The sequence below is a fragment of the Pseudorhodobacter sp. W20_MBD10_FR17 genome, from assembly GCF_052119765.1.
In the GTDB taxonomy this organism is placed as follows: Bacteria; Pseudomonadota; Alphaproteobacteria; order Rhodobacterales; family Rhodobacteraceae; genus Pseudorhodobacter.
Window position 1 is genome coordinate 1 of record NZ_JBGQOQ010000012.1, and the last position, 114,575, is coordinate 114,575.

Genomic DNA, 114,575 nt, shown 5'->3' on the forward strand with positions numbered 1-114,575 from the left:
GGGGCAAAAAACGCTTGATCGGGTGGCCTGGTTGGGCGATCTTGAGGTCAAACGGCAAGCCACTTGGGGGATGTCGGTTAATGAGCTTGGTGTTTTGGGCAAAGGTGAGGAGATGAAACAAATCCACACCCGCGCGCGCCTTGGCCAATTGGGCGCCGCTGGTCCCGATGGTATCGCATTCTCAAAATCGATGCGCCGTGCTTGGGCGACACCTTAAAAGCGGAAGGGCCGAGGTGATTAGCCCCGGCCGCAAAGTATCAGCGCTTTTTCAATGGGCAGCTTGAAAAGCCAAACACCGAATACAGCGGGCAGGTCCGCATCAGGCCGGTAAACAGCGCAATCGCGGCCAAGACCAAGAACACCCAGCGATAGCCAAAGGTGGGCATCAGAAAAAACGCAGCCAGCAAGGCTGCGCCCGCGGCGATGCGAATGATGCGGTCGATTCCGCCAACATTTGTTCCAAACATTTCAATCTCCTAGCAAAGGGGCAGTCGCCCATTGCCCCTATGTATAACATATTCTAATATTTGAAATTGATCTGTGTCAGTCAGACGCCCCACGACCACGCTTTTCAAACCGTGGCAGCATCGCGCTAAAATCGCGGCCCTTACCGTCTTCTTCCTCGACAAACTGCGCATACAGCGCCGCCGCCATTTGTCCCATCGGCGTATCGGCATCCGCCGCCTCGGCCGCCTGCTGCGACAGGCGCAAATCCTTTAGCATCAACTCCGCCGCAAACCCCGGCGCATAGCCCGTGTCGGCAGGGCTTTTCGGGCCAATGCCGGGGGCAGGGCAATAGGCATTCATCGTCCAGGAATACCCCGATGAGGTGCTAACCACATCAAACATCTTTTGCCGGTCGAGGCCCAATTTATCCGCTAAAGCAAAGGCTTCGCAGGTGGCGATCATTGTCACACCCAAGATCATATTGTTGCAAATCTTGGCCGATTGCCCAGCACCCGCCGCCCCGCAATGCACTGCTTTTTGGCCCATAATGTCAAACAACGGCTGCGCGGTGGCAAAGGCTTCATCCGACCCGCCGACCATGAACGTCAGCGTGCCAGCCGTGGCCCCGCCAACCCCGCCCGAAACCGGCGCATCCAAGAAGGCCAGCCTCAAACCCGCTGCCTGCTCGGCCACCGCGCGCGCACTGTCCACATCCACGGTTGAGCAGTCACACAGCACCGCACCTGTCGTCATTGCAGGCAGAATCTCGGCGGCAACGCTGCGCAGAATCGCGCCGTTTGGTAGCATGGTTATCACCACCTCGGCTCCGCGCGCAGCCTCGGCGGCCGAGGCCATTGCAACAACGCCCGCAGGCATTGGCGCGGTTAAATCAAATCCCGCCAGCGCATGCCCTGCCGCCGCCAGATTGGCTGCCATCGGCCCGCCCATATTCCCCAGCCCGATAAATCCTATCTTCATACATCTTCCTCCACTGTCCACGCTTGCGGCCCCAAAGGGGCCAACATCGCCGCCACCTCTGCCGTGCTGACTGCCTCAATACTGGCATGTAACCAGCGCGGCTTGCGGTCCTTATCGATCACTGCCGCGCGAATGCCTTCCAGAAAGTCGCTCTTTTCCTGTGCGCGATGGGTGAAGCGGTACTCCAATTCCAGCGCGCGGGGCAGGGTTGGGTTGTCGCCCAAACGGTGCTGCATCTCGATCGCCGCACAGGCCGCCAGTGGCGAAACCCGCCCCAAGGCCCGTAGCGCCGCCTGCGCAAAGTCCCCAGTATCACCGCGCAAAGACCTAGTGATATCGCCCAAAGCCTCGCCGCCGAAATGCGCGTCAATCTGCGTCTGCTGCGCCGCCAAAACACCGTCGGGTGCCGTCACCATAAAGCGTTCCAATGCGGCAACCCCTTCGGTCCGCAATGCTACGATCAGCGCGGGCCAGACCGCCTCGGGCACAAACGCATCGGCAAAGCCCGCGTAAATCGCATCCGCAGCGCCCATGCGCGTGCCGGTACTGCCCAAATACTCACCCAACCGCCCCGGACCCAGCGCCAGCAACCAAGAGCCACCGACATCGGGCACCAGCCCAATTCCACATTCCGGCATCGCAATCTGGCTGCTTTCGCCGACAATCCGGTGACGCGCATGGCAGCCTACGCCGACGCCGCCGCCCATGGTAAAGCCCTGCATCAGGCTGACGACCGGCTTTGGGTAGCCCGCAATCCGCAGGTTCATCCGGTATTCCTTGCGCCAAAAATCCTGCCCGTGGGTAAAATTTCCGACCGTTCCCTCGGCATAAAGCTGGGCAATATCGCCGCCTGCACAAAATGCGCGCGTGCCCGCCGCATCGATGATAACCAAATCGACCGCGTCATCATCGGCCCACGCCACAAGTGCGGCATCTAATGCGACACACATCGGCTCACTCAGGGCATTCAGCGCCTCTGGCCGGTTCAACGTCACGCGGCCACAACGCCCTTCAACTCGGATCAAAATATCGCTCATGTCGCGGCCACCATCTGGCGGGCAATAATCACACGCATAATTTCATTTGTGCCTTCCAAAATCTGATGCACCCGCAAATCCCGCACGATTTTTTCAATCCCGTAATCGGCCAAGTAGCCATAGCCGCCATGCAACTGCAAACAATCGTTCGCCACGTCAAAACAAACATCCGTCACATAAAGCTTTGCCATTGCGCAGAATTTCGTGGCCTCAACAGCGCCCGCATCCAGCAACGCCGCCGCATGGCGTAAAAACACCCGCGCGGTTTGCAGCTTTACTTCCATATCGGCCAGTCGAAACTGTAACGCCTGAAACCGGTCAATCGTCTGCCCAAAGGCCTGTCGCTCGCCCATATATTTCAGCGTTGCGTTCAGCGCGGCTTGCGCGCCGCCCAAGGCACAGGCTGCAATGTTCAGCCGCCCGCCGTCCAAGCCCGCCATCGCATAGGCAAAGCCACGGCCTTCCTCGCCCAGCAAATTCGTATGCGGCACCAAACAGCCGTCCAACTGCACCGCCCGCGTCGGCTGTGCGCGCCAGCCCATCTTGTCTTCCAGTCCGCCAAATGACAGCCCAACTGTGCCATCCTCGACAATCATCGCCGAAATATTCTCATCCGTCCGGCACATCACGATATAGGCGTCAGAATAGCCGCCGCCCGAAATAAACGCCTTGTTGCCCGTTAGCGTATAGCCCGCATCCCCGCGCACCGCCCGGGTTTTCAATGCCGCCGCATCCGACCCCGATCCAGGCTCGGTCAAACAATAGGAAAACACCGTTTCCATGCTGCACGCACGCGGCAACCATTGCGCCTTGGCGCTCTCATCACCAAACCGGTCAATCATCCCGCCGCACATGTTATGGATTGATAAAAAGGCCGCCACCGAAGGGCAGGCCATGGCCAAGGCTTCAAACACCAAGACCCCATCAAGGCGAGATAGCCCCGAGCCACCATGGTCCTCGGAGACATAAACCCCGCCCAAGCCCAAGGCCGCCAGTTCGGGCCAAAGGCTCTTGGGGATTTCGCCAGCCTGCTCCCAAGCCCGCGCAAAGGGCGCAATTTTCTCGGCCCCAAATTCGTGGGATGTCTCAAAAACCGCCTGCTGTTCTTCGCTTAAAAATACACTCAAAGCCGACCCCTCATCATCTGTTCACAAATATCCACAGGGGGGTGAATTGGCCCGTAGGCCAAGAGGGGGGCGCGTGCGCCTCCCTCCGATCGTTCAACTTAATCCATCGCCTTAAAGTTAAACTCACCACCTTCTTTAATCCCCGATGGCCAACGCGAGGTTACCGTTTTCGTCCGCGTGTAAAAGCGGAAGGCATCCGGCCCGTGCTGGTTTAAATCGCCAAAGCCCGATTTCTTCCAACCGCCAAAGGTGTGATAGGCCAGCGGCACCGGAATTGGCACGTTGATCCCGACCATACCGACGTTGACCCGCGCCGCAAAGTCGCGCGCTGTATCACCGTCACGGGTGAAAATCGCGGTGCCATTGCCATATTCATGGTCCATGGCATAGCCGAGCGCCTCTTCATAGGTCTTGGCCCGCACGGTCGACAAAACCGGCCCAAAGATCTCTTTTTTGTAGATGTCCATGTCGGTAGTTACATGGTCAAACAAATGCGGCCCAACGAAATAGCCGTTTTCATAGCCCTGCAATTTAAAGCCACGTCCGTCGACAACCAGTTTGGCACCCTGTTCAACACCGGACTCGACCAGTTTCAAGATGTTCGCTTTGGCCGCTGCTGTAACAACGGGCCCGTAATCCACATCATTGCCCGCCGTATATGGACCGACTTTCAGCTTTTCAATCCGTGGGATCAGTTTGGCGATTAAGGCATCCGCCGTCGCCTCACCCACCGGCACGGCCACGGAAATCGCCATGCAACGCTCGCCCGCAGCACCGTAACCCGCGCCAATCAGCGCATCTGCTGCTTGGTCCAGATCGGCATCGGGCATAATGATCATGTGGTTTTTTGCGCCACCAAAGCACTGCACGCGCTTACCGTTCGAACAGCCGCGGCCATAAATATACTCGGCAATCGGGGTCGAGCCTACAAAGCCGATGGCCTGCACAACCTCGTTATCCAAAATCGCGTCGACCGATTCCTTGTCGCCGTTTACCACCTGCAAGACGCCATCAGGCAGGCCTGCTTCTTTGAACAGCTCGGCCAGCATCAAGGGCACCGACGGGTCACGCTCGGATGGTTTCAGGATAAATGCGTTGCCACATGCCAGCGCCGGCCCCATTTTCCACAGCGGAATCATTGCTGGAAAGTTAAAGGGTGTGATGCCTGCCGCCACGCCCAAGGGCTGACGCATCGAATACATATCAATGCCGGGGCCAGCGGCATCCGTGAATTCGCCTTTCAGCATTTGCGCCGCGTTGATGCAGTATTCAATCACTTCCAGCCCGCGCTGCACGTCGCCTTTGGCATCGGGAATGGTCTTGCCATGCTCGCGCGACAAGGCTTCGGCCAGCTTTTCCATGTCGCGGTTGATCAGGCCAACCATCGCCATCATCACGCGGCCACGCTTTTGCGGGTTGGTCGCACCCCAAGCCACTTGGGCCTTGGCGGCATCATTCACAGCGGCGTCCAGCTCGGCCTTAGAGGCCAATGGCACCCGCGCCTGCACTTCGCCCGTCGCTGGGTTCATCACATCGGCGAACCGTCCCGATGTGCCCTTGACGTGTTTGCCGTTAATCCAGTGGCTAAGCTCTTGCATTTTATTCTCCAAGGTGAATTTGAGTCACTGTAGCCTTGCAATTTTGCCCGATAAAGGGGCAATATTCCAAAAGCGTTTTGCAAAATTGCAAAGCCGGCATGGGGGTAGTGGCGATGGATTGGGACGACCTGCGCATATTTCTGGCCGTTGCCCGCGCAGAAAGCCTGTCTGGGGCCGGAAAATCCTTGCGTATCGATCCCGCCACGGTGGGTCGCCGCATCGCGCGGCTTGAAACCACACTGTCTGCCCGACTTTTCACCAAAACCCCCCAAGGCTATGCCCTGACCGAGGAAGGCCAGCGCCTGATGGCCCCGGCCCGTGCAGCCGAAACAGCCTTTGCAACCGCCCAAGATAGTCTGCACCTTGTCACCGAAGGCCTTACCGGCCAAATCCGCATTGGCGCCCCAGATGGCAGTGCAAACTACTTGCTGCCGCAAGTTCTCGCACAGATCAGCGCAGAAAATCCGGGGCTGGAAATTCAACTGGTGGCCCTGCCACGCGTATTTAACCTGTCCAAGCGCGAGGCCGACATGGCCATCGCCGTGTCGCGCCCCGAAACGGGCCGCCTAACAGTGCAAAAGCTGAGCGATTACCATCTCCACCTCGCCGCCTCACGCAGCTACCTTGCGAAAAACCCTGCCATTACTTGCCTACAAGATCTGAAATCCCACCGTATCATCGGCTACATCCCCGATATGATCTTTGACAAAGAGCTGGATTACTTGGGCGAATTCGGCGGCACTGCCCCCGAGATCTCGTCCAATTCGGTCTCGGTTCAAACCCAACTGATGCGCGCCGGGGCAGGGGTCGGCATGGTGCATGATTTTGCAATGCCTTTTGCCCCCGAACTGGCCCAAGTTTTACCACAAGCCATCGCCCTGACCCGCAGCTTTTGGTTGGTTCGCCACGCCGATGACGCCCAGATTGAGCGTTTGAACCGCTTTGCGGCGCTGCTGACAACAGGCATCCGCCGCGAATTGCATCGCCTAGAAGCGCTGACCCTCTCACAAACGTGACACTAACACTTGACAGAGGGCCCCTTGCAAGACGACCCTGATATGATTGGTTAAATGGAGGTCCCAATGCTGGTTCAACAAATTCTGACATCAAAAACTGTGGGCGATGTGTTCACTCTCGCCCCCGGTGCCACGCTAAGTGAGGCCGCCGCTTTGTTGTCAGAGAAGCGGATCGGCGCAATTATCGTCTCGAAAGACGGCAAACATCCTGCGGGAATCTTGTCCGAACGCGATATCGTGCGCGAGCTGGGCAAACGCGGCGTAGCCTGCATGGCCGATAGCGTTGACAATGTCATGACAAAAAAACTGATTGGTTGCAGCAAGGCCGACAGTGCCGATGACGTTATGCAGAAAATGACAGACGGCCGCTTTCGCCATATGCCTGTGATGGATGGTGACGTTATGATTGGTCTTATTTCTATCGGTGACGTGGTCAAAGCACGGCTGTCCGAACTGTCCATGGAAAAAGACGCATTGGAAGGCATGATCAAAGGATTCTAACCAAATACGAATTTTTGTCGAGAAATCAGAATTTTCGGCGAAAATTCGGGGGTGATAAAACCAGCAAAAGGGCTTGCATTCTGTCGCGCAATAATGTTGCGTGCTGGTGCAACAAAAGGAGCTGCTATGCGTACCGGTCTTTACCCAGGAACCTTTGACCCGATTACCCTGGGGCATACCGATATCATTCAGCGCGCGATGGGCCTAGTTGACAAGCTGGTCATCGGTGTTGCCATCAACCGTGATAAAGGCCCGCTTTTCAGCCTTGAGGAACGTGTGTCGATGGTAAAGGCCGAATGCGCGCCGATCCTTGCCAAAACCGGTGGGCAGATTGTTGTCCACCCGTTTGAGAACTTGCTTATTGACTGTGCCCGCGATGTTGGCGCCACGGTTATCGTGCGCGGCCTGCGGGCTGTCGCCGATTTTGAGTATGAGTTTCAAATGGTTGGCATGAACCGCGCGATGGACAGCTCGATTGAAACGGTCTTTATGATGGCCGATGCGCGGCGTCAGGCGATTGCGTCAAAGCTGGTCAAAGAAATTGCGCGGCTGGGTGGGGATGTCACTAAATTCGTCCCTCCCGCCGTGCGTGTCGCGCTTGTCGAGCGCTATAAGCAATAATTCATGCGTTTGGCGTTTAAGTTGCCCAGCGGGCACCGCTTGACGCCAAGCGCCTTAGTGCCAAACCGCATGGCGTGCGATTTTGTCAGCATCACCGCGAAACAGGCCCAAATCCAGTGCCACATCCAGAGGCAGGCGGGCAATCTCATTGCGCGTTTTGATATATAGAGCGTGGTTGGCGATAGCGGTTTTTACGCGGTTGATAAGTGTCATCATGGTTTTTCTCTCACATCCATCTGACGGTTGGCCCCTTGCCAATCGTCCTGCTCCTTATATCGGTCAATATGATTGCGCTAACAACGGTTAGCTTCAGCTTCCCGCTATGCACCCACTGCATGGCTATCTAAAACGCCGCGATCACGCCCAACACAACGAAGCCTTTCAATATCGCATCTACTGCGACGGCCGCCAAAATCATCCCCATGACGCGGCTGACAATTGACGCCCCCGTGGCCCCGATCATTCGATGAATGGGCGCTGCCAGTAGCAAAATTACCAAAGTAATCGCCAAAACCACCGCCATTAGCCCCGCTGTCATCGCCTGATGCGCGATTGAGAACCGGTCGTTATCGGTCAAGACCACCACTGCCAGCATCGCCCCCGGTGACGCAATCGACGGCATGGCCAGCGGATACACAGCCGAGGCGTGGTGGTCCCATTCCGCCACTTCAGTTTCGGGCTTTGACGTGCCAAAAATCATCGACAGCGCAAACAACAGCAACACCAACCCGCCCGCAATCTGAAAGGACGGCAGGCCAAGCCCCAGCGCATCCAGCACCAATTGTCCAAACACCACAAAGGTTAGCAGCACCGCAAAGGCAATTAGCACCGCCCGCACCGCCACCTTGCGTGATGTCGCCGCCGAGGCCCCGAACGTCACAGCCAAGAACACTGGCAGTGTCCCGATCGGATCGATGACCACCCAGAGTGTGATAAATTCTTGTAGCAAGGTGGTCGAAATAGCCATTGGGTTTTCCTTAAACGGGACAGGGCGTGTTACCTAACTTGGGGTGCCCGCACCAGTATTACCAATACAAAAGGCACCCCAAAGGGTGCCTTTTGCCGTTATCACGCGGTGTGATGATTAAAGCAGCTTGCCCATCGCAACAGCCGTATCAGCCATGCGGTTAGAGAAGCCCCATTCATTGTCATACCACGTCAAGATCCGCACCATGTTGCCCTCCAAAACCTTGGTTTGGTCAAGGTGGAAGATCGACGAGCGTGGATCATGGTTGAAATCAGACGATACGTTCGGCTGATCGGTGTAGCCCAAAATGCCCTTCAGCGGGCCATTGGCTGCAGCTACAATCGCCGCGTTCACTTCTTCAACGGTTGTCGTGCGTGAGGCTTCGAACGTCAGGTCAACAACCGACACGTTTGGTGTTGGCACCCGAATGGCCACACCGTCCAGCTTGCCGTTCAACTCGGGCAGGACCAGCCCGACAGCCTTGGCCGCACCAGTCGAGGTTGGGATCATCGACAATGCCGCTGCACGTGCGCGGTACAGATCTTTGTGCATCGTGTCCAGCGTCGGCTGGTCGCCGGTATAGCTGTGGATCGTGGTCATAAAGCCTTTGGTGATACCGATGGTATCATTCAAAACCTTAACAACAGGTGACAGGCAGTTGGTGGTGCAGGATGCGTTCGAAACAATCACATCCGCTGCGGTCAGCGTGTCATGGTTTACGCCATAAACGATTGTTTTATCAGCGCCTTTCGACGGCGCAGACACCAGAACGCGGCTTGCGCCGTTTTCAAGGTGGATCGATGCTTTGTCTTTATCGGTGAAAATGCCGGTGCATTCCATCACGATATCAATGTGGTTCCACGGCAATTCGGCAGGGTTACGAATAGCGGTCACAGCGATTGGTCCACGGCCCACGTCGATCGTGGTTTCAGTTGTTGTCACGACACCCGGAAAGCGGCCATGAACCGAGTCAAAGCGCAGCAGGTGGGCGTTGGTTTCCACCGGGCCCAAATCGTTGATGGCAACAACCTCAATATCGGTGCGGCCCGATTCAATGATCGCGCGCAGCACGTTGCGGCCGATACGACCAAATCCATTGATGGCAACTTTAACGGTCATGGCATATTCCTTTGCGTTGCGGGGAAGGCCCCCAGTTTGCTAGCGCTAACATCGCGATTTCAGCGAAAAGTTCAAGCACTTACCGCTTGCTTTACCGCCAGAACGAGATGAATTCTATGAAAACCGCAAATTTTCGCAAAAGAAAAAGCAAAGCGAAGCCGCTATTCAGGAACATATCGCCCAAAATAGCGGCCGCAAGGATAAGCCCCAGCCATATCGCCAATTTATTCGTCATACGGCCCCTAAACTTGCGGGCCGCAATCGGCCTGCTTTATTGCAACAGGCGCCCCATTGCCCCAGCCACATCGGCCATCCGGCAGGAAAAGCCCCACTCATTGTCATACCACGCCAGCACCCGCACGCAGTTGCCAACGACCTTGGTCTGATCCGGCGCAAAGATACAAGAATGCGGCGTGTGGTTGAAGTCAATAGAGACCTTCGGCTCGGGATCATAGGCCAAAACCATGCCCATATAGCCCGCAGCTGCCTCACGCATGATCTCATTTACCTCGGCTACGGTCACCGTTTTGCGGGCAACAAAGGTTAGATCCACGGCCGACACATTCGGCGTAGGCACCCGCATCGAGGTGCCATCCAGCTTGCCCGCCAGTTCCGGCAGCACCTCGCCCAATGCCTTGGCGGCGCCTGTTGAGGTGGGGATCATCGCCATAGCCGCTGCGCGCGCGCGGTACAAATCCTCATGCCGGCGGTCCAGCGTCGGCTGATCGCCGGTATAGCTGTGGATCGTCGTCATGATCCCGCTTTCAATTCCGATGGCGTCATTCAACACTTTGGCCAATGGGGCGAGGCAATTCGTCGTACAAGAGCCGTTGGAAACCACATGATGATCTGCTGTCAGTTGCCGATGGTTCACCCCGTACACAACCGTTTTATCGGCGCGTTTGGCCGGTGCCGACACCAGCACCCGCTTGGCCCCGCGTGACAAATGCACCGCTGCCGCATCACGGTCATTAAACTTGCCGCTACATTCCAGCACAACATCCACACCGTCCCAGTCCAGCTCATGGGGGTTATAGGTGCTCATCACCCGCATCGGCCCGCGGCCCAGATCAAGCGTATCGCCAGATACCCGCACAATGCCGCCAAATCGCCCATGTACCGAGTCGTATTTCAGCAAATGCGCATTCGTCGCAATCGGCCCCGTGGCGTTGATCGCCACCACCTGCACATCGTTGCGTGCGCTTTCCGCGATATGCGCCAAGGTGCAGCGCCCGATACGTCCAAATCCGTTGATCCCGATGGTGATTGTCATTCCCAAACCCTCAAACTGAATTCAATTTAACGTGGGGATACACAGAGAATCCAACATTTCAAAGGCAAAAATGGGTATTATTTCAGGGCGTTAGCGCAAACTTACCATGTTTCCGCTAACGTTTCCGCTAACGGCTTGTCCGTAGCTGAAACTTAGGTACCTTACGGCCAAAACATGAAAAGGATGCTGGATGAGCGGACTATTAGCCCTGTTGGATGATGTCGCGGCAATTGCAAAGGTTGCGGCCACTTCAGTTGATGACATCGCCGCCGCTGCCGCCAAGGCCGGCGGGCAAACGGCGGGCATCTTGATCGACGATGCCGCCGTCACCCCTACCTATGTGACCGGCCTTGCCCCCAGCCGCGAACTGCCGATGATCTGGCGCATCACCAAAGGCTCGTTCAAAAACAAGCTTGTCTTTTTGTTGCCCATTGCACTCTTGCTCTCCAACTTCGCGCCTTGGGCGATCACGCCTTTGCTGATGTTCGGCGGGGCCTATCTTTGCTTTGAAGGGGCCGAGAAAATCCTCCACGCGCTGTTTCCCCATGCCAGCCACGCGGTCGAGGCGGATATGTCGCCGCGTGACCCTCTGCACCTTGAAGAAACCCGCGTCGCTGGTGCGATTAAAACCGATTTTATCCTCTCGGCAGAAATTATGACCATCTCGCTGTCGGTGGTCGAGGCACCCAATATTTACATGCAAACCGCCACCTTGGCCGTGGTCGCCATTGGCATCACCATCGCGGTCTATGGCACCGTGGCGCTGATCGTGAAAATGGATGATATCGGCTTGCACATGGCCGCCAACGCCCGCCTTGGTGCCACCCGCAGCCTTGGCCGCGGGCTTGTGCGGTTCATGCCGCACTTGCTGGCAGGGCTGTCGTTTGTCGGCACGGGTGCCATGCTTTGGGTTGGTGGCAACATTCTGACCCATGGGCTGGATGTGCTGGGCCAGCCGCTGATTTACGACCAAATCCACCACTTGGCCGAGGCCACAGCACAGGCTGTGACCACCGCGCAAGGGTTTGTGCAATGGGCCGTCACGGCGGGCCTTGATGGCATCATCGGTCTTGGCGTTGGCCTCGTTCTTATTCCCATCGTTACCAAAATCATCACCCCGCTGGTCGACGCGATTACCGGAAAACCCGCCTCGCATTGATCGAGCTAAATCTAAAAAGGATACCAAATGACCTCTGCAAAGCCCCCAGTCGGTTCTGTAATCGCCCCGCTAACCCTTGCCGTTGCAGGGCAGGACAAAACTATCACCCTTGGTCAACCGACCGAGCGTTGGACGATGCTGTTCGTCTATCGTGGCAAGCATTGCCCGCGCTGCAAACGCTTTCTGAACAAGCTGAATGCCGTGCTGCCTGCGTGGACCGACGTGATGGATGTTGTCGTCACCTCGGCGGATACCCAAGAAAAAGCGCTGGCCGATAAGGCCGAGTTCGCCTGGGATTTTGATATCTGCTATGGCCTGACCGTGCCGCAAATGCGTGCGCTCGGCCTTTATGTGTCGGAGCCGCTGTCCGAGGCCGAAACCACCGACCTCTTTGCCGAACCCGGCGCTTTTGGCATCCGCCCTGATGGCACCTTGATGCTGGTCGACATTTCCAACGGCCCAGCGGCCCGCCCAGACCTTGAAGAGCTGCTGGACGGCATGAAGTTTAACATCACCAACAACCGCCCCGTTCGCGGCACCGCATAACGGGCAGGGGTCCATCACATACTCTCGGCAAAGCGGTGGTTTTGGCGGGTGTATGTGACCCTGTTTCCGACTTTTTTTGGCGTTTTTTAGGCGCATTATGTTTCGGAACCCAACGGAAGTTCAACTTTAGACCGTATAACGCACTTATGCGACTGATCGGGTGGCAGTCTTTGCTGCGTCGGACGTAAACTCTAAAGAGGAATTTTTCATGGTATGCTTTGCTCCTTCACGACATGAAGCGGGGCCTGTTCTTGCCGCCTTCATGGTCTTTGCGACAACCGCCAGCGGCGCTTTGGCACATGATATAACCAATGCGGTTTTGACAGATCGCGCGGCGACCTGTGCCGACTATGTTGCAGCAAACACCGCGACCGCGACAGATGTGCAAAACCAAAAGCGCTACACGGCCAACGTCTCGATCACCACGAATGGAACCACCTGCACGATTACATCCAACGCTGTTCCGAACCATGATTTCAACGCGACGGGCCGATTTGCCAACCCGTTTTCGCAACAAAACCAAAGCTATTCCATCCCCGCAAAACCGGTTGCGAACAAGGCACCAACGGCGCTGAGCCTGCGGACAGATAACGCCATTTTTCTGAATGGTGTGAAGCTGGATCTGATGGCGGCGGGATGTTTTGGCGTGCGTGATGGCCGCATCGGGTGCAATGATATGACTGCGTCTTACAGGTACGATCCGATGGGGCCGGGCGGTAATTTTGGCACGGATGAGCATAACGCCCACACCCAGCCCGATGGCACCTATCATTATCATGGCAACCCGATGGTGCTGTTCGAGCAGACCAACCCAAAGACGCCGTCGCCCGTGATCGGCTTTGCGGCGGACGGTTTTCCGATCTTTGGAAGCTATATTGAAGATGGAGGCCAGATTCGCCTAGCAACCACGAGCTATCGTTTGAAAACGGGCACACGTTCGGGTGGGCCCGGCGGGCAGTATGATGGCACATTCATTGATGATTGGGAATTTGTCGCGGGCGCAGGCGATCTGGATCAGTGTAATGGGATGACGCAGAATGGCGTCTATGGCTATGTCGTCACGGCAAGTTATCCGCATGTTTTGGGCTGCTTTACGGGCACGCCGGACCCGTCGTTTAACAAGCGGCCCCCGGGCCGGGGCTGACCAAAGCATCGGTCTTGCCAATAAAAAAACGAGGGCACTTGGCCCTCGTTTCTTCGTTCTGATCTGTGGCTTAGAGGCCTAGCAAGGCCTTGGCCTTGGCCACAGCATTTTCAGCCGTGATGCCAAACTCCTTATACAGCCGCTCGGCTGGGGCCGAGGCACCAAAGCCCACCATCCCGATAAAGGCTGCTTTTTGCTCACGCCCGCGCTCACCCAACAGCCAGCGATCCCAGCCGGTTTGAACGCCCGCCTCAATCGCGATCCGAACCGGACCGGGCGGCAGGATTTTGCGGCGGTACGCATCGTCTTGCTCGGCAAACAGCTCCATACATGGCATCGAGACCACGCGGCAGCCGATGCCTTCGGCCTCAAGCAGATTGCGGGCTTGCAGCGCGATTTCAACTTCGGTGCCGGTCGCCATAATGATGACCTGACGCTTCGCCTCGGCATCCTCTAACACATAGGCGCCTTTGGCGACCATGTTTTGATTGACGTGCTTTTTGCGCACAGCAGGCACGCCTTGGCGCGACAAAGCCATGACCGAAGGCGTCTTGGTCTGGCTGAACGCAACCTCCCACGCCTCAGCGGTTTCAACCTGATCGGCAGGCCGCAACACAAGCGTGTTCGGTGTGGCGCGGCTGATTGCCAAGTGCTCGACCGGTTGGTGGGTCGGGCCATCTTCGCCCAAGCCGATGGAATCGTGGGTCATCACATAGACCACAGGAACCCCCATAAGCGCCGAAAGGCGCATCGACGGGCGCGCATAATCGGTAAAGCACATGAAGGTGCCCGAATAGGGGCGCACGCCGCCGTGCAGGGACATGCCGTTCATTGCGGCAGCCATACCATGTTCGCGGATGCCATAATAGACGTAGCGGCCCGAACGATCTTCGGCCGAGAACATGCCCAGATCGCCGGTTTTGGTGTTGTTGGAACCGGTCAAATCCGCCGAGCCGCCGATGGTTTCTTTCATCACCGGATTGATCACCTCTAGCGCCTTTTCAGACGCCGAACGTGTGGCCAGTTTTGGCATCGTCTCGACCGCTTGCTTTTTCAACGCGCGGACAACCTGTGCCAATTTGGCCGGTGCCTCGCCTTTGAAAATGCGGTCAAACTCGCCCTTGCGCTGATCTGACAGCGAGGCAAGATTAAGCTCCCACGCTTTGCGGGTATCAAGCCCGCGCGCACCGATCACCTCCCAAGCCGATTTAATCTCGGTAGGGATTTCGAACGGGCCGTAAGGCCAGCCATACACCTTACGGGTCTCGGCGATCAGGTCGGGCGCAGTCAGCGCGCCGTGGCCTTTGGACGTATCCTGTGCCGAGGATCCCAGCGCGATATGGGTTGCACAAGCCACCATCGCAGGGCGGGATGACGCCTTGGCAGCAGTGATCGCATTGTCGATATCAACCGGATCATGGCCGTCACATTCAAACACATCCCAACCGCTGGCGGCAAAACGCGCCTTTTGGTCGGTGATGTCGGACAGCGACACTTTGCCATCAATGGTGATGCCGTTGTTATCCCACAGCACAATCAAGCGCGACAATTCTTGCTTGCCTGCCAGCGCAATAGCCTCTTGGCTAACGCCTTCCATCAGGCAGCCATCACCGGCGATCACATAGGTGTGGTGGTTCATCAGCTTTTGGCCCCAAACGGCGCGCAAATGCTCTTCAGCCATCGCAAACCCTACACCGTTGGCGATGCCCTGACCCAAGGGGCCGGTCGTGGTTTCAATGCCGGTTGCGTGGCCATATTCAGGATGGCCCGCAGTTATAGCGCCCCATTGGCGGAAATTCTTGATCTGCTCGATCGTCATGTCGGCATAGCCGGTCAGGTGCAGCAGCGAATAGAGCAACATCGAACCATGGCCCGCCGACAGGATAAAGCGGTCACGATCGGGCCAGTTCGGCGCGGTCGGATCAAATTTCAGATGCTTTTCAAACAGCACGGTCGCGACATCGGCCATACCCATAGGCATACCTGAATGCCCCGAGTTGGCAGCCGCAACCGCATCCAGCGTCAAAGTACGAATGGCACAGGCTTTATTCCAATGGTCCGGGTGCTGGGCGCGCAGAGTGGCAATATCCAAGGCTTTGATCCTTCGTTTTGATAAGGTCGGGCCACGCAGAATGCGAATACCCAAACGCAGAGTTCGATTTGCCGGGGCAAGCCGCCTTGCTGCCCCGCGTATAAGTTCCAAAGCTGCATATCAGGCTTATCGGTAAGATCAAGCATGTCTGGCAAGGGCTTGATCCTAAAGGGGGCGCAATTCACAATAGCTTTGGGATATGGTTGCAAAAAACTGCATAAATGGCGATTCGCCTTTCTATATGGTGCTGTGCTATTGACGGCCTTGGGGCTATAAAAAACAATCGACGCGCAACATCCGGGGCGCCTAACGACAGGCAAGGGGGCATTTGAATGAGTGACCAAAGCAATATCGCAGAATTAGAGCGGCGGATCACCGCAGCTTTGGGCCGTATTGGTGCAGGGTTGGACAAATGGGAGGCCGCGCCAAAAGCTGTGGACGTGCCGCCAACGCCTTTGCCAAAGAACGACTCGTCCTCAGATGCGGCGGCGCAACTGGCGGTCAGCATGGATATGATTGCCGAGCTGGAGGCCGAGGTTGCAAAGCTGAAAACAGCCCTAGCCGCAGAAAAAGCCACAGTGGCGCAACTGACAGAGCGGGCAAAAACAGTCCAATCCCGAGAGCCTTCGTCGCAGGGATCTGGGCAGGTAACTGGGCAGGGGCAGGTGGATGCCAAGGTTGAAAAGATGACGCAACAGCTGGATGTGCAAGGCCTAGAGTTGCAACGGATGCGGAAATCCTCGGTGCAATTGCGTGAAAACCTGCGTGTGTTGCACGAGGCTGCGACCAAAAACATGGTTGAGCCGCAGATGATTAACAAAGCGATGATGGCAGAGCTGGAAAACCTGCGCGCCACACGCCACACGGAGACCGCCGAAATGGATGAGATTTTGGCAGAGCTGAAACCCCTGATTTCGGAGGCGCGCAACAATGGCTGAACTTGAAATCACCATCGGTGGCCGCAGCTTTATGGTCGCCTGCCAAGAGGGCGAAGAGCATTTTCTGCGCACTGCCGCGGCGATGATGGACAGCGAGGCACAGCCTTTGGTCACGCAAATGGGGCGGTTGCCCGAAGCGCGGATGCTGCTGATGGTCGGGTTGATGCTGGCGGATCGTACGGCCTCGGTCGAAGATCAAATCAAGGTCCTAAAGGCACGCGTGGAAGAGTTGGAAAACAGGCCGCCGCCGGAGCCGCAGAAAATTCAGGTTTCGGTCATTCCGCCGCAAATCCCTGAAACACTTGCCGAAATTGCCGCGAGGGCCGAAGCTTTGGCCGCCAAAGTGGATGATAAGGTGAAAACGGCGCGCTAGGGTTTGTTGGCGCGTGATTGTTTGGAATAAAAAGAGGGGGGCTGTCTGCCCCCCCTATCTCTATTTTGCGGGGGCGTACAATAACTGCCCCCACTCATTCGTTCATGTGGATATTTTAGCCAAAGAGAATGCGGATCAGGCGTTGGCTTCGCGGATTTTGTCTGCGGCTTCTTTGTTGAACGCAACGCCTTTGGCTTCAAACATTTGATCCATTTCGCCGTTCAGGGTCATCTCGGTGATGATGTCGCAACCACCGACAAACTCGCCTTTGATATAAAGCTGTGGGATCGTCGGCCAATCCGAAAAATCTTTGATGCCTTGGCGGATGTCGGCATCTTCCAACACATTTACATCCGCAAAATCGACGCCCATAAAGTTAAGCACGCCTGCGACGCGGCTGGAAAACCCGCATTGCGGCGCAGTTTTGGTGCCTTTCATAAACAGAACGACATCGTTTTTTGTGATGGTATCTTGGATTTTCGCTTTTGCATCAGTCATTTGGGTGTTCCTTGGTTTGGCTTCCCATGGGGAATGCCGTTTGTGCGCGGCTGCCGCAAATTCGGTTCAGTCTGGGGCCTTGGTGGTCAGCGCCAGCGCGTGTAACTCGCCATTGGCGCCGTCCATCTTGCCTTTTAGGCTGGCATAGACCGCGCGTTGTTGTTGCACGCGGTTCATGCCTTTAAAGCTGGCGTCTATCACCTCGGCCGCCCAATGGTTGCCATCGCCCGCAAGGTCAGTGATCGTGATCTTGGCGGCGGGAAAGCTGTCGCGGATCAGGTTTTCGATATCTTGCGCTTGCATGGCCATTGGGTGCGTCCTGTTGGGTTATTCCAGTTTAATGTAGGGCGGGCGGCGGCGGCGTGCAAGATCAGCCGACAGCTGCCCCGAATGCCGAGTGGTACAGTGCGGACAGATCGGCCAACGGTGCGGAATCCGTGCCAAAGCAGACGGAAGTGCCGCCGAACTGGCCCATTTGCGCAACCTTGACGCCCGCCTTTTCGCCAGCCTCAATCAGTGCGGCAGCATTGGCAACATCACAGGCCACCAAATAGCGCGCCTGATCTTCGCCAAACAGCGTGGGGATCCAGCCGCTTTCCAGCCAAACGCCGGTTTTTGCAGCATCCGCCATTTCAAACGCCGCCAAAGCCAAGCCGCCATCGCCCAAATCGGTCGCGGCGCGCAGCAGTTTGCGGTGCTTGCGCAGGAATTCGCCATGCTTGCGCTCGGCTTTCAAATCCACCTCGGGGGCGTCGCCGCTTTCCATGCCGAATGCCTCGGCCAGTAGGGCTGATTGGCCAAGATGGCCATGGGTGGTGCCGATAACCAACAGCATGTCGCCTTCATGCGCCACGCCCGAGATCAGCTCATCCGCGCTGGCCAAAATGCCGACAGCGCCGATTGTGGGCGTTGGCAGAATGCCGGTGCCATCGGTTTCATTGTAGAGCGAGACGTTGCCCGACACGATCGGCATATCCAGCGCCTCAACTGCGGCACCGATTCCTTTGATCGCGCCCACGAATTGGCCCATGATTTCGGGTTTTTCGGGGTTGCCGAAGTTCAGGTTGTCGGTGGTGGCAAGGGGCAGGGCGCCCACCGCACAAAGGTTGCGGTACGCCTCGGCGACGGCTTGTTTGCCGCCTTCGAAAGGGTTCGCCTTAACATAGCGGGGTGTGACGTCAGAGGTGAAAGCCAGCAGTTTCGGCGTGCCATGCACCCGTACAACGCCTGCGCCAAGGCCGGGCACACGCACGGTATCGGCCATAACCATAGAGTCGTATTGCTCATATACCCATGCCTTATGGGCATAGTTCGGGCTGCCGATCAGGGCGCGCAACCCGTCAATTGCACCAATCGCGGGCACATCGCCCAAGGGGCCTGCGGGAGGGGTTTCCACCCAAGGGCGGTCATACTCTGGGGCCGAGGAGGCGAGTTTTGACAAAGGCAGATCGGCCTTTACCTCATTGCCATGCATAATTAGGAAACGGTCTTCGGCAATGGTTTCGCCAACGATGGCGAAATCGAGATCCCACTTCACAAAGATTGCGCGGGCTTCGGCTTCCAGCTCGGGGTTCAAAACCATCAACATCCGCTCTTGGGATTCTGACAGCATCATCTCATAGGCGGTCATATTGGTTTCGCGCTGGGGCACATCGTTAAGCTGCAGCTTGATGCCCAGCTTACCTTTGTCGCCCATTTCAACAGCCGAACAGGTCAGACCAGCCGCGCCCATATCTTGGATCGAGTTGACTGCACCGGTTTGCATCAGCTCCAAACAGGCCTCGAGCAGCCGCTTTTCGGTGAAGGGGTCCCCGACTTGCACGGTGGGGCGCTTTTCTTCAATAGTGTCGTCAAACTCGGCACTGGCCATCGTGGCCCCGCCCACACCGTCGCGGCCGGTTTTGGCGCCGAGATAAACCACAGGCAGACCCACGCCGCTTGCCACCGAGTAGAAAATCTTATCCGCATCGGCCAAGCCGGCCGCAAAGGCGTTCACAAGGCAGTTGCCGTTATAGCTGGCGTGAAAGCGCACTTCGCCGCCTACGGTTGGCACACCAAAGGCGTTGCCATAGCTGCCAACACCTTCGACCACACCTTTAACCAAATGCGCGGTTTTCGGGTGGCTTGGCATCCCAAAGGACAGCGCGTTCATTGCCGCAATCGGGCGCGCGCCCATCGTGAACACATCGCGTAGAATCCCGCCAACACCTGTGGCAGCGCCTTGATGTGGCTCAATATACGATGGGTGGTTGTGGCTTTCCATTTTGAAGATCACGGCTTGACCGTCGCCGATATCAACGACGCCCGCGTTTTCGCCCGGCCCGCAAATCACCTGCGGCCCTGTGGTCGGCAAGGTGCGCAGCCATTTTTTAGAGGACTTATAGGAACAATGCTCGTTCCACATCGCCGAAAAGATGCCCAGTTCGGTAAATGTCGGCTCGCGGCCGATGATCTCTAGCAGACGCGCGTATTCATCAGGTTTTAACCCGTGTGCGGCGATAAGCTCGGGGGTGATCACTGGCTCGGTCATGGCATTTTCCCATCGGTCAATTGATGACGCGTCCATAGGCCAAACGCGCAGAAAGGGGAAGGGGAAACGCTGGGCATTTGTAAGGTTAGCGCCTGCAGGGCAAAAAAAAGGCCGAGCTTGCGCTCGGCCGAAGTCCAACAGGGAGGTGAAAGAAACAAGAGATACTCATTGCTTCCTTCGAGATTGCAGATAGGCCTCTGGTTTCAATCGTGCAAGTTTTTTGACCGTGCAGTCTAGGAATGTCCGGTATGCGTTTATTGCATGGCTAATCTAAGCTACGGATAAGATACATGATTTTAACTTAGTCGACGGAATCGGCGCTTTCGCGCTGGCGTTTGCGATAGGCGAAAATTTCCTCGGTTACGAAATCCCGGAACGCAGCAACACGTTTTGATTGACGCAATTCTTCTGGATAGGCCAAGAAAACGGGCACTTCGCCTGATTCGACGTCGGGCAGTACCCGCACAAGGTTAGGGAAGTCCTCGGTCAGATAATCGGGCAGCACGCCCACCCCAAGGTGATTCAGAACACCTTGCAACACGCCAAAGTAGTTGTTGACGGTCAGCATCGACGGAATGTCATGCACCATCAGCTGCTGCACAAGCAAAGCACCGGCGGCGACCTGTGACGTGCCAATGTTTTGGCAAATCAGGCGGTGATGCGCGAAATCTTCCATTGTCCGGGGCGTGCCTGACTGAGCCAGATATTCAGGCGTCGCATAAAGGCGCATGCGAATATTCATAAGACGGCGGCGGATCAGGTCGGCCTGGCTCGGCTCTTTCATACGGATCGCGACATCGGCTTCGCGCATTGGCAGATCCAGGACCCGCTCTTCCAGCATCAAGTCGATCTTGAGGCTGGGATATTTTTCGTAAAGCTTGGGCAAGCGCGGGGCAAGCCAGAGCGTGCCAAAGCCGGTGGCCGTGGTCACGCGCAATTCGCCAAACACCTCATCCTCGCTATCGCGAATACGGGCGGCTGCGGCATCCAGCCGTTTGGCCATCGATTTGGTGGCCTCAAACAGCAGCTCGCCTTGCTCGGTCAGAATCAGGCCGCGGGCATGGCGGTGAAACAGGGTCACGCTTAGGCTTTCCTCAAGCGAGCGAACCTGCCGCGAGACTGCCGATTGCGACAGGTGCAGCGTATCGCCCGCATGGGTCAAACTGCCTGCATCGGCCACTGCGTGAAAGATTCTTAGTTTATCCCAGTCCATACCGATACTCTTTTGAATTTGGCATAGCGTAACACAAGCTACGCCAAGTATCGACTACCATAGTTAAGTAAACATTTTGACGGGCTAAAAATTCCGCTTTGTAGGTCAGTGATTTTGACCTATATTGCCCTATATATAAGCATTGTGGAGGGCAAGCGATGACGCAGCAAGAGGTTTCACTGAACGATCGGTTCGATTTGACGAAATCTCCGGTGCTGTTGAACGGAACGCAGGCCTTGGTGCGGCTCATGTTGATGCAAAAGGCACGTGATGCGCAGGCGGGGTTTCAGACGGCTGGCTTGTGCACGGGGTATCGCGGCTCGCCTTTGGGGGCGGTGGATCAGCAGATGGCGCGGGCCAAGGCAGATTTGACCGCCGCCGACATTACCTTTCAGCCGGGGTTGAATGAAGACCTTGCCGCCACCGCAATTTGGGGCAGTCAGCAGGCCGAGCTGCGCGGACAGGGTAAGTTCGACGGAGTTTTCGGGTTGTGGTACGGCAAGGGGCCGGGGGTGGACCGGTCGGGTGATGTGATGCGGCACGCCAATTTGGCGGGCACTTCGCCGCATGGTGGTGTGATCATGGCCTTGGGCGATGACCATACGGGCGAAAGCTCGACCACGTGTCACCAATCGGAATGGGCGGCGGTGGATGCGTCTATTCCGGTGGTCTCACCCGCAGGCGTGCAGGAAATTCTGGATTACGGGCTATATGCCTATGCGTTATCACGGTTTTCCGGTCTTTGGGTTGGCCTGAAGCTGATGAAAGATACGGTTGAGGCGACAAGCGTGGTTGACGGGCGGCTGGACCGTATGTCCTTTGTGACGCCAGACTTTGCGATGCCAAAAGGCGGGTTGAACATCCGGCTGAGCGACCACTGGGTCCCGCAAGAGGAACGCTTGGTTAACCATAAACGCGTTGCCGCCGAGGCCTTTGCACGTGCCAACCGTATAGACCGCCGCGTTTGGGGCGAGGCTGGGGCCAAGATCGGGCTGGTTGCGGCAGGCAAGAACTGGCTTGATTTGGTCCATGCGCTGGCGCTTTTGGGGATAGATGAGGCCGAGTGCGCGCGGCTTGGCATCACCACCTATAAGGTCGGCCAGCCTTGGCCTCTGGACATGCACAGCTTTCACGATTGGGCCGATGGGTTAGATCTGATCATCGTGGTTGAGGAAAAGCGCAAGCTGATCGAAGTGCAGATCAAAGAGGCGATTTTTGATGACCGCCGTGGCCGCCGTGTTTGGGGTGGGCGCAAAGGTTCGCCCGAGGCAGAGGTCCTGTTTCCTGTGCCGATGTCGCTGGACCCGATGATGATCGCGGCCAAGTTGGGGGGTATTTTCATCGACGAAGGGCGCGGGAGTGATCGCCTTAAAGATGCATTGCAACGCATTGATTTGGCGTCAAAATCAGACAATGCACAAGATATTGCGGCCCGTCTGCCGTATTTCTGTTCGGGATGCCCGCACAATACCTCAACCTTGCTGCCCAAAGGTGCCCGGGCGGGTGCTGGGATCGGCTGCCATACGATGGCTTTGTGGATGGATCGTGGCACCTCTGGCCTGACGCATATGGGCGGCGAGGGCATGAACTGGGTCGGCGAGGCACCGTTTTCCAAGACCGAACATGTGTTTCAAAACCTTGGCGATGGCACCTATAACCATTCGGGCATCCTTGCCATTCGTGGCGCGCTGAACGCGGGCACCAATATTACCTATAAAATCCTGTTCAACGACGCTGTCGCCATGACAGGCGGCCAGCATAATGAAGGCGACCTGACGGCCTACCGCATCGTCGCCGAAGTGCAGGCGATGGGGGTACAAAATATCGCCGTTGTCTATGATCCGAAAGAGGCGGTCGATCTGTCGCGCTTTCCGACAAAAGTGGAAAAATACACCCGTGACGCGATTATCGATGTGCAAGAAAAATTTAGTAAACTCAAGGGCGTATCAGTCATTGTTTACATCCAAACTTGCGCTGCCGAAAAACGCCGCCGCCGCAAACGGGGCGAATTCTCTGACCCGGATAAGCGGGTCTTTATCAACACCGACATCTGCGAAGGCTGCGGCGATTGCGGGGTGCAATCAAACTGCGTGTCTATCGTACCGGTGGAAACCGAATTGGGCCGTAAGCGGGCGATTGATCAATCAAGCTGTAATAAAGATTATTCATGTGTTTCAGGGTTTTGCCCATCTTTCTTAACGTTAGAAGGGGCTAAGGTCAAAAAAGCCGCCACCGCCGATGTGGTGCTGCCAGATCTGCCAGAACCCGTTTTGCCCAGCATCAACGGCACCTTTAACGTTATGATAACCGGCGTTGGCGGTACAGGCGTGGTGACCGTGGGCGCCATTTTGGCGATGGCTGCGCATATTGATGGTAAAGGCGCGGGCATGATGGAAATGGCCGGCCTTGCGCAAAAAGGCGGTGCAGTTCACATTCATTGCCGCCTTGCCAATACGCCTGCCGGTATTTCTGCGATCCGCGTGGCAGTGGGCGAGGCTGACGCGGTGATTGGCGGCGATTTGGTGGTAACGGCTGGGGCAAAGACCCTTGGGCTTATGACTGCGGGCCGCACGGGTGCTGTTGTCAATTCGCATGAAATCATCACCGGAGAGTTCACACGGAATACAGAATTTCGTATTCCTTCCGATAGGTTACAGCTCTCTCTTGAGGCGCGTTTGCAAGATAACGTCGCGTTCTTTGACGCGACAGAGCTGTCAAAGGCCGCATTGGGTGACAGCATCTATTCCAATATGCTGGTCTTTGGTGCGGCGTGGCAACAGGGGCTTATTCCGCTGACATTTGCGGCGATTGCCCGTGCGATTGCCCTGAACGGCGCGGGGCCAGAGCGCAATTTACGGGCGTTTAACATTGGGCGTTGGGCCGTTTTGCACCCCGTCGATGCCCAAAACATATTGACGCCAAAAACCGCCGAGCCTGTTGATCCAATCGCCTACCGTGCAGCACTTTTGCGGGCCTATGGTGGGGAAAGCTTGGAAATCCGATTCTTGACGCTGGTCCGTGCGGCCCCTGCGCCGCTGCAAGGAAGCGTGGCAAGATCGTATCATAAGCTGCTGGCAATAAAGGATGAGTACGAAGTCGCGCGCCTGCATCTTGAGAGCATAGCCAAGGCGCAAGCCGAATTTGACGGTACCTTGCGCCCGACATTTCACCTCGCACCGCCCTTTATGCCCGGGCATGATGCCGCAGGCCGGCCGAAAAAGCGGGCGTTCGGGGCGTGGATCATCCCTGTATTCCGTGTGTTGACCAAGCTTACCCCCTTGCGCGGCACCGCCTTTGACCCATTTGGCCACACCGCCGAGCGCCGGATGGAACGTGATCTGATCGCCCAATATGAGGCTGATATGGCGGATATTATTGCCAGCTACACCCCAGACAAACATGGACTTGCCACCGAGATCGCCGAACTGCCTTTGGCTATTCGCGGTTTTGGGCCGGTGAAACAGGCCAATGCCGAAAAAGCAGCCGCGCGGCGCATAGAGTTGATGGCAAAATGGCGTGATACCGGCGGCGGCGGTGCGGCTGTGGCTGCGAAATAGCCAAGGGGCAAAGCAGGCCTTTCGCGTTCTTGCAACTGGGGGTATGATTGGCTGCGAAATTGGGGAAGGTCAGCACCCCCAAACAATAAGGGGCAAGACGATGGCAGTTGGGGTTTTTGATAGCGGGCTTGGCGGGCTGACAGTGCTGGACGCGCTAGTCAAACGCATGCCTGATCAAGCATTTATCTATCTGGGCGACAATGCCAACGCCCCGTATGGCACCCGTACGGCCGAGGATATTTATAACCTGACCTGCGCCGCCACCGAACGCCTTTGGGATGAGGGCTGCGATTTGGTGATTTTGGCCTGCAACACTGCCTCGGCTGCGGCGCTAAAGCGGATGCAAGAAACCTGGCTGCCTGCCGATAAGCGCGTGTTGGGTGTGTTTGTCCCGATGATCGAGGCGGTGACAGAACGCCAATGGGGCGACAATTCCCCCCCGCGTGAGGTGGATGTGAAGCATGTGGCACTGTTTGCCACGCCCGCCACCGTGGCCAGCCGCGCGTTTCAGCGCGAATTGGCCTACCGCGCGATTGGCGTCGATGTCGAGGCGCAGCCCTGTGGCGGCTTGGTTGACGCGTTGGAGCAGGGCGATGAGATGCTGGCCGAGGCGCTGGTGCATAGCCACGTCGAGGCACTGCTGCGCCGGATGCCAAAACCCGAAGCCGCTGTGCTGGGCTGCACGCATTACCCGCTGGTCGAGGCCGCCTTTGCCGAGGCATTGGGCGAGGATGTCAAAGTTTATTCCCAACCCAAACTGGTGGCCGCAGCACTTGCCGATTACCTTGATCGTCGGCCCGAAATGCGCGGCGCTGGCACCGCGTCAAAATTCCTGACCACAGGCGACCCAAAGCGCGTAAGCAGCAAGGCGACCCAATTTCTACGCCGCAAAATCAGCTTTGAGGCGGCATAGACGGCCTGCTACACTACGCCCCATGCGCCTTGTAATCAGGTGTGATACCATCCAGATGTTAATAAAGCCGCACAAGAACCGGAGAGATTATGAAAAGCCTTAAGAAAAAGCGTCGGATACAAGTGATCGTATTGGCCTTTGTCGCGCTGGCCATCTCAACCGGTCTTATCGGCTACGGGTTGCGCGACGGCATCAATTTCTTTCGTGCGCCTGCACAGATTGCCTCTGACCCACCGTCTGAGAATGAAACCTTTCGTCTGGGTGGGCTGGTTGCCGAAGGGTCGATTGTGCGCGGGCAGGGTGAGACCGTTACTTTTAGTGTGACCGATGGCGCGGCAACGATTCCGGTTTCATTTACGGGCATTTTGCCTGATCTCTTTGATGAAAATCAAGGCATGGTGGGCACGGGCAAGCTGGTCGGCGGTGTGTTTCAAGCCAGCGAGATTTTGGCCAAGCACGATGAGAGCTATATGCCGAAAGAGGTGATCGACGCGCTTAAGGATCAGGGCGTCTATGTCGCACCGAACGGTTGATTTGCGCGAATTTAAGCAAATTTAACCCACTCTGATCGCCAAGCCGGGGTCTTTTCCCCGACGATGGAGGCCAGAGATGCAGACAGTTCAAGAGATTGCCAATGACATCATCGCCCGCGAAGGCGGTTTTGTGAATGACCCAGATGATCCGGGTGGGGCCACGAATTACGGCGTGACCCTCCACACGATGCAAAAGCTGGGGATCGACCTTACCGGCGACTACGTTGTGGATGTCGCCGATGTTAAGGCGCTTACCCGCGCACAAGCGGTTGATATTTATATCGAACATTACTTCAACCGCCCCGGCGTCAGCCAGTTGCCCGAGCTGCTTCAACCTTCGGTCTTTGATATGATGGTCAATGCGGGTAATAACGCGGTAAAGCTGTTGCAACGGCTGCTGACCGATATGGGGTTCCCTTGCAGTCCCGATGGGGCAATCGGGCCGCAAACCATCAGCGCTGCCCAACGCGCCTATGAAGCCGCGCCACACCACCTTGCCGATGCCTATGCCATTGCGCGGCGCAATTATTACTACCGCCTTGCCGATGCCCGCCCCGCCAGCCGCAAATATGCGCGCAAATTGAATGGGGGTAAGGGCGGGTGGATCACGCGGGCCGAATATTTCATGTCGCAAAAATACCGCCTGACCGAGGCCGAGCATAGCAAACGGGTGGCAGCATGGGGGTGATTTCAAACTTGTTTGGCGGGGCTACGGCTGTATCCTCCATCGGTGGGGCTGTGCGTGATGTGGCCGAGGTGTTTACGCCCTCGGCCACCAAGAAAATGGAGCTGTCGGCCGAGGCGCAGGTGGCCGCTTTGCGTCAACTTGGGGCGGAATATGCCGATCCGGGTCTGGGCTGGTTTGACCGGATGGTGAACGGGCTGAACCGCTTGCCGCGACCTTTGCTGGCCTTTGGCACCTTGGGTCTGTTTGTCTATGCGATGATTGAGCCGGTAAGTTTCGGTGAGCGCATGGTGGGCTTGAACTTGGTGCCGGACCCGCTGTGGTGGTTGCTGGGTGCGGTGGTGGGGTTCTATTTTGGAGCACGCGAAGCGCATTATTTTCGCCGTCCTGTCCCCGTTGTTACCCCGCCTGCCGATAGGGTAACGGTAGATGCCGAACCGAACCTAGCCTTGGCCGATTGGCGGGCCAAACCGTAAACCACCCCGATTTTTCTCCGAAAAATCCGCTGATACCCCCGTTCGTGCCCTTGCTGGGTGCGGCGGGGCATTGACCGCGCGCGTGGGCTCTGGCATCCCAGTCTTGATCCAAAGGACGGGACTGATGAACCTTTTTTCTGATATTCGTATGCTGGTACTGGCTGAAATTGACGCAATGATGCAGGCAGGCGACTTGCCTGCCGGGCTGGACCTGGCCGCAGTAGCGGTCGAGCCGCCCCGCGACGCCAGCCATGGCGATATGGCCACCAATGCCGCGATGGTGCTGGCCAAGCCTGCCGGTATGGCCCCCCGCGCAATTGCCGATAAGCTGGCCGCGCGCTTGCAATCCGATCCGCGCATTGCGTCGGTCACTGTGGCAGGCCCCGGCTTTTTGAACCTGTCTTTGGTGCCGTCTGTTTGGGCAGGGCTGCTGCAAGCTACGCTGCAAGCTGGTGAGGACTGTGGACGTGGCGCAATCGGTGCTGGCATCAAGGTCAACATCGAGTTTGTTTCTGCCAACCCCACCGGCCCGATGCATGTGGGCCATGTGCGTGGCGCGGTGTTTGGCGACGCGCTGGCGCGGCTGTTGGCCTTTTCCGGCTATGACGTGACGCGCGAATATTACATCAACGATGGCGGCGCGCAGGTCGATGTGTTGGCGCGTTCCGCCTATGAACGCTACCGCGAGGCGATGGGGCTTGAACCTGAAATCCGCGAAGGCCTGTACCCCGGTGATTACCTGATCCCCGTGGGCGAGGCGATGAAAGCCAAGTGGGGCGATAGCCTGCTTAACCAACCCGAAGAGGTTTGGCTGGAAGATGTGCGTAACTTTGCGACCGAAATGATGATGCAGATGATCCGCGAAGATCTGGCGGCGTTGAACGTGCAGATGGATGTGTATTCGTCGGAAAAGGCGCTCTATGGCACCGGCCAGATTGAGGCCGCGATCAACACCCTGCGCGACATGGGCCTGATCTATGAAGGCACCCTTGAGCCGCCAAAAGGCAAGCTGCCCGATGATTGGGAAGCGCGCGAGCAGACCTTATTCCGCAGCACCGCGCATGGCGATGACGTTGACCGTCCGGTGATGAAATCGGATGGTGCCTGGACCTATTTTGCACCCGATATTGCCTATCATTACAACAAGGTACAGCGCGGCTTTGATCAGTTGATCGATATTTTTGGCGCCGATCATGGTGGCTATGTCAAACGGATGAAGGCGGCTGTTTCGGCGCTGTCGGGTGGCCGCGTGCCGCTGGATATCAAGCTTATCCAGCTGGTAAAACTTTGGAAAAACGGCGAGCCCTTTAAAATGTCAAAACGGGCAGGGACCTTTGTTACCCTGCGCGATGTGGTTGAACAGGTCGGCGCTGATGTGACCCGATTTGTCATGCTGACCCGCAAGAATGACGCGCCGTTGGATTTCGATTTTGCACGCGTGTTGGAGCAATCCAAAGACAACCCTGTGTTCTACGTCCAATACGCCAATGCGCGTATCAACTCGGTCATGCGTAAAGCGGTGGCCGCAGGCGTGGACGTCGATGATGCCAGCCTTGCTGCTGCTGATTTGACGCAGCTGACCAACGTCGCCGAGATTAACCTTGCGAAAAAGATCGCGGAATGGCCGCGGCTTGTGGAAATCGCCGCGCGGGGAAATGAGCCGCACCGTGTTGCCTTTTACCTATATGAGCTTGCATCCGACCTGCACGGTTTGTGGAACCGCGCTAAGGATGAGCCGGAATTGCGCTTTGTTCAGGACGATCCTGCAACAACGCAGGTAAAAATCGCCTTGGCGCGGGCAACAGGCGTTGTGATTTCTGCCGGACTCGCTATCTTGGGCGTTACATCGGTTGAGGAAATGCGCTGATACAAGCGTCCGCTGGTGTGCAAACAGGCAAGACAGCGTGGGGCCATACCCCGCGCAGTGAGGCGAGAGCATGGCAGACGTAGAATTCGATAGTTTCGATAACGGTGCAAATGCGCCTATTGGTATGATTGGGCGCACCACCCGCATCATGTCAGTGGCGGGGGCTGCAACCTCCATCGCCTTGGTGGTGGGGATGGGCTATTGGGGCTACCGGCTGGCGGTGCGCGATATGACGGGTGTTCCTGTCGTGCGCGCGCTTGAAGGGCCAATGCGCGTTTCCCCCGTTGATCCGGGGGGCGTGATCACGGATCACCAAGGCCTGTCTGTAAGTGCCATCGCGGCTGAGGGCGGCGCGTCTGCGCCTGCCGATGAGTTGCTGTTGGCGCCAGCCCCGATTGTCTTGAGCGATGATGATATAACAGGTATCGCTGTGGCGGCGGCGCCCGCAGGTCAGGCACGGCTTGCAGGCTTGGCAAATGCGCCCGTATCGGATGTTGACGAATCCGGCGCTGACATGCTGCAAACTGTCACCCTTGACCAAAACACAGATGTTGCGGCGCTTGCTGATGCGATCAGCGCGGGCGTCGTGCCGCTGTCTGGCGATATTGATATTACACTCGACACCAACCCGATGCCGGTATTTTCCTTGCCCAAAGGGGCTTTGGCGCAATCACCGCGGCCTCGGGCACGGCCTTTTGGCACTGTCGTCGCGGCGGCGGCCGTGGCGCCCATTACCCCTGAAATCGACGGCAAAGGGTTGGCATCTGGCACGCGGCTGGTACAGCTTGGCGCCTTTGACAGCGAGGCAATCGCGCGCAGCGAATGGGACCGGCTGTCCGGCAAGTTCTCGGATCTTCTCGCCGACAAGACCCGCATCGTCCAATCTGCGCAAAGTGGTGGCCGCACTTTCTATCGCCTGCGTGCCTTGGGCTTTGCAGATGAGGCAGATTCGCGCCGCTTCTGTTCTGCACTGGTTGCCGAGCGCGCCGCCTGCATTCCCGTGGCTGTGCGATGACCTCGTCTATTGGTGCGACGATTCTAGGCTGCCTTGGCCCGGTATTGTCCGCGCGTGAGGCGGCTTTTTTCCGTGCGGCCAATCCTTGGGGCTTTATCCTATTTGCCCGAAATGTCGAAAGCCCGGCCCAGCTGCGCGAATTGACGGCCGATCTGCGTGAAAGCGTTGGCCGTGATGCGCCCATTTTCATTGACCAAGAAGGCGGGCGGGTGCAACGCCTGCGCGCTCCGCATTGGACCGAATGGTTGCCGCCGCTGGACATGGTTGAAATCGTCACCGCGCGCGCCGAAAAAGGGCAGGGTATTTCTGCCGCGTGTCGGGCGATGGAACTGCGCTACCGCATCATCGCTGCCGAGCTGCGCGGCGTGGGCATTGATGCTAACTGCGCGCCTTGCCTTGATGTCGCGTCGGGGGCGACCCATGAGTTCCTGCGCAACCGTTGTTTTTCAGATGATCCCAATGTGGTGGCGCAGCTTGGCCGCGCGGCAGCCAATGGCCATCTGGCGGGCGGCGTGCTGCCGGTGGTGAAGCACCTGCCGGGCCATGGCCGCGCGGTGCTGGACAGCCACAAGGCTTTGCCCAGCGTTTCTACCCCGCTTGCCGATCTGGAAGCCCATGATTTTGTACCATTTAGGGCGTTAAATGACCTGCCAATGGCGATGACCGCGCATATCATCTATACCGCGATTGATGCCGAACGGCCCGCCACCACTTCGCCTGCAATGTTGGATGTGATGCGCAATGATATCGGGTTTGGCGGGCTGATTATGTCGGACGATCTGTCGATGAACGCGCTGTCTGGTGGCTTGGGCGAACGTGCCGTGGCCACGATTGCGGCGGGCGTTGACATAGCATTGCATTGCAACGGCGACCCAGCCGAAATGGCCCCCGTGGTGGCTGGCGCAGGCGTGCTGACCGAGGCTGCCGCTGCCCGTGCCACCCGTGCGCTTGCCGCCCGCCATATCCCCGAAACTGTTGACATTGCCGCCCTGCAGGCCGACCTTTCGGCCTATATAAACGGGTAGAGCCATGGCCGAAGATTTCATTGAGGCGCAGGAAAAACTAAGCGTCGCTGAACGGCTTGCCGCCGAGGCGCTGATTGTTGATGTCGACGGGTTTGAAGGCCCGCTGGATTTGTTGCTAACGCTAAGCCGCACCCAGAAGGTCGATTTGAGAAAAATTTCCGTGCTGCAACTGGCCGAGCAGTATTTGATTTTTGTGAACAAAGCCGGTGCTTTGCGCATCGAACTTGCGGCGGATTATCTGGTAATGGCGGCATGGCTTGCCTATCTGAAATCGCGGCTGTTATTGCCCCCCGACCCAACCGAAGAAGGCCCCAGCGCCGAAGACCTTGCCGCCCATCTGGCCTTTCAGTTGGAGCGTCTGCAAGCGATGCGTGAGGCCGCAGCCCAACTGATGGGCCGCGACCAAAAAGGCCGTGACTTTTTTGCCCGTGGCCTGCCCGAAGACGTAACGCGGCGCAAAAAGATCAGCTATTCTGCGACCTTGCTGGATTTAATGCAGGCCTATGCCCGCATTCGTACCCGCGATGATTTTCGCCCCTTTGTCTTGGACCGCAAGAATATCTTTACCATGGAAGAGGCGCTTGAACGCCTGCGCGGCCTGCTCGGCTATGCGGGCCAATGGACTGACCTAACCAGCTGGCTGCCTGCCGGATGGGAAACCAACCCCGCCCGCCGCCGCTCGGCCACAGCCGCCCATTTTGCCGCGATTTTGGAGCTTGCCAAGGCGGGCCAGCTAGAGGTGCGCCAAGGCGAAACCTTTGCCCCGATCCAAGTCCGCAAACGTGAAGGGGGCCGCGCATGACCGACACCGCCAATGACACTGACAGCCTGTTTGCCGCCCCACCACAGGCCGAGCAAGAGCGCATGATTGAGGCCGTGCTGTTTGCCAGCACCGAACCCGTGACGCTGGCCGAACTGATTTCGCGCCTGCCACATGGATGTGATGCCGCCGAGGCGCTGGTCACCTTGCGCAGGCGCTATGACGGTCGCGGCGTGCAGCTGGTCAAAGTGGGCGATGCCTATGCCTTTCGCACCGCTCCCGATCTGGGCCACCTTATGCACAAGGAATCGGTTGAGGCGCGCAAACTGTCACGCGCGGCCATTGAGACCTTGGCAATTGTTGCCTATCACCAACCCGCAACCCGCGCCGAGATTGAAGAGATCAGAGGCGTTGCGGTGTCGCGCGGCACCATCGATCAGTTGATCGAGCTGGAATGGATTCGTTTTGGTCGCCGCCGCATGACGCCGGGCCGCCCGATTACCTTTGTGGTGACCGAAAACTTCCTAGATCATTTTGGCCTCGAATCTGCCCGCGACCTGCCGGGGCTGAAAGAGTTGCGCGCCGCGGGCCTCTTGGATAACCGCCCAAGTTTTGCCCCATCCATCCCGCAAGATGACGAAGACGAAGACCAGACCGGCCAAAGCGAATTGTTTGAGGATTAAACCCATGGACCGCATTATCAACATGATCATCAATCAGGTGATCCGCCGTTTCGTCAATATCGGCGTAAACAAAGGCATCAACCATTTGGGGGCCAAAGGCAAAGCTGCGCCGCTTACGCCCACGCAATCCAACGCCGCCCGCGAAACGGCCAAACGCGCCCGCCAAGCCGCCAAAATCACCCGCCGTTTAGGGCGTTAGACGCATTCCGAAAATCTTATCTTGCACCGCCAGCACTTCTGGCGGCAAGGCATCGAGCGGATATAATGTCGAGCCGCGCGAAAAGCTGTTAAGGTTGGAAATGCTCCACTCTACCTGAACTTGATGGCCTGTGTGCGGCGCGCCTTGTTGTAGGCTAATATCGCCAGCCACGGCCTTAACCGCCGCCCCGATCAGCGCAATCTGCGCGGGGTCTAGGGGGACCACCTTATCCTCATCCTCTGGCGTGGCCGAGGTGAAGATGCGTATTCCATCATCCCCCATTTCCATAACCTGCGCAGATGTGGGGTCGTCTTCCTCGCCCTCGGGCCATAGCATGATATATAGGTTCAGCTCGGCCGGCGCATCGGGTGCGGGCAAATCATCAGGGGCCGCCGCAACGGGCAGCGCGGTGGCAAGCAACAGGCAAAGGGCATAAATATGTTTCATAGCCGCAGATTTGCCGAAGCCGCGAAAAAAAGCAAATGACAAATCGCGTTAAAAGGTCAGCGCCGGGGCATCTGGAAGTGCTTGGATAGCTTCAGCCCTTGGCCTTGATAATTCGACGCTATTCCCGTGCCGTACAGCGCCTCGGGCCGCGCTGCCATGCGTTCATAGACCAGCCGCCCCACCACTTGCCCATGCTCTAGCACAAAGGGTGCCTCGTGGCAGCGCACCTCTAGCACCCCGCGCGACCCTGCGCCGCCTGCCTGCGCCCAGCCAAAACCGGGGTCAAAAAAGCCCGCATAATGCACCCGAAATTCACCCACCATCGCCAGATAGGGGGCCATTTCGGCGGCATAATCGGGGGGAATGGTCACAGCCTCACGGCTGACCAGAATGTAGAACGCGCCGGGATCAAGGATAATACGGCCATCACGGCTGCGCACATCCTCCCAAAAATCGCGGGCGGGGTAGTGGCCTATGCGATCTAGGTCGATCACGCCGGTATGCGGTTTGGCGCGAAAGCCGATCAGATCGTCATCGCCCGCCTGCAAATCGACTGAAAAGCCCAAGCCTTCGGAAATCACCGCATCGCCCGAAACCAGCGGCTCGGATTTATGCAGCGCCATCAAGGTGGCATCATCCAACACCGCCTGCCCATCGCGGAACCGGATTTGGTTCAGCCGCATGCCGGGCCGCACCAAAACCGAAAAGCTGCGCGGGCAGACCTCGGCGTACAACGGGCCGTCATAACCGGGTGCTATGCGGTCAAATTCGACCCCGCCATCGGTGATCGTGCGGGTCAGCAAATCCAGCCGTCCGGTTGACGATTTCGCATTCGCCACCGCTGTCAGCCCTTTGGGCAGCGCCAAGCGCTCCATCAGGGGAATCACATAGACGCAGCCTTTTTCCAGCACAGCGCCATTGGATAGGTCTACGCGGTGCATTTCAAATTCAGAAATCCGTTCGGCCACGGTACGACCATGCCCCGCCAAGAATGACGCGCGCACACGGTAGGCCACTGTTCCTAAACGCAAATCAAGGCTGGCAGGTTGGATTTGGTCGGCCCGCACTTCGGGTGTCGCTGCAATTGCCCCGCTGTCGATCAAACCGCGCAGGGCTTGGGATGGCAAAACTCCGGTCATCGTCATCTCCTCTGCGTGGTCATCTGCGCGGTGCAGAAACAGAACCGCCCGCGCCTGAATTAAACAGGGCGGGCTGGCTCTGGTAAATGGTCGGGCTAGCGAGATTCGAACTCACGACCTTTCGTCCCCCAGACGAACGCGCTACCATGCTGCGCTATAGCCCGACACTGGCGCTTTCATACTGATATTCCGGGCAGGGGCAAGCCTGAAAGCACCATTAAGGCGGATTTAGCGGCGCGGCACCCGGCCTAAATCGCCAACCCGATTGCGAAGGGCCTCTAATCGCTGCAACAAGGCCTCGGCTTGGGGCTGCTTGGCACCAAATGCGCCGTTGTTAAGCGCCCGCAGGTCGGCAGGTAGCCACTCGGCATGGATGTCGGACACGTTCAAAACAGGCAGGGCGGGTTTTGAACGTGGCGCAGCATGGGGGGCATCTGTCATGGCGTCTGGCTCCATCTTGCGCGTCACAGGGGGCGGGGCCGCCGCCTCGCGGCTTGGCGTGTCAGATTTCGGTGAGGCAAGGTCTGTTGTATCATCATCAACGGTTTCTTCTGGGCCGCCCTCCGCATCGACAAACTCGGACTCGACAAAGATATTGTCGTTCTCTGTGGCATCCAAACTGTTTGTGGCCGCAACGTCTTGCGCCGAAGCCGTGTCCGGTTTGGCAGCCTCCGGCGCTAAAGGAAGGTGTGGCGCGGTCTTGTCGCGGTCGGGCTGCGTTGCGGGGTGGTGCGGGCTCCCTTGGGGTACATCGCGATCTAGCAAAGAGTCGGCGGGCGATGCAGGCTTGCCCAGAATGTCATCATGGCCTGTAGCAGCACCTGACACGGCTATCGGTGCGGGCGCCGCGTCTGGCAAAGATACAGGCTCAGGATCCACGGCCGGATTTTGGGCCTCGGTACTTCCAAGCGCGACAGCATCGTCGATTAAAGTTTGATCTTTTGGTGTCGGGTTGGCCGCAACTGGTGGTTTGGCAGCTGGAAACAAGGGGATTGGATCAGTTGAGCGCGGCTTTTGCTCTTGCACAAAATCCAAGTCATCATCGTCATCACCGGTCAAGCCAGAAACATGCCTAACCCCTTGTTCGCGCAATACTTTTTGTACGCCGCGAATGGTTAGCCCGTCGTCATGCAATAATTTGCGAATGCCTGTTAACAACTCTACATCGGCGGGCCGGTAATACCTACGGCCCCCCGCGCGCTTAACAGGCTTTATCTGTGGAAATCGACTTTCCCAAAATCGCAGAACATGGGCCGGTGTGTCCAAAAGCTCTGCCACTTCGCTGATTGTGCGAAAGGCGTCAGGCGATTTATCCATCACAGTTCCTTAGAAATAAGTGCAGGCTCAGCCCTTGGCGCCAGCCGCTACACGATCTTTCATCAGATGCGACGGGCGGAACGTCAACACACGGCGGGGGCTGATTGGCACTTCGTCGCCGGTCTTTGGGTTGCGGCCCACGCGTGCGGTTTTATCACGAATGGAAAACGTCCCAAAGGATGAGATTTTCACCGTGTCGCCCGATGCCAAAGCATCCGACAAATGCGCCAGAACGCTTTCGACCAATGCCGAAGATTCATTGCGTGACAGCCCGACTTCACGAAATACAGCTTCGCTTAGGTCCATGCGCGTCAAAGTTTTTTCACTCATTCTTTTTCCCCCGATATTTTCAAAAGGATGCGCGGTTTGAAAACTCAAGTCAATATCAGAGACTTGCGCCAAGGACTTACAGTGCGAAATTAAGCGAAAACCTTACCAGCGCAGAACCACAGCGCCCCAAGCGAGGCCGCCGCCGATGGCTTCGGCAACCAAAAGATCGCCTTGTTTGATTTGGCCACGCGCAACCCCAACCGACAGCGCCAGCGGGATAGAGGCCGCCGAGGTGTTGCCGTGATCTTGTACTGTCAAAATAACGCGGTCCATTGGCACATCCATCCGGGCCGCGGTGGCGCTGATGATCCGCAGATTGGCTTGATGCGGTACAATCCAATCGACATCTGCGCCGACAAGCCCGATTTTATCTAGCGCCGCATGCGCCGTTTCGGCCAATTTTTCAACGGCTTGGCGGAAGAGTGGGTTGCCCTGCATCCGCAGCTTTCCCGATAGGCCGTTGGTGGACACGCCGCCATCGACATACAGCATATCCTTGTGCCGCCCGTCCGAATTTAAATCAGCCGACAGTACGCCACGGTCCGTCACGTCGCCTGCGCCGTCTTCGGCCTCGAGCACCAAAGCGCCAGCGCCATCCCCAAACAGCACGCAGGTCGACCGGTCGGTCCAATCCATGATCCGGCTAAAGGTTTCCGCGCCGATCACCAAAACCCGCTTGGCCTGACCGGCAAGAATCAGCGCATTCGCATTGGCCAAGGCGAATATGAACCCCGCACAGACAGCCTGCACGTCAAAGGCAAAGCCCCGCGTCATGCCCAATTTACCCTGTACCATCGTCGCCACAGACGGAAACGTTAAGTCAGGGGTCGAGGTTGCTACCACGATCGCATCAATATCATCCGGCAAAAAACCGGCACTTTTCAGCGCCATTTCGGCAGCTTTGGTCGCCAAATCCGAGGTTGTCTGGCCCTCGGCCGCGAAATGCCGCCGCTCAATACCCGAACGGCTGCGAATCCATTCATCCGAGGTATCGAGGCTCGCCTCGAATGCGGAATTGGGCACAACACGTTCGGGCAGATAATGCCCAACGCCCTTTACAACGGCACGAATCGTCATTTTGGCTCACTATCCCCTGAATCCACGTTCCCAGCCTCATGCTGCCCCGCACGGCCCGCAGATGCAACACGCGCCGCCAGCCGCTCGGTAAAGCCCGATTTTGCAAGGTCGAACGCCAGTTTCAACGCCGCCGCAACGCCGGTCGCATCGGCCGAGCCATGCGATTTGACCACCGTGCCATTCAGTCCAAGGAAAACGCCGCCATTTACCCGCCTTGGATCAATCCGCTTTTGCAACCGCCGTAGCGCGCCCATCGCCAGCAAGGCCCCGATCTTCGACAAGACCGAAGAGCTAAGCGCCTCACGCATGAAATCTGAAATCAGTTTCGCTGTGCCTTCGCCGGTTTTCAGCGCGATATTACCGTTGAACCCGTCGGTGACGATCACATCAACGCGGTCACTGGGAATATCGCCGCCTTCAACGAAACCAACAAAATCAAAATCGCCCACTTCGGCTAGGGCAGGCATTTGTTCAAACGCTTGCTTTAACTCGGGGCGGCCTTTGTTTTCCTCGGTGCCAACATTCAGCAACCCCACGCGCGGACGCGCAAGGTTTAATCCATTGCGGGCATAAGACGCCCCCATAGTCGCAAATTTCAGCAGGTCTTCGGGGTCTGCTTTTACGTCGGCGCCCACGTCCAGCATCACGTTAAATCCGCCTGGGTTGCGCGATGGCCACAAACAGGCAATGGCAGGGCGGGTCACGCCCGGCAAGCGGCGCAGGCGAATCATTGAGATCGCCATCAGCGCGCCGGTATTGCCGCAAGATACCGCAACAGTTGCTTCGCCTTGCTTTACGCTTTCAATGCAAGACCACATTGAGGTGCCCTCGCCATTGCGCATAACTTGGCTGGGCTTGTCTTCCATCGTGACCACGCGCGGCGCGTGGCGCAATATACAACGCCCCGCTAGCACGGGGTATTTGGCAACTAAAGGCGTTAAAATAGCCTCATCGCCATGCAAAATGAACCCGATAACTGGGTTCTTTTCTGCAGAAAGCGCAAGGCCTGCGACAACAGCCGCAGGCCCGCGATCGCCACCCATGGCGTCGACCGAAAGAACGATTAGCTTACCATCCTGCCCAAAACGGGCATCACTGGTCGCCACAGATGTGTCGGTGCTCATCGTCATGCGTTAGGACAAAGGCGAACGGCTTACGCCGCTTCCTCGTCCAGATCGATTTCTTCTGTCGACGCAATAACTTCGCGTGCGTCATAGTGACCGCATGCGCCACAAACGTGGTGCGGGCGCTTCAACTCGCCACAGTTAGAGCATTCTGCTGGATTGGACGCTACCAAAGCATCGTGTGCACGACGCATGTTGCGTTTGGATTTAGTAACTTTGCTCTTCGGAACAGCCATGTCTCGACCTCGGGGTGCTGAGGGCTAATGCCCTGAATTTCCTTTGGGATCTGGCCGTAACTCAACAGTCTGAGCGCGTCTGATCCACGATATAAACGAGCGCGGAACATACTGGGATTCTGCGCAGGTGCAAGCCCTTTCTGACCTGCACCTGAAACCAGTATGACAACGGCTTTATTCTACGTCACTTTCGGGGTTTTCCAGCTTGGCTTTTAACGCTGCCAATCCGGCAAACGGCCGCAAGTCAGAATCGCGCAACGGCGCGGTGCCGGGGGCTGTGAATTCGGATACCGCTAAGACGGCGCCCTTTGCCCGTGGAAACGGGGGCAGGGCCAGCGACAACGCCTCAACCGCGACATGACCTGCGTCAATCACCTCGCCCAGTGCCTCGGTGGTGTCATCGTCAATTTCCTGCTCGTCGCCGGTCGGGTTTTCCCATTTGGCCAGATAGGTTCGTGCCACGTCTTCGCGCAAATGGGTTATGACCGGCTCAAGGGTGATCGCACAAGGTTGCTCGACCACCGCCGTTAACACGGCCTCAAGCGTGAAGTCATGCCGGCCTTTGGGCGAAATCATGCCGGTAAACTGCAACTTGCTGATCGCGGTAATGCCCAGATAGGCCGCAATCGCCGCCCGCGTCTTGGTATTGGGCGTAAGGTCGAACCGGTTAGGCTTGCGGCTCGACAGGGTTGCCACCTTATATTCTTCGCTAAACGGAATAGCAGCAATGCCGTCTTCGCCGCCCCGATGCTGGTTTTGTGTCATTCTTGGTCCTTTTCTGTAACCTAGCCGCTTTAACCCGACAGATTGGTGGGCGGATTGGTGTAAGCCGTCATCCTAAATGCGTTCCTTTCTTGAACAGAAGCCTATCCTTCTGTAAGCCAAAGGCAACGCCGGAAATCCGGATCGGGATACGAGGCTTATGTCTCATAGGCAAGAGGGTGCGATGGAAGTGCAGGCAGGCAAGATGAAAACGCGATTCGCGCAATTGGTCATGGCAGGGTGCATTGTTCTGCTGTCGGGATGTTCCGCGATTTATCGCAATCACGGCTATGTGCCAACGGATGTAGAGTTGGAGCCTGTGAAAGTGGGCGTCTCGACCCAGCAAGACGTGGCCTCCGCTATCGGCAGACCATCGGCTGCCGGGCTGTTGAACGACGATGGCTGGTACTATGTTCAAAGCCGGTTTGAGCAAGTGGGCCCCAAAGCGCCCGAAGAAATTGACCGCCAAGTCCTTGCGATCACCTTTGATAAGCGGGGCGTTGTCGAAAACATCGAACGCTTTGGTTTGGCCGATGGTCGCGTTGTGGCGTTGTCACGGCGCGTGACCGAAACCAATATCAAAGGCGTTGGCTTCCTGAACCAGCTGTTCAGCAGCGTTGGCAGGTTGCGTGCGAAAGATATCATCAAAGAATAACCCCAAGCGGTTGTTCATTTTCAAAAAGGGCTGGGGGCGGTTGCGCTTTCAGCCCTTTTTCCTGCTTGGGGTTAGCAACTATGTGTTGGATCAGACAAGCCGCTAAATTACGGGCCTCAAACCTAGGGCAGTGATTCGTTTAAACCCGTGCCGGGCCCTTGGTTTTGCGGTCGATCTATTCAGCTGTGGCTTGCATCATCGTACGGCACCCCGCATATTCGGGAAAACTTGCGTCACCCCGCAACAAAAGATATCTCGACGTATTCAAGACCAAAGGATCCTATCGGTGCTGCAGCTGCGCAAAGGTCGCTACCTCTGTCGGGCAGCCAAAACCAGTGCCGATCTGGCCGCAGTTTTTGCCTTGCGCAAACGCTGCTTTGCCCCATATCCTGAGGTCGAGGCGGGGCCCGCTTACTTATCAGCAGGTGACAGCTATGATGCGCGATGCACCCAGATTTTGGTCGAAGATCTGCACAGCGCAACCTTGGTCTGCTGCTTTCGCCTTATGCATCTGCCAACAGCCGCAAGCCTGCCCGACAGCTATTCGGCGCAGTTTTACGATTTGGCCGCACTGGCGCAGTTCCAAGGCCCGATGTTGGAGATTGGCCGGTTCTGCCTTCACCCAGATGATCACGCCCCGGATATCTTGCGCATGGCTTGGGGCGCGCTGACCCAATGGGTTGATAGCGCAGGCGTGCGCTTGTTGTTTGGCTGTAGCTCATTTGCGGGGGATGATCCGGCCCTGCATGTCAATGCGTTTCGCGTGCTGCACGCCAAACACGCGGCACCAAAGCAGTGGATGCCCCAACCCAAAGCCCCCGAGGTGTTTGATTTCACCAAGGACCTTGGGGGTATCATTCCCGAAAGCGGCCCAATCGGCCTGCCGCCGCTGCTACGCACCTATTTGCTGATGGGGGGGTGGGTCAGCGATCACGCGGTCTTTGACCGGCAGTTGCGCACCATGCATGTTTTTACCGGCGTCGAAATCGCCGCAATCCCGCCCGCGCGTGCCCGTCTGTTACGGGCGATAGCGGGTTAGCGCTTACGCTCGACCACGCCCAGGAAATCCAGCGCAGCCTCAAGCTCGCTGAAGTCGGTTTTGGGGGGCATGCGGGGAACTTGCGCCTTAAGCGCGTCAAACGCCTTGCGAAGGGCGGCTTTCTCGGCACCTATGCAATCGTTCCACGGGCGGCCTTGTAGCCCCATGACAATTACATAATACCCAATGAAATGCGGCGCTGTGCCCGATTTCAGCAGCGCCAAATAGGCCGCATCGGCCCCCAAACGACGCAACTGCTCGGCGGAATGAATGCCTACCTTGGCAAAGGCTGCCTCTGTTGCCGGCCCCAAGTTCGGGATGCTTGAAACAGGCGTGTTCTGTGGCACCAAGTCGGGCACCAAGTCGGACGGCATGGCAAATCCCCAAATATTGCGCCAAACTTAGCCTGACCCAAAGGTCAGGCCAACCGTTTTGATCTCGTGTTTAAGGCCTGCGCCTTAAATAGATGCCCCGTCTTAAATAGATGCCCAGTCGCGAAAGACAGTCTGGCCTTGCTGTTGGCTGCTGCTTGGGGCCTGGCCTTGTTGCTGCGTGGTTGGGGCAGGGGTGCTGCCTTGCTGCGGGGTAACAGGTGATTTGGTCATTTTCTGCGTTCCATGTGTGACGGCTGTCTTGCAACAGTCAGATCACTAAAGTTTTAAGGGGCGTCGGGGCCAATTAATGACCACAACAAGGTAAGTTTGCGGCGATGTAGTCCCCCAAAATCAAAGCCGCAAGGGGGAGTTTTCACAAAGACCAAGCACGTTGAAAAACACGCAAAACCCCGCCGAAATCAGCCGACCTAGATGCAAATCTGCAACAAACCGTGACTTCTGGCACCCCGCTTCAGGCGACGGACAGCAGCCGCGTCAAATCGGTGTTGTTTGCGACAAGGTCAGCCACGGTCAGCCGGTTCAAAGAGGCGTAGAACGCATTCAAAGCATCTGAGAAGGCGCATTTCAGGCTGCAATACTCTGACAATGGGCAATTGCCGTTATCGGCCTCCATACATTCCGTCAGCGGCACGTCACCTTCAAACGTCCGCACCACCTCACCCACCCGTAATTCTGCGGGGTCGCGCTGCAAAACCAGCCCGCCGGACCGGCCGCGCACTGTGGTAATCAGCCCTGCCTGCGCCAGTTTATGGATCACCTGCGCGAGGTGGTTTTCCGACGCATTGCACACCTCTGCAATCTCATGCTTGCGCACAACGCGGCCTTTGTTCACGGCGCAAAACATCAATGTACGCATCGCAAGATTGGTCCGAACGGTAAGTCTCATTCTGTGCCCCTATCTGTTCAATCACAGCGTTATCGCGGCAAAATCTCTTCTACCATGATCTAGATCAGTGAGACTGCGCAGTCTCTGGTGGCCCGCGCCAATGCTGCACCAGTGTCGCCCCAATATTGTGCAAATGCCTATCTGACTTGACTTTGTTAGCGCTATCATACAACAAGACGGCAATTCATTTCGGTGTCTGTGCTGCGGGCTCTTGTCCTTGTTTGGGTGAGCGTTCAATCTGCGACCGAACCTTATTTGCCCCCAGTTTGGGCGACCAATATCAGGATACTAAACGTGAATATGCCGTCAAACCCAAATGCGGCCGCTGTGCCGTCCCTTAAAGCCGGTGCTCTGCGCGAAGATGTCTTGCGCCACCTTACCTTTACGCTTGGCAAAGATGTTGATCACGCCAGCCGCTATGATTGGCGCATGGCGCTATCTTTTGCTATTCGCGATCATGTGGTGGGGCCTTGGTTCACCTCGACCCGCCGCACATGGGCCGAAGGGCGCAAACGCGTTTACTATCTGTCGATGGAATTTCTGATTGGCCGCATTCTGGAAGATGCCGCCATGAACCTTGGTCTTGACCAAGAGGCGCATGATGTCATGGCCTCTTTCGGCCAAGATTACCGGTCTTTGATCGAGGATGAGCCTGATGCCGCCCTTGGCAATGGTGGCCTTGGCCGTTTGGCTGCGTGTTTTATGGAAAGCATGGCCACCATTGGGTGCCCTGCTTACGGCTATGGCATCCGGTATGAGCACGGGCTGTTCCGTCAGCGGTTTGAAAGCGGTTATCAGGTTGAAACCCCCGAAGATTGGCTGTCGCAGTCCAACCCATGGGAATTTGCCCGCCCCGAGGCCGCCTATACCATTCCGTTCAAAGGCCAGATGACTGGCAATGTCTGGACGCCCGGCGAAACCGTGATCGCCTCGGCCTATGATATGCCGGTCGTTGGCTGGCAGGGAAAATGGGCCAACACCCTGCGCCTTTGGGGGGCCAAGGCCACCACCCAGTTTGATCTGGAACGCTTTAACCGTGGCGATTACGCCGCCGCAGCCGAACCCGAGGCGCTGGCCCGTACCCTGTCACGCGTGCTCTACCCCGATGATACCACCTATCAGGGTAAGGAGTTGCGCCTAAAGCAAGAGTTTTTCCTGACCTCGGCCGCGCTGCAAGACATCCTCCGCCGCCACACCGCCGCGGGCCTTGATGTGCGTGCTTTGCCGAAATATGCCGCCATTCAGATGAACGACACCCACCCCGCAATCGCCGGGCCGGAACTGATCCGTCTATTGGTCGATCAACATGGGCTGGACTTTGACGAGGCGTTCAAAACCGCCCAAGCCTGCCTTGGCTATACCAACCATACATTGCTGCCCGAAGCGTTGGAAAAATGGGCCACCTTTACCTTTGGCACGGTGCTGCCGCGCCACATGCAAATCGTTGAGCAAATCGACAGCGCCCACCGCCGCGCCCACCCCAACCGCCCGCATTATGTTGGCATCGTCAAACACCACGAAGTGCGGATGGGCGAGCTGGCCTTTATCACGGCGCATAAGGTGAACGGCGTCTCGGCGCTGCATTCGGATTTGGTAAAGCAAAACCTGTTCCCAGAACTGAACAAGCTGCACCCCGGCCGCATTATCAACCAAACCAATGGCGTCACACCGCGCCGCTGGTTGCGCATGGCCAACCGCCCGCTGGCCGGTCTGATTACCGATACGATCGGCGAGGGCTGGGAAGACCACCTTGACCGGTTGAAAGAGCTGGAACCCCATGTGAATGACGCCGGTTTCCGCGATGCTTTTGACGCGGAAAAGCGTAAAAACAAGGCCGAGTTGACCAACTGGCTGGCACAAGACTGCGGCGTTAAGGTGAACCCCGACGCGATCTTTGACGTGCAAATCAAGCGTATTCACGAATACAAACGCCAGTTGCTGAACATCTTGGAAACCATCGCCCAATATCAGGCGATCAAGGCCAACCCGAATGGCAACTGGGTGCCGCGCGTCAAGATCTTTGGCGGCAAGGCCGCGCCGGGCTATTTCGTGGCTAAGGAAATCATTCATCTTATCAACGACGTGGCGAGCGTTGTTAATAATGACCCTGAAGTTGGCGAGTTGCTGAAAGTCGTCTATCCTGCCAACTATAACGTCTCGATGGCGGAACGGCTTATCCCCGCGTCTGACCTGTCCGAGCAAATCTCGACTGCTGGCAAAGAGGCGTCTGGCACGGGCAACATGAAGTTCATGATGAACGGCGCGCCGACCATCGGTACGCTTGACGGCGCGAACGTTGAAATCTTGGAACATGTCGGGGCGGATAACTTCTTCCTCTTTGGCCTGACGGCGGCCGAGGTTGTCACCCGTCGCGAAAACCCCGATCACGCGCGTGAAGCGATTGAGGCAAGCCCCGTTTTGCAAGGCGTGTTGCAAGCGATTGCCGAGGGTCAGTTCTCGCCCGACCAAACCGATCGCTACCATGATCTGGTGCATCGTGTGTGGCATCACGACTATTTCCTTGTCGCTGCCGATTTCGATACGTATCGCGCCGCACAAGCAGATGTTGACACGGCCTTTGCCAATCGCGAACACTGGGTAAAAATGGCGGCGCTGAATACGGCACGTTCGGGTTTCTTCTCGTCTGACCGTACGATCCGCAGCTATATGGCTGATATTTGGTCTGTTGAATCGGCCCTGTAAGGGCACAAAAAGGGGGATCTATGCCCAAGGAACCGAACGCCACGCCACCGCTGTCCATTCACACCGCCCGCGCAATTGCGCAGGGTACGCACGGCGATCCGTTCTCGGTCCTTGGGCTGCATCCTGTTGGCAAGGCGTGGCAATTGCGCGCCTTTGTTCCGGGCGCAGATAGCCTGACCGTGTTGGTCGCTGACAAAGCTGGGGCGGAAACCGAAATTCAGGCCACACCGCTGAAAGATGTGGCCGGCTTTTTCACCGTTGATCTGCCGGAGCATGCAGCCTACCGCCTGCGCGCCAAGGGCAGCGGCACCCAGTGGGAATTTGATGACCCCTTCCGCTTTGGCCCCGTCTTGGGCGAGATGGATGAATACTTGCTGGGCGAAGGCACACACAAACGTCTCTGGCAGGTTTTGGGCGCGCATTTGATGACGCATGAGGGCGTTGACGGCGTGCATTTCGCCGTCTGGGCCCCCAATGCGCAGCGTGTGTCTGTGGTCGGTGATTTCAACGTTTGGGATGGCCGCCGCACACCGATGCGCCGCCGTGGCCCGACGGGCGTTTGGGAGATTTTCGTCCCAGGCCTGACCGAAGGCACAACCTATAAATACGAGTTGCGCAATATCGACGGCGCTGTGATGCCGCTTAAGTCCGATCCCGCTGGCTTTGGCTCTGAACACCCACCCGCCAATGCCTCGGTGGTGCGCGATCTGCGTAACCCCGACTGGCATGATGCGAAATGGATGAAAACCCGCGCAACCGTGCAAAATGTCGATGCGCCAATCTCGGTTTATGAGGTGCATTTGGCGTCATGGAAGCGCGCACCGGGCGACCGGATGCTCAGCTATGCGGAACTCGCAGACCAGTTGATCGCCTATGTCACCGACATGGGCTTTACGCATATCGAGCTGATGCCGATTTCGGAATATCCCTTTGATGGCTCTTGGGGCTATCAGCCTGTGGGCCTGTTTGCCCCCACCATCCGCCACGGCACGCCGCCCGAATTTCGCGCCTTTATTGATGCGGCGCATAAGGCTGGCGTTGGGGTGCTGCTTGATTGGGTGCCGGGGCATTTCCCGTCTGATGCGCACGGGCTTGGCCGGTTTGACGGCACAGCTTTGTACGAACACGCCGACCCGCGTGAAGGCTTTCACCAAGATTGGAACACCCTGATCTTTAACTATGGTCGGGTTGAGGTTGCCAATTACTTAATCTCTAACGCCTTGTATTGGCTAGAGGAATACCACCTCGACGGCTTGCGCGTCGACGCTGTGGCCTCGATGCTTTACCGTGATTACAGCCGTGAAGCGGGGCAATGGGTGCCCAACCGTGACGGCGGGCGCGAGAATTATGAGGCCATCGGCCTGCTGCAAAACATGAACATCACCGCTTACGGCGAATGCGAAGGCGTGATGACCGTGGCCGAAGAAAGCACCGCCTTTCCGGGTGTGTCGCGGCCTGTCAACCATGGCGGCCTTGGCTTTGGGTTTAAGTGGAACATGGGCTGGATGAACGACACGTTGTCCTACATGCAGCGCGATCCGATTTACCGCAAACACCACCACCACCAAATGACCTTTGGCCTGCATTACGCGTGGTCGGAAAACTTTATTCTGCCGATCAGCCATGACGAAGTGGTGCATGGCAAAGGGTCGATGATCAAAAAAATGCCGGGCAATGACGCCGAGAAATTCGCTAACTTACGGGCCTATTACGGCTTTATGTGGGGGCATCCGGGCAAAAAATTGCTGTTTATGGGCTGCGAGTTTGCCCAATGGGGCGAATGGGCGCATGCCCGCAGCCTTGATTGGCATGAGCTGGAGGGCGAAGGTGCAACCCCGCATTTGGGCGTGCAATCGCTGGTCCGTGACTTGAACACGCTCTACCGTGACACCCCGTCTTTGTACCTGAATGACACGCGCCCTCAAGGCTTTGAGTGGATTTCGGCCGAGGATGCCGATGGCTCTACCTATGCCTTTGTCCGGCGTGGCGGGGCCGAGGATGCGCCCGTGCTTGTCGCCTGCAATTTTACGCCGGTGGAACGTCACGTCCGCCTTGGCCTGCCAGTGGCGGGCGCTTGGGATGAGGTGCTGAATACCGATGCCAGCACCTATGGCGGCGAAAATCGCGGCAATATGGGGGGCATCACATCCGAGGCCACGCCATGCCACAACCAGCCACAGTCGGCCATGGTTACCTTACCACCACTTTCGACGGTGTTCTTTAAACCGTCCAAAAAATAAAATCCGATATTTCGGGCAAGTACTTAAGGGGAGGGGAGAACCCATGAATCCAAAATCGAACCAACGGCTGTCATCACAGGCCATGGCCTTTGTCTTGGCGGGGGGCCGCGGTAGCCGCTTGAATGAGCTTACAGATAAACGTGCCAAACCCGCCGTCTATTTTGGCGGTAAAACGCGGATCATCGACTTTGCGCTGTCGAACGCGCTGAACTCGGGTATCCGTAAAATGGCGATTGCGACGCAGTACAAAGCGCACAGCCTGATCCGCCACATGCAGCGCGGCTGGGGCTTTTTTCGGGCGGAGCGGAACGAATATCTGGATATTTTACCCGCCAGCCAACGGGTCGCTGAAAATAAATGGTATCTGGGCACGGCTGATGCTGTGACGCAAAACATTGATATCGTTGACAGCTATGGCGTCAAATATGTGATCGTCCTTGCGGGCGACCATGTCTATAAAATGGATTACGAGGTCATGCTGCAACAGCATGTCGAAACCGGCGCCGATGTAACTATTGGTTGCCTGACTGTGCCGCTGGCCGAGGCCACGGCCTTTGGCGTGATGGATGTCGACAAAGATTTGCGCATCACCGCGTTTTTGGAAAAACCGGCCAACCCGCCGCATATGCCGGGCGACCCGAAATCGGCGCTTGCCTCCATGGGGATTTATATTTTCGACTGGGATTTCCTGCGCGAGCTGTTGATCCGCGATGCCGAGGATACCAATTCCAGCCATGATTTCGGCAATGACATCATCCCCGATATTGTGAAAAACGGCAAAGCCATGGCGCATCAGTTTTCCGAAAGTTGCGTGACCAGCGGGCTGGAAACCGAACCTTATTGGCGTGATGTCGGCACAATTGATGCGTTTTGGCAGGCCAATATCGACCTGACTGATTTTGTGCCAAAGCTGGATCTTTATGATAACGCGTGGCCAATCTGGACCTATGCCGAGATTAAGCCACCGGCAAAATTTATTCATAACGACCCTGACCGGCGCGGCTCGGCCGTGTCGTCGCTGATCGCAGGGGATTGCATTGTCTCGGGGTCTTCGGTGTCGAACAGCTTGTTGTTTACAGGGTGCCGGACGCATAGTTTTGCCAACCTTGAGTATGTCGTGGCGCTGCCCGATGTGATTGTGAACCGCAAGGCCGAGCTGAAAAATTGCGTTGTGGATCGTGGGGTGATTATCCCTGAGGGGCTTGTGGTGGGTAAGGACCCGCTGGAAGACGCAAAGTGGTTCCGGCGCACGGATGCAGGCGTGGTTTTGATTACGCAAGATATGCTGGATGCACGCGCGCGAAAACTGGGATAGGCTTTGATGGCCAGCGCTGGGGGGCCGTCTGCCCCCCAGACCCCCCGAAGATATTTTTGAACAGATGATGAGGCTTAGGATGGGACGCGTACTTTCGGTGGCGTCGGAATGTGTTCCGCTGTTGAAAACCGGTGGTTTGGCCGATGTGGTGGGCGCATTGCCCGGTGCTTTGGCTGGGCAGGGCTGGGAGATGCGGGTCTTGATGCCTGCGTATCGCAGTTTGCGCGCGCAAGCTGCGGGCTGGGATGAGATGTGGTTTGAGCCGGATTTGTTCGGCGGCCCCGGCCGGGTTTTTGCGGGCACGGTTGCCGGAATCTCGGTGCTGTTGCTGGATGCGCCGCATTTGTATGACCGCGAGGGCGGCCCGTATTCTGGCCCGCATGGCGATTGGCATGATAATGATATCCGCTTTGCCGCCCTAAGCTGGGCCGGTGCCGCGATTGCGCGCGATGGTCTGAGCGATGGATGGCGGCCCGATGTGTTACATGCGCATGATTGGCAAGCGGGTTTTGCGCCTGCCTATTTGGCCTATTCTGGCGCAGATGTGCCCAGCGTGATGACAATCCACAATATTGCGTTCCAAGGCTTTACGCCTGTCTCGCAGCTCTATGCACTGCGTTTACCGCCTGAACAGTATTACCCTGACGCTTTGGAATATTTCGGCGGGTTGTCCAGCCTAAAGGCCGGTCTGATTACCGCGCATAAGATTACCACGGTTTCGCCGACCTATGCAGGTGAGCTGGGGCGGCCCGTGTTTGGTATGGGTTTACAAGGTGTTATCGCTGCGCGTGCCGCCGATGTGTCGGGTATCTTGAACGGGGTTGATACCGATGTGTGGTCGCCGGAGGCGGCCGAGCATCCGTTTTCGGCCAATGCCCCAGAAGGCAAGGCGCAGGCGCGGGCCGCGCTTTGTGCCGAGTTCGACCTTGATGTCCCCGGCCCTTTGGCGATTGTCGTTAGCCGATTGACAGACCAAAAAGGTATCGACCTTATCCCGCCTGTGATGGAGAAATTCATCTCGGAAGGGGGCGGTCTTGCCATTCTGGGCAGTGGCGATCCGGCGCTAGAGGCACAGATGCACCAGCTTGCCGCACGGTTTCCCGGTCGCGTGTCGGTGCGCATCGGCTATGATGAGGCACTAAGCCACCGCATGTTTGCGGGCGGTGATGCCGTTTTGGTGCCATCGCGGTTTGAGCCATGCGGGCTGACACAAATGTATGGCTTGCACTTTGGCACTTTGCCAGTGGTGGCGGCTGTGGGCGGGCTTGCCGATACCGTTATCACGGCCAATCCGGCGGCGCTGGCGGCAGGCGTGGCGACAGGGATTACTTTTCATCCCACCGATGCCGCAGCTTTTGGTCTTGCGCTGCAAAACCTGATAGCTTTGCATGCCGATACAAAAATCTGGTCTCAGATGATGCACAATGCGATGCACCATCCTGTGGGCTGGGACAACAGCGCTGCGCGTTACGCGGCCCTTTATGACGGCCTTATTGCATGAATTCTCTCAGCGCCGTTTCCGGCACCTCCTATATGCTTGGCGCCACACCGTCAGGCGACGGCGTCAATTTCGCGCTCTTCTCGGCTGGGGCCGAGCGGGTGGAACTGTGCCTGTTTTCCAGTGATGGCAAAAAAGAGCAAAGCCGCATCACGATGCCCGACCGCGATGGGGACATCTGGACGGCGCAGGTTGACGGGCTGCAGGCGGGCGCGCGTTACGGCTATCGCGTGCATGGTCCTTATGCCCCCGAGCAAGGCCAGCGCTTTAACCCGAACAAGCTGCTGATCGACCCTTACGCCCGTGCGTTTCACGGAGCTTTGCGGTGGTCTGAGGCGCTAATGGGCTATAAGGTCGGGGCAGCCCGCGCCGATCTGGCGATGGACACACGCGACTCGGCTGCGTTCATGCCCAAATGCGTGGTTGTACAGCCGCTTGCGCCAGCAGTTGCTGGCCCGAACCGTGCTTGGACCGATACCGTGATCTATGAGGCCCATGCCAAAGGCCTGACCATGCAGCACCCTGATATTCCCGCGGGGATGCGAGGTCGCTATCTGGGGCTGTGCGCGGCACCGATGCTTGACCACCTGAAAAAGCTGGGCGTCACCGCGATTGAATTGCTACCCGTCCACAGCTTTATTGACGACCGCTTTCTGGTGTCGCGTGGTTTGCGCAACTATTGGGGCTATCAAACCTTGGGCTTTTTCGCCCCCGATATGCGCTATGCCAGCGCTGATGCCGTGGCCGAATTTCGCCAGATGGTCGAAACCTTTCACGCGGCTGGTATCGAGGTTATCCTTGATGTTGTCTATAATCACTCGGGCGAGGGCGACGAGATGGGGCCAACGCTGGCCTATCGCGGCCTTGATAATGCCAGCTATTACCGCCTGCGGGATGGTGGGCGCTATTACATTAATGATACCGGAACCGGCAACACGTTGAACCTGTCGCACCCGATGGTGTTGCGTATGGTCATGGATTCCCTGCGCTTTTGGGTGCGGGATATGGGCGTTGACGGATTTCGGTTTGATCTGGGGTCGGTTCTGGGCCGTGAGGCCGGTGGCTATGACCCACATGCAGGCCTGTTGGATGCCATTCGCCAAGACCCGACGCTGGCCAAAACCAAGATGATTGCAGAGCCGTGGGATATCGGCCCTGGTGGCTATCAGTTGGGCAATTTTCCGCACCCCTTTGCCGAATGGAATGATAAGTTCCGCGATGGAACCCGCCGGTTTTGGCGCGGCGATGCGGGCATGGCCCCCGACCTGTCGGCGCGCCTGTTGGGCAGTGCGGGGCAGTTTGACCATGATAACCGGCCTGCAACCGCGTCGGTAAACTTCCTGACCGCGCATGACGGCTTTACGCTGGATGATCTGACGCAATTCACCGTGAAACGCAACTTGGCCAATGGCGAAGAGAACCGCGATGGCCACGGCGACAATCATTCAGATAACCTTGGGGTTGAGGGGCCGACCGACAACGCGCAAATCAATGACGCCCGCCACCTGCGCAAACGCAATATGCTGGCTACGTTACTGCTGGCCCAAGGCACCCCGATGCTGCTGGCAGGGGATGAACTGGGCAACGGGCAGGGCGGCAATAACAATGCCTATGCGCAAGACAACGCCACTGGCTGGGTCACGTGGGACGGTGCCGATGCGGCCCTGATCGCCTTTACCGCGCGGCTGATTGCCTTGCGCCAGAGCCATCCTGTGTTGCGGCAAAAGCGGTTCTTGCATGCGGCAACGCGCCCCGACGGCTTGCGTGACATCATCTGGCGGCGGGCTGATGGCGCCGAGCCGACCGGTGCCGATTGGCATGACGCGGGCTTTCGCTGCTTGGGGCTAGAGCTGCGCCTGTCTGCGTCCTCGCAAAAGCACAGCGCCGAGCCGAATACCGACGCGCTGTTTGTGCTGTTTAACGCGGGCCATGAGAGGCCCGTTCATTTGCCCGATACCGTGCCCCAGTGGCACCTTTTGCTTGATACCACGCGCCCCGATTTTTCGTCAAAAAATCCTGCGATCTCACCGCTTGTTGCACCGGCCCAATCGGTGCTCGTCTTTGCCAATAATCCCTGAAGAACAGGAGCCGACCCATGATCCGCACCGTCCAAACCACCCCGTTTGAGGGCCAAAAGCCCGGCACCTCTGGCCTGCGTAAGAAAACCCGCGTGTTTATGCAGCCGCATTACCTTGAAAACTTTGTCCAAGCGATCTTTGATGCCATTGGTGGGGCTGTGGGCAAGGTGTTCGTCGTTGGCGGAGACGGGCGGTTCTACAATGACACGGCCGTTCAGATCATCCTGCGCATGGCTGCGGCCCAAGGGGCCAAAGCGGCGATTGTGGGGCAGGGCGGTGTTTTATCCACCCCCGCCGCGAGCCACTTGATCCGGCTGAACAAAACCGATGGTGGCATTATTCTGTCGGCCAGCCATAACCCCGGTGGCGTTGATGAAGACTTTGGCATCAAGTTCAACATGGCCAACGGCGGGCCGGCACCCGAAGGTGCGACCGAGGCGATGTTTGCGGCGACTAAAACCATTTCCGAATACAAAACGCTGGATGCCGCTGATATCGACCTTGGGACTATCGGCACAACCCAACTGGGGGCGATGTTGGTGCATATCGTCGACCCTGTTGCCGATTACGCCATGCTAATGGAAAGCCTGTTTGATTTCCCCGCAATCCGTGCCCGGTTTGCCAATGGGTTCACCATGCGCTTTGATGCGATGTGTGCGGTCACTGGGCCCTATGCCCGTGAAATTCTGGAAAACCGCCTTGGGGCTGCCAAAGGTACGGTCACCCACGGCACGCCTTTGCCAGATTTCGGCGGTATGCACCCCGATCCAAACCCGACTTGGGCGCATGAGCTGATGGATGAGATGATGGGCGACAGCGCCCCTGATTTCGGTGCCGCCTCCGATGGCGACGGTGACCGCAACATGGTCGTCGGCCGCGGGGCCTATGTTTCGCCCTCGGACAGCCTTGCCGTGCTGGCCGCTAATGCGCATCTGGCCCCCGGTTACGCGGGCGGCCTTAAGGGAATCGCGCGGTCCATGCCAACATCTGCAGCTGCCGATCGTGTGGCAAAGGCGATGGGGTTGGAACATTTCGAAACCCCAACCGGCTGGAAATTCTTTGGAAACTTGCTGGATGCAGGCCGTTGCACAATCTGCGGCGAGGAAAGCTTTGGCACTGGCTCTGACCATGTGCGCGAAAAAGACGGCCTTTGGGCGGTGCTGCTGTGGCTGAATATTCTGGCTGTGCGCGGCCAATCGGTGGCGGAAATTCTGGCCGAGCATTGGGCCAAATACGGCCGTAACTATTACAGCCGCCATGATTTTGAGGCTATTGAAACCGCAAAAGCCGATGCCATGATGGCTGCTCTGCGTGCGAAACTCACAACCCTGCCGGGCACGCAAACCCAAGGCATGACAATCGCAAAGGCCGATGATTTCGCCTATACCGACCCCGTCGATGGTTCGGTCAGCAAAAATCAAGGCGTGCGCATTATCTTTGCCGATGACAGCCGTATCGTCTACCGGCTGTCGGGAACGGGCACCGAAGGCGCCACCCTGCGCGTCTATCTTGAGCGCTATCAACCCGGCCCCGATGGCCTGCACCTTGACCCGCAAGAGGCGCTTGCGCCGATCATTGCCGCCGCGCATGAGGTGGCCTGCATCAACCAACACACAGGCCGCACCGAGCCGAACGTCATAACCTGACGGCGCGATTTGGCCGCCCAATGTCGCCAATTGCCGCGACATTGGGCGGCCCGCAGGTTTAGCCTTTCCATAACAGCCCGCCAAAAGGGCCATATTGGGAGGGCGAACATGACAGACGTCAAAGCAGCGCGCAGTGGCCGTCAGGCCCGCCAAGCCCAACGCGCCACGCGGGGCGGCGGCATGGGGCGGCCCTATATTATCCGCAATATTCCCACCTATGATGTGCTGTCTGAGGAAAACCTGATCAAAATCGAGACCACCGCCGACCGTATTTTGGCCGAGGTCGGTATCGAGTTTCGTGATGATGAAACCGCCTTGAACCACTGGAAAGCTGCGGGGGCGCGGGTGGATGGGCTTCTGGTTAAATTTCCCCCCGGTATGCTGCGCGAGATTTTGAAATCTGCCCCCAGCCAGTTTACCCAACACGCCCGCAACCCTGCCAACTCGGTTGAAATTGGCGGAAAGTCGGTGGTGTTTTCGCCGGCTTACGGGTCGCCTTTTGTGATGGATCTGGATCGTGGGCGCCGTTTTGGCACGATTGAAGATTTCCAGAATTTCATCAAACTCGCGCAATCCTCGCCCAATTTTCACCACTCGGGCGGAACAATATGCGAGCCAACCGATATTGCTGTGAACAAACGCCACCTTGATATGGTCATGGCACATCTTACTCTATCCGACCGTCCTTTCATGGGGTCGGTCACATCCGAGGCGCGGGCCGAGGATAGTATCGATATGGCCCGCATTGCCTTTGGTGCTGATTTTGTTGATAAAAACTGCGTTATTCTTGGCAATGTGAACGTCAATTCGCCGCTGGTCTGGGATGGCACGATGACCAATGCTTTGCGTGCCTATGCCAGTGCGAACCAAGCGGCGGTGATTGTGCCGTTTATCCTTGGCGGCGCAATGGGGCCGGTGACCAGTGCGGGTGCGATTGCCCAAAGTCTGGCCGAAACCATGGCGGGCTGTGCGCTGACGCAGTTGGAGCGCAAGGGCGCGCCAGTGATTTTTGGCAATTTCCTCAGCTCGATGTCATTGCGCTCGGGCTCGCCTACGTTTGGCACGCCGGAACCGGCGATCGGGTCAATGGTCATCGGCCAACTTGCGCGGCGGTTGAACCTGCCGCTGCGCTGTGCGGGCAATTTCACCACCTCTAAGCTGCCCGATGCCCAAGCGATGACCGAAGGCACAATGTCGATGCTCTCGGCCATCCATTGCGGCGCGAATTTCATTCTGCATTCGGCGGGGTTCCTTGATGGGCTGTTGTCGATGTCTTATGAGAAATTCATGCTCGACGCCGATCTGTGCGGCGCGCTGCACAGCTATCTTGACGGTATCAAGATCGACGATAACGAACTGGCGCTGGATGCGTTCAAAGAGGTCGGGCCCGGCAACCATTTCTTTGGCTGCGCCCATACGATGGCCAATTATCAGACCGCGTTTTGGGACAGTGATCTTGCCGATAACGACCCGTTTGAAAAATGGGAGGCGGCAGGATCAGCCGACGCCGCAACCCGCGCCAATGTGTTGTGGAAAAAGCGCCTTGCAGAGTTTGAGGCGCCTGCGCTGGATGCAGGTATTCGCCAAGGGCTGGAAGAGTTTGTTGCCGCGAAAAAAGCGGGCGTGCAGGATATGTGGTACTAATCGGTCCGGTTGTCGCGGGCCATTTAGACCCGCGACAACCGCTGCGCACGCAGGCGCAGGGCTGCACTTGGAAATGGGTTAGGCTGTTTGCTGTACCAGATAGACCGCACAGCCCGTCAAAGCCGCATAATCATCTTCAATTACCGCAACAGAAAAGTTCTGCATAAAGCCTGCAAAGCGGCCTTTATCGCGGAAGGCGGCCTCAAAGCCCATGGCCTCTAGATGCGGTGCAATCGCGCGCGAAACGCCACCACAAAGGTAAACCCCGCCAAACGGCAGGTGGGTCAGCGCAAGGTTTCCGGCCTCGGCCCCCAAAATCCGCACAAACAGGCGGGCGGCAGCGGTGGCGAGATTAGACTCATCCCCAAGGTCGATGCCTGCCATAATATCGGCGGCGGAGCGTTCGGTCGGGGTGCCCGCCTCATTCGCGACAAAGGCAAACAGGCGTTCCAACCCGCGACCCGACAAGACATCCTCGACCCCCGGAAACCCGTGCGCGGTTTCGACAAAGCGGGCAAGCCGCAGGTCGGCCTCGCTGCGCACTGGCATATTTACATGCCCGCATTCCGAGGCCGCAACCACCCGCCCACAAGCCGTTTCATGGACCGGTGCTGCGTTGAACCCCGTGCCGACCCCTATGACCAACTTTGCAGCCTGCGCATCGGTGGAGGGTTGGCCAAAAACCGGCCGCAGGTTTTCAGCCGCGATATGGCCCAAAGCATGGCCCTGCGCCTGAAGATCGTTCAGCAATGCCACATGTTTCGCACCTGTGGCACGCGACAGCGTCGGCTCATCAATCGTCCAGTCAAGGTTGGTCATTGTGGCCACGCCGTTTGCCACCGGCCCGGCGACGGCGATGCAGGTGCCAAGGCAGCTGAGGTTTGCGTGACCGTCCAGAAACTCGCGCAGGATGGTTTCAAGGCCGGGGTAATCGGCGTTACGAAAGCGGCGGATTGTACTCTCTTGCAACAGCTTGCCCGATGCCAGTGCCACACGGGTGTTCGTCCCGCCAATATCGGCGACCAAGGTCAGGCAAGGATCGGCAGAAATAGACATAGAATTGCTCCGGGTCTCAGGGGCTGCTGTTATGTGCGGCGCGACAGCGCCGCGGTTAGCGCGTGATAGGATGCTTTGGGGGTGCGCTGCAAGGTTTCGAAATCGACATGCACCAAGCCAAAGCGTTTTTCATAGCCCAGCGACCATTCGTAATTGTCGAGCAGCGACCACGCGAAATAGCCCTGTACCGGCACGCCATCATTCGCGGCGCGGCGTACCGCCCCCAGATGCTGGGCTAGAAAGTCGATGCGCGCGGTATCATCGACCGCGCCGCCGGCCAGCACATCAGGGTTTGCCATGCCGTTTTCGGTGACATAAATCGGCAAATCACCGGAATACTCTGCGGCCGTGCGCCGCAGGAAAAACTCCAACCCTTCGGGGTAGATCTCCCAACCCATCTGGGTTTTCGGCAACGGGCCGTCTACCTCTTGTAGCGCGGGCCAAGGGCCGGAGGCAGGCGCGATTAGCTTGCGGGTGTAATAGTTGATACCGACCCAATCGACTGGCGTGGAGATGGTGTTCATGTCGTTTTGCCAGCCGTCGGGCATATGTGGGCCAAGGCCCTTTAGCACGTTTTCGGGGTAGGTGCCTTTGAACATCGCCTCAATAAACCAGCGGTTATAATAGCCATCGTAAAGGTCGGCGGCGGCGGCAGCTTCAACGCTGTTATCGGCGGGTTGGGCGTATTCCATGTTGCACACGGCCCCCAGATTGCGCATGCCAAGCCCGCGCATAACCTCAATACTGCGGCCATGCGCAAGGTTTACATGGTGCATTGCGCGTGCAGTGGCGCGAATATCGCGCAAGCCCGGCGCGTGGTGGCCCAGAAAATGCGACAGCCACGCCACACACCACGGCTCATTTATCGGGGCAGCAGACCACACCCTGTCACCGATCCGGTCCATCAGCACCATGGTATAATCGGCGAACCAATTGGCAATGTCGCGGTTGCGCCAGCCGCCCAGATCAGCCAGAGCCGAAGGCAGCTCCCAATGATAGAGAGTCGCCGCAGGTTTCAGCCCGCGTTCCAACATGCCATCAACCAAACGGTCGTAATAATCGAGGCCTTCGGCATTCACGGCACCGCGCCCCTCGGGCATGACCCGCGCCCATGAGGCAGAAAAGCGGTAGGCATCAAACCCCGCCGCCTGCATCAGGTCAAAATCCTCGGGCCAGCGGTGATAATGGTCACAGCCAATCGCGCCATTTTCGGCCCGCACCACATTGCCCGGCGTGGCGGCGAAATCATCCCAATGGGTGCGGCCTGCGCAGCCGAAAGAGTGGCCCTCAATCTGATAGCTAGAGGTCGCGGCCCCAAAGATAAAATCCTTGGGGAAGTCGGAACGATTGGGCAGCATATTCATGACCTGAGGGGTGCGGGGCCAGTGGATTGGCCGATGATCAATTCGGCCTCGAGCAGCCGGTTGGTAGGAGAGGGGGCGGGGGCAGCGATGGTTTCCAGCAACATGGTGGCGGCGATGCGACCGGCCTCGCGCACCGAGGAACGGGTGGCGGTAAAAATCGGAACATCCTCGCCGTTTTTCATATAGCTCAGGTCGTCATCATGGATGATGATTGAAATATCACGGCCCAAAACCAGCCCGCGCTCAGTAATCGCGCGACGTGCGCCAAGCGCGATGATCATTGATGACAGCAGCAGCGCAGTCGGCGGCGCGGGCAGGGACAGCAGATCGCGCACGACGTGATAGCCAAGCCCCTCGGTCATCTCAATCGAATGCATCAGCTGCGGGTCGGCGGTGATGCCGCGCCCTTGCAGCGCATCCAGATAGCCATTGCGACGGCGAATGGCAAAATCCATAAACTCTAGCCCGTTGACCAAAGCGATGCGGCGATGACCAAGGTCTAGCAAAAATTCGGTCGCGCGCAAAAAGGCGCGGCGGTTGTTCACATCGACCCAAGAATAGGGCAGGTCGGCCCCCGTCGCACGGCCATGCACGACAAAGGGCATGCCCAACTCGTGCAGTAGTTTGATGCGGTAATCATCATGTTTGGGCGAGTGAACGATAACGCCATCGACATTTCCGCGCGACTTCATTTCACGGTAGACCCGCGCCTCATCGCCATCGGGCACGATAGACAGAATAAGGTCATAACCGGCCTTGGAATAGTTTTCCCCTGCGCCCGCAATAAAATCGGCGAAAATAGGGTTTACGATTTCATGCCGTGCCTCAATCGGGATGACGTGACCCACCGCCATGGCACGACCTGTTGCCAAACGGATAGCACGCGCATTAGGCTTATAGTTGTGTTTGGCGGCAGCGGCTACAACCTTGGCGCGCGTGTCCTCATTGACCTCGGGGTAGCCGTTTAAGGCACGGCTGACCGTGGTGGGCGAAAGCCCAAGCTTTTGAGAAAGGTCTTTTAGGTTCATTCTGGCCCCAAAGCGGTTTGGTGTGCAGCGAAGCGTAGCGGCAAGAGGCGGTGAGGTCAAAGCTTAACTTTCGCATGTTGGTCGTTGACGGATTGGTGAAACAAGCTAAATTCCTGCTGTGTGGGAGAAGTCATGATTGACACATTGGCGATTATCGCGGATGCTGAAACTCCCAAAGCGGTTTGAGAATGAGATTCTGCTGCCGCAAAATGCTAAATCGCCACAAGGCGTGTTCTTCGGGAGGAAGAAATGAAAACGAATTATCTGATGGGGGCCGCTGCGTTTGCGTTGCTGGCCGGTGCGGCGCAAGCCCAAGAGTTGAAATTTGCACCCGGAGAGGATGCGAAATTCCATTGGGACAGCTTTGAAGCGCTGAAATCGACCGATTTGAAGGGCCAAAAGCTTACGATCGACGGGTCGTGGGGCGGCATTGACAAAGAGCTTTTTGAAAGTGTGGTCGCGTATTTTGAGGCCGCGACCGGCGCGGATGTTGAGTTCACTGGCGGCGACGGGTTTGAGCAGCGCGTGATGATTGATATTGAGGCAGGCTCGCCCCCTGGTATCGCTGTTATTCCGCAGCCGGGCCTTGCCGCCGACCTTGCCAAGCGTGGCAAGCTGACGCCTTTGCCGACGGAGACAGAAGCTTGGGTAAAGGATAACTATGCTGCCGGTCAGTCTTGGGTTGATCTGGCCACTTTTGCTGGCCCTGATGGCAACAAGGCGCTCTACGGTCTTTTTTACAAGGTCGATGTAAAGTCGCTGGTTTGGTATGTGCCTGAAAACTTTGAGGATGGCGGCTATAAAGTGCCAACCTCGATGGAGGAGCTGAAGGCGCTGACCGAGCAAATCGCAGCCGATGGTGGCACCCCTTGGTGTATCGGTTTGGGCTCGGGTCCGGCCACGGGCTGGCCTGCTACCGACTGGGTCGAAGACATGATGCTGCGCAACAACACGCCCGCCGATTATGACGCGTGGGTTAGCAATGATCTGAAATTCAACGACCCCAAAGTCATCACCGCGATTGACGATTTCGGCTGGTTCGCCCGCAATGACAAGTTCGTCGCTGGTGGTGCAGGCGCGGTCGGATCGACCGATTTCCGCGACAGCCCCAAAGGTTTGTTCACCTCGCCGCCCGCGTGCTACATGCATCACCAAGCCAGCTTCATTCCATCGTTCTTCCCCGATGGTACTGTTGTTGGACAGGATGCCGATTTCTTTTACATGCCGGCGTATGCCGACAAGGATTTGGGAAAACCGGTTTTGGGCGCGGGTACCTTGTTTGTTATCACCCAAGACAGCCCTGTTGCGCAGGCTTTCATGAAGTTTCTGGAAACACCGATCGCGCATGAAATCTGGATGGCGCAATCGGGCTTTTTGACGCCCATGAAAGGCGTGAACCCCGAGGCCTATGCCGATGCAACCTTGAAAAAAATGGGTGGCATTTTGCTGAACGCCGACACGTTCCGCTTTGACGGGTCCGATCTGATGCCGGGTGCGATTGGCGCAGGTGTGTTCTGGACGGGCATGGTCGATTATACCGCCGGTAAGGATGCCACAGTCGTGGCGACCGATATCCAGAAAACTTGGGATAGCATTAAGTAAGCTGCCAAACATACCCCTCGCCGTCATGGCGAGGGGTATCGCCGTCGATCAGAGTGGCGTGAGACAGACTTCAAAACGGCAAAGCTCAAATGGGCAAAGCATAGGGGGGCATCATGGAACAATTCGTGATGGCGGCTGTTACAATTTTGGTCGGAGTGTTCGGCTGTATTTGCTATTTTTTTCTATCGAACATGGCGCTGGACCGGATGTTTCCGGCCAAAGGGTCGAATGCGGGTGCCAATATCAACCGCGCAAACCAGATCCGGCCGTGGCTGTTTATGCTGCCTGCTTTGTTGTTGCTGTGCGTGTATTTGGTCTATCCAGTGTTTGTGTCGATCTATTTGTCGTTCATGGATGCGCAGGGTGAAACCTTTGTCGGTGGGGCCAATTATGTGTGGCTTATCAATGACGTAAAGTTTCGCGAAAGTATGGTGAATAACGTGCTGTGGCTGGTGTTTGTGCCCGCAGCATCTACGTTTTTTGGCCTCGTGGCGGCGGCGGTAACCGACCGCATTCGCTGGGGCAACTTTGCCAAGGCGATGATTTTCATGCCAATGGCGATCTCCTTTGTCGGGGCCGCTGTGATCTGGAAGTTGGTCTATGAATACCGCCCCGAAGGGCAGGAACAGATCGGCATTCTAAATGCAATTTGGACAGGTTTCGGGGGCGAGCCGCAGACGTGGCTGACCTCGCCTGTTGTCAATTCCTTCTTGCTGATGATCGTGCTTGTCTGGATCCAAACCGGCTTTGCCATGGTGATTTTGTCGGCGGCTTTGCGCGGTATCCCCGAAGAAACGATCGAGGCGTCGATCCTTGATGGCGCGTCACCGTTTCAGATTTTTATGAAGATCAAAGTACCGCAAATCTGGGGGACGATTTTGGTGGTCTGGACGACGATCACCATCACCGTGCTAAAGGTTTTTGACATCGTGCTGACCATGACCAATGGCCAATGGGGCACGCAAGTGCTGGCCAACCTGATGTTTGACTGGATGTTTCGCGGTAATGACACGGGGCGCGCGTCCACTGCGGCCATCGTGATCATGCTGATGGTGACGCCGATCATGATTTGGAACATACGCAACGCCGCACGGGAGGCCCGCTAATGGATAATATCGTAGGCGTAAAGTCGCGGCTGACATGGGCGGTGAACCTGACGGCGCTGGCGCTGGTGCTGCTGTGGACGTTTCCAACCTTTGGCCTGCTCGTGTCCAGCTTTCGCGACCGCGATCAGATCAGCACCTCGGGCTGGTGGAAGGCGATGTTTCCGTCACATGCCTCGGTACAATACCGCGCGCCGGCCCCTGATAGCGCCGTGCTGCAAGGCGGGCTTTACACGCTTTCGGGCAATATTTTTGAGGGTGGCGCAGGTAAGGTGACGGCCTTTGGCACCTCGATCCGCGCGCCGGATGAGCACGCTGTGGGCGAGCCTGTTGTGACGGATGACAATGAGACCGTGACGGTCATGGCGAATGGCGATTTCACCATCACCTCGCCCACCGCGATGGAAGGCAGTCGGGGGATGCGGATTTTTGCAACCTCGGTCACGCCGGCGCGGTTTACCTTTGAGAACTACGGCCGTGTGCTGGGCGGCGAAGGGCTGGGACGGGCGTTTCTGAACACGATGACTGTTTCCATTCCGGCAACAATCATCCCTATCTTGGTTGCCGCCTTCGCCGCCTATGCGCTGGCGTGGATGGAGTTTCCGGGCCGTGCGTTGATTGTGGCGACCGTGGTGGGCCTGTTGGTTGTGCCACTGCAACTGGCACTTATCCCTTTGTTAAAGCTGCATAATGAAATCGGCATTGGCAAAAGCTATATCGGGATTTGGTTCGCCCATACCGGCTTTGGCCTGCCTTTGGCGATCTATCTGCTGCGCAACTATATGATTGGCCTGCCGCGTGAGATTATTGAAAGCGCGCGGGTCGATGGCGCGACCGATTTTCAGATTTTCCTGAAAATCATCTTGCCGCTGTCGTTTCCGGCGCTGGCATCCTTTGCGATCTTTCAGTTTCTCTGGACGTGGAATGACCTTTTGGTCGCCCTTGTGTTCCTTGGCAACTCGGCCGATCAGCTGGTGATGACGGGACAGTTGAAAAACCTGATGGGGTCGCGCGGCGGCGATTGGGAAATACTTGCAACCTCGGCTTTTGTCACTATTGCGGTGCCGCTGGTCGTGTTCTTTGCAATGCAGAAATACTTGGTCCGTGGCCTACTGGCCGGATCCGTTAAATAAGGAAAGACCCATGGGAATGGTAAAAAAAGATGCGGCTGCTTGGGCGCAGGATAAGGATTGGTGGCGCGGGGCTGTGATCTATCAGATCTATCCGCGCAGTTTCCAAGATAGCAATGGCGATGGCATTGGCGACCTTGCGGGCATAGTGCAGCGCCTGCCGCATATCGCCGAGCTGGGGGCCGATGCGGTTTGGATCAGCCCGTTTTTCACCTCGCCGATGAAGGATTTCGGCTATGACGTGTCTGATTATTGCGATGTCGACCCGATGTTCGGGTCACTCGCCGATTTTGATGCGGTGATCGCAACAGCGCATGATTTGGGCCTGCGGGTGATGATCGACTTGGTGTTGTCGCACACGTCAGATCAGCACCCTTGGTTCAAGGAAAGCCGCGCCAGCCACACGAATGACCGGGCCAATTGGTATGTCTGGGCCGACCCTAAAATGGACGGCACACCGCCAACAAACTGGCTGTCGATCTTTGGCGGCTCGGCGTGGCAATGGGATGCGCGGCGCGAGCAGTATTTCTTGCACAATTTCCTGACCTCGCAGCCCGATCTGAATTTTCACGAACCGCAGGTGCAAACGGCACTACTGGATGTGGCACGGTTTTGGTTGGACCGCGGCGTTGATGGCTTCCGCCTTGATACCATTAACTTCTACACCCATGATAAATACCTGCGCGACAACCCCGGCCTGCCGCCGGAACAGCGCAACGCCGATACCGCGCCTGCCGTGAACCCCTATAACCACCAGATGCACCTATTCGATAAAAGCCAACCGGAAAACGTCGAGTTCCTGAAAAAGCTGCGCGCGGTGATGAAGCCTTATAACGCAGCGGCTGTGGGTGAGGTGGGCGATGCCCAGCGCGGGATGGAAATCCTTGGTGATTACACCAAGGGCGATGACCGGATGCAGATGTGCTATGCGTTTGAGTTTTTGTCGCCGCAACGCCTAACGCCTGCGCGTGTGGTGGATACGTTCACGGCGCTGGATGCCGCCGCGCCCGATGGCTGGGCCTGCTGGGCGTTTTCCAACCATGACGTGGTCCGCCATATCACGCGCTGGGGGCTTTCCCCTGATGCGGCCAAGACTTACGCGACGTTGCTGATGTGTCTGCGCGGTTCGGCCTGTCTGTATCAGGGCGAGGAATTGGGCCTGCCCGAGGCTGAAATCGCCTTTGAAGACCTGCAAGACCCCTATGGCATCGAGTTTTGGCCCGAGTTTAAGGGCCGCGATGGCTGCCGCACGCCGATGGTGTGGCAGGCCGATAATCAGACCGGCGGGTTCACGACGGGCAAGCCTTGGCTGCCGGTTCCGGCCGAGCATTTGCGCCATGTGGGCGCGGGTGCCAAAGCCCCGAATAGCTTGTTCGCGCAGTACCAAACCGCCCTTGCCTTGCGTCATAACCACAAGGCTTTGCGCAGTGGCGAGCAGCGTGATTTGACCGCCGATGGCGATTTGCTGTGCTTTACCCGCCAAGGTGAGGACGAAGAGATTTTCTGCGCGTTCAACCTTGGCGATGCCCCTGTTTCGGTCACGTTGCCGGACGGCAGTTGGCGCAGATTGGGTGATGGCGCAGAGGCGCTAGCGCCAGTTGTCACTTTGGCGGCGTGGCAGTTTTGCCTCGCAATCAAGCAGTGAGGTTTGAGGGAGGGGGAGCATCATGGCGGATCTAAAGCTAACGAATGTTGAAAAGGCTTACGGCGAGGTCAAGGTTCTGGCCAACATCAATCTTGATATAAAACAGGGTGAGTTGATCGTGTTTGTTGGGCCGTCAGGTTGTGGCAAATCCACGCTGCTTCGGATGATTGCGGGGCTGGAACGCATCACTGGCGGCACGCTGGAAATTGACGGCCAAGTGGTGAATGATGTGCCGCCTGCGCAGCGTGGTATTGCGATGGTGTTCCAATCCTATGCGCTGTATCCGCACATGACAGTGCGCGAAAACATGGAATTTGCGCTGAAAATCGCCAAGAAAACCAAGGCCGAGATTGCAGCGGCGGTGAACAAAGCTGCCGATATTTTGCAGCTAACGCCCTATCTGGACCGTTTGCCCAAGGCGCTTTCAGGCGGGCAGCGGCAGCGGGTGGCGATTGGTCGGTCGATCGTACGCGATCCCAAGGTCTATTTGTTTGATGAGCCGCTGTCGAATTTGGACGCCGCCCTACGCGTCGCCACACGGATTGAAATTGCCCAGCTCAAAGAGCAAATGGCCGACCGCACGATGATCTATGTGACCCATGATCAGGTTGAGGCGATGACGCTGGCCAGCCGGATTGTGGTGCTGGCGGGCGGCGGGATTAGCCAAGTTGGCACGCCGCTTGATCTGTATGAACGCCCGCAGAACGAGTTTGTGGCGCAGTTCATCGGCTCACCCGCGATGAACCTTTTGGCGGGGGAAGTGGTCGAGACGGGCGCGCAAACGCTGGTCAAGCTGGAGGGCGGCGGCATGGCACGTTCAAGCATTCCAACGCTGACAGCGGATTTGGGGATGAAAGTGAACATCGGTGTGCGGCCCGAGGATTTGGTTGCCACAGATCACGATCCGATTTTCACCGGCGAGGTCGAGTTTACCGAAGCTTTGGGCGAGGTGACCTTGTTGTATTTTAAACGCCAAGGCGATGCGCATGCGGTTGTCGGCAAATTGCCGGGCATCCATTCTGGGCTGCGCCGCAGCCAAGTTGCACTAACGGCCGACCCCAAAAAGGTGCATATGTTTCATAACGGGCTGTCGCTGCTGTATCGGGCCTGAACACTATCGGGCTTAAAACAAGGCGATAAGCCTGAGGAAGACCGTGCAGAGCAGCGCGCATAAAAGAACGGGCACCCATATGGTGTAGCGTGGCTCGGGTATGTGTTTGATGCTTTTATTCCTTTGAGGGCTGAATATCTTTATTGACGGCCTCGTATCTTAATGGGCCATTTAGGTTTCGAATGCCTTAACAGGGGCATGGATATTCAATGGGATGACGATTGCGAACAAGGTTGGCAGGCGCGGTTGGCGGGCCTGCCAACGCCTGCGCTGCGGCAGGATTGGGGCTTTGGCGTGGCGATGCAGGGTTTGGCGGCGTCTGTCGGGCGGGCTGTTGTATCGGACGGTGGCAAGGCGATTGCCGCCGCACAAGTCTTGCAACGGCGCGGATTGCGGGTGATCGGGCAAGGGCCGGTTTGGCTGACACCTGTGGAGTCTGCGCAAAAGCGGCGGGTGCTGCACCGTTTAGCTTGGTATGCAGGGGCTTGCATCATAACCCCGAATGAGCCCGTCGCGGGTATGGGGTTTATCCCGCTGATCACGCCGAAATCCTATGCCATTTGGCATATTAACATGCCGCCCGCCCAGTTGCGCCAAACCCTGCAAGGCAAATGGCGCAACCGGTTGCTGCGGGCTGAAGAGGTGGTAAAGCCCAAGCCTTTGCCGCGTCAGGCCCTGCAAGGCTTGATTGCGCATGAGGCAGCCCAGCGTAGCTATCGCAGCTATAAGAACCTTCCTGGTGCGGTCGCCTTGGATTGGTTGGGCGGCACGCTGGCGATAGGCTGGCATTCCGGCGGCGCATTGCAAGCAGGCATGGTGTTTTTGATCCATAACCAACATGCAACTTACTTTCTGGGCTGGGCCAACCAAACGGCCCGTGCCAGCTTTGCGCATGGTCCGATGCTGTGGGAGGCGGCGCTGGCATTGCGCGCGCGTGGGGTAGAGGCGATTGATCTGGGCGATGTGAACAGCGAAAGTGGGGCAAGCCTTGCGCGGTTTAAACTGGGCACGGGGGCAGGTGTGGTGACTGCGGGGGCCACTTGCCTTGTACTGCCGTGAACGTGGGCAGGTGACAACGCGTCGCGATGCCCCTAACGATAGGCCGTAGTAAGAGACAGGAAAGCATGAAGGATTCCCGATGAAACGCCCGCCTATTTTTCCCGCTCCACAATTTCCGCCCGTCAAATTGCGCGCCTTTCAACGCATGCCGCCTGCGGTGTTTCCTGCGATCATGGGTCTGTTTGGTTTGGGGCTTGCGCTGCGGCGTGGGGCAGATGTGATCGGCTATCCGGTGGCCATCGCCGAAATTGCCTTGGGCGCAATCAGCCTGCTGTGGGTGTTTGCGACACTGGGGTATCTGGCCAAGCTGTCACAGCGTCCGGCAGTGATAATGGACGACTTGGCGATTTTGCCTGGCCGTGCAGGGCTTGCCGCGATGTCATTGGGGCTGTTCTTGCTTGCCGCAACGATTTTACCCTATGCGCTGGGTGTGGCCTTGGGGCTTGCGCTTTTGGGGTTGGTTTTGCATACGGTTCTGGCCGGTTTGATCATCGCCGCTTTGGCGAAAGGTCCAGCTGAGGGGCGGCAGGTCACCCCGGTTTGGCATTTGAACTTTGTAGGGTTCATCATCGGGGCGCTGACGCTTGCGCCTTTGGGCTATACGGCGCTGGCGCAAATGATTTTTTGGGGAACGGCCCTTATGGCCGCAGGCATTTGGGCGGTTAGCCTTGTGCAATTGATCAAGCGCATTCCACCAGCGCCGCTGCGGCCTTTGCTGGCCATCCATTTGTCGCCTGCCGCGCTGTTGGGGTCAGTGGCGCTGCTACTGGGGATGCCACAGGTCGCTATGGGGTTTGCGGTGCTGGGCGGCCTTATCCTCCTTGCGATGGTCGCGGCAGGACGCTGGATCACGCAAGCAGGATTTTCGGCGCTGTGGGGGGCGTTCACCTTTCCGCTTGCCGCCTATGCCAGCCTTTTGATGCTGCTGGGGGCCATGAAGGGGGCGCATAGCCCTTGGGTTTGGCTGGGTACGGTATGCCTGTTTGCGGCGATCGGAGTCGTGCCAACGATCGCGTTAAAGGTTTTGCAGGCGTGGACCAAAGGGTCTTTGGCGGCCAAAACCAACGCAGCCACGGCCTAAAGCGGCGGGTAAGGGGCGATCAACCCCGCATTTGGGGTTGCTTTCCCGCCCTATGCGTGAAACAGCAAACCGCCAAACGACCGCTCCCACGGAGGTACCCCATGGAGATTCGCGAGGCTCTCACTTTCGATGACGTTCTGCTTATTCCGGCTGCCAGCTCGGTGCTGCCATCCGATGCCGATACGTCTACATTTGTCACCCAATCCATTCGGATGAACATTCCGCTGCTGTCTTCGGCGATGGACACAGTTACCGAAGGCCGCATGGCGATTGCCATGGCGCAGGCTGGCGGCATCGGCGTAGTGCACCGCAACCTGACGCTTGAACAACAGGCGCAAGAAGTGCGGCGGGTAAAGCGGTTTGAGTCTGGCATCGTTTATAGTCCGATCACCCTGACACCCGATCAAACGCTGGCCGATGCCAAGGCCTTGCAGGCCCGCTATAACGTCACCGGTTTTCCGGTGGTGGACGCAACGGGCCGTGTGGTTGGCATTGTGACCAACCGCGATATGCGCTTTGCATCCGATGACCGCACGCCGGTTAAAGTGATGATGACAAGCGATAATCTTGCCATTTTGAATGAGCCAGCCGATCGACAAGCTGCGATTTCGCTGATGAAAGCACGGCGGATTGAAAAGCTGCTGATCACCGATGGCAAAGGCAAGCTGACCGGCCTTTTGACGTTGAAAGATACCGAGCAATCGGTGCTGAACCCGCATGCCTGCAAGGATGAGCTGGGTCGTTTACGCGTTGCTGCGGCGTCGACCGTGGGGGATGCAGGCTTTGAACGCTCGATGGCGCTGATCGATGCTGGCGTCGATATGGTGGTGATTGATACGGCGCATGGCCATTCCGAAGGTGTTGCGCGCGCGGTTGAACGGATCAAGGCCCTCTCGAACGCGGTTCAAGTGGTGGCGGGCAACGTGGCTACTGCCGAAGCGACACGTGCGCTGATTGGTGCGGGTGCGGACGCGGTTAAGGTGGGCATTGGCCCTGGGTCGATCTGTACCACACGGATTGTCGCAGGCGTGGGCGTACCGCAGTTGACGGCGATTATGGACGCGGCTTCGGCGGCGGGGAATGTGCCAATTATCGCGGATGGCGGTATCAAATATTCGGGCGATTTTGCCAAGGCGATTGCGGCGGGTGCGTCTTGTGCCATGGTCGGCTCTGCTATTGCAGGCACCGACGAGTCGCCGGGTGAGGTGATTTTGTATCAGGGCCGCTCGTTCAAATCCTATCGCGGCATGGGCAGCCTTGGTGCTATGGCCCGCGGTTCGGCCGATCGATATTTCCAAAAAGATGCCGCCAGTGACAAGTTGGTCCCCGAAGGGATTGAAGGCCAAGTGCCGTACAAAGGCTCGGCTGCGGCTGTGGTCCACCAGTTGGTAGGCGGTTTGCGGGCTGCGATGGGCTATACCGGCAACGGTACAGTCGCCGAGATGCGCAAAAACTGCACATTCGTAAAAATCACGGGTGCCGGGCTAAAGGAAAGCCATGTGCATGACGTACAGATCACCCGCGAAAGCCCGAACTACCGGATCGGTTAACCTATGACGCCCGCAGCCCGCTATGCCGCCGCTATTGAAATCCTTGACAAAATGTTGGCGGGGACGGCGGCGGAAAAGGCGCTGACCAATTGGGCGCGCTCCAATCGGTTTGCCGGGTCGGGTGACCGGTATGCACTGCGAGACATCGTGTTTGATGTGCTGCGGTGCAAACGGTCATTTGCTTGCCTTGGCGGGGCAGAAACCGGGCGCGGGCTTATACTTGGTGCATTGCGCAGTGCAGGTGTTGCGCCCGAGACTGTTTTTTCGAGCACGGGCTATGCGCCTGCCGCGTTGACCTTGGATGAGGCGGCGGCGCGTGCGGCGCCTTCAGGCTTTGCCGCGCTGGATTGCCCTGACTGGCTGGCACCCGAATTGCAACGCTCGCTTGGTGCGAATTTTGCGCCAATCCTGCGACAGCTTCAATCTCGCGCGCCTGTTTTTCTGCGCGTAAATCTGCGCTTAACAACGTTGGAGGCCGGTGCGCAGTCATTGGCCAAAGAGGGCATTGCCACGCGCCCGAATACATTGGCCAAAACTGCGCTTGAAGCGACGGAAAACCCTCGAAAAGTCCAAAACTCAACGGCATTCCAGACGGGTCTTGTTGAATTGCAAGATGTGGCGTCTCAGGCGATTGTTGAAATGTTGCCCCTTTCAAAGGATGCACGCGTATTGGATTATTGCGCTGGCGGCGGTGGTAAGGTGCTTGCGATGGCTGGGCTGTGCGCAGCACGCTATTTTGCCCATGATATTGCGCCTGCTCGCATGAAAGATTTGCCTGTCAGGGCCAAACGGGCGGGGGTTTCTGTTGACATATTGGCATCCTCTACATTGCCCAAAGCCGGGCAGTTTGATTTAGTTTTTGCTGATGCTCCGTGCTCGGGTTCTGGAAGCTGGCGGCGCGCGCCCGAAGCAAAATGGGCGCTGACCCCGGATCGGTTGACCGCTCTGTGTGATATACAGGCGGATGTTTTGGCCAAGGCCAGTGCATTGGTGTCAAAGAATGGCTACCTTTCCTATGCGACATGCTCCCTTTTGCAGCTTGAAAATGAAGATCAGATTAACGCGTTTTTGGCCAAGTCCCCTGGGTGGGCTTTGATCTCGCAACGTGCTTTCACGCCGCTTGATGGTGGCGACGGCTTTTACATCGCAACGCTTAAAAAGCTAGGCTAGTTTTGTGCTGCAGCCTATGATTGTGTGTTTCAGTTAAGGCCTGGTTAATCAATTCCAGTCTACAGTTGAACACGCAATCAATGGTTGGAGATGCTTGTGGCAGAAGCTGGGAATATTCAGCATAGTCTGACGAAAACGGCAAAAGAGCTGGGCCCAAAGGCTTGGCTGCTTTTGGCAGCCGCTTTTGGCTGTTTGGTTATTGGCGTTTTGTCACCCGATGCGAACACGCAGCACGCCGCAACTGTTGCAGGTGTTAGCTTGTCCGCGCTCGTTGTGCTTATTCGAGGGATTGTTTTCGGGGCAAGCCGGGCGGACCGCAGGCGTACCCAAGATTTACAAGCGCTGGTCGGTAAAGATTCAACGCCGTGCTTTACCACGGATGATTTTGGCCACGTGTTATATATGAACACCTCGGCGCAAGCGCGATTCGGCTCGTCAAAAGGCGAAACACTGATTGCCAAGCTAAACGATCATTTTGCGAGCCCGGCGTCTGTGTTATTTCGGCTTCAAAGCCGCGCAAAAAATACTGGCGCTGCAAGAGAGGATGTCGTGACTCGCCATGGTCATACGCGCCTTTCGGTTCATGTGTTCGCTACTGGCCGTTTCTTGTGGCGCCTCGAAGAGTTTGTTGAACGGTCTCATGCTGGACGCGGCGCCGAAATGCTTAGCCTTCCTATGATGGTGGTCAACAAAACCGGTGTTGTTCTTTTCACCAATGAGGCGATGCGTCGGTTGCTTGGTTCGCGGCCCAAGCGGATAGACCGAGTATTTAATTCGCCGTTTATGCATTCCGGCGAAGAGGTTTTGGTTGCCGCAGCTGAAGGGCCGGTTCGTGCTATTCTCGCCGAGATCAACGGGGCGGGTGAACGTCGCGAAATCTACCTGTTGCCCATTGATGACCGCCCAGACGGAAATGAAACGGTTGCCGATTTTGAAAATCTACCTATCCCAATGATTAAATTCCGCGCTGACGGTACAATGAGATCCGTGAACGCCGCAGCCCGAGATTTGACAAGTCTGGGCAAAGACGAAATGCGCCCGATACATGATCTATTTGAAGGTTTGGGCAGGTCTGTCGCGGATTGGATGGATGATGTTCTTGCAGAAAGAGTGGGGCCAGCGACAGAAGTTATGAGGCTTCATCGCAAAGGGGGGGGCGATGTATTTGTTCAGGTTTCCCTAAGACGGATTGTTGATAGCGGGCGGTCGGGCGTTCTTGCTATTTTACAAGATGCCACGGCGCTCAAAACGTTAGAGGCGCAATTCGTACAGAGCCAAAAAATGCAGGCGATTGGGCAGCTGGCAGGCGGGATTGCACATGATTTCAACAACCTTCTGACGGCAATTTCAGGTCATTGTGATCTGTTATTGCTGCGCCACACGCAGGCTGATCCGGAATATGCGGATCTTGTGCAAATTCATCAAAACGTAAACCGTGCCGCAAGTCTTGTTGGCCAATTGCTTGCGTTTTCGCGAAAGCAAACTTTGAAGCCTGAACTTATTGATTTAGAAGACGTTCTTTCCGACATGACTCACCTTTTAAATCGTTTGGTGGGCGAAAGAGTGAAACTAGTACTTACATCGGCGCCTGATCTTGGAATGATCAGAGCGGATAAACGTCAATTAGAACAGGTTGTTATGAACCTCGTGGTCAACGCCCGAGATGCGATGGAGGACTGCGGCGTCATCCGGCTTGAAAGCAAAACAATCACTCTTGATAAAGATACGCCACGTGGGCGTGTCACAATGCCCGCCGGTGACTATTCAGTCATTCGAGTGATAGATGAGGGCTGTGGCATTGCGGAAGATCAGCTGGAACGCATATTTGAACCTTTTGTCACCTCGAAAGGTGTAGGAAAAGGAACTGGTCTAGGTCTCTCGACGGTCTATGGAATTGTAAAGCAATCTGGTGGATTTGTTTTTGTCGATAGTACACTTAATAAGGGATCGGCGTTTACTCTATATTTCCCTGTTCATACAGGTGCCGATGTTCCTAAGCCTGCACAACCAAAACTAGACTCGGTTATCCTGAATCAATCAGCAGAAGGTGTGATTTTACTTGTTGAAGATGAGGCGCCTGTGCGGGCCTTTGCATCACGCGCGCTGCGGCTTCGCGGCTACACAGTTCTTGAAGCAGAAAATGCTGAGGTTGCGCTTAAAACGCTGGAAGATGAAACCCTGGAAGTTGATGTATTTGTTACGGATGTTGTTATGCCTGGCATGGACGGCCCTGCGTGGGTAGCTAAAGCATTGCACGACCGGCCGAATGTACGTGTTGTTTTTGTCTCGGGTTATGCAGAAGACTGTCTCTCAGAAAAACAGGCGCGAATTCCAAATTCCGTATTCTTAGCAAAACCATTCTCACTCACTGAATTAGCATCTGTGGTTCAAGATCAAATGTTGCATTAGAGTTTAAGTTTCCAATAGGACTTGGTCTGGGTACTCCCCCTGTTTGCCGAAGACTAGTTACATTATCCTACGCGACCCCCTGTGTCAGGGACGTTGTCCGCTTGAATAGCCCCTAGTTTGCTAGACGCCTTGCAGTTTCAGTTTCTGCTGCTGTTCGAAGGCGATCAGTGACAGCATTCCATTCCTAACATGTTTGCGCTGCGGGTTGTAGAATAACTCGATGTGCTCCCGCCGCCCTGCAGGGTATGCACAGCATGCCCGAGAAGGGGAACTCGTTTCGCCGGGGTTCTTCACGGGTTTTGTATTTTTTTGTGTCTGATCCGCTCGCGTCTAAGCAGGTTGAAGAAGCTCTCTACAACCGCAGTTGCCGCAGCGGCTCATGCTGGGGACCAGATTCGGCTGGTTGAGGAATAATTTCACGTTTATTGAATATTTAAATACATTTCAAAATCTTGCGCCGCATGGTGGTGTAGGAGGGTCTCGGTTTTAGGTGACAAGGTGAGGGACGCCGTTGGCGAAACATTTAACCTTGGCAGGGTGATTTCACACCCCAAGCGATCCTCGAGGAAAGTCACAAACTGTCCTATGTCTTCGTACCGGAATAAATGATCCACGCCCCGATCTTTTCTCGATTTCAAAAAACGCGCTTGAGAGCCGACTGCCGCGAACTCTGGCGGGTTTTCAGAGCAATATGCGACAACAAATTCATCAAACGTAACATTTAGCGTGCTTTTTTCGGGGTCCGTAACATCGTCGCGTTGGCGATATCTGTACCAGCTTCCCAACCAATCACACGGTTCACGCATAAGGGCCGCGACCGAAAAGCTGTGGCCCGAGGCGACTTCTAGGTATGGGCCCAAAAAACGATGAAACCGTTGTACCGAGGTATGCTTTAGAATGGGAGGGCGTTGTACGACCAATGCAGAAAGCGGCTCCAACGCAGATTCGATGGCTGTGGAGCCTGTCTTGGGGGTCGCTAAAAATGCAAGTCGTTGATCCCAAAATACTAACATGTGCATTCCTCTTGCCTGTAAAGTTCTTCTCGATTTTCGGATCATATCGCCTGAAAGCTCTGCAAGTCACCTGCCTTTTCAGTCGCCTATGGTCTGACGGTCTATCCAAGCCTCTGGTCACTATAGTTTTTGATAGGATATCCGAGGGCCTTTATGTTCAGCTTTCCGATGTTTACGTAGCATTAACCAATACTCGGTATGCAATACCCATAGGCGGGCGCGCGCAGTTTATGAATTGGATGACGATGCAACACGCCGCCAACTTTACCGGACGTATAAAGCTTTCGTAAATGTTCTTGTTTTTCCCCAAGAAATGTGAGAACAACACAGGAACAAATACCTAGATTGCCGCGGCTGTGCGGCTGTGAAATAAAGGGGCATAAGACATGGCAACGGCAAACCTTCTAGATCTGAACGGAAAACGCGAGATGGATAAGGCAAAGGCGCTTGAAAGCGCATTGGCACAGATTGAACGTCAATTTGGCAAGGGCTCTATTATGAAGCTCGGGTCTGAGAACGCGGTGATGGATGTAGAGGCGACCTCGACCGGTTCGCTTGGGCTTGATATCGCTTTGGGTATCGGCGGCTTGCCGCAAGGCCGGATTATTGAGATTTATGGGCCGGAAAGCTCGGGTAAGACCACTTTGACGCTGCATGTGGTTGCTGAAATGCAGAAAAAAGGCGGCGTTTGCGCATTTGTGGATGCCGAGCATGCGCTTGATCCGCAATATGCCAAAAAGCTTGGCGTGAACCTTGATGAGCTGTTGATCAGCCAGCCCGATACGGGCGAGCAGGCGTTGGAAATTGTGGATACGCTAGTGCGCTCGGGCGCTGTCAGCATCATCGTCGTCGATTCGGTTGCAGCCCTTGTGCCAAAGTCGGAAATCGAAGGCGATATGGGCGATATGCAGATGGGATCGCAAGCGCGTTTGATGAGCCAAGCAATGCGCAAACTGACGGCCTCGATCGGCCGCAGCAATTGTATGGTTATTTTCATCAACCAGATCCGGATGAAGATCGGCGTGATGTTCGGCAGCCCTGAAACGACGACGGGCGGCAATGCGTTGAAATTTTATGCCTCCGTGCGCCTTGATATCCGTCGGATCGGCGCAATCAAGGACCGGGATGAGGTTGTTGGCAACTCTACCCGCGTTAAAGTTGTGAAAAACAAAGTCGCCCCACCCTTTAAGCAGGTGGAATTTGACATCATGTATGGCGAAGGCATTTCTAAAACCGGCGAAATGGTTGATTTGGGCGTGAAGGCTGGGATTGTTGAGAAGTCGGGCTCTTGGTATTCTTACGGGGATGAGCGGATTGGCCAAGGGCGTGAAAATGCCAAAACCTATCTGAAAACCAACCCCGGAATTGCACAAGAGATCGAAGATAAAATCCGCGCCTCGCACGGGCTCGATTTCCATATGGAAGACGGCGGCTCTAGCGAAACGGTTCTTGACGATTGATCCTGCAATTACGGTAAATTCAGCACAGGCCGAGGTATCAAACCCTCGGCCTTTTGCTTTGTGCGCCACAGTGTTGTGGACAGTCTGGCCGCACCCCGTTAAACGAATGTCAAACCTATCCTTCGCCTGATAAGGGACATTCGCATGCCATCGCTTAACGACATTCGCTCAACTTTTCTTGACTATTTCAATCGCAATGGCCACCGCGTCGTGGACAGCAGCCCTTTGGTGCCGCGCAATGACCCGACGTTGATGTTTGCCAACTCTGGTATGGTGCAGTTTAAGAATTGCTTTACTGGGGTAGAGCAACGCGATTACGTCCGTGCAACGTCAGCGCAAAAATGTGTGCGGGCAGGCGGTAAGCATAACGATCTTGATAACGTGGGCTATACCGCGCGTCACCATACGTTCTTTGAAATGCTGGGGAATTTCAGCTTTGGCGATTATTTCAAATCGGACGCCATTCCCTTTGCATGGGAATTGCTGACCCGCGATTTTGATATCCCCAAGGATAAGCTGTTGGTGACCGTCTATCACAATGATGATGAGGCGGCGAACCTTTGGAAAAAGGTCGCAGGCCTATCGGATGATCGCATTATCCGCATTGCCACCGATGATAACTTTTGGCGGATGGGGCCAACCGGCCCTTGCGGCCCCTGCACTGAAATCTTCTTTGACCACGGCGATAAAATTTGGGGCGGCCCTCCTGGCTCGGCCGATGAAGATGGCGACCGGTTTATCGAAATCTGGAACCTCGTTTTCATGCAAAACGAGCAGCACGCCGATGGCAGCCTTACGCCGCTTCCTAAACAAAGCATTGATACCGGCATGGGGCTGGAACGGATCGGCGCTTTGCTGCAAGGCAAGCACGACAACTACGACACTGACCTGATGCGCAGCCTGATTGAGGCTTCGGCCCATGCGACCAGCTCGGACCCAGACGGTCCCGGCAAAACCCATCACCGCGTGATAGCCGATCATTTGCGTTCGACCTCGTTCCTGATCGCCGATGGCGTGATGCCGTCGAATGAGGGGCGCGGATACGTTTTGCGCCGGATTATGCGCCGTGCGATGCGCCACGCTCACCAACTCGGCGCGCAAGATCCGGTGATGCACCGCTTGGTGCCTGCATTGGTGCGCCAAATGGGGGCAGCTTATCCCGAGCTGAGCCGCGCGCAGGCCCTGATCGAAGAAACTCTGCGGCTGGAAGAAAGCCGTTTCCGCCAGACGCTTGATCGTGGGTTGAAGCTGCTGGATGATGAGCTGTCAAAAATTCCCGAGGGCGCGAACCTGCCGGGCGCGGCGGCGTTTAAGCTTTATGATACCTACGGATTCCCGCTCGATTTGACCCAAGATGCGCTGCGTGAAAAAGGCCGCTCGGTTGATACGTCTGGGTTTGAGGCCGCAATGGCCGAGCAAAAAGCCAAAGCGCGCGCAAGCTGGTCTGGCTCGGGTGAAACCAAGGATGCCGCGATCTGGTATGACTTGGCTGAGGCGCATGGTGCCACAGAATTCTTGGGCTATGATACCGAAACCGCTGAGGGGCAGGTTCTGGCGCTGGTCGCGACGGGGGCCGAAGTCACCAAGGTTGCCACAGGCGAGTCGGTGCAGATCATCCTGAACCAAACCCCGTTTTATGCGGAATCTGGTGGTCAGGTTGGCGATGAAGGCGTGTTGACCACGTCTACCGGCAAGGCGCGGATCACCGATACCAAAAAAGGGCAGGGGCTGTTTATCCATCTGGCCGAGGTCACTGAGGGTACGATTTCCAAAGGCCAAGGCGCGCGCTTGACGGTCGATCACGCCCGCCGCGCCGCCATTCGCGCCAACCACTCGGCGACACATTTGCTGCACGAGGCGCTTCGCCGTGCCTTGGGCGATCATGTGGCACAGCGCGGGTCGCTGAATGCGCCCGATCGGTTGCGGTTTGATTTCAGCCATGGTCAAGGGCTTTCTACTGCCGAACTTGCGCAAGTTGAGGCCGAGGTGAACAGCTATATTCGCCAAAATGGCGCTGTAGACACACGGATTATGACGCCGGATGATGCCCGCGGATTGGGCGCACAGGCCCTGTTTGGCGAGAAATACGGTGATGAGGTGCGCGTGGTTTCCATGGGCTTGCTCGACGGTTCGGGTAAGGGTGCGGACGGCAAAACCTATAGCCTAGAGCTGTGCGGCGGCACCCATGTTGGCCGTTTGGGCGAGATTGGGTTGTTTATCTTGCTTGGGGATTCGGCATCCTCGGCAGGCGTTCGGCGGATCGAAGCGCTGACTGGTGAGGGCGCGTTGGCTTATCTGAAAGAGCAGCTTGGCCATCTTTCGGACATTTCAGCCGTGCTGAAAACCACGCCGGCAGAGCTGTCTGGTCGGGCGAAGGCCTTGCTTGACGAGCGCCGCAAGCTGGAAAATGAAGTCGCGCAATTGCGCCGTGAGCTGGCGATGGGGGGCTCGGCTGCGGGACCAGAGGCCAAAGAAATCAACGGCGTAAAGCTGATTGCGCAGGTTTTGACAGGAGTTTCGGGCAAGGATTTGCCGGGGCTGATTGATGAGATGAAAGCGCGGATCGGATCTGGCGCGGTGCTGCTGATTGCCGATACCGGTGCCAAGCCTGCGGTGGCTGCAGGTGTGACCGAGGATATGACGGACAAGGTTTCTGCCGTTGATTTGGTCAAGGCGGCGGCGGCTGCTTTGGGCGGCAAAGGCGGCGGCGGGCGGCCCGATATGGCGCAGGCTGGCGGCGTTGACATTGCTGGCGCCGAGGCGGCGATTGCGGCCGTTGAAGCGATTTTGGAGGGGAAATAAGATGCCGACAGCACTTTGGATTGCACATGTTGAGGTCACTGACCCGGAAGCTTATGGGAAATATGCAACCCTTGCCGGACCGGCGATTGCCGCGCATGGGGGCGTGTTTTTGGCCCGTGGCGGACGCTATGTTCAGCTGGAAGGCAAGGATCGGCCCCGTAATGTGGTGGCTCGCTTTCCAAGCCTTGAGGCTGGTGTAGCCTGCTATCATTCGGCGGAATATCGGGCAGCCTTGGCCCATGCAAAGGGTGCCAGCGTGCGTGATTTGATGGTGCTGGAAGAGGCGGACTAAGCCTCGCCTGATGCGGCTTCGCTAAGATGTTGAAGGGGTGAAGGTGAAATACCTTTGCCCCTTTTTAAATTTTTGACGGCCATCGAGCCGCCCCCCTTTATCCACACATTCTTTACGCTATACTGGCAGCATAAGCGCAGCATCAGACCGCGCCTGAGCAGAAGGGTGACATTATGTGCCGTTGGGCCGCCTACATTGGCAAACCGATTTTCTTGGAAGAGGTGGTCAGCCGCCCTCGCCACTCACTCATCCATCAAAGCCATTGCGCGACCGAATGCAAAACGGCGATCAATGCCGACGGGTTTGGCTTGGCGTGGTATGGAGAGCAGGCCGAGCCGGGGCAGTACCGCGATGTATCGCCCGCATGGTCGGACCCGAATTTGAAAAGCCTTGTACGGCAGGTGCGATCAAAGCTCTTTTTGTCTCATGTGCGGGCGTCGACTGGTACGGCCACAAGCCGGAACAATTGCCATCCGTTTACCTCTAAGCAATGGTCATTCATGCATAATGGCCAAATTGGCGGGTTTGAAAATTTTCGCCGCGCAGGAGATATGATGATACCGGACGCCTATTACGGCGAACGACGTGGGGCCACGGATAGTGAAGCGCTGTTTTTGGTGGCCCTATCTGAAGGGTTGAACGACGATCCGCGCGGCGCAATGGAGCGGGCCACGGCACAGTTTGAGGCGTTGAGCCGAGAGCTGGGCACCGCGCCACATATCCGCCTGACCGCCGCGTTTTCGGATGGCGAGAAACTTTATGCCGTTCGCTATGCCAGCGATGACCATGCGCCAACGCTCTATCACCGCTGGTCGGTGACGCATCAGGGCCGCGCGGTGGTATCGGAACCGCTTGAGACCGATGAGGATGATTGGCAACTGGTACCGCCGGGCACGTTTTGTACGTTTGACGGGGAGGGCGTGCTGATGGAGCCATTCTCGCCAGTAGTCAAGGCTATTGCTGCGTAATCTCTTTCAACTTAGAAATGGCTGGATTGGCCTTAATAAGTTGAAAGGGAAGAGTAATGTTGACTTTATCAAGAGTAATGATCGTGGTTATTGCTTGGGTTGGCCTGTGCCTGCCGATGGCTGCCAAGGCAGATGCAAATTGGGATGCGGCCAAAACGGCCCTGAGTATTTGCGCTAAAACCTATCCAGATGGGTCCAAAGCCAAGGATGCCTTAAAGGCCGCGGGGTGGCGCTATCATGGCATTCAGGCCGGCATGCATCTTTATACGCAAAACGGGTTTCGCGCGGTTGCAGCGACCAATGCGGGGAAATCCTCTAGCCCACGCTGTATTGTCAGCGCTGCAAAAATGCCTGTGGATTTCGCGCTCGAGATAGGCAAGCCGTATTTGGCCAAGCTGAATGGGGCCAAGGAAGTGGGCAGCAATGCGGGATTTCGTCGTTGGGAAGGCCAATTTAACGGAGTGGACACCGCCTTTGGGGTTTTTAATGTGCTGAATTTTGATGTGATGCAGGGCGCTGCCGTTGGCTTTGTGGGGCAATAGCCTTTTCAAAAGAATTGCACATAAAAAAAGCCCGCTCAACTGAGCGGGCTTTCCTATTTTATGCCGAACGCGACTGACGCTTACGCTCATGGGGGTCCAAGAAGCGTTTGCGCAGGCGGATGTTTTTGGGCGTGACTTCGACCAATTCATCATCTGCGATATAGGCAATCGACTCTTCCAGTGACATGCGCACGGGCGTTGTCAAACGAACAGCTTCATCGGTGCCCGACGCGCGCACGTTGGTCAGCTGTTTGCCTTTCAGCGGGTTGATTTCCAGATCGTTGTCGCGTGAGTGTTCGCCAAGGATCATGCCTTGGTAAACGGCTTCTTGTGCGCCGATAAAGAATTTACCACGATCTTCCAGTTTCCACAGCGCGTAAGACACCGAAGTACCGTTTTCCATGGAAATCAGAACACCTTGGCGGCGGCCTTGGATCGGGCCTTTGTGTGGGGTCCAGCCGTGGAACAAGCGGTTCAAAACGCCTGTGCCTCGGGTATCGGTTAGGAACTGGCCATGATAGCCGATCAAGCCGCGCGATGGCACATGGGCCACGATGCGGGTTTTGCCAACGCCAGCCGGTTTCATCTCAACCAGATCGCCTTTGCGCTCACCGGTCAGCTTTTCGATAACGGCGCCCGAATATTCATCATCCACGTCGATGGTGACTTCTTCCACAGGCTCCATCCGCACGCCATCTTCGTCTTTGAAGATAACCCGAGGGCGCGAGATCGAAAGCTCAAAACCTTCGCGGCGCATGTTTTCAATCAACACGCCCATCTGAAGTTCGCCACGGCCCGATACTTCGAACGCTTCACCACCGGGGGTGTCGGCGATTTTGATCGCGACGTTGGTTTCGGCCTCATCCATCAAACGCTTGCGGATGATGCGCGACTGAACCTTGCTGCCATCTTTGCCAGCCAGCGGGCTGTCGTTGATGCCAAAGGTCACGGTGATGGTCGGCGGATCGATAGGCTGGGCTTCAATTGCTTCCTCAACCGACATATCGCAGAGCGTGTCGGCAACGGTTGCTTTGGTCATGCCTGCAATGGTGACGATGTCGCCAGCAACGGCTTCTTCGATCGGCTGTTGGCCAAGACCGCGGAACGCGAGTATCTTGGTTACGCGGAACTGTTCAATTTTCTCGCCCGTGCGGGACAGCGCCTTGATTTGCTCGCCCACTTTCAGCGTGCCAGATTCGACACGGCCAGTCAGGATGCGGCCGATAAAGGGGTCGGCGGACAGGGTCGTTGCCAGCATTTTGAAAGGCTCGGCAGCTTTGGCAACCTGTGTCGGCGCGGGAACGTGCTTGATAACCAGGTCAAACAGCGCGTCGAGGTCTTTGCGTGGACCGTCCAGCTCGGCATCGCACCAGCCGGAACGGCCGGAGGCGTAAAGATGCGGGAAGTCGAGTTGGTTATCATCTGCGCCGAGGTTGGCGAAGAGGTCAAAACATTCGTCCAGCGCGCGGTCTGGTTCAGCATCGGCCTTATCAACCTTGTTCAGCACCACGATCGGGCGCAGGCCAAGAGCCAAAGCTTTCGAGGTCACGAATTTGGTTTGTGGCATCGGGCCTTCGGCGGCATCAACCAGCAAAACAACGCCGTCTACCATGTTCAAGATACGCTCAACCTCACCGCCGAAATCGGCGTGGCCGGGGGTATCAACGATGTTGATGCGGATGCCTTTCCATTCAACGCTCGTTGCCTTGGCCAGAATGGTGATCCCACGCTCGCGTTCAATGTCATTGCTGTCCATCGCGCGTTCGGTTGTGGCTTGGTTGTCGCGGTAGGTGCCGGATTGTTTCAGCAGCTCATCGACGAGAGTGGTTTTGCCATGGTCGACGTGCGCGATAATGGCGATGTTGCGAAGCTCCATCGGAGGTGTCTCTTTTTCAAATCATTAGGGTTGGCGGGCCATACCGCAGGTGGGCCGGAAAGGCCAGAGGAACCTTGGCAATTGATGCGTTTTAGTCGCATCGCATGGCCTTTTGTGCGGTTGAGCCGTGAAATTTGCAACAGATTGGCGATGGGGTTTGACCTGTATGGCCGCCACAGGCCACAAAGACCCACGCATAATTTGAGACCGTAGACTGGAGCCCAGATGCCAAAACCGCCCGCGCCTTTGCCCGATCATGCCCTTGCTGCATCGCTTGCTGGGCTGCGTGACACGATGGATGAAATGTTAAAGGTGATGAACGCGCAACTGCATTTGCAGCGCGTGGCCTTGCTTGAAGACGGGCATATCTTGCGGTTTAACACGGCTGATATGAAGCGGATTGTGATGAGCCTGCCCGACGCTGCCGATGATTTTGTGCAAGGCGTGATCGTTCAAACTCGTGGGTTTTATGAGGCCAAAATTTTGTCGCGTGTGCAGGCCTTGGGGCTTGTCGGGCCGCAGTCTTTGGTCTGTGATATTGGCGCAAATATTGGGAATCAAACGGTTTTCTTTGGGGTTCTGATGGGCGCGGGGCGGGTGATTGCGTTCGAGCCGCAGGCCCATTGTTTCGCGACGTTGCGCAAAAATATCACCTTGAACGGGTTGGAGGGGCGTGTGCAGGCCCATCAGGTCTTGGTTGGTGCAGCAACGGGGATGGGCGCGATGACCGCGTTCAACATTCGCAACCTTGGCGGCACGTCCTTTGCGGCGGACCCGACTGGAACGGTGCCAATGGTCGCACGGGATGCCGTCTTGACGCCCGACGATGTGGCGATGCTTGACCTGCTAAAGGTCGATGTCGAAGGGATGCAAATGTCAGTGTTGCAAGGGGCTGCGGGTATCTTGGCCGCGCGCAAGCCAGAAATCTGGGTGGAATTGTTACAGCGCGACGATGCATTTGCCGAAACGGCAGATTATTTGGCCGGGTTCGGCTATGTGGCCGAGCGGCTGGCACGCAATGATTTCTTGTTTCGCGTGCCAGCCTAAAGTTGGCCATCGGGGGGCGGCCCCCGATGGTGTGCGCGCCCTTAGCCCTTCAGGGCTTTGTTCAAATAGGAATCAACTTTCTCCAAAAAGCCCATCGTGGTGAGCCACTTTTGATCGGGGCCAACCAGCAACGCCAAATCCTTGGTCATATGACCGTCTTCGACACAGGCCACCGTGACCTTTTCTAAAGTCGCCGCAAATTTCGCAAGTTCTACGTTGTCATCCAGCTTGGCGCGATGCTTTAGCCCGCCCGACCATGCATAGATCGACGCGATCGAGTTGGTCGAGGTTTCCTTGCCGGCTTGGTGCTGGCGGTAGTGGCGGGTGACGGTGCCATGCGCTGCCTCGGCCTCAACTGTTTTGCCATCGGGGGTCATCAACACGGATGTCATCAGGCCAAGCGAGCCAAACCCTTGGGCCACGGTATCAGATTGCACATCGCCGTCATAGTTTTTGCAGGCCCAGACATAGCCGCCCGACCATTTCATCGCACTTGCCACCATGTCATCAATAAGGCGGTGTTCGTAATAAATGCCCGCCTTTTTGAATTGCTCTTCGAACTCTTCCTCATAAACCTTTTGGAACAAGTCCTTAAAGCGGCCATCATAGACCTTAAGGATGGTGTTTTTAGTCGAGAGATACACCGGCCAGCCCTTAAGCAAACCATAGTTCAAGGATGAGCGCGCAAAGTCGATGATTGAGCTGTCGAGGTTATACATGCCCATGTAAACACCAGCAGAATCAGCGGAATACACGTCTTTTTCAATCACGGTGCCGTCTTCGCCCACGAATTTCATTGTCAGCTTGCCTGCGCCCGGAAAGTGGAAATCGGTGGCGCGGTATTGGTCGCCAAAGGCGTGGCGGCCAACAACGATGGGGCGCGTCCAGCCCGGCACAAGGCGCGGCACGTTTTGGCAGATGATCGGTTCGCGGAAAATCACACCGCCGAGGATGTTGCGAATCGTGCCATTCGGGCTACGCCACATTTGTTTCAGGCCGAATTCTTCGACCCGCCCTTCATCAGGGGTGATGGTCGCGCATTTCACGCCTACGCCGTATTTTTTGATCGCATTGGCCGCGTCGATGGTGATTTGGTCATTCGTGCGGTCACGTTCCTCAATCCCGAGGTCGTAATACTTAAGATCGACATCAAGATAGGGCAGAATCAATTTTTGCTTGATAAAATCCCAGATGATCCGGGTCATTTCATCGCCGTCGAGTTCAACAATCGGGTTTGTGACTTTGATCTTGCTCATGTGCCAGGCCTTTTGGGTTAGGAGATTCGGATTTTCCTAAGCTTACCAGAACTATAAGGCGTTGGCCAGCTTTGTATACGATGGTATACAAAGCGAAGCATCTACTATTCGAAGAATTTCAGGCAGCGGTTGCGCACATAGGGCCAAAGTCGCGGCGCACCATTTGCGACCTTTTGGCCAACACGAGATTCGAGCTGGTCAAAAGTGACCTTGTATTCAACCCAAGAGCCACCGCCGCATTGGATATTTTGCATCACGGGTTGCACCCGATCCAGACTTTTGGCGAATTGGGCGCTCGGGGTAAGGTTGGCCTCAAACTCTTGCCACATTACATGAAGATCTTTGCCCAAGTCATTGGGCAATAGTCCAAAAATTCTAATAGCCGCCTCTGCCTCGGCGGCCAGAATGTTAGACGCGGAATGCGCCGCGCCATTGGCCGAGTGCAAGGGCACGTCGCCGACGTCGATTTCCACCAGATCATGTAGCAACAGCATCTGGATCACGCGCGGCAGGTCGACATCGCTCGAGGCTTGATCGGCCAAAATCAACGCATAAAGCGCGATGTGCCACGAATGCTCGGCCGAGTTTTCGCGGCGCGAGGCATCGCAAAGTGTGGTGGCGCGGTTGACGGATTTTAGAGCGTCAGCCTCGGCCAGAAACGTAAGGCATTGGCGAAAGGCGGAGGGTGGCAAGGGTTCGCCCGCCAGCATCACAGTTGCCGCAGCATGGGCATCAGGCCAGCGCGTGGCTAGATCCGAGGCACGGCCTGAGGCCAGATTTTGCCGAACGATTTCAATATGATCGGCGCGCGGATTGGCCGAAAACAGCACCTGAAAAAGCGGCTGCGTGTGGTCAACGGCCTTGGCAAAACGTGCCGTGGCGGTTTTGCCCGCCTCAAATTCCAGCCAGAGCGGATGCAGGGCCTCAAAGGCCCCCTGCGGCAGCAAGCCAAAAAGCCGCTTGGCAGCTTTTTCCTCGGCCAAGGCTTGGCCCGAGTTTGGCAGGTGGATCGGATGGTCGCCTGCGTCAATCTCTACCAGGTCATGCAGCAAAAGCATTGAAATCGCGCGCGAAATATCGGTGCCAGCCGGTGCCGTATCTGCAAAAACCAGCGCCCAAAGCGCCACGTGCCAACTGTGTTCGGCACTGTTTTCAGCGCGCGCATCGTCAAGCAAAAAATTGGCCCTCAACACCGATTTTAGCCGGTCTGCCTCATTCAAAAAGGCAAATTGCGCGTCGAGATGGTGTGCCGCTTGGGTCAATGGCCACCCGCGCCAAAATCGGCTGGCGCCTTTGGCGCGGCACTGCCGGATTTGGCAGCGGCCAGCGCCTTGGACACATACTCTCGGCCGCGGCGTTCGGCCAAACGCACGCGGATGGCCGTCATAAATGCCTCTTGCAAAGTGGGCGAGGATGCCCCGATCACCCGGCTAACTTGGTCGTAAAAGCGATCATCGTCGATGTGATCCATCGCCTCCAAAGTGGTCTTGGCAAGGCCATCAGCAAGATCTTCGACAATGCTCATCTAGATTGCTCGGTGATGCGGCGTTTTACATAGCCTGTGACATGGTCGATCATCGGGTTCATATGCGCTTCTTCGTCTTTGAAGAAGTGATCCGCACCCTCAATTTGGGTATGCGTGACGGTGATACCCTTTTGCTCGTGCAATTTGTTCACGAGGTTAACCGTATCTTTGGGCGGTGCAACCTTGTCGGCGGTGCCGTTAATCACAAGGCCCGAGGCCGGGCAGGGCGCAAGGAACGAAAAGTCATACATGTTGGCGGGGGGGGCTACCGAGATGAAGCCGGTGATCTCGGGGCGGCGCATCAACAGTTGCATCCCGATCCACGCGCCGAATGAAAAGCCTGCAACCCAGCAATGCTTGGAGTTTTGGTTCATCGATTGCAAGTAATCGAGCGCCGAGGCGGCATCTGACAGCTCACCAATGCCTTGGTCATATTCGCCTTGGCTTCGGCCCACGCCGCGAAAGTTAAAGCGCAGGACGGTAAAGCCCATTTTGTAGAACGCGTAATGCAGGTTGTAGACAACCTTGTTGTTCATCGTGCCGCCAAATTGTGGGTGCGGGTGCAAAACGATGGCCAGCGGCGCGTCGCGTTCTTTTTGCGGGTGGTAACGGCCTTCGAGGCGGCCTTCTGGGCCTGCAAAAATTACTTCGGGCATCGGTTTCGCCTTGTCACTTTCCTGCAGCGGCTTTGTGGACAAAGCTGGCTTGCATATTTAGAACGGTTCAAAACAGGCCATTGGCGGCCTGCAGTTGATGTTGAGTTAAGCGCCCCATCGGTGCAGGTCAATGTGTTTGGTTGGAAACTTCTGCGAAATGGGCAGAGAATGATGTGCGATCTGCGTGGTTGGGTGATATTTAGGGGGAATAGGCCGTGAAATTATCGACAAAAGGGCGGTACGCCGTTGTGGCCTTGTGCGATTTGGCCTTGGCAGCGGGTAAAGACGGGGCTGATGCCGAGGCGCTGGTCTCCTTGGCCGAGATTTCCAAGCGGCAGGATATCTCGTTGCCCTATCTGGAGCAGCTGTTTGTAAAGCTGCGCCGTGCGGGGCTGGTTGAGGCAATGCGCGGGCCGGGGGGCGGGTATCGCTTGGCGCGTGTCGCATCGGACATTCGGATGAGCGATATTATGCAGGCCGTCGAGGAAAACGTCAGCGCGATGCACTCGGGGGCTGGGGCATCGGGCGCGGTTTCTGGCAGCCGTGCGCAATCGCTGAGCAACCGTTTGTGGGAGGGGCTTTCGGCACAGGTCTATGTGTTTTTGCACCAGACGCGGCTGTCGGATGTGATCCGCAATGAGATGAAGCCATGCCCAGCGGTGCCAGCACTGTTTGCGGTGGTTGATGAGGAATAGGGGAAAAGGGGGCGCTCGCGCCCCCTCGGGGCGTCGCCCCTCACCCCCTGAGGATATTTTTAAACAGATGATATGGGTTTGACGTGATGGCACGGGTCTATCTGGATTGGAATGCGACCACGCCTTTGCGGGCCGAGGCGCGGGCGGCAATGATTGCGGCGATGGATGTTGTGGGCAATCCTTCGTCGGTGCATGCCGAGGGGCGTGCGGCGAAATCACTGGTTGAAAGGGCGCGCGGGCAGGTTGCGGCGGCGCTTGGGGCCGAGGGTGCCGATATTGTGTTTGTCGGATCTGCGACCGAAGGGGCGGTGCTGGCCTGTGCGGGGCGGGGTTTGCACTGTGCAGATGTTGAGCATGATGCGGTGACGAGTTGGTGCGTGGCTGATTTGGCAGTGGATGGTTTAGGGCAGGTTGCGGTCCCTGATCCGGCAGTCGCGGCCGTACAGATGGCCAATTCCGAGACAGGGATTTTGCAAGACTTACCGCAGGGATTGGCGGTATCCGACCTGACGCAGGCTTTTGGCAAGGTGCCGCTGGCATTTAACTGGTTGGGCTGCGATGCGGGGCTGGTTTCTGCGCATAAGCTGGGCGGGCCTAAGGGTGTCGGCGCTGTCGCCTTAAAGCAGGGCCTGGATATACCTGCACAAATTAAGGGTGGCGGGCAGGAAATGGGCCGCCGCGCAGGCACCGAAAACATCATTGGCATTGCCGGTTTTGGCGCAGCTGCCGAGGCGGCGGCACGGGATTTGGCAAATGGCGTATGGGAAGAAATCGGCCAGTTTAGAAATATTCTAGAAAAGGCATTGTCTGCCCTGACAAAAGATACTATTTTTGTCGGGAAAGGCGCTGCGCGGCTTCCGAATACTTTATGCCTGATCGCCCCCGGTTGGAAGGGTGAGACTCAGGTGATGCAGATGGACCTTGCTGGTTTTGCCATTTCGGCGGGGTCTGCTTGTTCCTCGGGCAAAGTGCGGGCAAGCCGCGTTTTGCGCAGCATGGGGTTTGATGACGTGCTGGCCGCCTCGGCTGTGCGGATATCAATAGGGCCAGGCGTGACAGAAGAGATGGTTCTGCGCTTTGCAGAGACCTGGGCAAAACATTATAACATGCACCGCGCAAGGCGGGGCTGACGGATGCGGGCAATGGCCCGGCAAGGAGAGACCGAGATGACGGCGATGCCAAAGCTGGAAACCGAAGTGCGCGACGGCGTGGACCGCGAGACGGTTGAAACCGTGAACGCGATGGCCGGCACCTATGTGCATGGCTGGGAAACCGACATTGAAATGGAATTTGCGCCCAAAGGCGTGAATGAAGACATCGTGCGTCTGATTTCGGCCAAGAATGAAGAGCCGGAGTGGATGCTTGAGTGGCGCCTGACCGCGTATCGCCGCTGGGTTGAGATGGTCGAGCCTGAGTGGGCTATGCTGAATTACCCCAAAATCGATTACCAAGACATCTATTACTATGCCAAACCCAAGAGCATGGAGGTGAAGCCGAAGTCGCTGGATGAGGTGGACCCAAAGCTGCTGGCGACCTATGCCAAGCTGGGGATTCCGCTGCAAGAACAGATGCTTCTGGCTGGTGTTGAAGGTGCCGACGAGCCGCGCAAAGTGGCTGTGGATGCGGTCTTTGACTCGGTGTCTTTGGGCACAACGTTCAAGGCGGAACTGGCCAAGGCGGGCGTGATTTTCTGTTCCATTTCCGAGGCGGTGCGCGAGCATCCAGAATTGGTTAAGAAATACATCGGTTCGGTCGTGCCGCAGACGGATAACTTCTTTGCGACGCTGAACTCGGCTGTGTTTTCCGATGGGTCCTTTGTGTACATCCCGCCGGGCACACGTTGCCCGATGGAATTGAGCACCTATTTCCGGATTAATGCTGAAAATACAGGGCAGTTTGAGCGGACGTTGATTGTCTGTGATAAGGGTGCATATGTGTCCTATCTTGAAGGTTGCACCGCGCCGAAACGCGATACCAACCAGCTGCACGCGGCTGTGGTTGAGATCGTGATCTTGGAAGATGCCGAGGTGAAGTACTCCACGGTGCAAAACTGGTATCCGGGCGATGAAAACGGCGTTGGCGGGATTTTCAACTTTGTCACCAAGCGGGCCGATTGCCGTGGTGACCGTGCCAAAGTAATGTGGACGCAGGTGGAAACGGGGTCGGCGATCACTTGGAAATATCCGTCCTGCATCTTGCGCGGTGATGACTCGCAGGGTGAGTTTTACTCAATCGCGATTGCCAATAATGCGCAGCAGGCCGATACCGGCACCAAGATGATCCATCTGGGCAAGCGCACAAAATCGCGGATTGTGTCTAAGGGGATTTCAGCGGGCCGTGCGCAGAACACTTACCGTGGTTTGGTAAGTATGCATCCTAAGGCCAAGGAATCACGTAACTATACCCAATGCGACAGCTTGCTGATTGGTGACAAATGTGGGGCGCATACGGTGCCGTATATTGAGGTCAAGAACAATTCCAGCCGTGTTGAGCATGAGGCTACGACCAGCAAGGTGGATGATGACCAGCTGTTCTATTGCCGTTCGCGTGGGATGGATGAGGAAGAGGCCGTGGCGCTGGTTGTGAACGGGTTCTGCAAAGAGGTGTTGCAGTCCTTGCCGATGGAATTTGCGATGGAAGCGCAGGCGCTGGTCGCTATCTCGCTTGAAGGATCGGTTGGCTAACAAAGCCATAGCTTGCCCCCCCGAAACACGCTGATGCTTTCGGGTTGGCAGCTTTCTGCGAATTAGAGTTTTGGCCAATGGCCTACGGAATGAGAACGAGGAAAAAATGCTGGAAATCAAGAACCTGCACGTCAAACTTGAAGAAGAAGATAAGGTTATCCTGAAAGGGGTCGACCTGAAAATCGGGTCTGGTGAAGTGCATGCGATCATGGGGCCGAACGGGTCGGGCAAATCGACATTGTCTTATGTGCTGTCGGGCAAGGGCGGGTATGAGGTGACCGATGGGTCGGCCACGCTTGAAGGCGCTGAACTGTTGGACATGGAGCCAGAAGAGCGCGCTGCGGCAGGGCTTTTCTTGGCATTTCAATACCCTGTAGAGATTCCGGGCGTAGGTAACATGACGTTCCTGCGCACAGCCGTGAACGCACAGCGCAAAGCGCGCGGCGAGGATGAGGTTTCGGCCGGTGACTTCCTGAAGTTGGTGCGCGAAAAGGCCAAGGCGCTGCAAATCGACGCCGAGATGATGAAACGCCCTGTGAATGTCGGCTTTTCGGGCGGTGAGAAAAAGCGCAACGAGATTTTGCAGATGGCAATGCTCGAGCCCAAGATGTGCATCTTGGATGAAACAGACTCGGGCCTTGATGTCGATGCGATGAAACTGGTGTCCGAGGGCGTGAACGCGCTGCGCGATGCGGGGCGGTCTTTCCTAGTTATCACGCATTATCAACGGCTTCTGGACCATATTAAACCTGATGTCGTGCATATCATGGCAAATGGTCGGATTGTGAAAACCGGCGGACCGGAACTGGCGCTGGAAGTTGAGCAAAACGGCTATGCGGATATTCTGGCTGAGGTGGTGTAATGGCCCAGCAGCAAAAACTGGCGGAGGCCAAAAGTGATGCGCTTGACGCAAAACTTGCCACGGTAGAGCTGCCCACTGGCGGCTTTGCAGCATCGGCACGCAAAGCCGCCTTGGCGCGTTTGCAAGCCATGGGCTTGCCCGGTCGGCGTGATGAATATTGGCGCTATACCGACCCAGCGCTGTTTAATGCGGTTGCGGCAGCCGAATCAAATGCTTTGCGCGTTGAAAACCCTATTTTCACAGGCCAAGACAAGGTGCGCCTTGTATTTGTCGATGGCGTTTTCGATGCCGAGGCATCTGATAAGCCAGAGCTTGCCGGTGTCGAAATTACGCTTTTGTCACAAGCGGGCGCGCAAGATATTCATTGGGCAAGCGCGCTGTACGGCACGTTGGAAACCGCTGGCCAATCGCCTGTGCCGCGCCCACTGGCCGCGTTGAATACGGCCTTTGCAACCGAAGGGCTTCTGATCCGGGTGACGGGCACTGCGCCCAAGCCGCTTCATATATCTTATCTACAAAATTCAAAGACTTCTGATGCGATATTACACCACTGCATTAAGGTTGAGAGTGGCGCAGAGCTGACCATTCTGGAAACCGGAATTTCAGGCGCGCGCAGTAATATCGTTATGGAAGCGCAGGTCGAAGCGGGCGGCAAATTGCACCATATTCGCCCTCAGGGCCGGTCGCATGGCAAGCAACTTCTGACCCATATTTTCGCGCGTTTGGCCGAGAACACTTTGTTCAAAAGCTTTACCCTGTCGATGAACGGCCTGCTGACGCGCAACGAGGCTATTATCGAGTTTCTGGGCGATGATGCCGTGGCGCATGTGGCCGGTGCCTGCGTCGGTGATGGCGCGTTCCACCATGATGACACGGTGTTCGTGACCCATGATGCCGAGCGTTGCGAAAGCCGCCAAGTGTTTAAGAAGGTTCTGAAAAACGGCGCAGTCGGTGTGTTTCAGGGCAAGATTTTGGTCAAGGCTGGCGCGCAGAAAACCGATGGTTATCAAATTAGCCAATCCTTGCTGCTGGACGATGACAGCCAGTTTCTGGCCAAGCCCGAGCTTGAAATTTACGCCGATGACGTGATTTGTAGCCACGGGTCCACCTCGGGCGCGATTGATGAAACGGCGCTGTTTTATCTGCAATCGCGCGGCGTGCCAAAGCGGGCGGCGCAAAGCCTGCTGGTTTTGGCATTCTTGGCCGAAGCGATTGCCGAGATTGAGGATGAGACCCTTGCAGAAGACATTCGCTTGCGGATGGAAGGCTGGCTGGATCGGCATGAAGGAAAGTAACCCAAAATGCCTGTGACCACGGATATCGTGCGCGCTTGGCGCAGCCCGCGCCAAGTGATACGGTCGCATTTATCGCGAGGGCGGTCCGAGCCTTGGGCCTTTTCGTTGCTTGTGGCCTTTATGATTGTGGCCTTTGTGGCGCAATGGCCGGGCGCCAGCCGCAACGCGTTTTACACACCCGAGATGCCGATTTCGGCGCAGATGCTGGCGATTGGCATGGGGATGTTGGCGTTTATTCCGGTGTGGTATTTGCTGGCCGCTATCGGCCATTGGATTGCCAAACTCTTGGGCGGGCAGGGAGACCATTACGGCGCACGGCTTGCGTTGTTTTGGGCGTTGGTCACGGTTAGCCCTTTGATGTTGCTGCTCGGTTTGGTCAAAGGGATGATCGGGCCGGGGCCGGCGCTGCTGGCGGTAACAAGTGTTACAGGCGTGGCGTTTTTGGCCTTTTGGATTGTGAATTTGACAGAGGCGGAACGGTAAATGGAGCTGACCCCAAGCTTTTTGCTGCGCATGGTGCGCGAAACGATTGCGGCGCCCCGCGCAGGTGCAGCGGCGGTGTTGAACATGGGCTTCGCGGCCTCTGTCGGCTGGCTGGCGCTAATGCTGATGGCGATTGGCTCAACCCTGCTGACCCATATCAGCTTTGCGATGATGCCGCAGGAGGCGCAGGATTTTTGGGGTGCCGCGATGGGCAGCCCAATGCGCACGGCGATGCTGCAATGGGTGATTTTACTGATTTCGGTCCATGCGATCCATAAACTCGGGCGCTTGCGTGGCGGCACGGGCAGCCTTCAAGGCGCGGTTGTGCTTGTGGCTTGGTTGCAGTTCATCTTGCTCTGTGTGCAGGTTTTGCAGCTTGTGGTTGAGGCGCTGGTGCCTGCGGCGGCGGCGATGCTGGGCGTATTTGGGCTGGTCTTATTTCTGTGGTTGCTGACCAATTTCATCGCCGAGCTGCACGGGTTTCGCAGCCTTGGACTGGTGTTTTTCGGCATTGTGCTAACGCTAATCGTGCTTTCTTTCGTGCTTGCCTTTGTGTTTGCGCTGCTGGTCGGCGCGCCTGTAGGAGCCTGACCCATGTTTGACGTGCAAGCCATTCGAGCCGACTTTCCGATTCTGGCCCGCAAGGTTAATGATAAGCCGCTGGTCTATCTGGATAACGGCGCCTCGGCGCAAAAGCCGCAGGTGGTGATTGATGCGATCACCCAAGGCTATGCCCATGAATATGCCAATGTTCACCGCGGGTTACACTATCTTTCTAACCTAGCGACAGATAAGTATGAGGCCGTGCGCGGCAAGGTCGCACGGTTTTTGAATGCAGGGTCCGAGCATGAGATTGTGTTCACCACGGGGGCGACCGAGGGCATCAACCTGATCTCCTATGCTTGGGCCGCACAGCGCTTTCAGGCGGGGGATGAGATTGTGCTGTCGGTGCTAGAGCATCACGCCAATATCGTGCCGTGGCATTTCTTGCGCGAACGTCTGGGCGTTGTTTTGAAATGGGTCGAGTGTGACGCCAATGGCGACCTCGACCCGCAGGCTGTGATTGACGCGATTGGGCCGCGCACCAAGCTGGTGGCCGTGACGCAGATGTCAAACGTGACCGGCACGGTCGTTGATGTGACAAACATTTGCCAAGCGGCGCGGACGCGTGGGGTGGCGACCTTGGTTGATGGGTCACAAGCTGCGGTGCATATGCCTGTGGATGTGGCAGCGATTGGCTGCGATTTTTACGCGATTACGGGGCATAAACTCTACGGCCCATCGGGATCGGGCGCGATGTATATTCGCGCTGAGCGGATGGCAGAGATGCGGCCGTTCCTTGGTGGCGGCGACATGATCCGTGAGGTGACGCGCGACGCCGTGGTCTATAACGACGCACCGATGAAGTTTGAGGCAGGCACCCCCGGCATCATTCAGCAAATCGGTTTGGGTGTGGCGCTGGACTATATGACCAGCATCGGCATGCAAGCGATTGCCGCGCATGAACGCCAGTTGCGCGACTATACGCGCGATCGGTTGGCGGGACTTAATTGGTTGAACGTGCAGGGCAATTCGGCAGGCAAAGGGGCTATCTTCAGCTTTACTTTGCAAGGCGGCGCCCACGCGCATGACATTTCAACCATCCTCGACAAACGTGGTATCGCGGTGCGCGCGGGCACACATTGCGCCATGCCCCTGATGGAACATTTGGGCGTAGGCGCCACCTGCCGCGCCTCATTCGCGATGTATAACACGGTTGAAGAGACGGATAAGCTGGTTGATGCGCTGGAGTTTTGTCACGAGTTATTTGGCTGATTTTGGTCAAATAAGCCGTTGCAACTCTGCCCGCCTTTCGCTACCTAAGCGCTATTGGCACCCATAGCTCAGCTGGATAGAGCGCTGCCCTCCGAAGGCAGAGGTCGCTGGTTCGAATCCAGCTGGGTGCACCATTTTTCTCAATTGAGTTAGCGACGCAGGACCATGCGGTCTTCGGCTATTTCAATGCGAAACTGGCCTAAATAATCCATACCGAGAAGCGAGCCGCCCATATCCCCATCATTGACATAGGCTTTCAACGTGGGGTCGGTGAAATCGCCCAAACGCACATCATCCAAGGTCACGCGGGCCGTGCGCACGATGCCATTGGCGGTTTGGGCGGTCCCAAGATAGACGAGGGTGTCAGGATCTATCCCGAGCTTTTTGGCATCGTCGCGTGTCAAAACAACCGATGTTGCACCTGTATCAACCATGAACTGAATAGGCTGACCAGAGATATCTAGCATAAGATAATAATGGCCATCGCGCGCGCGGGGCAGCGTAACCTCGCCTTGGGCAGCAATGGTTTGGTGCGGTGAGAACTGTCCACCCATATCATGCCACAAGCCATAGCCAGCCATGAGGCCAACGATGATCAAGCCCCAAGACATCAAGCCGCGCATCATCTGGCCCATACGGCCCCGAAATTCGACCAGCAGATAGCTGCCAACCGCGACGACTATAATGCCCAAGTACAGCATACGCCCAAAAATCTCACCATCCATCACGTTCTCCACTTGTACGGGCTCCGCTTGTACTGGTTTGATATGGGGCCGCGTGCCTAGCCGATCAACCCGGTGCCAATAATGCCATCAATGACAAACTGAACGGAAAGGGCGGCCAGCAGCATGCCCAACAAGCGGGTGATGACAACGGTACCGGTCCGGCCCAGAGCGTGTTCCAAGGGGCCTGCGATCAGAAACAGCAAAAATGCCATCAGAACGACCACAATCATCACCACATGCACCGCAAGGGTGCCTTGCCAACTTCCGGCCTCGCCGACCAAAAGGATCATTGTGGCAATAGCACCAGGACCTGCGATAAGCGGAATCGCGATAGGAAAGACCGAAGGGTCATGGTCATGCACGGTGGCTTGGCCTTCGCGGCGCTGTGTGCGACGTTCGAACAACATGTCGAGCGCTGTCAGAAACAGCAAAATCCCCCCAGCGATGCGAAAAGCAGACATGGAAATGCCAATGAACCCGAGGACTGCCTCGCCCAAAAGGCCAAACAGCGTCAGGATACAAATGGCGATTAAGCATGCACGCAAACCGATCTCGCGCCGACGTTCCGCTGTCATACCGGGCGTTAGCGCAATGAACATCGGGATCAGGCCCGGCGGGTCGATCACGACGAAAAGCGTTGCAAAGGCAGTAACTAAGAATGCCGTCTCCACGAAATACTCCCCATTAGGTCAGCGTACTGTTGCTTGCTTTCAGCTTGGCTCAAATACCTAACTACGATTTTTCGTAGAAAAATTAGAATTTTCGACGAAAATTCGTAACTACGCTGCACTCTCCAGCTTTTCTTGTGCCTTCAGCCACATGGCTTCGGCGCGGTCCAAGCCTTCCATCACCTCGGCGTATTTCTTTTGCCATGTCTCCATTTCGCCCAGACGTTCGGGTTCATAGAGCGCGGGATCTGCCAGTTTCTTCGCCAACTTGTCGCGCATATCGTTCAGCTTGGTCATGCGATCTTCGCATTTGCGCACGTCAGCGCGCAGGGCCATCACCTCATCGCGGCTGGCCTTTTTGGGCTTTTCAACCACTTTGGCGGGTTTGGTGGTCTCATCACCAGCCAAAAGCTGCTTGCGATAGGCCTCAAGGTCTTCGTTATACGGCATAACCGCGCCGCCTTTGACCAGCCACAGCCGGTCTGCGACCAGCCCGAGCAGGTGCATATCATGGCTGACCAGAACAACCGCACCGGAATACTGCGTCAGCGCCTCGACCAGCGCCTCGCGGCTTTCCATATCAAGGTGGTTTGTCGGTTCGTCCAAAATCAATAGATGTGGCGCGTCCAATGTGGCCAGCAGCAGTGATAGACGCGCTTTTTGACCACCCGAAAGCCTGCCAACAACCGTTTCGGCTTGATCCGCGAGCAAGCCAAAGCCTGCCAAACGGGCACGCAAACGCGGTTGCCCCTCGGCGGGGCGCATGCGTTGAAGGTGCTGCAACGGGGTTTCATCAATGAACAGCTCGTCAACCTGATGCTGCGCAAAATAGCCGATGCGCAGCTTGCTGCTTTGCGTCATCGTGCCAGACATCGGTTTAAGTTTGCCTGCCAACAGCTTGGAAAGTGTAGACTTTCCTTCGCCGTTGCGGCCTAGCAATGCGATGCGGTCATCTTGGTCAATACGCAGGGAAAGATTGCGCAGAATCGGCTTGCCGTCATAGCCCACAGAGGCGCCATCAATGTTGATGATCGGCGGCGACAGCTCTTCAGGTTCAGGGAAGGTGAAAACCTGTTTGCGCGCCTCTTCGGGCGGCGTGATGGTTTCCATTTTCTCCAGCATTTTTACGCGGCTTTGCGCCTGCACGGCCTTGGACGCCTTGGCCTTAAAACGGTCCACAAACGACTGCAAATGTGCGCGGCGGGCCTCTTGCTTTTTCGCCTCGGCTTGCAGCACCGCACGGCGTTCGGCCATTTGGCGGGCGAATTGGTCGTAAGGGCCGTTCCAATAGGTCAGCTTTTTCTCATCCAAGTGCAAAATGCCCTGAACGGCGCGGTTCAGCAGGCCGCGGTCGTGCGAAATGATGATCACGGTATGCGGGTATTTGGCAAGATAGCTTTCCAGCCACAACGCGCCTTCCAAATCCAGATAGTTGGTAGGCTCATCGAGCAGCAGGAAATCAGGCTGGGCAAACAGCACGCCGGCCAATGCCACACGCATCCGCCAACCGCCCGAGAAATCGGAACAAGGGCGCTGCTGCGCCTCGGAATCAAAGCCCAAACCTTTCAGGATCGAAGCTGCCCGCCCTTCGGCAGACCATGCGTCGATATCGTTCAGGCGGGCCTGCACTTCGGCGATGCGATGCGGGTCGGTGGCGGTTTCAGCCTCGGCCAACAGGGATTCGCGCTCGGTATCGGCTTGCAATACGGTTTGCAGCAGGGTGGTCGAAGACGACGGCACCTCTTGCGCCACGCCACCGATGCGAGAGCGGGCGGGCATGGAAATGTCGCCGCCCTCCAGCGCCAGCTCTGACCGGATCAACCGGAACAGCGTGGTTTTGCCTGCGCCATTGCGGCCGACAAGGCCAACCTTATGACCGGTAGGAATCGTTGCAGAAGCGCCCACAAGCAGCGGGCGGCCTTCGACGGAATAGCTGATATCTGATATACGTAACATGCGCCACGCCTTGCCCGAAGCAGATGGGAAGGTCAATCCACCTCATGGGTTTAGCGGCTGGTATTGGGGGGCTTTTTACGTCACGACAGAATTTAGACTCCAAGAAAGGGCAAAATAGGGCCATGCAGATACCACTTGTCGCTGATGCAAAGGATCTGGATTACGTCAACGCGCAAAGCCTGACTCTGCCGCGCGATATCACGGCGCTGCAAGCGTGGAATATTGCCATGCAAAGCCCAATTCCGGGCATGGCCACCGCGATGTGGCTGCGTGACCGGATTTCCGGCTGGTTTAATGTGGCCCCGATCAAAGGATTTTCAGGGGCACTGCGCGGGGCCGTGCAAGTGGGCGACAAGATTGATTTTTTCACTGTGGAGGCGGTCGGCGAGGGCCTGCTGGTTCTAACCGCGCGCGATAGGCATTTGGATGTGATGACGACTGTCACCACCTACGACCGCGTTCTGACAATCACCAGTTCGGTTATCACGCATAACTGGTTCGGTCGGGCCTATATGTTGCCCGTGGGCGTTGCGCATAAGGGGATTGTCTGGTGGACCTTGCGCAAAGTTGCGGCGCATTTGGCGTAAATCAGGCGCGATTGCAGGTCTTTTCAAGGCCGCCCGCGCGTGATAGCAGGCGCCCACAAACATCTCGCGGACACCCGCGCATTATAAAGTGAGAAGACCATGGCCGTAGAACGCACCCTTTCGATGATCAAACCTGACGCGACCAACCGTAACCTGACTGGCAAAATCAACGCCAAGTTTGAAGAAGCTGGCCTGCGTATTGTTGCGCAAAAGCGCATTCACTTGTCGGCTGACCAAGCTGGCGCGTTTTATGCCGAGCATGCTGCGCGCCCGTTTTACGGCGAATTGGTAGAGTTCATGTCCTCTGCGCCGATCATCGTTCAGGTTTTGGAAGGCGAAAACGCCATCCTGAAAAACCGCGAAGTTATGGGCGCTACCAACCCCGCAAACGCTGATGAAGGCACCGTTCGTAAAGAATTCGCTTTGTCGGTTGGCGAAAACTCGGTTCACGGTTCGGACAGCCCAGAAGCCGCAGCACGCGAAATCGCGTTCTACTTCTCGGGCCTTGAACTGGTTGGCTAATCGCCCGCCTGTCTTTGCCTAGCTATTGAGCCGTCCCAAAGGGGGCGGCTTTTTCACTCTTTCTGACATCAAGGTAATCCCATGGCCCGCGCACCGCTTTTGCAACTTTCCGGTATAATGCTGACATTTGGCGGCGATCCGGTGTTCGACAATCTTGATCTGGTTGTGCATCCCGGTGACCGTGTGGCGCTGGTCGGGCGCAATGGGTCGGGCAAATCAACCTTGATGAAGGTTATGGCGGGGCTGACCGAGCCTGATGCTGGTACCCGCGTTGTGCCGCCCGGTGTGACCGTGGGCTATATGGAACAAGACCCCGATCTTTCGGCCTATCAAACGCTTGGCGATTACGCCGCCGCGAACCTGCCCGAGGGTGAGGAATATAAAGTCGCGATGGTTGCCGAAGGGTTAAAGTTTAATCCTGAAACGCTGGTCACATCTGCCTCTGGCGGGGAACGCCGTCGTGCAGCGCTGGCGCGCTTGATGGCCGAGGCGCCGGAACTGATGCTGCTGGACGAGCCGACCAACCACCTTGATATTCAAGCGATTCAATGGCTCGAAGAAGAGCTGAAATCGACCCGCACCGCCTTTGTTCTGATTTCCCACGACCGTGCTTTCCTTAAGGCGCTAACGCGGGCGACCTTGTGGATTGACCGTGGCCAAGTGCGCCGCCGCGAATCCGGTTTTGACGGGTTTGAGGAATGGCGCGAAACCGTTTGGTCCGAGGAAGACGACCAGCGCCACAAGCTGGACCGCAAGATCAAAGCCGAGGCGCGTTGGGCGGTTGAGGGCATTTCGGCGCGGCGTAAACGCAACCAAGGCCGTGTGCGCGCGCTTGCTGATTTGCGGGCCGAACGCGCGGGCCAAATCCGCCGTCAGGGTACCGCGCAGATGGCGCTGGAATCGGGCACGACATCGGGCAAGCGTGTGGTTGAAGCTAAAGGGATTTTCAAATCCTTTGGCGATACGAAAATCGTTGATAACCTTGATCTGCGGGTGCTGCGCGGCGACCGGATTGCTTTTGTCGGGCCGAACGGTATTGGCAAAACCACCTTGTTGAAAATGCTGACGGGTGAAATTCAGCCGGATAGCGGCACCATCACGCTGGGTACCAATCTGGATATCGCGGTGTTTGATCAAACCCGCGCGCAGTTGGACCCCAACGCCAGCCTGTGGGACAACCTGACCAATGACCCGACGATGGCGGTTTCTGGCAGCTCCGACCAAATTATGGTACGCGGTATGCCCAAGCATGTCGTCGGCTATCTAAAGGATTTCTTGTTCAACGAGGCGCAGGCGCGGGCACCGGTACGGTCGCTCTCGGGTGGTGAAAAGGCGCGGTTGCTCTTGGCGCGGATTATGGCAAAACCGTCTAACCTGTTGATTTTGGACGAACCTACCAACGATCTTGACGTAGAGACGCTGGACCTGCTCCAAGATATTTTGGGCGATTATGACGGCACCGTGCTGCTGGTCAGCCACGACCGCGATTTCATCGACCGCGTGGCGACTTCGACCGTGGCGCTGGAAGGGAATGGCCGTGTTGGCGTGTTCCCCGGCGGTTGGTCGGATTATATGGATCAGCGCGATACCGCATGGGCGCCCGAGGAAACCTTTAAGGCCAAATCTGCGCCTGCGCCTATGGTTAAAACCGAGGCAAAACGCGTTGACACATTGTCCTTTACCGAGCGTAAGCGGCTGGAAAACCTGCCTGATTTGATCGCCAAGATGGAAGCCGAGATTTCCAAACTGGGTGAGTTGCTCGAATCGGATGATCTGTTCACCAAAGAGCCGGTCAAATTCCGCAAAGCCTCCGAAATGATGGCCGAGCGGCAAACACAGTTGTCTGCGCTGGAATCGGAGTGGATGGCGTTAGAGGAAAAATCGACGCATTGATCTACATCAGTTTAGCGCAAACGGGTCGGTGGTCGGCAAAGGATGGCCGACTTTGACCCTACTATCGGCGGGTTTGGGCGCATTTCCGATCCGTTCACCTCTCGACAAATCACAGGCGCGTGAAAGGGGCTAACACTTTGGAACCGATAGTGTATTTGAGGGTTGTCACCGTAGACGGTTCGAACCGTTTTACGCATAAGAAAGGTAGACACATGAAATTTTTGACTTCCCTCGCATTCGCGACAGCACTCTCCGCACCTGCATTCGCTGGCGGCCTGACCGAGCCAGTTTCCGAGCCAGTACTTGCCCCAGTAGCGGCCCCAGTTATGGCACATGCTTCGGGCGAATGGACTGGCTTCTATGCTGGCGCCCAGTTGGGCTACGGTGCCGCGTCTACACAGATTACCGGTGCAAATGGCAACGGCGCTATCGGTGGCGTACATGCAGGTTACCGCTATGACTTTGGCCAGTTTGTTGCTGGTGCAGAGCTTGCGTATAACGGTGCAAACATCGACCTGGGCACAACAGGTAAACTGGACAACATGACCCAGTTGAAATTCATGGCTGGCTATGATCTTGGCAAGACATTGGTATACGGTACAGTTGGCGCGACGCACGCAAACGCCACTTTGGGCGGCACTGACTATTCCGACACCGGTTATGTTTTCGGCGTTGGCATGGACTATGCCATCAACGACAAATGGACTGTTGGTGCCGAAGTCGCACGCAACAAGTTTAACAACTTTGACAGCACCGGTATCGATGCCAGCGGCAACACTGCGCAAATCCGCGTTGGCTACCGTTTCTAAGTTAGAGCAACTCTAACTTTTTATGCAAGACTAAGGGCAGGGCGCGCGCTATGTGCGCCCTGCCTTTTTATGTGCCGTTGCTACCATTTTCCCGATGCCCCACCACCACCCGAGCTGCCACCGCCAAAGCGACTGTTCGAGGATGAACTTGCTTTGCGCGCCTCGGCGTTGGACGAAATGACATAACTGTCGCTGCGATCATTCCCACAATTTCCACAGGTCAGATGGCGCTGGCCTTGACCTTGGGTAGCTTCACCCGCTTGTACGGTGATGTTATGCGACAGGTGCAACTGGCGCGCGCCGCAGTTGGGGCATTTGCGAAACCGCACCGCAAAACCGTCAATTTTGCGTCGAAAGGCTGCAAATAGTATTCCCGCACAGGCGAGTGCGAACATAAGTGGTGCAAGAATCTGATCCAATAACGGCTCGTCCGGAAAACCGCTGCTGTCTGTAACGACCTGATTGGTGGCAAAAGGACGGGCGAGTTGGTCAATCGCCATCATTGCACCGGCTTCCAGCCCTTTTGCATAATCTTCATTGCGAAAGGCTGGCAGCATGGCGCTATCGATCACCCGTTGCGCCCGCCCGTCCCAAATCGGGCCATAAGCGCGGCCCAAGGCAATGCGCATTTCGCGGTCTTGGCGGCCAACAAGAATTAGAATGCCATCATTGCGGGTGGAGTCTCCTATCCCCCATGCATTGAACCAGCCTGTTGCGAAATCGGCAAAGCGCCCTGTGCCGCCATAATCGGCTTGGCGCTCGATGGTCGCCAGCACGATATGAATACCGGTCTCGTCGCGCGCGGCTTGCAGCGCGGCTGTGATGCGGCTTGCTGCCTCGGGTGGTATAAGATTGGCGTAATCATTGACCAAATCGCTGGTGGGTGCTGGATAGGTTTGGGCAAAACCGGCAAACGGTAACCACAAGAGAACGATCAACACGCGCAGCATCGGCAAATTCCTTTTGGTGAACGGGCGTCAACGATGCACGGGCCGCGCAGGCATAACAAGCCACTTGGCGCGGTTGGGGCGTTTGTGCTAAGGAATGCATATGAAAAATACAGGCGCCATTTGCATTTGCTGCATTACCTGCTGACATTTGTCACGCGGGCCTGTTTTCTTTTCGTTTCCAATCAAAGACGAAGTTGATATGCCCACGCCACAAGGCCGGAGTTAATGCTGCGACTGCTGCACAAGGGTATCAATATGACCACGATCAAACTGCACAATTCCAAGACACGCGTGAAAGAGGTTTTCACCCCGATTGATGCCGAAAATGTGCGGATTTATTTGTGCGGGCCGACAGTTTATGATCGTGCCCATATTGGCAATGCGCGCAATGTGATCATGTTTGACGTGCTGTTTCGGTTGCTGCGGCAGGTTTATGGGCCAGATCACGTGACATACGTGCGCAATTTCACCGATGTCGATGATAAGATAAACGCCGAGGCCTTGCGCCGCCAAAAAGCAGGTGAGGCTGGCACGTTAGAGGAGCTGATCCATCAGCGGACCGAGGAAACCATCGCGTGGTACCATGCCGATATGGATGCCCTTGGCAACCTGCGCCCGACCGAGGAGCCGCGCGCGACTGAATATATCACCCAGATGATCGCGATGACTGAGGATTTGATCTCAAAAGGCCACGCCTATTCGGCCGAGGGGCATGTGCTGTTCGACGTGCGCTCTTTCCCCGCCTATGGCCAGCTTTCCGGCCGCTCGGTTGATGATATGATCGCCGGCGCGCGGGTAGAGGTGGCACCGTATAAGCGCGATCCGATGGATTTTGTGCTGTGGAAACCGTCTGATGATGTAACGCCGGGCTGGGATAGCCCTTGGGGGCGGGGCCGCCCGGGCTGGCATATCGAATGTTCGGCCATGTCGCAGGCACTGTTGGGACCATCGTTTGACATCCACGGCGGCGGCACGGATTTGACCTTTCCGCACCATGAAAACGAGCTGGCCCAAAGCTGCTGTGCCAACCCCGATGAGGGGTTTGCCAATGTCTGGCTGCACAATGAGATGTTGCAGGTTGAGGGTAAGAAAATGTCCAAGTCCTTGGGCAATTTCTTTACCGTCCGCGATTTGCTCGACCAAGGCATACCGGGTGAGGTGATCAGGTTTGTGTTCCTGCAAACCCATTACCGCAAAACGATGGATTGGACGGCGGAGAAGGCTGAACAGGCGCAGGCGACTTTGCGTAAGTGGCGGGAAATGGTGCGAGATGTTCAGGCAGGCGACGAAATTAGCGAATCTGTCGTTTCGGCGATTGCTGATGACCTGAATACGTGGGGCGCACTTGCAGCTCTACATCGTATATTCACATCAATTGAGAAAGCTAGTGACGGAGAATTCAGGCATCTTTATGATGTTTTGGGTATTTTTCCCGATGAAAATGCGCCCTCACCCGAAGTGGCGCTGCGGAATGTAAAATCAATTGCTTTGAATTCTGCACAATTGGTCGGTCTCTTGGAGCCGGGTATGGGGGACTGGGCGAAAGCGGTGGACCTGAGCGCCTATGCCGATCGTCTGGCGGCGGTTTGGATGGACGCCAAGCAGTCGAAAAATTTTACGGCAGTTGACGCGATGAAGGCGGCGTTGGTTGCTGCAGGTGTTGAGATTCAGATGGGTAAGGATGGTGTTGTGTTGCAGCCCGGTGCCGGATTTGATGCCGAAAAATTGGGGGCGATCGAGTGATGTTGGTTTGCTTGGCACGCAGCGGGGGCTGTCTGCCCCCGAAGTTGCTTTGCAGCGCAAAGCAACACCCCCGAGGATATTTGGGCCGAACAGAAAGCGCGATGGGTGGTGTGGTATGAAAGAACGGCTTTATTTGTTTGATACCACTCTTCGGGATGGGCAGCAGACCCAAGGGGTGCAGTTCTCAACCGCTGAGAAGGTGCAGATCGCGCGGGCGCTGGATGCTTTGGGTGTGGACTATATCGAGGGTGGGTGGCCGGGGGCGAACCCGACGGATAGTGAGTTTTTTGCCGATCGGCCTGAAATACGCGCCACGATGACGGCGTTTGGGATGACCAAGCGGGTTGGGCGATCAGCCGAGAATGATGATGTTTTGGCGGCTGTTTTGGATGCGGATACGCCTGCGGTGTGCCTTGTGGGTAAGACGCATGAGTTTCATGTGACCACTGCCCTCGGTGTGACCCTTGAGGAAAACCGTGAGGCGATTGCCACGTCTTTCAAGCATATCATCGCCAAAGGCCGTGAGGCCTTGTTTGATGCCGAGCATTTCTTTGACGGTTACCGGGCCAACCCTGACTATGCTTTGGCCTGTTTACGGGCGGCCTATGATGCGGGCGCGCGGTGGATTGTGCTGTGCGATACCAACGGCGGCACTTTGCCGGCCGAGGTGGGGCGGATCACAGCCGAGGTGATTACAGCGGGCATTCCGGGCGACCATTTGGCCATTCATTGCCATGATGATACGGGCAACGCCGTGGCCTGTTCTTTGGCTGCAGTCGATGCGGGGGCGCGGCAAATTCAGGGCACGCTGAACGGGTTGGGCGAGCGGTGCGGCAATGCGAACTTGGTGTCTTTGATCCCGACGTTGTTGTTGAAAGAGCCCTACGCCAGCCAGTTCGAAACGGGTGTCAGCACAGAGGCACTTGCGGGCCTGTTGCGTACCAGCCGGATGCTGGATGATGTACTGAACCGTGTGCCTTCGCGGGGGGCGGCGTATATTGGGGCCTCGGCTTTTGCGCATAAGGCGGGGCTGCATGCGTCTGCGATTTTAAAAGACCCCACGACCTATGAGCATATCGCGCCGGAATTGGTGGGCAATGCGCGGATTATTCCGATGTCAAACCAAGCGGGTCAATCGAACCTGCGGGCGCGATTGGCCGCAGCGGGGATAGAGGTTGATTCACGCGACCCTCGGCTGGCGGGTATTTTGGACGATATCAAGCTGCGTGAGGATCAGGGCTATGCCTATGACGGCGCGCAGGCGAGCTTTGAGCTGTTGGCGCGGCGGGCTTTGGGCCTGTGCCCGCAGTTCTTTGAGGTAAAGCGCTACCGCGTCACTGTGGAGCGCCGCAAGAACAAGCGCGACCAGATGATTACGCTCTCTGAGGCGGTGGTGGTCGTGAAAATCGGCGATCAAAAGATGCTGTCAGTATCGGAGTCGATGGACGCGCGCGGTACTGACCGGGGCCCCGTGAATGCGTTGTGGAAGGCGCTGGCCAAGGACCTTGGGCCCTATCAGACGTTGATCGACGATATGCATTTGGTCGATTTCAAGGTGCGGATCACCCAAGGCGGCACCGAAGCGGTGACGCGCGTGATTATCGACAGTGAGGATGCGCAGGGGCGGCGTTGGTCAACCGTGGGCGTTTCGGCGAACATCGTTGATGCCAGCTTTGAGGCCTTGTTGGATGCAGTGATGTGGAAGCTGATACGCGACGGCGCGGCATGATGCTTGAGAGCTTAGGGTAGAGCAATGCAGACAGATCTTCTGGCCCTCATTGAGCGTGGCGATCCAACGCGCTTTGCCGCGCTTATGGCCGCGCCGCCTGCTGCGCGCCCGGCCTTGGCCGCGCTTTATGCGTTTAACCTAGAGGTGGCCCGCGCCCCTTGGGCCAGCAAAGAGCCGATGATCGCCGAGATGCGCCTGCAATGGTGGCGCGACGCGCTAGAGGATGTGGGGCGCGGTACGGTTCGGGCGCATGAGGTGATGCAACCGCTGGCCGATCTGATCACCGCACGCGGCCTGCCATTGGACAACTTAGACTGCATGGTTGCTGCGCGGCGTTGGGATATTTATTCCGATGGTTTTGAAGATGTGGCCGCGTTTGATGCCTATTTGGACGATACCGCAGGCAGCTTGATGTGGCTGTCGGGGCGTGCGCTTGGGGCCGCTACGGGGCAGGGGTTGCGTGATTTTGGTTGGGCCGCAGGGCTTGCCGCCTATTTGCAGGCGGTACCCGAGTTGGCCGCACGGGGCCGTATTCCGCTGCTGGACGGGCGCGATGTGGGCATCAAGGCGCTGGCAGAACGCGGGCTTGCTCGGCTGAATGCGGCGCGCAAGGCAGGAGTTGAACCCTGCGCCCGCCCGGCGTTGCTTGGCGGTTGGCAAGCGCCCGCCTTGCTGAAAATGGCGGTGGTAGAGCCGGGCCGCGTTGGCGAAGGCAAGCTGCACCTGTCAGAGTTTTCACGCCGCGGCAGGCTGGTTTGGCAGGCTTTCACCCATCGCTATTAGGTTCCCTTTCCCCGCCTTCCAAATTGCGCTACCTTGAAAAAAAACGGGCGAATGCCCTGCAAAATTTTGAGGAGCATTACGAATGCAAGCGAGCAAAAGAACAACACTTTTTGGGCTGGGCGCGCTGATGCTGTCAGGCTGCGTTGGCGGTGGGGCGCGCATGGGGGCCGTTTCGGCGCGGACGCCCACGCTTTACCACACAGAACCCGACGCAGGCTATGACAAATGGGTTGCCAGCTTTCGGGCCCGCACCACCAGCGTTAGCCAATCGACCATGAACGCCGCCTTTCGCCACGCGGGCTTTGTGCCCGAGGTGATTGAGCGCGACCGCAACCAGACCGAATTCAAGCGCAGCCTTCAGGACTATTTGGCGATCGCCGCCTCGGCGGAACGGGTGTCTAAGGGGCAGGCGGCTTACGCCCGCCATCGCAGCACGCTTGACGCGATCGAACGGCGCTATGGCGTCGAGGGCAATGTCGTCGCCGCTGTTTGGGGGCTGGAAAGCTTTTTCGGCGAGCGGCGCGGCGATATTCCGGTGATCTCGGCAGTCTCGACTTTGGCCTATGAAGGGCGACGCGGCGCGTTTTTTGAAAAACAATTGATCGCGGCGTTGAAAATTCTGGAAAACGGCGATGTTACGGCTGACCGGATGACAGGGTCTTGGGCCGGTGCTATGGGGCATACGCAGTTTATTCCCACGTCGTATCAGCTGTTTGCGGTGGATTTTACCGGTGACGGGCGGCGCGATATTTGGTCAGATGACCCGACCGATGCGCTGGCGTCTACTGCGGCCTATTTGGCCAAATCGGGTTGGACCAAGGGCCAGCCTTGGGGTGTTGAGGTGCGTTTGCCTGCAGGGTTTAACGCAGGGCTTGCAGGCCGCAATTCGACCCGCAGTACCGTTGATTGGGCCGCGATGGGCGTACGCGATATGGATGGCAATGTGGTACCAAACCACGGTGCCGCCTCGATCGTCATCCCCGAAGGGACGGGCGGGCCTGCCTTTATGACCTTCCGCAACTTTACCGCCATCACCCGCTATAACAATTCGGAAAGCTATGTGATTGGGGTTGGCCATTTGTCCGACCGTATCCTTGGCCGCCCGGCTATTCGTGGCAATTTCCCACCGGATGCGGCGGGTATGCAGATTGCGGATCGGCAGGAAATGCAACGCCTGCTGACGAGCAAGGGCTTTGATACCGAAGGCCATGACGGCGTGATCGGCCCCAAAACCCGTGCGGCGATTTCGGGCTATCAGGCCAGCCGTAGCATGGCGGTGACGGGTGAACCTAGCCTAGCCCTGCTGGCAAGCCTGCGGTAACAGCTTTGTTGAAAAGATATAAAGGGCGCGCAGGGTTTGCGCGCCTTTTTTATGTGGTCTCTTTTGGCTGCATCGCCAGCCAGATCAGCGCACCACCGGCCAGCACCAAGAACGGCACCATCGCCATGTTCACCGCCGCCCAGCCTTCATGCACCGAGCCGCCCGAGCAGTTCATTAACCCGCCCGAAGACAGCGATGCCATGGTCACGCCGCCAAACACCAGCAGGTCGTTCAAGCCCTGCATCCGGCCCCGTTCTTGCACCGTATGCGCGCCGGTGATCATCGTTGTGGCGCCGATGTAGCCAAAGTTCCAACCGATCCCCAACAACACGAGCGCCGCAAAGAAGTTCGGCAATTCAAACCCCGTCAGGGCAACAGCGCCCGCGCCGGCCAGAATAACCAAGCCAATCGCGATGATCTTTTCCACGCCAAAGCGTGCAATCAAATGACCCGTGAAAAACGATGGGATATACATTGCCAACACATGCGCCGTGACCACATCTGCGGCGTTTGAGGTGGTGAAACCGCAGCCCACAACGGCCAAAGGCGACGATGTCATCACAAGGTTCATCAGCGCATAGGAAACGGTCGCACAGATCACGGCCACGGCGATGCGCGGGGTACGGATCAACTCCCACCGTGTACGGCCACGGGCCTCGCCGATTTTTGGCTTGGCAGGGGTAGGGATTTTCAGCGCGAGGAATAGAAAAGAGCCAACGATGTTGAGCACGATCACCGCCAGATAGGTGCCCATAAACGGCACGACAAAGGCTTGTGCGGTGATCTTAACCAGCTGGGGCCCGATGATCGCCGAAACAAGCCCACCCGCCATAACCCATGAAATCGCCTTGGGGCGAAACGCGTCACTGGCCGTATCGGCAGCCGCAAACCGGTAAAACCCTTGCGCCGACATATACGTGCCCGAAAAAACCGCACCCAACAGGAAAATCGGAAAAGACCCGATGTAAAGTCCGTAAGCGCCTATCGCAGCACCTATGGCACCCGCCATTGTCCCAATCACAAACCCAACGCGCCGCCCGTATTTCTGCATGATCGCCGAAAGTGGGGTCGCTGAAAGCATCGAGCCCACGACCATGACCGAAATCGACAGCGTGGCCCAGCAGGCGTTTGACGCCAGTGATTGTCCCGCCAATCCGGCAATGGTAAAGATCATCGGCATCTGCGCGCCAAGAATGGCTTGGGCGGCAACCAAGACCCACACGTTGCGGCGAGACTCTGCGGAGGCGGGAAGGGGGGCTATTTGGGTCATAAGGCTGATTATTCCTAAGGGGCCAATTCGGGCAAGAGGCAAATTGTCATGGCTACAATCGCAATCCCGCCTTTTGGGGGTTTCGCTAGCCCTGTCGCCCCGCTAGCTTGCCGCAAAATGGGGGCGTAATGGTCGGGCGGATTATCACGGGGGATGCATGTGTGGCCGAAGGCGCGCGATGGTTGGCCAAGGCTGATCCGTGCTTTGCCCATGCGTTGGCACAGACAGGCCCTTTGCCGCTGCGGCTGCGTGCGGGCGGGTTTGCGGCGCTGCTGGACGCTATCATCGGCCAGCAGGTCAGCACCCAATCGGCCCGCGCGATTTGGCTACGGCTTGAAGCGGCCGGTCTGACCAATGAGGACGCAGTTTCAACCGCTACCGAAGAGGATTTGCGTGCCTGTGGCCTGTCTCGTCAGAAAATCCGCTATGCGCATGCACTGGCTTTGGCGCGGATCGACTACGCCGCCTTGCCGCAAATGCCGGATGCCGAAGTCATCAAAACCCTGACGGCGGTGGCGGGCATTGGCACGTGGACGGCCGAGATTTATGCGATGTTCAGCCTTGGCCGCGCCGATGTGTTTGCGCATGGCGATCTGGCGTTGCAAGAAGCCGCACGGCGGTTGTTCGATTTGGACGACCGCCCCAAAGAAAAAGAGATGCGCCAGATGGCGCAAGATTGGGCGCCGTGGCGATCTGTTGCGGCACGGATTTTATGGGCTTATTACCGCGTTTCAACCGCGAGAGAAGGGATCAGATGACACGTAAACTGACTTCGGGGCGCAAGGGTGCCGCCTTTGGCCACGCCCGCAGCATGGTGGTTTTTGTGCATGGCTACGGCGCCGATGGGGCCGATTTGCTGGGGCTTGCCGATTCACTGGCAGGGCACTTGCCCAACACCGTGTTCTATTCGCCCGACGCGCCCGAGCCGTGCAATGGCGCGCCAATGGGGCGGCAGTGGTTCCCCATTCCATGGCTCGACGGGTCGTCCGAGCTGGCCGCACACCAAGGCTTGTTGGCCGCAACCGATGATCTGAACGCATTTTTGGATGAAAAACTGGCCGAAGAAGGCTTGCCGCCCGAGGCGCTTGCGCTGGTGGGCTTTTCGCAAGGCGCAATGATGAGCCTGCAACTTGCCCCCCGTCGCCAACCTGCCGTGGCCGGTGTGGTATCAATTTCAGGGCGGTTGTTGTCGCCCGAATTGCTGCATGAGGCGGTGGTGAAGCCGCCGGTTTTGCTGGTCCACGGTGACCAAGACCCTGTTGTTCCGTTTGAAGGTATGGGGCTGGCCGGTAACGCACTGGTGGCGGCAGGTTTTGAAACCTACGGTCATGTCATGAAAGGTACGGGCCATGGCATCGCACCGGATGGTCTGTCTGTTGCACTTAGTTTTTTGGTAGACCGCTTGCCGAAATAATTGCCGAACCAATCCCTATCACAAGATCATTTAGACACCTTGCCCTAGACGGCAAGGTGTCGGGCAGCATAGATGACAGTCGACACAGCCGAGGGCGGATATTTGCTACCTTAGGGACCGTAGGCTGCTTTGCCGACGCAGCTTCACCGAACTTTCAGAATGCGCTTCCAAAGCGTCCCGCCAAAATATCGTTTCCCAGCCCAAAAATAAGCAAATATCAGGCCGAATACTACAAGTGCGGGCAACCCATTAAGTTGAAAACCATTTTCAGTCATACCCCCAAATAGCGACGCGACAACAAAGCCCAACACCAAAAATGCGGTGAAAAAGTCCAAGAGGGCTGCCAAGATTATACGCCAGTGAGCAACAGGTTGTTCGTGGGTCATTTCTATTCCTTATTTTCAGCACAAAAGCGCGGCTAGGTTGTCAACGTCATTTGCCGATAAACGCGATATCGCGGCGTTTCAAATTCGAACACCATACCGTTGACCGCAAATCTTGTCACAGGGATATAGTGGGTTGATCCAATACATTTTTACACATATTTACAAAGACTGATCGTAAAAAATTATCCTTTGCCGGTCGTTCATTTCGGAGGTAACCTTTGACTATTCTCACAAATGGCGATTTTTCGTCTGGATTGGACGATTGGGTCGTCACAGGGGCGGGGCCAACCGCTCCTACCGCCGATGCTGCATCGGGTGGCGTGATCTTTGGCTATGGCAACAACGACGTTCAGGATGGTGATTCAATATCACAAGTGGTCAACCTGACGGCTGGTGAAGAATATACGATAACGCTTACCCTAACGGAAGTTGGCACTAGTTTGAATTATGGCGGTGGTGGGCTGACCATTGACCTTAAGGACAACGCCTTAAGCGGTTACACGAATATTGGCAGCATAACCGTCAGTCATGAACAGACCAACACAGTCACATATACTTTTACCTCTCCCTATAACAGCGCCACTTTAATTATCCGCGGTCAGTATGCGTTCGGCAATTCCAGCAACTACTTGTTATTGGATGGTATTTCTCTGTCATCGACCACTGTGCCGTGTTTCACACGGGGCACTATGATCAAGACCCCGATCGGGCCAAGAGCGATTGAGATGCTGAAGATAGGCGATCTTGTCGAGACACTCGATCATGGGCCGCAGGCGATTAGATGGATCGGTACCAGCCCTGTAAGCTTTGTGAACCAGCCGCCAAACAGCAAATTGCGCCCGATTATCATACGCGCAGGCGCGCTTGGGCCCGGTGTGCCCAACGTAGATTTGCGGGTGTCGCGACAGCATAGAATGCTTGTCTCGTCAACAATCTCCAAGCGCATGTTTGATTGCCCTCAGGTCCTGATACCCGCCTTCCGCTTGTTAAGCCTTCCGAATGTTGACCTTGATGAAGAGGTGCAAGAGATCGACTATCTGCACATAATGTTCGACCAGCATCAGGTCATTTGGGCTGATGGCGCACTGGCCGAGAGCTTCTTATTTGGCCCCGAGGCGATCAAAACCCTGCAACGAGAGGCCCGTGAGGAAGTCGAGGCGCTCTTTCCTGAACTGGTGTCAGGCGCGGCAGCATATGAGCCTGCGCGGATCATCCCCATAGGAAAAAGACAGAAAAAGCTTATCGAGCGCCATGCGTCCAACGCGCAGTCTCTCCTATCAGATAGGGTGTTAAGGTCAGACGTTCTATAACGGAACCGTCGTTTTGTGGGCCCTTGCCGCCTCGCACTGGTGCGAGGCTAAGTGAAGTTTCATGCCGGATGCACGATTGGCAGCTTCAAGCGTTTTGCGTTAACAATTTTCTCTGGCTAAAGGGACGAGCTTGTTTGAAATTTGCGACGCGCCAGTTATGGCGTGAAGAGGTCATCATCTGAGACTTCGTTATGAAGGACCAGTCCCGCACGATAACGGCCAATATTGTCGCAAATCAAAGCCACAGCCCGCTCATCGCGGTCCGGCTCTCGCGCCGAGGTATGTGGTGTGATCAAAACATTGGGCAAGGTCCAGAGCGGGCTGTCAGAGGGCAGCGGTTCTTGGCAAAAGACGTCAAGCCCTGCGCCAGCAATCTCGTCTTTCTTGAGTGCGTTTATCAACGCCGTTTCATCCACCACTTCGCCCCGCGCGATATTGATAAGTTTGGCGCTGCGTTTCATCATGGCGAGGGTGCGGGCATTCATCAGGCCGCGACTTGCATTCGTCAAAGGAAGGGCAAGAACAACGTAGTCGGATTCACCAAGTAGCTTTTCCAGACCGTTTTCATCATCTGCCGTATACATATGATCAACCCCGGCGGGCGCTGGCCCGACGCTGCGGCGATACCCCACCACGCGCATGCCCATTGCGGCACAGCGTGTAGCCAAGGCCTGCCCGATGTGCCCTAGGCCAACAATTCCTACCGTATGCCCGCAGAGCGAGCGCAGATGCTCACGGCCTTCTTTCTCCCATGCCGATCTGCGTTGCGAGTCCCACAATTCAGCGGATTTGTAAGCCAGCGACAGCATGAAAAACAGCGCGTGTTCCGCCAGTGCCTCGACTGAATATCCGGCAGATCCGGACACACGAATACCGCGTTTCAGGATTTCCGGCCGCGCGATACGATCGACGCCGGCGTGGGTGACATGGACCCAGCGTAGGTTCTCGCCTTTGATTTCCTCAGGCGGTAGTAGGTAATGATTTGCGTAAACCGTCGTAATCATCAGGTTCGATACGCTCTACGTGGGCGGGCGCAAATGCTGCGGTAAGCTGATCCCATAGTGCCCCCGTGTACAGGACATTTGTAACGACTTTTTTGATTTCCACCGCAGTGTCCATTTCATTTTGAAATATAGGAAAATTCTATTGCCCAGAGGTTAGAGCTGTCAAGAACTGGCATGAAAATATACAACTCATTCCGTCGCTTAGGGCAACGTTAACCAGTGCCTGTTCGAACCAGCAGCTCTGCTCTCAGTTCCAAGGTGCTATGACTGACTTTTCCCATGAAGCGCTATGGCTGGACCTGTCACGGTTTGATGCCGCACCTTTGAACCGACATTCCCAAAGTGGCATGCCGTCTGACGTCAAGATCGCCTGATTTTGCCAGTTGAACAGGCTGATGAGATCCGGCGGCTGAAGCGGGACCTGCTGCGGGTCACTTCGGGCCGGGACATCCTAAAAAAGGCGACCGCATACTTCGCCAGAGAGTCCCGGTGAAGTATGCGTTTATCGCCGAGCACCGGCTGTTGTTCGCCGTGCGGAGCATGTGCCGGATGCTGGCGGTGCATGCAAGCGGCTTTTATGCATGGCTGCGTGAGCCATTTTGTCAGCGAGCGTTGGAAGATCAGCGCCAAACCAAGTTGCTGAAGAAAGCTTGGGACGATAGCGGCAAAGTTTATGGCTATCGTAAGCTCCAAGATGATTTGTGCGATCTGGGTGACGACATCAGCCCCAATCGGGCTTGGCGTCTTGCCCGCCTTGCGGGCATAAGAGCCCAGATTGGTTACAAAAAGAAGCCCGGCTCCTACGGTGGCAGCCCGGCTGTCGTGGCTGGCAACACCCTGAACCGGGAGTTCGACGTGGATGCGCCAGACCAGTTCTGGGTCACCGACATCACTCTGAGTAATTGATCATCCGCGCGCTCTGGCGGTACATAGTTGCCGCATCAAAAAAAGGAGAGCTGTGATGAAACGTTATTTTGTTGGCCTTGATGTATCGAAGGATGCAACGGCGGTTTGCCTGCGGGATGAACGCGGTGACATCGTGACGTCTTTCAAAAAACCCACTGACCCGGATGTCCTCGCACGCGCTTTGGGTGCGGAGATGGACCATATCGTTTGTGTCGTCCTCGAGACGGGCCGGATGGCGAACTGGTTGTATGATGAACTCAGCCATAGGGGCCTTCCAATGGTTTGTATTGATGCGCGTCAGGCTCATGCAGTTCTGAGCCAGATGCACAACAAGACCGACGAGAATGACGCGGCCATGCTCTCGGAACTGGCCCGGACGGGGTTTTACAAGAAGATTGAGGTCAAGAGCCGCCTCGCACAGGAACGTCGCGCTCTGTTGCGCGCCCGCGAGGTCGCCATCAAGATGCGCATGAACACGGAAAACACGATACGCGGATTACTGGCCAGTTTTGGGATCAGATTGCCCAAGCATCTACAAACCTATGAGCAACGGGTCAGGAACGTTCTGGAAGGGCAGACCGTTCTGGCTGGAGTCATCG

Annotated in this window: 106 protein-coding genes, 2 tRNA genes and 2 pseudogenes; 67 read left to right on the forward strand and 43 right to left on the reverse strand. The window is 56.8% G+C overall.

From position 1 onward, the window contains the following. Positions 1-217: hypothetical protein (locus tag ACEN2J_RS09920; protein WP_442105440.1), on the forward strand; the 217-nt coding region annotated here is incomplete at its 5' end. Between the two features lie 40 nt (positions 218-257). On the opposite strand, the gene ACEN2J_RS09925 is transcribed toward ACEN2J_RS09920, so the two are convergent. From ACEN2J_RS09925 to ACEN2J_RS09945, 5 genes are all read right to left on the reverse strand, one after another. Then, on the reverse strand, positions 258-467 hold the full coding sequence (locus ACEN2J_RS09925) for a YgaP family membrane protein (RefSeq protein ID WP_442105442.1): 210 nt from the start codon (positions 465-467) through the stop codon (positions 258-260). 76 nt (positions 468-543) lie between these two features. Then, positions 544-1,425, reverse strand: coding sequence for a 3-hydroxyisobutyrate dehydrogenase (gene mmsB, locus ACEN2J_RS09930; protein WP_442105444.1), 882 nt, complete (start codon positions 1,423-1,425; stop codon positions 544-546). Then, on the reverse strand, positions 1,422-2,462 hold the full coding sequence (locus ACEN2J_RS09935) for an enoyl-CoA hydratase/isomerase family protein (protein WP_442105445.1): 1,041 nt from the start codon (positions 2,460-2,462) through the stop codon (positions 1,422-1,424). Before ACEN2J_RS09935 ends, mmsB begins: the two co-directional genes overlap by 4 nt. Beyond that, entirely contained in the window at positions 2,459-3,589 is a 1,131-nt protein-coding gene (locus tag ACEN2J_RS09940; protein WP_442105447.1) for an acyl-CoA dehydrogenase family protein, read from the reverse strand. The genes ACEN2J_RS09935 and ACEN2J_RS09940 overlap by 4 nt, the downstream gene beginning before the upstream one ends. A 98-nt stretch (positions 3,590-3,687) precedes the next feature. Further along, positions 3,688-5,187: a CoA-acylating methylmalonate-semialdehyde dehydrogenase gene (locus ACEN2J_RS09945; RefSeq protein ID WP_442105448.1), complete on the reverse strand. Its 1,500-nt coding sequence runs from the start codon at positions 5,185-5,187 to the stop codon at positions 3,688-3,690. A 113-nt stretch (positions 5,188-5,300) separates the two neighbouring features. Here ACEN2J_RS09945 and ACEN2J_RS09950 point away from each other — a divergent pair, with 113 nt between their 5' ends. The 3 genes from ACEN2J_RS09950 to coaD all read left to right on the forward strand — a co-directional run bounded on the left by ACEN2J_RS09950 (position 5,301) and on the right by coaD (position 7,325). Continuing rightward, positions 5,301-6,203, forward strand: coding sequence for a LysR family transcriptional regulator (locus tag ACEN2J_RS09950; RefSeq protein WP_442105450.1), 903 nt, complete (start codon positions 5,301-5,303; stop codon positions 6,201-6,203). Between the two features lie 66 nt (positions 6,204-6,269). Beyond that, positions 6,270-6,704 (forward strand): CBS domain-containing protein, encoded by a 435-nt coding sequence (locus ACEN2J_RS09955; RefSeq protein ID WP_442105452.1) that lies wholly within the window; start codon positions 6,270-6,272, stop codon positions 6,702-6,704. Positions 6,705-6,830: 126 nt separating this feature from the next. Continuing rightward, positions 6,831-7,325 (forward strand): pantetheine-phosphate adenylyltransferase, encoded by a 495-nt coding sequence (coaD, locus tag ACEN2J_RS09960; protein WP_442105454.1) that lies wholly within the window; start codon positions 6,831-6,833, stop codon positions 7,323-7,325. A gap of 54 nt (positions 7,326-7,379) precedes the next feature. Here coaD and ACEN2J_RS09965 read toward each other — a convergent pair whose 3' ends face one another. From ACEN2J_RS09965 to gap (ACEN2J_RS09985), 5 genes are all read right to left on the reverse strand, one after another. Next, on the reverse strand, positions 7,380-7,541 hold the full coding sequence (locus ACEN2J_RS09965) for a hypothetical protein (RefSeq protein ID WP_442105456.1): 162 nt from the start codon (positions 7,539-7,541) through the stop codon (positions 7,380-7,382). 127 nt (positions 7,542-7,668) lie between these two features. Beyond that, positions 7,669-8,292 (reverse strand): MarC family protein, encoded by a 624-nt coding sequence (locus ACEN2J_RS09970; RefSeq protein WP_442105457.1) that lies wholly within the window; start codon positions 8,290-8,292, stop codon positions 7,669-7,671. A gap of 117 nt (positions 8,293-8,409) precedes the next feature. Next, entirely contained in the window at positions 8,410-9,411 is a 1,002-nt protein-coding gene (gene gap, locus ACEN2J_RS09975; protein ID WP_442105459.1) for a type I glyceraldehyde-3-phosphate dehydrogenase, read from the reverse strand. Positions 9,412-9,502: 91 nt separating this feature from the next. Next, positions 9,503-9,646: a hypothetical protein gene (locus ACEN2J_RS09980; RefSeq protein ID WP_442105461.1), complete on the reverse strand. Its 144-nt coding sequence runs from the start codon at positions 9,644-9,646 to the stop codon at positions 9,503-9,505. 36 nt (positions 9,647-9,682) lie between these two features. Beyond that, positions 9,683-10,684 carry a type I glyceraldehyde-3-phosphate dehydrogenase gene (gene gap / locus ACEN2J_RS09985; protein WP_442105463.1) on the reverse strand — a complete coding sequence of 334 codons (1,002 nt, stop codon included), beginning with the start codon at positions 10,682-10,684 and terminating at the stop codon, positions 9,683-9,685. Between the two features lie 190 nt (positions 10,685-10,874). Here gap (ACEN2J_RS09985) and ACEN2J_RS09990 point away from each other — a divergent pair, with 190 nt between their 5' ends. The 3 genes from ACEN2J_RS09990 to ACEN2J_RS10000 all read left to right on the forward strand — a co-directional run bounded on the left by ACEN2J_RS09990 (position 10,875) and on the right by ACEN2J_RS10000 (position 13,533). Beyond that, a complete protein-coding gene (locus ACEN2J_RS09990; protein ID WP_442105465.1) occupies positions 10,875-11,843 on the forward strand; it encodes a DUF808 domain-containing protein in 969 nt (322 codons plus the stop codon). Positions 11,844-11,870: 27 nt separating this feature from the next. After that, positions 11,871-12,389: a redoxin domain-containing protein gene (locus ACEN2J_RS09995; RefSeq protein WP_442105467.1), complete on the forward strand. Its 519-nt coding sequence runs from the start codon at positions 11,871-11,873 to the stop codon at positions 12,387-12,389. Positions 12,390-12,597: 208 nt separating this feature from the next. Next, positions 12,598-13,533, forward strand: coding sequence for a YHYH protein (locus ACEN2J_RS10000; protein ID WP_442105468.1), 936 nt, complete (start codon positions 12,598-12,600; stop codon positions 13,531-13,533). Positions 13,534-13,603: 70 nt separating this feature from the next. Here ACEN2J_RS10000 and tkt read toward each other — a convergent pair whose 3' ends face one another. Continuing rightward, positions 13,604-15,625 carry a transketolase gene (gene tkt / locus ACEN2J_RS10005; protein WP_442105470.1) on the reverse strand — a complete coding sequence of 674 codons (2,022 nt, stop codon included), beginning with the start codon at positions 15,623-15,625 and terminating at the stop codon, positions 13,604-13,606. 332 nt (positions 15,626-15,957) lie between these two features. Between tkt and ACEN2J_RS10010 the strand changes: the two genes are divergently transcribed. Continuing rightward, complete coding sequence (locus ACEN2J_RS10010) at positions 15,958-16,563, forward strand: hypothetical protein (protein WP_442105471.1); 606 nt, start codon at positions 15,958-15,960, stop codon at positions 16,561-16,563. Further along, positions 16,556-16,936 carry a cell division protein ZapA gene (locus ACEN2J_RS10015; protein WP_442105473.1) on the forward strand — a complete coding sequence of 127 codons (381 nt, stop codon included), beginning with the start codon at positions 16,556-16,558 and terminating at the stop codon, positions 16,934-16,936. The genes ACEN2J_RS10010 and ACEN2J_RS10015 overlap by 8 nt, the downstream gene beginning before the upstream one ends. A 135-nt stretch (positions 16,937-17,071) precedes the next feature. Here the strand turns inward: ACEN2J_RS10015 and grxD are convergent, their stop codons facing one another. From grxD to ACEN2J_RS10035, 4 genes are all read right to left on the reverse strand, one after another. Further along, entirely contained in the window at positions 17,072-17,434 is a 363-nt protein-coding gene (grxD, locus tag ACEN2J_RS10020) for a Grx4 family monothiol glutaredoxin (protein WP_442105474.1), read from the reverse strand. 66 nt (positions 17,435-17,500) lie between these two features. Continuing rightward, a complete protein-coding gene (locus tag ACEN2J_RS10025; RefSeq protein ID WP_442105476.1) occupies positions 17,501-17,743 on the reverse strand; it encodes a BolA/IbaG family iron-sulfur metabolism protein in 243 nt (80 codons plus the stop codon). Between the two features lie 61 nt (positions 17,744-17,804). Beyond that, on the reverse strand, positions 17,805-19,964 hold the full coding sequence (gene purL, locus ACEN2J_RS10030; RefSeq protein WP_442105477.1) for a phosphoribosylformylglycinamidine synthase subunit PurL: 2,160 nt from the start codon (positions 19,962-19,964) through the stop codon (positions 17,805-17,807). Positions 19,965-20,265: 301 nt separating this feature from the next. Further along, positions 20,266-21,177 (reverse strand): LysR family transcriptional regulator, encoded by a 912-nt coding sequence (locus tag ACEN2J_RS10035; protein WP_442105478.1) that lies wholly within the window; start codon positions 21,175-21,177, stop codon positions 20,266-20,268. 158 nt (positions 21,178-21,335) lie between these two features. Between ACEN2J_RS10035 and ACEN2J_RS10040 the strand changes: the two genes are divergently transcribed. The 11 genes from ACEN2J_RS10040 to ACEN2J_RS10090 all read left to right on the forward strand — a co-directional run bounded on the left by ACEN2J_RS10040 (position 21,336) and on the right by ACEN2J_RS10090 (position 32,890). Continuing rightward, positions 21,336-24,734 (forward strand): indolepyruvate ferredoxin oxidoreductase family protein, encoded by a 3,399-nt coding sequence (locus ACEN2J_RS10040; protein ID WP_442105479.1) that lies wholly within the window; start codon positions 21,336-21,338, stop codon positions 24,732-24,734. Between the two features lie 100 nt (positions 24,735-24,834). Further along, entirely contained in the window at positions 24,835-25,647 is an 813-nt protein-coding gene (gene murI, locus ACEN2J_RS10045; RefSeq protein ID WP_442105481.1) for a glutamate racemase, read from the forward strand. Between the two features lie 89 nt (positions 25,648-25,736). Beyond that, positions 25,737-26,180 (forward strand): cytochrome c maturation protein CcmE, encoded by a 444-nt coding sequence (gene ccmE / locus ACEN2J_RS10050; protein WP_442105483.1) that lies wholly within the window; start codon positions 25,737-25,739, stop codon positions 26,178-26,180. Positions 26,181-26,256: 76 nt separating this feature from the next. Next, positions 26,257-26,868 (forward strand): holin-associated N-acetylmuramidase, encoded by a 612-nt coding sequence (locus ACEN2J_RS10055; protein WP_442105484.1) that lies wholly within the window; start codon positions 26,257-26,259, stop codon positions 26,866-26,868. Further along, entirely contained in the window at positions 26,859-27,341 is a 483-nt protein-coding gene (locus tag ACEN2J_RS10060) for a holin family protein (protein WP_442105486.1), read from the forward strand. The genes ACEN2J_RS10055 and ACEN2J_RS10060 overlap by 10 nt, the downstream gene beginning before the upstream one ends. A 124-nt stretch (positions 27,342-27,465) precedes the next feature. Then, positions 27,466-29,208 (forward strand): arginine--tRNA ligase, encoded by a 1,743-nt coding sequence (argS, locus tag ACEN2J_RS10065; protein ID WP_442105488.1) that lies wholly within the window; start codon positions 27,466-27,468, stop codon positions 29,206-29,208. Positions 29,209-29,278: 70 nt separating this feature from the next. Continuing rightward, positions 29,279-30,223: an SPOR domain-containing protein gene (locus tag ACEN2J_RS10070; RefSeq protein WP_442105490.1), complete on the forward strand. Its 945-nt coding sequence runs from the start codon at positions 29,279-29,281 to the stop codon at positions 30,221-30,223. Continuing rightward, positions 30,220-31,248 (forward strand): beta-N-acetylhexosaminidase, encoded by a 1,029-nt coding sequence (nagZ, locus tag ACEN2J_RS10075; RefSeq protein WP_442105492.1) that lies wholly within the window; start codon positions 30,220-30,222, stop codon positions 31,246-31,248. Before ACEN2J_RS10070 ends, nagZ begins: the two co-directional genes overlap by 4 nt. A gap of 4 nt (positions 31,249-31,252) precedes the next feature. Next, positions 31,253-32,050 carry a segregation and condensation protein A gene (locus tag ACEN2J_RS10080; RefSeq protein ID WP_442105494.1) on the forward strand — a complete coding sequence of 266 codons (798 nt, stop codon included), beginning with the start codon at positions 31,253-31,255 and terminating at the stop codon, positions 32,048-32,050. Then, on the forward strand, positions 32,047-32,691 hold the full coding sequence (gene scpB / locus ACEN2J_RS10085; protein ID WP_442105495.1) for an SMC-Scp complex subunit ScpB: 645 nt from the start codon (positions 32,047-32,049) through the stop codon (positions 32,689-32,691). Before ACEN2J_RS10080 ends, scpB begins: the two co-directional genes overlap by 4 nt. Positions 32,692-32,695: 4 nt before the next feature. After that, a complete protein-coding gene (locus tag ACEN2J_RS10090; protein WP_442105497.1) occupies positions 32,696-32,890 on the forward strand; it encodes a hypothetical protein in 195 nt (64 codons plus the stop codon). On the opposite strand, the gene ACEN2J_RS10095 is transcribed toward ACEN2J_RS10090, so the two are convergent. The 9 genes from ACEN2J_RS10095 to ACEN2J_RS10135 all read right to left on the reverse strand — a co-directional run bounded on the left by ACEN2J_RS10095 (position 32,879) and on the right by ACEN2J_RS10135 (position 39,325). After that, complete coding sequence (locus ACEN2J_RS10095) at positions 32,879-33,337, reverse strand: hypothetical protein (RefSeq protein ID WP_442105499.1); 459 nt, start codon at positions 33,335-33,337, stop codon at positions 32,879-32,881. The genes ACEN2J_RS10090 and ACEN2J_RS10095 overlap by 12 nt on opposite strands. 56 nt (positions 33,338-33,393) lie before the next feature. After that, positions 33,394-34,476, reverse strand: a complete 1,083-nt coding sequence (locus ACEN2J_RS10100) for a 2'-deoxycytidine 5'-triphosphate deaminase (RefSeq protein WP_442105500.1) — start codon at positions 34,474-34,476, stop codon at positions 33,394-33,396. Positions 34,477-34,563: 87 nt separating this feature from the next. Then, positions 34,564-34,640 (reverse strand) — tRNA-Pro (locus tag ACEN2J_RS10105). A 64-nt stretch (positions 34,641-34,704) separates the two neighbouring features. Then, positions 34,705-35,793, reverse strand: coding sequence for a MerR family transcriptional regulator (locus ACEN2J_RS10110; protein WP_442105502.1), 1,089 nt, complete (start codon positions 35,791-35,793; stop codon positions 34,705-34,707). A gap of 27 nt (positions 35,794-35,820) precedes the next feature. Further along, positions 35,821-36,123, reverse strand: a complete 303-nt coding sequence (ihfA, locus tag ACEN2J_RS10115) for an integration host factor subunit alpha (protein ID WP_442105504.1) — start codon at positions 36,121-36,123, stop codon at positions 35,821-35,823. Between the two features lie 102 nt (positions 36,124-36,225). Continuing rightward, positions 36,226-37,200, reverse strand: coding sequence for a beta-ketoacyl-ACP synthase III (locus ACEN2J_RS10120; RefSeq protein WP_442105506.1), 975 nt, complete (start codon positions 37,198-37,200; stop codon positions 36,226-36,228). Further along, a complete protein-coding gene (plsX, locus tag ACEN2J_RS10125; RefSeq protein WP_442105625.1) occupies positions 37,197-38,306 on the reverse strand; it encodes a phosphate acyltransferase PlsX in 1,110 nt (369 codons plus the stop codon). Before plsX ends, ACEN2J_RS10120 begins: the two co-directional genes overlap by 4 nt. Before the next feature lie 47 nt (positions 38,307-38,353). Next, positions 38,354-38,560 (reverse strand): 50S ribosomal protein L32, encoded by a 207-nt coding sequence (gene rpmF, locus ACEN2J_RS10130; RefSeq protein WP_442105508.1) that lies wholly within the window; start codon positions 38,558-38,560, stop codon positions 38,354-38,356. Between the two features lie 174 nt (positions 38,561-38,734). Continuing rightward, positions 38,735-39,325, reverse strand: a complete 591-nt coding sequence (locus ACEN2J_RS10135) for a YceD family protein (protein ID WP_442105510.1) — start codon at positions 39,323-39,325, stop codon at positions 38,735-38,737. A gap of 202 nt (positions 39,326-39,527) precedes the next feature. Here ACEN2J_RS10135 and ACEN2J_RS10140 point away from each other — a divergent pair, with 202 nt between their 5' ends. Then, a complete protein-coding gene (locus ACEN2J_RS10140; RefSeq protein WP_442105512.1) occupies positions 39,528-39,977 on the forward strand; it encodes an outer membrane protein assembly factor BamE in 450 nt (149 codons plus the stop codon). Between the two features lie 286 nt (positions 39,978-40,263). Beyond that, positions 40,264-41,016, forward strand: coding sequence for a GNAT family N-acetyltransferase (locus ACEN2J_RS10145; RefSeq protein WP_442105514.1), 753 nt, complete (start codon positions 40,264-40,266; stop codon positions 41,014-41,016). On the opposite strand, the gene ACEN2J_RS10150 is transcribed toward ACEN2J_RS10145, so the two are convergent. Both ACEN2J_RS10150 and ACEN2J_RS10155 read right to left on the reverse strand, forming a co-directional pair. Then, positions 41,013-41,390, reverse strand: coding sequence for a TfoX/Sxy family protein (locus ACEN2J_RS10150; RefSeq protein WP_442105516.1), 378 nt, complete (start codon positions 41,388-41,390; stop codon positions 41,013-41,015). The two genes, ACEN2J_RS10145 and ACEN2J_RS10150, sit on opposite strands and share 4 nt — an antisense overlap. Positions 41,391-41,862: 472 nt before the next feature. After that, positions 41,863-42,297 carry an RrF2 family transcriptional regulator gene (locus ACEN2J_RS10155; RefSeq protein ID WP_442105517.1) on the reverse strand — a complete coding sequence of 145 codons (435 nt, stop codon included), beginning with the start codon at positions 42,295-42,297 and terminating at the stop codon, positions 41,863-41,865. Positions 42,298-42,597: 300 nt separating this feature from the next. On the opposite strand from ACEN2J_RS10155, the gene ACEN2J_RS10160 reads away from it, so the two are divergent. From ACEN2J_RS10160 to ACEN2J_RS10190, 7 genes are all read left to right on the forward strand, one after another. After that, positions 42,598-45,000, forward strand: a complete 2,403-nt coding sequence (locus ACEN2J_RS10160; protein ID WP_442105627.1) for a glycogen/starch/alpha-glucan phosphorylase — start codon at positions 42,598-42,600, stop codon at positions 44,998-45,000. A gap of 20 nt (positions 45,001-45,020) precedes the next feature. Then, positions 45,021-47,240, forward strand: coding sequence for a 1,4-alpha-glucan branching protein GlgB (gene glgB / locus ACEN2J_RS10165; protein WP_442105518.1), 2,220 nt, complete (start codon positions 45,021-45,023; stop codon positions 47,238-47,240). A gap of 43 nt (positions 47,241-47,283) precedes the next feature. After that, positions 47,284-48,555 carry a glucose-1-phosphate adenylyltransferase gene (gene glgC, locus ACEN2J_RS10170; RefSeq protein WP_442105520.1) on the forward strand — a complete coding sequence of 424 codons (1,272 nt, stop codon included), beginning with the start codon at positions 47,284-47,286 and terminating at the stop codon, positions 48,553-48,555. Positions 48,556-48,622: 67 nt separating this feature from the next. Next, the gene (gene glgA / locus ACEN2J_RS10175) at positions 48,623-50,056 is read left to right on the forward strand and encodes a glycogen synthase GlgA (RefSeq protein ID WP_442105521.1); all 1,434 of its coding nucleotides are present in this window, start codon (positions 48,623-48,625) and stop codon (positions 50,054-50,056) included. Continuing rightward, on the forward strand, positions 50,053-52,131 hold the full coding sequence (gene glgX / locus ACEN2J_RS10180) for a glycogen debranching protein GlgX (RefSeq protein WP_442105522.1): 2,079 nt from the start codon (positions 50,053-50,055) through the stop codon (positions 52,129-52,131). Before glgA ends, glgX begins: the two co-directional genes overlap by 4 nt. A 17-nt stretch (positions 52,132-52,148) precedes the next feature. Beyond that, the gene (locus ACEN2J_RS10185; protein ID WP_442105524.1) at positions 52,149-53,777 is read left to right on the forward strand and encodes an alpha-D-glucose phosphate-specific phosphoglucomutase; all 1,629 of its coding nucleotides are present in this window, start codon (positions 52,149-52,151) and stop codon (positions 53,775-53,777) included. Positions 53,778-53,885: 108 nt separating this feature from the next. Next, entirely contained in the window at positions 53,886-55,421 is a 1,536-nt protein-coding gene (locus tag ACEN2J_RS10190; RefSeq protein WP_442105525.1) for a trimethylamine methyltransferase family protein, read from the forward strand. Positions 55,422-55,499: 78 nt separating this feature from the next. Here ACEN2J_RS10190 and ACEN2J_RS10195 read toward each other — a convergent pair whose 3' ends face one another. From ACEN2J_RS10195 to ACEN2J_RS10205, 3 genes are read right to left on the reverse strand one after another with little or no spacing between them, the layout of a single operon-like run. Beyond that, positions 55,500-56,477, reverse strand: coding sequence for a glucokinase (locus ACEN2J_RS10195; protein WP_442105527.1), 978 nt, complete (start codon positions 56,475-56,477; stop codon positions 55,500-55,502). A 29-nt stretch (positions 56,478-56,506) separates the two neighbouring features. Beyond that, positions 56,507-57,835 carry a GH1 family beta-glucosidase gene (locus ACEN2J_RS10200; protein WP_442105529.1) on the reverse strand — a complete coding sequence of 443 codons (1,329 nt, stop codon included), beginning with the start codon at positions 57,833-57,835 and terminating at the stop codon, positions 56,507-56,509. A gap of 2 nt (positions 57,836-57,837) precedes the next feature. After that, complete coding sequence (locus ACEN2J_RS10205) at positions 57,838-58,869, reverse strand: substrate-binding domain-containing protein (protein ID WP_442105531.1); 1,032 nt, start codon at positions 58,867-58,869, stop codon at positions 57,838-57,840. 249 nt (positions 58,870-59,118) lie between these two features. Between ACEN2J_RS10205 and ACEN2J_RS10210 the strand changes: the two genes are divergently transcribed. The 10 genes from ACEN2J_RS10210 (at position 59,119) to ACEN2J_RS10255 (ending at position 72,729) form a co-directional block, all read left to right on the forward strand. Continuing rightward, the gene (locus ACEN2J_RS10210; protein ID WP_442105533.1) at positions 59,119-60,471 is read left to right on the forward strand and encodes an ABC transporter substrate-binding protein; all 1,353 of its coding nucleotides are present in this window, start codon (positions 59,119-59,121) and stop codon (positions 60,469-60,471) included. A 113-nt stretch (positions 60,472-60,584) separates the two neighbouring features. Beyond that, positions 60,585-61,577: a carbohydrate ABC transporter permease gene (locus tag ACEN2J_RS10215; protein WP_442105535.1), complete on the forward strand. Its 993-nt coding sequence runs from the start codon at positions 60,585-60,587 to the stop codon at positions 61,575-61,577. Further along, on the forward strand, positions 61,577-62,707 hold the full coding sequence (locus tag ACEN2J_RS10220; RefSeq protein WP_442105537.1) for a carbohydrate ABC transporter permease: 1,131 nt from the start codon (positions 61,577-61,579) through the stop codon (positions 62,705-62,707). The genes ACEN2J_RS10215 and ACEN2J_RS10220 overlap by 1 nt, the downstream gene beginning before the upstream one ends. A gap of 10 nt (positions 62,708-62,717) precedes the next feature. After that, entirely contained in the window at positions 62,718-64,349 is a 1,632-nt protein-coding gene (locus ACEN2J_RS10225) for an alpha-amylase family glycosyl hydrolase (RefSeq protein WP_442105539.1), read from the forward strand. A 22-nt stretch (positions 64,350-64,371) separates the two neighbouring features. Then, a complete protein-coding gene (locus ACEN2J_RS10230; RefSeq protein ID WP_442105541.1) occupies positions 64,372-65,460 on the forward strand; it encodes an ABC transporter ATP-binding protein in 1,089 nt (362 codons plus the stop codon). 198 nt (positions 65,461-65,658) lie between these two features. Continuing rightward, positions 65,659-66,519, forward strand: coding sequence for a hypothetical protein (locus ACEN2J_RS10235; RefSeq protein WP_442105543.1), 861 nt, complete (start codon positions 65,659-65,661; stop codon positions 66,517-66,519). Between the two features lie 79 nt (positions 66,520-66,598). Next, complete coding sequence (locus ACEN2J_RS10240; RefSeq protein WP_442105545.1) at positions 66,599-67,600, forward strand: tellurium resistance protein; 1,002 nt, start codon at positions 66,599-66,601, stop codon at positions 67,598-67,600. 101 nt (positions 67,601-67,701) lie between these two features. After that, positions 67,702-69,150: an IMP dehydrogenase gene (gene guaB / locus ACEN2J_RS10245; RefSeq protein WP_442105547.1), complete on the forward strand. Its 1,449-nt coding sequence runs from the start codon at positions 67,702-67,704 to the stop codon at positions 69,148-69,150. A 3-nt stretch (positions 69,151-69,153) separates the two neighbouring features. Next, positions 69,154-70,320 (forward strand): RsmB/NOP family class I SAM-dependent RNA methyltransferase, encoded by a 1,167-nt coding sequence (locus ACEN2J_RS10250; protein ID WP_442105549.1) that lies wholly within the window; start codon positions 69,154-69,156, stop codon positions 70,318-70,320. Between the two features lie 96 nt (positions 70,321-70,416). Beyond that, the gene (locus ACEN2J_RS10255; protein ID WP_442105551.1) at positions 70,417-72,729 is read left to right on the forward strand and encodes an ATP-binding response regulator; all 2,313 of its coding nucleotides are present in this window, start codon (positions 70,417-70,419) and stop codon (positions 72,727-72,729) included. A 120-nt stretch (positions 72,730-72,849) separates the two neighbouring features. On the opposite strand, the pseudogene ACEN2J_RS10260 reads toward ACEN2J_RS10255, so the two are convergent. Then, a pseudogene (locus tag ACEN2J_RS10260) lies at positions 72,850-73,140 on the reverse strand (hypothetical protein); the annotation flags it as partial. An 11-nt stretch (positions 73,141-73,151) separates the two neighbouring features. Then, positions 73,152-73,742 (reverse strand): hypothetical protein, encoded by a 591-nt coding sequence (locus tag ACEN2J_RS10265; RefSeq protein WP_442105553.1) that lies wholly within the window; start codon positions 73,740-73,742, stop codon positions 73,152-73,154. 386 nt (positions 73,743-74,128) lie between these two features. Here ACEN2J_RS10265 and recA point away from each other — a divergent pair, with 386 nt between their 5' ends. The 5 genes from recA to ACEN2J_RS10290 all read left to right on the forward strand — a co-directional run bounded on the left by recA (position 74,129) and on the right by ACEN2J_RS10290 (position 79,806). Continuing rightward, complete coding sequence (recA, locus tag ACEN2J_RS10270) at positions 74,129-75,202, forward strand: recombinase RecA (protein ID WP_442105555.1); 1,074 nt, start codon at positions 74,129-74,131, stop codon at positions 75,200-75,202. Between the two features lie 144 nt (positions 75,203-75,346). Further along, positions 75,347-78,004: an alanine--tRNA ligase gene (alaS, locus tag ACEN2J_RS10275; RefSeq protein ID WP_442105557.1), complete on the forward strand. Its 2,658-nt coding sequence runs from the start codon at positions 75,347-75,349 to the stop codon at positions 78,002-78,004. Position 78,005: 1 nt separating this feature from the next. Then, positions 78,006-78,296 (forward strand): DUF1330 domain-containing protein, encoded by a 291-nt coding sequence (locus ACEN2J_RS10280; protein ID WP_442105559.1) that lies wholly within the window; start codon positions 78,006-78,008, stop codon positions 78,294-78,296. A gap of 173 nt (positions 78,297-78,469) precedes the next feature. Beyond that, positions 78,470-79,264, forward strand: coding sequence for a class II glutamine amidotransferase (locus ACEN2J_RS10285; protein WP_442105561.1), 795 nt, complete (start codon positions 78,470-78,472; stop codon positions 79,262-79,264). A 56-nt stretch (positions 79,265-79,320) separates the two neighbouring features. Further along, entirely contained in the window at positions 79,321-79,806 is a 486-nt protein-coding gene (locus ACEN2J_RS10290; RefSeq protein WP_442105563.1) for a hypothetical protein, read from the forward strand. Between the two features lie 58 nt (positions 79,807-79,864). Here ACEN2J_RS10290 and typA read toward each other — a convergent pair whose 3' ends face one another. Next, a complete protein-coding gene (gene typA / locus ACEN2J_RS10295; RefSeq protein ID WP_442105565.1) occupies positions 79,865-81,682 on the reverse strand; it encodes a translational GTPase TypA in 1,818 nt (605 codons plus the stop codon). A gap of 225 nt (positions 81,683-81,907) precedes the next feature. Here typA and ACEN2J_RS10300 point away from each other — a divergent pair, with 225 nt between their 5' ends. Continuing rightward, complete coding sequence (locus tag ACEN2J_RS10300; protein ID WP_442105567.1) at positions 81,908-82,729, forward strand: FkbM family methyltransferase; 822 nt, start codon at positions 81,908-81,910, stop codon at positions 82,727-82,729. Between the two features lie 41 nt (positions 82,730-82,770). Here the strand turns inward: ACEN2J_RS10300 and ACEN2J_RS10305 are convergent, their stop codons facing one another. The 4 genes from ACEN2J_RS10305 to ACEN2J_RS10320 all read right to left on the reverse strand — a co-directional run bounded on the left by ACEN2J_RS10305 (position 82,771) and on the right by ACEN2J_RS10320 (position 86,166). Next, a complete protein-coding gene (locus ACEN2J_RS10305) occupies positions 82,771-83,985 on the reverse strand; it encodes an NADP-dependent isocitrate dehydrogenase (protein WP_442105569.1) in 1,215 nt (404 codons plus the stop codon). Between the two features lie 104 nt (positions 83,986-84,089). Further along, a complete protein-coding gene (locus ACEN2J_RS10310) occupies positions 84,090-85,247 on the reverse strand; it encodes an HD domain-containing protein (protein ID WP_442105571.1) in 1,158 nt (385 codons plus the stop codon). After that, complete coding sequence (locus ACEN2J_RS10315; protein WP_442105573.1) at positions 85,244-85,510, reverse strand: hypothetical protein; 267 nt, start codon at positions 85,508-85,510, stop codon at positions 85,244-85,246. Before ACEN2J_RS10315 ends, ACEN2J_RS10310 begins: the two co-directional genes overlap by 4 nt. Then, positions 85,507-86,166, reverse strand: a complete 660-nt coding sequence (locus tag ACEN2J_RS10320) for an alpha/beta hydrolase (RefSeq protein WP_442105575.1) — start codon at positions 86,164-86,166, stop codon at positions 85,507-85,509. The genes ACEN2J_RS10315 and ACEN2J_RS10320 overlap by 4 nt, the downstream gene beginning before the upstream one ends. Positions 86,167-86,381: 215 nt before the next feature. Here ACEN2J_RS10320 and ACEN2J_RS10325 point away from each other — a divergent pair, with 215 nt between their 5' ends. The 9 genes from ACEN2J_RS10325 to ACEN2J_RS10365 all read left to right on the forward strand — a co-directional run bounded on the left by ACEN2J_RS10325 (position 86,382) and on the right by ACEN2J_RS10365 (position 94,134). Continuing rightward, positions 86,382-86,861 (forward strand): Rrf2 family transcriptional regulator, encoded by a 480-nt coding sequence (locus ACEN2J_RS10325; protein ID WP_442105577.1) that lies wholly within the window; start codon positions 86,382-86,384, stop codon positions 86,859-86,861. A gap of 86 nt (positions 86,862-86,947) precedes the next feature. Then, entirely contained in the window at positions 86,948-87,991 is a 1,044-nt protein-coding gene (locus ACEN2J_RS10330; protein WP_442105579.1) for a cysteine desulfurase family protein, read from the forward strand. A gap of 12 nt (positions 87,992-88,003) precedes the next feature. After that, a complete protein-coding gene (gene sufB, locus ACEN2J_RS10335; protein WP_442105581.1) occupies positions 88,004-89,545 on the forward strand; it encodes a Fe-S cluster assembly protein SufB in 1,542 nt (513 codons plus the stop codon). A 106-nt stretch (positions 89,546-89,651) separates the two neighbouring features. Next, on the forward strand, positions 89,652-90,407 hold the full coding sequence (sufC, locus tag ACEN2J_RS10340) for a Fe-S cluster assembly ATPase SufC (protein WP_442105583.1): 756 nt from the start codon (positions 89,652-89,654) through the stop codon (positions 90,405-90,407). Positions 90,408-90,424: 17 nt separating this feature from the next. Then, entirely contained in the window at positions 90,425-91,702 is a 1,278-nt protein-coding gene (locus ACEN2J_RS10345; RefSeq protein WP_442105629.1) for a SufB/SufD family protein, read from the forward strand. A gap of 6 nt (positions 91,703-91,708) precedes the next feature. Then, positions 91,709-92,185: a Yip1 family protein gene (locus ACEN2J_RS10350; protein ID WP_442105585.1), complete on the forward strand. Its 477-nt coding sequence runs from the start codon at positions 91,709-91,711 to the stop codon at positions 92,183-92,185. Further along, a complete protein-coding gene (locus ACEN2J_RS10355) occupies positions 92,186-92,776 on the forward strand; it encodes a Yip1 family protein (protein ID WP_442105587.1) in 591 nt (196 codons plus the stop codon). It begins immediately after the preceding gene. A 3-nt stretch (positions 92,777-92,779) separates the two neighbouring features. Continuing rightward, positions 92,780-94,000, forward strand: coding sequence for a cysteine desulfurase (locus tag ACEN2J_RS10360; RefSeq protein ID WP_442105589.1), 1,221 nt, complete (start codon positions 92,780-92,782; stop codon positions 93,998-94,000). 57 nt (positions 94,001-94,057) lie between these two features. Then, positions 94,058-94,134, forward strand: a tRNA-Arg gene (locus ACEN2J_RS10365). A gap of 15 nt (positions 94,135-94,149) precedes the next feature. On the opposite strand, the gene ACEN2J_RS10370 is transcribed toward ACEN2J_RS10365, so the two are convergent. From ACEN2J_RS10370 to ACEN2J_RS10380, 3 genes are all read right to left on the reverse strand, one after another. After that, on the reverse strand, positions 94,150-94,725 hold the full coding sequence (locus ACEN2J_RS10370) for a retropepsin-like aspartic protease family protein (RefSeq protein WP_442105591.1): 576 nt from the start codon (positions 94,723-94,725) through the stop codon (positions 94,150-94,152). Between the two features lie 56 nt (positions 94,726-94,781). Next, on the reverse strand, positions 94,782-95,396 hold the full coding sequence (locus tag ACEN2J_RS10375) for a MarC family protein (RefSeq protein ID WP_442105593.1): 615 nt from the start codon (positions 95,394-95,396) through the stop codon (positions 94,782-94,784). Positions 95,397-95,504: 108 nt separating this feature from the next. Further along, positions 95,505-97,349, reverse strand: a complete 1,845-nt coding sequence (locus ACEN2J_RS10380) for an ABC-F family ATP-binding cassette domain-containing protein (protein WP_442105595.1) — start codon at positions 97,347-97,349, stop codon at positions 95,505-95,507. A 122-nt stretch (positions 97,350-97,471) separates the two neighbouring features. Here ACEN2J_RS10380 and ACEN2J_RS10385 point away from each other — a divergent pair, with 122 nt between their 5' ends. The 4 genes from ACEN2J_RS10385 (at position 97,472) to ACEN2J_RS10400 (ending at position 101,160) form a co-directional block, all read left to right on the forward strand. Further along, a complete protein-coding gene (locus ACEN2J_RS10385) occupies positions 97,472-97,936 on the forward strand; it encodes a DUF2867 domain-containing protein (RefSeq protein ID WP_442105597.1) in 465 nt (154 codons plus the stop codon). A 99-nt stretch (positions 97,937-98,035) separates the two neighbouring features. Next, positions 98,036-98,458: a nucleoside-diphosphate kinase gene (gene ndk, locus ACEN2J_RS10390; protein ID WP_442105599.1), complete on the forward strand. Its 423-nt coding sequence runs from the start codon at positions 98,036-98,038 to the stop codon at positions 98,456-98,458. Positions 98,459-98,539: 81 nt separating this feature from the next. Further along, entirely contained in the window at positions 98,540-100,351 is a 1,812-nt protein-coding gene (locus ACEN2J_RS10395) for an ABC-F family ATP-binding cassette domain-containing protein (protein WP_442105601.1), read from the forward strand. Positions 100,352-100,563: 212 nt separating this feature from the next. Beyond that, a complete protein-coding gene (locus tag ACEN2J_RS10400) occupies positions 100,564-101,160 on the forward strand; it encodes an outer membrane protein (protein ID WP_442105603.1) in 597 nt (198 codons plus the stop codon). Positions 101,161-101,240: 80 nt separating this feature from the next. Here ACEN2J_RS10400 and ACEN2J_RS10405 read toward each other — a convergent pair whose 3' ends face one another. After that, positions 101,241-102,110, reverse strand: a complete 870-nt coding sequence (locus tag ACEN2J_RS10405) for a TPM domain-containing protein (protein WP_442105605.1) — start codon at positions 102,108-102,110, stop codon at positions 101,241-101,243. A gap of 255 nt (positions 102,111-102,365) precedes the next feature. Between ACEN2J_RS10405 and cysS the strand changes: the two genes are divergently transcribed. From cysS to ACEN2J_RS10425, 4 genes are all read left to right on the forward strand, one after another. Continuing rightward, a complete protein-coding gene (gene cysS / locus ACEN2J_RS10410) occupies positions 102,366-103,853 on the forward strand; it encodes a cysteine--tRNA ligase (protein ID WP_442105607.1) in 1,488 nt (495 codons plus the stop codon). Between the two features lie 115 nt (positions 103,854-103,968). Then, positions 103,969-105,582 carry a citramalate synthase gene (gene cimA / locus ACEN2J_RS10415; protein ID WP_442105609.1) on the forward strand — a complete coding sequence of 538 codons (1,614 nt, stop codon included), beginning with the start codon at positions 103,969-103,971 and terminating at the stop codon, positions 105,580-105,582. Positions 105,583-105,606: 24 nt separating this feature from the next. Continuing rightward, complete coding sequence (locus ACEN2J_RS10420; RefSeq protein ID WP_442105611.1) at positions 105,607-106,365, forward strand: squalene/phytoene synthase family protein; 759 nt, start codon at positions 105,607-105,609, stop codon at positions 106,363-106,365. A gap of 82 nt (positions 106,366-106,447) precedes the next feature. Then, positions 106,448-107,686, forward strand: coding sequence for a lytic murein transglycosylase (locus tag ACEN2J_RS10425; protein ID WP_442105613.1), 1,239 nt, complete (start codon positions 106,448-106,450; stop codon positions 107,684-107,686). Between the two features lie 49 nt (positions 107,687-107,735). Here the strand turns inward: ACEN2J_RS10425 and ACEN2J_RS10430 are convergent, their stop codons facing one another. Next, the gene (locus tag ACEN2J_RS10430) at positions 107,736-108,956 is read right to left on the reverse strand and encodes an MFS transporter (RefSeq protein ID WP_442105614.1); all 1,221 of its coding nucleotides are present in this window, start codon (positions 108,954-108,956) and stop codon (positions 107,736-107,738) included. A gap of 128 nt (positions 108,957-109,084) precedes the next feature. On the opposite strand from ACEN2J_RS10430, the gene ACEN2J_RS10435 reads away from it, so the two are divergent. Beyond that, complete coding sequence (locus ACEN2J_RS10435; protein ID WP_442105616.1) at positions 109,085-109,714, forward strand: DNA-3-methyladenine glycosylase family protein; 630 nt, start codon at positions 109,085-109,087, stop codon at positions 109,712-109,714. Next, the gene (locus ACEN2J_RS10440) at positions 109,711-110,370 is read left to right on the forward strand and encodes an alpha/beta hydrolase (protein ID WP_442105618.1); all 660 of its coding nucleotides are present in this window, start codon (positions 109,711-109,713) and stop codon (positions 110,368-110,370) included. Before ACEN2J_RS10435 ends, ACEN2J_RS10440 begins: the two co-directional genes overlap by 4 nt. Positions 110,371-110,513: 143 nt before the next feature. On the opposite strand, the gene ACEN2J_RS10445 is transcribed toward ACEN2J_RS10440, so the two are convergent. Further along, on the reverse strand, positions 110,514-110,756 hold the full coding sequence (locus ACEN2J_RS10445) for a hypothetical protein (RefSeq protein ID WP_442105619.1): 243 nt from the start codon (positions 110,754-110,756) through the stop codon (positions 110,514-110,516). A 218-nt stretch (positions 110,757-110,974) separates the two neighbouring features. Between ACEN2J_RS10445 and ACEN2J_RS10450 the strand changes: the two genes are divergently transcribed. Continuing rightward, positions 110,975-112,066, forward strand: coding sequence for a Hint domain-containing protein (locus ACEN2J_RS10450; protein WP_442105621.1), 1,092 nt, complete (start codon positions 110,975-110,977; stop codon positions 112,064-112,066). A 155-nt stretch (positions 112,067-112,221) separates the two neighbouring features. On the opposite strand, the gene ACEN2J_RS10455 is transcribed toward ACEN2J_RS10450, so the two are convergent. Further along, entirely contained in the window at positions 112,222-113,070 is an 849-nt protein-coding gene (locus tag ACEN2J_RS10455) for a D-2-hydroxyacid dehydrogenase (protein WP_442105622.1), read from the reverse strand. A 385-nt stretch (positions 113,071-113,455) separates the two neighbouring features. Between ACEN2J_RS10455 and ACEN2J_RS10460 the strand changes: the two are divergent. Both ACEN2J_RS10460 and ACEN2J_RS10465 read left to right on the forward strand, forming a co-directional pair. Then, positions 113,456-113,964, forward strand: a pseudogene (locus ACEN2J_RS10460) (IS3 family transposase); the annotation flags it as partial. A gap of 67 nt (positions 113,965-114,031) precedes the next feature. Further along, a partial coding sequence (locus ACEN2J_RS10465; RefSeq protein ID WP_442105624.1) for an IS110 family transposase occupies positions 114,032-114,575 on the forward strand: 544 nt, incomplete at its 3' end.

Coding starts and splice junctions, on each gene's coding strand:
- ACEN2J_RS09925 (WP_442105442.1), bottom strand. CDS start 467: ATGTTTGGAACAAATGTTGGCGGAATCGACCGCATCATTCGCATCGCC.
- mmsB (WP_442105444.1), bottom strand. CDS start 1,425: ATGAAGATAGGATTTATCGGGCTGGGGAATATGGGCGGGCCGATGGCA.
- ACEN2J_RS09935 (WP_442105445.1), bottom strand. CDS start 2,462: ATGAGCGATATTTTGATCCGAGTTGAAGGGCGTTGTGGCCGCGTGACG.
- ACEN2J_RS09945 (WP_442105448.1), bottom strand. CDS start 5,187: ATGCAAGAGCTTAGCCACTGGATTAACGGCAAACACGTCAAGGGCACA.
- ACEN2J_RS09950 (WP_442105450.1), top strand. CDS start 5,301: ATGGATTGGGACGACCTGCGCATATTTCTGGCCGTTGCCCGCGCAGAA.
- ACEN2J_RS09955 (WP_442105452.1), top strand. CDS start 6,270: ATGCTGGTTCAACAAATTCTGACATCAAAAACTGTGGGCGATGTGTTC.
- coaD (WP_442105454.1), top strand. CDS start 6,831: ATGCGTACCGGTCTTTACCCAGGAACCTTTGACCCGATTACCCTGGGG.
- ACEN2J_RS09965 (WP_442105456.1), bottom strand. CDS start 7,541: ATGATGACACTTATCAACCGCGTAAAAACCGCTATCGCCAACCACGCT.
- ACEN2J_RS09970 (WP_442105457.1), bottom strand. CDS start 8,292: ATGGCTATTTCGACCACCTTGCTACAAGAATTTATCACACTCTGGGTG.
- gap (WP_442105459.1), bottom strand. CDS start 9,411: ATGACCGTTAAAGTTGCCATCAATGGATTTGGTCGTATCGGCCGCAAC.
- ACEN2J_RS09980 (WP_442105461.1), bottom strand. CDS start 9,646: ATGACGAATAAATTGGCGATATGGCTGGGGCTTATCCTTGCGGCCGCT.
- gap (WP_442105463.1), bottom strand. CDS start 10,684: ATGACAATCACCATCGGGATCAACGGATTTGGACGTATCGGGCGCTGC.
- ACEN2J_RS09990 (WP_442105465.1), top strand. CDS start 10,875: ATGAGCGGACTATTAGCCCTGTTGGATGATGTCGCGGCAATTGCAAAG.
- ACEN2J_RS09995 (WP_442105467.1), top strand. CDS start 11,871: ATGACCTCTGCAAAGCCCCCAGTCGGTTCTGTAATCGCCCCGCTAACC.
- ACEN2J_RS10000 (WP_442105468.1), top strand. CDS start 12,598: ATGGTATGCTTTGCTCCTTCACGACATGAAGCGGGGCCTGTTCTTGCC.
- ACEN2J_RS10010 (WP_442105471.1), top strand. CDS start 15,958: ATGAGTGACCAAAGCAATATCGCAGAATTAGAGCGGCGGATCACCGCA.
- ACEN2J_RS10015 (WP_442105473.1), top strand. CDS start 16,556: ATGGCTGAACTTGAAATCACCATCGGTGGCCGCAGCTTTATGGTCGCC.
- grxD (WP_442105474.1), bottom strand. CDS start 17,434: ATGACTGATGCAAAAGCGAAAATCCAAGATACCATCACAAAAAACGAT.
- ACEN2J_RS10025 (WP_442105476.1), bottom strand. CDS start 17,743: ATGGCCATGCAAGCGCAAGATATCGAAAACCTGATCCGCGACAGCTTT.
- purL (WP_442105477.1), bottom strand. CDS start 19,964: ATGACCGAGCCAGTGATCACCCCCGAGCTTATCGCCGCACACGGGTTA.
- ACEN2J_RS10035 (WP_442105478.1), bottom strand. CDS start 21,177: ATGGACTGGGATAAACTAAGAATCTTTCACGCAGTGGCCGATGCAGGC.
- ACEN2J_RS10040 (WP_442105479.1), top strand. CDS start 21,336: ATGACGCAGCAAGAGGTTTCACTGAACGATCGGTTCGATTTGACGAAA.
- murI (WP_442105481.1), top strand. CDS start 24,835: ATGGCAGTTGGGGTTTTTGATAGCGGGCTTGGCGGGCTGACAGTGCTG.
- ccmE (WP_442105483.1), top strand. CDS start 25,737: ATGAAAAGCCTTAAGAAAAAGCGTCGGATACAAGTGATCGTATTGGCC.
- ACEN2J_RS10055 (WP_442105484.1), top strand. CDS start 26,257: ATGCAGACAGTTCAAGAGATTGCCAATGACATCATCGCCCGCGAAGGC.
- ACEN2J_RS10060 (WP_442105486.1), top strand. CDS start 26,859: ATGGGGGTGATTTCAAACTTGTTTGGCGGGGCTACGGCTGTATCCTCC.
- argS (WP_442105488.1), top strand. CDS start 27,466: ATGAACCTTTTTTCTGATATTCGTATGCTGGTACTGGCTGAAATTGAC.
- ACEN2J_RS10070 (WP_442105490.1), top strand. CDS start 29,279: ATGGCAGACGTAGAATTCGATAGTTTCGATAACGGTGCAAATGCGCCT.
- nagZ (WP_442105492.1), top strand. CDS start 30,220: ATGACCTCGTCTATTGGTGCGACGATTCTAGGCTGCCTTGGCCCGGTA.
- ACEN2J_RS10080 (WP_442105494.1), top strand. CDS start 31,253: ATGGCCGAAGATTTCATTGAGGCGCAGGAAAAACTAAGCGTCGCTGAA.
- scpB (WP_442105495.1), top strand. CDS start 32,047: ATGACCGACACCGCCAATGACACTGACAGCCTGTTTGCCGCCCCACCA.
- ACEN2J_RS10090 (WP_442105497.1), top strand. CDS start 32,696: ATGGACCGCATTATCAACATGATCATCAATCAGGTGATCCGCCGTTTC.
- ACEN2J_RS10095 (WP_442105499.1), bottom strand. CDS start 33,337: ATGAAACATATTTATGCCCTTTGCCTGTTGCTTGCCACCGCGCTGCCC.
- ACEN2J_RS10100 (WP_442105500.1), bottom strand. CDS start 34,476: ATGACCGGAGTTTTGCCATCCCAAGCCCTGCGCGGTTTGATCGACAGC.
- ACEN2J_RS10110 (WP_442105502.1), bottom strand. CDS start 35,793: ATGGATAAATCGCCTGACGCCTTTCGCACAATCAGCGAAGTGGCAGAG.
- ihfA (WP_442105504.1), bottom strand. CDS start 36,123: ATGAGTGAAAAAACTTTGACGCGCATGGACCTAAGCGAAGCTGTATTT.
- ACEN2J_RS10120 (WP_442105506.1), bottom strand. CDS start 37,200: ATGACGATTCGTGCCGTTGTAAAGGGCGTTGGGCATTATCTGCCCGAA.
- rpmF (WP_442105508.1), bottom strand. CDS start 38,560: ATGGCTGTTCCGAAGAGCAAAGTTACTAAATCCAAACGCAACATGCGT.
- ACEN2J_RS10135 (WP_442105510.1), bottom strand. CDS start 39,325: ATGACACAAAACCAGCATCGGGGCGGCGAAGACGGCATTGCTGCTATT.
- ACEN2J_RS10140 (WP_442105512.1), top strand. CDS start 39,528: ATGAAAACGCGATTCGCGCAATTGGTCATGGCAGGGTGCATTGTTCTG.
- ACEN2J_RS10150 (WP_442105516.1), bottom strand. CDS start 41,390: ATGCCGTCCGACTTGGTGCCCGACTTGGTGCCACAGAACACGCCTGTT.
- ACEN2J_RS10155 (WP_442105517.1), bottom strand. CDS start 42,297: ATGAGACTTACCGTTCGGACCAATCTTGCGATGCGTACATTGATGTTT.
- ACEN2J_RS10160 (WP_442105627.1), top strand. CDS start 42,598: ATGCCGTCAAACCCAAATGCGGCCGCTGTGCCGTCCCTTAAAGCCGGT.
- glgB (WP_442105518.1), top strand. CDS start 45,021: ATGCCCAAGGAACCGAACGCCACGCCACCGCTGTCCATTCACACCGCC.
- glgC (WP_442105520.1), top strand. CDS start 47,284: ATGAATCCAAAATCGAACCAACGGCTGTCATCACAGGCCATGGCCTTT.
- glgA (WP_442105521.1), top strand. CDS start 48,623: ATGAGGCTTAGGATGGGACGCGTACTTTCGGTGGCGTCGGAATGTGTT.
- glgX (WP_442105522.1), top strand. CDS start 50,053: ATGAATTCTCTCAGCGCCGTTTCCGGCACCTCCTATATGCTTGGCGCC.
- ACEN2J_RS10185 (WP_442105524.1), top strand. CDS start 52,149: ATGATCCGCACCGTCCAAACCACCCCGTTTGAGGGCCAAAAGCCCGGC.
- ACEN2J_RS10190 (WP_442105525.1), top strand. CDS start 53,886: ATGACAGACGTCAAAGCAGCGCGCAGTGGCCGTCAGGCCCGCCAAGCC.
- ACEN2J_RS10195 (WP_442105527.1), bottom strand. CDS start 56,477: ATGTCTATTTCTGCCGATCCTTGCCTGACCTTGGTCGCCGATATTGGC.
- ACEN2J_RS10200 (WP_442105529.1), bottom strand. CDS start 57,835: ATGCTGCCCAATCGTTCCGACTTCCCCAAGGATTTTATCTTTGGGGCC.
- ACEN2J_RS10205 (WP_442105531.1), bottom strand. CDS start 58,869: ATGAACCTAAAAGACCTTTCTCAAAAGCTTGGGCTTTCGCCCACCACG.
- ACEN2J_RS10210 (WP_442105533.1), top strand. CDS start 59,119: ATGAAAACGAATTATCTGATGGGGGCCGCTGCGTTTGCGTTGCTGGCC.
- ACEN2J_RS10215 (WP_442105535.1), top strand. CDS start 60,585: ATGGAACAATTCGTGATGGCGGCTGTTACAATTTTGGTCGGAGTGTTC.
- ACEN2J_RS10220 (WP_442105537.1), top strand. CDS start 61,577: ATGGATAATATCGTAGGCGTAAAGTCGCGGCTGACATGGGCGGTGAAC.
- ACEN2J_RS10225 (WP_442105539.1), top strand. CDS start 62,718: ATGGGAATGGTAAAAAAAGATGCGGCTGCTTGGGCGCAGGATAAGGAT.
- ACEN2J_RS10230 (WP_442105541.1), top strand. CDS start 64,372: ATGGCGGATCTAAAGCTAACGAATGTTGAAAAGGCTTACGGCGAGGTC.
- ACEN2J_RS10235 (WP_442105543.1), top strand. CDS start 65,659: ATGGATATTCAATGGGATGACGATTGCGAACAAGGTTGGCAGGCGCGG.
- ACEN2J_RS10240 (WP_442105545.1), top strand. CDS start 66,599: ATGAAACGCCCGCCTATTTTTCCCGCTCCACAATTTCCGCCCGTCAAA.
- guaB (WP_442105547.1), top strand. CDS start 67,702: ATGGAGATTCGCGAGGCTCTCACTTTCGATGACGTTCTGCTTATTCCG.
- ACEN2J_RS10250 (WP_442105549.1), top strand. CDS start 69,154: ATGACGCCCGCAGCCCGCTATGCCGCCGCTATTGAAATCCTTGACAAA.
- ACEN2J_RS10265 (WP_442105553.1), bottom strand. CDS start 73,742: ATGTTAGTATTTTGGGATCAACGACTTGCATTTTTAGCGACCCCCAAG.
- recA (WP_442105555.1), top strand. CDS start 74,129: ATGGCAACGGCAAACCTTCTAGATCTGAACGGAAAACGCGAGATGGAT.
- alaS (WP_442105557.1), top strand. CDS start 75,347: ATGCCATCGCTTAACGACATTCGCTCAACTTTTCTTGACTATTTCAAT.
- ACEN2J_RS10280 (WP_442105559.1), top strand. CDS start 78,006: ATGCCGACAGCACTTTGGATTGCACATGTTGAGGTCACTGACCCGGAA.
- ACEN2J_RS10285 (WP_442105561.1), top strand. CDS start 78,470: ATGTGCCGTTGGGCCGCCTACATTGGCAAACCGATTTTCTTGGAAGAG.
- ACEN2J_RS10290 (WP_442105563.1), top strand. CDS start 79,321: ATGTTGACTTTATCAAGAGTAATGATCGTGGTTATTGCTTGGGTTGGC.
- typA (WP_442105565.1), bottom strand. CDS start 81,682: ATGGAGCTTCGCAACATCGCCATTATCGCGCACGTCGACCATGGCAAA.
- ACEN2J_RS10300 (WP_442105567.1), top strand. CDS start 81,908: ATGCCAAAACCGCCCGCGCCTTTGCCCGATCATGCCCTTGCTGCATCG.
- ACEN2J_RS10305 (WP_442105569.1), bottom strand. CDS start 83,985: ATGAGCAAGATCAAAGTCACAAACCCGATTGTTGAACTCGACGGCGAT.
- ACEN2J_RS10315 (WP_442105573.1), bottom strand. CDS start 85,510: ATGAGCATTGTCGAAGATCTTGCTGATGGCCTTGCCAAGACCACTTTG.
- ACEN2J_RS10320 (WP_442105575.1), bottom strand. CDS start 86,166: ATGCCCGAAGTAATTTTTGCAGGCCCAGAAGGCCGCCTCGAAGGCCGT.
- ACEN2J_RS10330 (WP_442105579.1), top strand. CDS start 86,948: ATGGCACGGGTCTATCTGGATTGGAATGCGACCACGCCTTTGCGGGCC.
- sufB (WP_442105581.1), top strand. CDS start 88,004: ATGGCCCGGCAAGGAGAGACCGAGATGACGGCGATGCCAAAGCTGGAA.
- sufC (WP_442105583.1), top strand. CDS start 89,652: ATGCTGGAAATCAAGAACCTGCACGTCAAACTTGAAGAAGAAGATAAG.
- ACEN2J_RS10350 (WP_442105585.1), top strand. CDS start 91,709: ATGCCTGTGACCACGGATATCGTGCGCGCTTGGCGCAGCCCGCGCCAA.
- ACEN2J_RS10355 (WP_442105587.1), top strand. CDS start 92,186: ATGGAGCTGACCCCAAGCTTTTTGCTGCGCATGGTGCGCGAAACGATT.
- ACEN2J_RS10360 (WP_442105589.1), top strand. CDS start 92,780: ATGTTTGACGTGCAAGCCATTCGAGCCGACTTTCCGATTCTGGCCCGC.
- ACEN2J_RS10370 (WP_442105591.1), bottom strand. CDS start 94,725: ATGGATGGTGAGATTTTTGGGCGTATGCTGTACTTGGGCATTATAGTC.
- ACEN2J_RS10380 (WP_442105595.1), bottom strand. CDS start 97,349: ATGTTACGTATATCAGATATCAGCTATTCCGTCGAAGGCCGCCCGCTG.
- ACEN2J_RS10385 (WP_442105597.1), top strand. CDS start 97,472: ATGCAGATACCACTTGTCGCTGATGCAAAGGATCTGGATTACGTCAAC.
- ndk (WP_442105599.1), top strand. CDS start 98,036: ATGGCCGTAGAACGCACCCTTTCGATGATCAAACCTGACGCGACCAAC.
- ACEN2J_RS10395 (WP_442105601.1), top strand. CDS start 98,540: ATGGCCCGCGCACCGCTTTTGCAACTTTCCGGTATAATGCTGACATTT.
- ACEN2J_RS10400 (WP_442105603.1), top strand. CDS start 100,564: ATGAAATTTTTGACTTCCCTCGCATTCGCGACAGCACTCTCCGCACCT.
- ACEN2J_RS10405 (WP_442105605.1), bottom strand. CDS start 102,110: ATGCTGCGCGTGTTGATCGTTCTCTTGTGGTTACCGTTTGCCGGTTTT.
- cysS (WP_442105607.1), top strand. CDS start 102,366: ATGACCACGATCAAACTGCACAATTCCAAGACACGCGTGAAAGAGGTT.
- cimA (WP_442105609.1), top strand. CDS start 103,969: ATGAAAGAACGGCTTTATTTGTTTGATACCACTCTTCGGGATGGGCAG.
- ACEN2J_RS10420 (WP_442105611.1), top strand. CDS start 105,607: ATGCAGACAGATCTTCTGGCCCTCATTGAGCGTGGCGATCCAACGCGC.
- ACEN2J_RS10425 (WP_442105613.1), top strand. CDS start 106,448: ATGCAAGCGAGCAAAAGAACAACACTTTTTGGGCTGGGCGCGCTGATG.
- ACEN2J_RS10430 (WP_442105614.1), bottom strand. CDS start 108,956: ATGACCCAAATAGCCCCCCTTCCCGCCTCCGCAGAGTCTCGCCGCAAC.
- ACEN2J_RS10435 (WP_442105616.1), top strand. CDS start 109,085: ATGGTCGGGCGGATTATCACGGGGGATGCATGTGTGGCCGAAGGCGCG.
- ACEN2J_RS10440 (WP_442105618.1), top strand. CDS start 109,711: ATGACACGTAAACTGACTTCGGGGCGCAAGGGTGCCGCCTTTGGCCAC.
- ACEN2J_RS10445 (WP_442105619.1), bottom strand. CDS start 110,756: ATGACCCACGAACAACCTGTTGCTCACTGGCGTATAATCTTGGCAGCC.
- ACEN2J_RS10455 (WP_442105622.1), bottom strand. CDS start 113,070: ATGATTACGACGGTTTACGCAAATCATTACCTACTACCGCCTGAGGAA.